Origin of the sequence: Streptosporangium sp. NBC_01810 (assembly GCF_035917355.1) — a bacterium.
In the GTDB taxonomy this organism is placed as follows: domain Bacteria; phylum Actinomycetota; class Actinomycetes; order Streptosporangiales; family Streptosporangiaceae; genus Streptosporangium.
Genome location: NZ_CP109070.1, coordinates 512629 through 627971 on the forward strand (window position 1 = coordinate 512629; position 115343 = coordinate 627971).

Below are 115343 nucleotides of genomic sequence, written 5' to 3' on the forward strand. Positions count from 1 at the left end.
CGTGGGCTGGCTGGGCGGCACGGTGCACGCGCTCATCCTTCGGTCATCCGTCTTCCGGACTCGGCCGACGGTTCCCTTCCCTTCGGGGGCCTGGCAGTACAATCCCATGCCGCCGCCTCACTACCGGGCTCCGATGCCGCCGACCCTGCCTTACCAGGCTCCCGCGCCTCACCATGGAGCTCGGGCCTTCCGAGATGGCGACGGTCTGCCATCCGCATCCCAGCCTTACCAGGCGTCATCGATACCGACCCCGATACCGCCATCCTCCCTGTCTCAGTGGTACCCGGCAGACACCGCGTCCGGTTCTCCTCCCTTCGGCAGCATCGGGCCGTACCGGCTGGGCCAGAAGATCGGCGAATGAACCGCCGGACAGTCTCCTCGGTGAGCCTGTCGTGCCGGACACGCTTGACGGCCACCCTGCGGTTCAGGTGAAGGTCGACGCCCTGCCAGATCTCCCCCATACCGCCCCGGCCTATCGGCTGCTGTAGCTCGTAGCGCTGCGCGACCAACATGGGACTCCGATTGTCAGAGGTTGGGGCATCGGCCGCCCGTTGGGGAGATAGCCGGATCCGGATCTTACCGATGGTGCCGGTGGATCGGTCCGATAAGGGGTGCGTGGTCAGTCGTTCAGGGCGACGGTGACACCGTCGGAGAAGATGGAGTCGTGTAGTTCGATCGCCTTGATCCTGAAGTTCTTCGGGACGTCGAAGAGCAGGATCCCGTTGACCGCGTTGCCGGGGTTGATGGTGTTGAGGAAGGCGTTGGAATTCTTCAGCCCGAGGGCGGCGGCGCCGGAGTCGGGGTCGTACTGCCTGCCCTTGGTGTCGATGAGCTTCTGTGAGGAGTCGCTGAACAGCTGGGACTCCTCACCGATGTTCTTCACGGTGACGTGCACCAGGACGTATTGCCCCTGGGCATCGGATCCGACGTACTCGTCGCCGACCCGCGCGACGCCCTTCTCGACCTTGGCGACCTTGAAGGCGAACTTGCCGTCCTTGACGGTGTCGCCGATTCCCGCCGACTTGGGTTCGGTCTTCTTCGCGGGGGCGGAGGTGTCGGTGGCCGCGGTGTCGTCCGAGCTCGCTGAGTTCCCGCCGTCCTTGTCGCCTCCGCTGAGAAGGGCGCCGATCACCACCAGGCCGATCAGTACGGTGGCGCCGATGAGGAACGCGCGCAGGCAGCCGCCTCCCCTCCGTTGCACGATCACGGTCTGTGGAGGGGGCTGGGGGTAGCCGTGCTGCGGGGGTTGCGGGTTTCCGTACATGGCGGGACCTCGCTTTCCAGGGGGTGGGGGCGATTGTGCGACGCCAGTGAATCATAGTGTGAACACGATGCACAAGATTAAATCTCGTGACTGCCATGTATGCGTGTATCATCATTAATTGATGTATCTCGTTCACATCTGATTGGATCGCACTCAAGTCGCGGCAGATACCCCGGAGCGCATGTGTTGCCGCACCCCGGTGCAGGCAGGTTCAAGCAGTCAGGACGACCGCCCCGGTCACCGGACCAGAAGACGTGTCGGTTCGTTGAGCACTGAGGCCGCAGCGGAGAAGTCGGCCAGGCGGGCGGCCAGCGTCTCGACGGCTAGCCCTACCCCCGATCGTCAGTGGTGATGGGATCGTCGGATCCGTCATCTTCCTCCGCGACGGTGGGAAGCACGTACTCCTGGGCGAGTGCAGCCAGGTGCAAAGGAAGCGGTAGGGACAGGGCGTCGAGATAGTCGGCCGCCTGGCGCAATTGATGGACTGCCATGGCCAGGGCCTCGGGAGTGTCTCCTTCCTCACCGAGGGAGGCCGGGTGGCAGCCCAGAACGGTGACCTCCATGAGGGCGGGGTTCCAGGCGGGGATGTCGGTGTCGATGGTCGGCTCACCCTTGCGCTTTCCCATTCGCAGAGCACGAGGGGCGAGCTTGTCGGCCTCCACCGCGGAGGCGCGGAAGGTCCCGGCCTTGTCGGTGGTGCTGTAGAAGACCCGCGAATCAGAGGTCTCGGTCCACAGACCCGCGGCGAGGCCGTTGACCCCGGAGGGGTTGCCGATCCCCCACCACTGGGGTGTCTCGCGCCCGCTCGCGTCACGTACCCTGACCAGCCGCAGATCGGGGTCGAGCCGACCGGCCGACGCGTGGCCCGTTCTGATCAGGTCCGCTATGACCTGACCGTCCTGGAGCCAGGGCCAGTGCGCCCGGCCGTTCTGGGAGTGGGCGAGCAACAGTGTGGGGTGCCCGTGCAGGGAGCGGAGCATCTTCTGCAGGTAGCGGGCGGTCTTGGCGCGCTGTTCCTCTCTCTTGTGGTGTCGCTCCTGAAAGGTAACGCGAGGGTACGGCTGCCCGTCGGTGGGCGGCGGCGACAGGGGTATCTCCATGCCGGGTGCGTAGCCCTCGTCGACCTCGTTCGACGTGCCGGGCGCGCGGTCCCCCTCGATCTCGTCCGGCGCGTCGGGGAGCTCGGCGATCCTGGTCAGCCGTAGCAGGAACTTCGGGTAGGGAATCCAGGCGCGCTGTTCCGGGTCCCAGCCGCGGATCACGGCCTGGCCCGATCCCGGATCCGAAGGACCGACCAGGACGGTGACCGGGGCGTGCCTGGCCACCCGGGTGGGGCCGTCGGCACGGCGCTTTACCATCCACACGGCCGCGTAGTGGAGGTCGGCGGGCAGCCGATCCCCCAGCGTGTGCTCGGGCACGACCCGCACGCCGAGCTGGCGGAGTCCGTCCAGCCAGGCCGAACGGGCGCGGTACGCCGCGTTCTTCTCGGAGTTGTAGCCCCTGGCCTTTCGAGGGACGGCGGTGAACTGGGTGACCACCCCGGCGTCGGCGCAACCCAGCCGCAGCGCGAACTTGGGATCGTGGAGAGGCGTCCGGAAGTCGATCCGCCGGTCGATCTCGACCAGGGCGAGGGCGGCGGCTTCCGGGTCGGCGCCGTCGGCAGTCAGGAAGTCGGTGACGGCGGTGCGGCGGGCGGTGATGGCCGCGGCGAGAGCCCGCCCCCTGCCGCGGGGCGCCGGGTCGATGTCGAGGGAGTCGGCGAGGCCTCCCGACAACGGCAGGCACCGCAGCAGGATGGCGAGTTCGGGGGTTTCCCAGCGGAGGAGAACCGGAACTCCGGGCTTGGCCGTGTCGAAGGCCTCGGCCACGGGCGCGCCGCCGTCCCCGTCCAGGGCGAGCACCTCGGCGAGGGCCGCGATGGCCGTGTCACGCATGGTGGCGGTCTGCCACAGGAGACGGGCCTCCATGACCGGGACGCCGGTGGACGCCGTTTCCTCGTCCGAGATGGCTCGTACGGCGACCGCGAGTGCGGCGCGGCGGGCATGGGTGGTCCGCACCTCCTCGGCCTTCTTGGCGTCCCCCTGCGTCTTGGGCCGCGGGTTGGCGGGCGTGTTGGGGGAGATCCTGCTGCGCCTCAGGTCGGGGGCGCGCGTCAGCCCTTCGGGAAGCGCCTGTTCGGCCCACTCGACGATCTGTGAGCGCTGATGGGACATCAGGCCGGCCTTGACACCGTGCTGGCCCATGTGGTTGCTGTGCACCACGGAGGCGCGCACGCCGGGCCCCTCGCCGATCCACCATTCGGGTTCGGTGAGCAGCTCCGCGGGGTCGGGGAAGGGCTGCCCGAGGGCGATGCCCCGCAGGATTCCGGCGGGGCTCGTCTCGCGCCAGTCATGGGCTCGCTCGGTGCGGTCCCAGGTGAGCCGGGCCACGGCGTAACGCTCACTGGTGGGTGTTCCGGGAAGCCAGGGCACGGTCGGGCGCAAGTAGACCGAGGTGTCGCGGCGGAAGGGCAGGTGGAGGCGGCCGTTCGCGGCGGGGTGGGTGGCCCACCGCCTCAGGCCTGTGTGGACGTGCAGCCGGAGGTGCGGCGAGAACGGGGCGGTGTGCAGTGAGATGTTGATGACGACTGAGAACCACCAGGTGCGGTTCTTGACCTCGTGCGGCAGAGGTTGCGACATCAGCTCCGCGCCCTGCTGCCGAGGACCACGCGGAACGGCCCTGAACCTCAGCAAGCCGGCTCCCGTGTCGTAGGGCTCCAGGGAGAGGACGCGGCGCGCCAGATGGTCGGTGGCGAGCTGGAACTGCCTGCCGAGCGGGAGCGCGGTGCCTCCGTCGGTGGTGTCGCAGCCGAGCAGGTCCACCTCCACCTCGCGCCAGCGCGGCGGATCGGCGCGTAGTTCGGCGAGGGTCTCGACGACCCGCCCGCGGTGTTCCGGTTCCGGGCGCAGATTACGCACCCAGGCGGTGAGCAGCCGCTCGAACGCCGCGTCCGGCAGCGGGTGGGGGATGTCGGCGGGGGCGTACAGCCAGAAATCCTTCTCGTCGCCGTGCTTCTCCGAGCCTCGCCCTCGCACCACCAGGTCGGGGGCGAGGCTCTGCAGCACGCCGTCCATACGGTAGGTGGGAACAGTACGGTACGGCTCCGCCTCGGCGTCCCGGCCGGCGTCGCACAGCGCGAGCAGGCTGTCGCGCCACTGCTCGGGAAAGGGCAGGGCGCGGTACCGGGCGGTCAGCGGGGCGGTGCCTGGGGCGAGGAGGTAGGCGGCGCGGCGGATCTCGTTGTAGGTGAATCCCATCGGGGCTCCTGGGTGCGAGGATCTTGTCAGGGACGTGTCGGCCCGGCGGTCATGCCGCGGAGCGCGTCGTAGAGCGGTCGGTAGAGCATCTGGACGAGGGCGGGGTCCGCCGGGTCGGCGAAGAGGCCGGGGTCGGCATCGGCGGCGAAATAGGGGGCGAGAACGGCCCGCAGCTCGGCCAGCAGGCCGTCGCCAGGGCTGCTGAGACGAGCGGTTCGCGCCGTACTGACTCCCGGTGCGGTCGCCGCCGCGTACCGCGGGGCGAACCTGGCGTCCACGAAGACCACTCTGGCCGGGACGCCGCCGCGCACCAGGCGCCCAATGACCTGCCAGATCGCGACCAGCTGGTCCCAGGCGAAGGACCGCTTCTCCTCGGGGCCGAGCCGGGAGTAGACGTAACGGCGGGAGAGCAGCCGTCGCCACTCACGACGGGCCTCGTGGCGGAACGCGAGGCCTGCCGCGTCGAGGCCGTCGGCCTCGGCCATCAGCTCGCCGAAGGTGGCCCCTTTCAGGTCGGGATGGTCACGGACGAAGCGGGTCACCCAGTCGTTGATCGCGAAGATGGCCAGGGACAGGTCGTCGGGGCGCGGATGCGGACGGGCGAGGAACAGCACGGTCCCGAAGGCGGCGGTGCGCTGCGCGTTGAGGATGTTGTGGCCGCGTTCGATCGCCATGAGTGGGGCGACCAGAAGCTCGGCGTCCGGGTCCTCGGCGAAGGATGCCAGGTCTCCCCGGCGTATGGCGGCGGCGTGGGTGCGACCGTCGGAGCCGACCCTCCCGCCTCGCACGGCCTGTTCCAGGTCGGCGTCGTCGGCGGCGAGCACCCGGACCCGGCCGCGCCAGCGCTCCGTTTCCTGCAGGGCGTCGGCGGCGGCGTTCGCCTCCCGGTAACTGCCGACCAGCAGCAGAGCCCTGCGGCGGCCGTCGTCGCCGATCAGGGAGAGCTCCTGTTCGAGCGGGCTGGGCAACCCACCCCGGCCGGGACGGCCCAGGCACGCGATCATCCGGCGCAGCACCGCCGGTCGCACGGTCTGATCCTGACCGGACAGGCTCAGCGGGGTGTTGTCGTCGTCGTAGAGGAAGTGCGTGCGAAAGACGGTGTCCCGGATGGCGTCGAGAGCACGGGGATCCGGCTTGAGCACCGCCTTGACGGGGGCCAGAACGTGGGCGCGCGTGGACGTGCCCGCCCAGCTGGTGCCCGACATCAGCAGCACGTGGGGCCCCAGGCGCCCGGTGGAGGGGACGGCACCCAGGCTGGGCAGCGACAGCAGCAGCTCCCGGCCGACCCCGGCGCAGCGGAAGAACCGCAGGGTGCCGCTGAGGCGGCCCTCGGGGTCGCGATCCTGCTCCTCGGGGAGATACTGGAAACCGATGACATTGCCCATCGGGGCTTCGGGGACGATCGGGGCGTAGTCGAGCGGTGGACGCCTGGAGAGTTCGTTGTCGGTCGAGTCGAGGTTGAGCGCGGCCTCCACCTGCGGCCACAGGAAGGTGAGCCGGTCGAGACGCTGGTGCAGCGCGGAGAGCAGGAGGGTGAACTCCAGCCGCTTGGTGGTGCGGTCGTACCAGGGGGGGCTGCCGGGGACGTCGGCCGGGTCGGGTTCGCCGTTGTGCCGGCGGGCAGGCGGCGGCACGGAGCCGTCGAGTAGCGGGGAGCCGTTGAGGAGTAGGTCCAGGACCCCGCGCACCCGCTGCCGCGTGCCCTTCTCATTCAAGGTGTGCAGCAGGTCGTGGGTGGCCTGGATGAGGCGGTCGGTGTCCGTTCCGTAGGGGCCTCGGTCGCCGAGCGGGTCGTCGCGGAAGGTGTCGAAGACGGAGGTCACCTCCTGCCTACGGTCGGCCCAGGGGAAGGCTTCCTGCGGGGTCGGCCGTTGCTCTGCTTCGGCTCGTGCGAGTTTTTCCTCGTCCTCGTAGAGGATCTTCTCGTCGGGCACGTCATCGGCGAGGAGCGTGGTTCCGGAGGTCTCGCCGGGAGTCGGATACCAGGCGGCGATCAGTTTCTCCTGCAGGGTCCAGGCGCTGAAGTACTCGATGTCGGCCCAGGTACGCAGGTCCTCGTCACTCATCAGCATGGCGTACAGCCGGTTGGTGGCGGCGCTCACCACGTCGAGCGAGACGGCCCAGCGTTCGACGTCACGCTCGGACAGCGGCAGTCTCCCTTGCCGGGCCAACTCGTCGATCTTGTGGGTGTGCAGCTTGTCGAGCCAGGACTCCGGCCCCCTGGTCACCAGGGTCGCCGACGGGGCGAACATGGTGTCCAGCTGCATCTGCACCCGGTCGGCCTCGTCCACGATCACGATGTCGCTGCGCAGGCAGGCCAGCTCCAGATAACGCAGCCGTTCCTCGTTGAGGTGGTTCGGCACGGGACTCTGCACCAGGCTGGCGGGGTTCGCCACCCAGATCAGCGCGTCGACCAGTTCCCGGGCGGCGCTGTGCCGGGGGCAGGCGCTCCAGATCGGGCAGCCGTGTGCCGGGCCGAGCGCGTCCGGAGGCTCCTCGCTCCGGATCGGCTCGCCGATCGGGTAGAGGTCGGGCAGTATCCGGCCGGAGGCGGGCTCCGGTGTCTTGCGGGCGGGATGGAGGCGGGTGCACGGGGCGTCCGCGTAACGGAGCGGTTCGACGGCCTCGTTGCCGCGCAGAGCGTCCACGACGCAGACGGTGCTCAGGTCGTCGAAGCCCGGGTCGTCGTGGGTCAGCAGGGATCCGGGAGTGCGGGCGGCGAGGCGACGGTGCAGCCGCTGCACGTGGGTCTCCCGGGTGGTGGTGCCCAGCACGGGGGCCGCGTCCAGGCCGAGATCGCGGAAGAGGGCGGTCAGCGTGAGCTGCTCGGCGACGTCGCCGACCACCAGGGTGGTCCGCATTCCCTGTCTTGCGGCCCAGACCGCGATCAGTGACATCAACGTGCTCTTGCCCGCTCCGACCATGCCGACCAGGTGCAGCATCCCGTCGAGGCTGAGCACCTCGGCGGGGGCGAACCTCAGGCCGTCGTCGGTGCGTGTGTCCAGCTCCAAGACGGTGAGGCGCCGCTCCCAGTCGCCGGGGCGTCGGCCGAGTTGTCGTTCGCTGTCGTCCATCCAGCGTGCGGTGTCCGCGAGTTCCGCCAGAGGCACCTGCAGAGGCCGGTCTTCCCAGGTGTTCTTCGCGGTGAGTTCGTGGCCTGGAGCGGGTGCCGGGCGTGGTGACTCGGGCAGGGTGACGGATGTGTGCCGACGGCGCTCGACGAAACGGTGCGAGCCGGGACCCGCGAGGGTCAGCTTGCGCCGGGCGAAACCGGGCGTACCCTCTAATACGGCGTCGTACGTCGCGAAGCGACCGGCTGCGACGAAGGGTTCCATTCGCCGGGCGGGAGCGCCCGCCGACGGCAGGCGGTAACCGCGCAGCCGCTCCTGCACTTCCTGGTACGCCTCCAGGGACTGCAGCCACATCCGGCGGCGGCGCAGGGTCCACAGCAGGTGGCGAGCGGAGACGAGCAGTCTTTCCTCGTCCTCGGTGGTGGTGAGGCCGTCGGCGCGGGCGAATGGGTAGCCGCCGAGGAGCACCCATACGCCGTCGGCGGGCCGCTCGGGATCGAGGCGTTCCATGAGCCGGAGGCCGAGCTCCACCTGGAACAGCAGGGACGGCCTGATCCCAACCTGCTCCCGGGACAGGAATCCCGAGATGCCGGGGACAAGGGGTTGGTACCAGCTTTCCGCGTCACGCATCGAAGGCTCTGTTCGCGAGTGTGTCGCCGTTCTCCTGCACGAGGCGGGCGGCGGGGCCGGTGTCGCCGCGCAGTCGGGCACGCGCGGCCGCGACCAGCCGCCGATCGGTGAGCAGGGGGAGGCCGCCCGCCGCGTGCGCGCGGTTGCGGGCGTACACCTCCAGATAGTTCGGGCGGGCATCGACGCGGTACCGGGGGACCACCCAGCACGCCTCGTCGTACGGAGGTTGCTGCCGGACCTCGGTCGCGGCCTGCCCGAGAAGGCCCGGGTGGGCCCAGTCCTTGACGTCAACCGCCCAGACCCAGCCGTCGGGGAAGGTGATCCGCAGGTCATAGGCGTCGAAACCGGGCCACATCTCAACCGGGAGGTGCAGGGCCCGCAGTTCCCTTTCCAGGTCGGCCTCCGCCCGGCCGGGGCCGGTGACGAACTGCCGCAGCGGCCGGTTGAGTTGCCACAGCGTGCCGATCTCGTCGGCGCGTAGTGTCCGTCCCAGCGGGGGCTGCCCCTGCCGTCGGCAGCGGTCGCGCTCGCACCACCACCCGCCGTCGGTGAGAGGGACGAGCAGGGTCAGGCAGCGGGCACACGTGACGTACGCGCCGTCGCTGCAGAAGCTGTCGGGGACGCGGTGATATATCTGCTCGACGAGCTCCCTGACCGGATCCAGGTAGAGATCAGTGGCGACCTCGAACATGTCGTTACCGGTGAGGGCGGGACGTTCCACCAGCAGTCGGCGGAAGGCGGTGTAGGACTCGGGGGCCTCACTCTCACGGCAGAGCCGCATCGCGGTGTGGATCACCGTGCGGTCGTACTGTTCCGCCGCGCTGTCACGGGCGCGGATCCACCACTCGTGGCACAGTTGGGTGGGCTTGGCGGAGTCGGGATCGATGAGGAGGTCGTCAGGGCCGAAGGCGTCCAGGGGCAGGTCCAGCGGCCAGTCCTCGATCGGGCGGGTGCGACACCAGGCGAGGAGTTCCGGCAGGCTCCGAGGCGGGCGGGCTTCCTTCAAGAGGCAGGCGAGCACCGTACGATCCAGGGCGCGCTGCGCCTCGGCGGGATAGGGAAGGGCGAACGCCTCGAGGTCGGTGATCTCCGCGAGCTGGACCACGGCCGTCGCGATCGTGTGCAGAAGCGTGACACCGGCGTGCGTGGACCAGTCCGCGAGGGAGGCGGAAGGCTGGGGCGATGGCATGGGACGGCCTCCTGATGGGTTCCTCGGAGAAGGGCGTTCGGCGGATCGGGTGAAGGCCTGTCTGGGCCGGTGTTCTCAGCGGGAGGAAGCAGGCGGCGTGCCGAGGTGCTCGCGACCGGGGCGGCACCAGTCGAGGGCCTCGCAGCCGCCGCAGTGCCGACCGGGGTTCGGGGGGTAGGAGGTGTCCCGCAGCCAGGGGCCGGCCATCTCCGCGACAACCGCGCGAGCCTCGTCGACGACGGAGGGGAGTCCGGGGTCCAGTTCCTCCAGGCCTCCGTCGTCCGGGTAGAGCATTTCCAGCTCGATCCGGGACCGGCGCATGTCCCCGCCGAGCACCCCGGAGGCCATCATGAGGACGGCGAGGGCGAGCTGGGGGTAGGTGCGCATCAGCGGCCTTCCCTCCCACAGGTGGTTGCCCGAGGTCTTCGTCTCCCGCCAGATCCACCCGCCTCCGCGTGTGTGCAGGAGGTCGGGGGTGGCGATGACGACGACGTCGAGTTCGGGGTCGTAGCAGGTCAGCTGCGGCTGTAGGCGCACCTGCTCGCCGGGGCCGAGCCCGTCGAGCGGGCACAGGGCCGCATGCTCGGCGATCATGCGGGCACCCGCTCTGGCCTCGTCGCCGCTGAGGATGTGCCCGCCGGCGGACCAGTCGCCCGGGTCCTCGGGGCCCGCCACGTGCCGGCATCCCCGGGCGGGAAGGGCGGCGTGCCGCTCGTTCAACCAGGCGTCTACGGCACGCCCTCTCAGGATCGCGGCACTCTCCGGACGCGGGGACCTCAGCTTCAGCTGCCGGGTGAGATGGAAGCGGGCCGGGCACTCGTGGTGGGCTCGCAGGTCGCTGGCGGACACGCTGCGCCGTGGGCGCGGCCTGCCGGGAGAGAGGGCCAGCACGCCGGGAGCCCTGTGCAGCGCCGTACATCCGTTCAGAGCCTTGCACCCGACACAGCCGGAGCCGGGAACGTGCTCGGCGCCGTCCACCGCCCGGCCCAGGGCGGGTGCGGCATGCTCGGCATAGCGTTCGCGGACCTCCTCCACGTCCCAGTCGATCAAGACGGCGCTGCCGCCGTCGCCACAGCCGACGCCCACGACCCGAACTCGCCGGGGACGGGTCGTACGAGCGGAGGGCAGCCCTTCCGTCGGTCTGTAGGGCTCGCCGTATTCCGCCGTGCTCGGGACGCCGAAGGCGACGGTGTGGGCCGCGGCCGCCAGCTCCGCCTTGGAACGTTCCTCGTTGACGGTGCCGAAGGACAGCAGCCACAGTTCGCGGACACTTCCGTCGGAGGAGGCGTACCGGCGTCCCCAGGCGGTCTGCTCATAGCGCGTCGCGCCGCGATGGTCGGGTGACCTGAGAACCTGCCCTGTCACCCACTCGTCCCGGACGGGGTGGGCGCGCGCCGCCCCTTCGGCCTCCTCGGCCGCGCGGGCGGCCAGATACCGGGACGCCGCGACGGCGGTCCACTCGACCAGTCCGGGATGGGCGGGAGGGCGGCCTTTCCGGCCGAAGGTGCCACGGGTTCGGCGAAGGTCCTCCATCGCCTGCGTGATCGTCACTCCCTGATGTTCAATGAGGTCGAGCATGTCCATCAGCGGTTTCAGGGTGAAGCCCTGCAGCCGCTCGTAGCGGCGTGGCGACCCGGGAGTGGCCTGGATCCAGGGACGGGCCTTGACCGCTACGGCGACGGGGCAGTCCCGGGCGTCTTCCCGTGCCGAGGGCAGCCCGGTGCGCACGAGTGAGCCATCGCCGGCGGTGCCCAAGGGGGGAACCCAGGCGGTCATCTGAACCCCTCTGTTCGATCGCGGCATGTGAGTGAGGCTCCTGTGGCGGAGCGGCAGTGAGTGGTCTCAGGAGAGCATCTACTGTGAACTAAGTCAAGTGATGAACTCTTGTCTCTCAAGTTCACGCTACACTGCTTCCGTCGTTACAGAAGGCGACATGAGCGATTTGTGAGACAGGTGTGAACGCCGCTCGGAAGGTGGACATGGAGCCTGGGGACATGCTGGACAGTCGCTATCGGCTGGAGAGGCCTCTCGGCAAGGGCGGCATGGCCGAGGTCTGGGAGGCCTACGACACGCAGGACGACCACGAGGTTGCCGTCAAGGTCGTCCGCCTCGTCCAGGACCTCGTCGGCCACTGGTTCGACACCGAGAACATGAACCAAGGCCGGATGGAGCTGCACAACCGATTTCGGCGGGAGGGGGAGGTGCTGGCCGGCCTGAGGCACCGCGGCATCCCGGAGCTGTACGGCAGGGGCACCCACGGAGACCGCCCCTACATCGCGATGCGGTTGGTGAAGGGCATATCACTCCATGACTTCCTGAAGAGGCGAACGCTCACGCTGCCCGTGGTGGTCGCGATCGCCTACCAGATCGCTGACGCTCTTGCCTGCGCTCACGCGGCCCAACTGGTCCATCGCGATCTCAAACCAGACAACGTACTCATCGACCACGGCGGTGCTGTCTTCCTTGTCGACTTCGGGATCGCGTTGCCCCTGTATCCCGGCGTCACCCGCTACACCGAGCAGGGAAAGTCGGTCGGTAGCAAGGGGTACATGGCGCCCGAGCAGCTCAGGGTAAAGCCGCTCACCTTGCACACCGATCTGTACGCCTACGGGTGTGTGATCTTCAAACTCTTCACCGGCCGGCGGCCCTTTGAGACCGATACAGAGCTGGACCTTGTCCTGCAACACCTAGAGAGCGCCCCGCCGTCGGTCCAGGAGTTCGCCCCCTGGGTGCCGGACGACATCGCCGAACTCATCCTGAGACTCCTCGCCAAAGAGCCAGATAACCGGCCTGCTGACATCCAGACTGTTCTGAAGGTGTTGAAGCCCTACCTCCCCGCTCCCGGTGATCCTGCTCCGGCCCCGAGCGTCGACCCCGACCCGACACTCGGGTTCAGGGAGCCGGACGGATCGCCCGCAATTGCCGTACGCCACCCCCAGGTGGCCCTGCGGTTCGCCCGCTCACGTCGCGCGGTCACCTGGGTGAGTCGCCGCAACGTCGAGGAGGTCCTGGCCGAGGTCGGCGAGGAGTTGGCCGAGGGACGGGCCGGCCCCGCCACCGAGCGCCTCGCCGAGATACTTCCCGCCGCGCGGCGTGAGTTCGGTGCCGACCCGCTGGTCCGGAGGGCGCGGAGGGCGTGCGCCGACAGCCTGCGTATCGCGGGAGACTGCGGCCGAGCTGGTGACCTCTACCGGCAGCAGGCCGACGACCTCGGCCGGGCGTCCGATCCGGCGGCCCGGGCCGAGAGGCTCGTCGCCCTGCTCAGGGTCGCCGAGTGCCGCATCCCGTCCGGAGAGATCGACGCCGCGCTGGACGGCCTGCGCGACGTGATGGGCGAGGTCGTCGCGCTGCCCGCCGAACTCGCCGAGCCGATCGTCGTCCTCTGCGAGGACCTCGGTGTCGAGCTGTCCGAGCTGCGCCGTGAGACGGAGGTGAACGAGATCCTCGCGCCGATCAGGCGCCGCGGGGCGTGATCCTCGTCAGGTGAGCGGTCACCCAGGAAAGGTGCGTCGGGTATGGGTGTCACCCGCGCCCGATCGCGCGACGCCAAGACCGGCCGGGCGATCGCTCGCGTCCTGTTCTGGGAAGTTTCCGGTGGAGATCATGCCCGGCTCCCCGGAAGCCTTCCGGCGGCGATGCCGTCGGTCAGCCCGTTGACCAGTTCCCTGCCGATCGTCCCCGCCTCCCGCAACGACCTTTCAAAGGCGGTGAGTCGCCGGAAGGCCTCGCCGTAGCGGCGCTGCTCCTCGAGAGGAAGCCGCAGCACCTGCAGCCTGCGGACATCGATACGGGAGGACGTCGAGGCGTGGGTTCCCGCCTGCCTCGCGTTGGCCGGGGCCCGCAGGCAACCGGCCAGGAACCACGGGTCGAGCAGTGCCGGATCCACCCGAAGGGCGAACAGCTGCGAGCCCAGCACCGTGGGGGCATCGATGTCGACCCAGGCGCCGAACGCCCGGTAGGCCCCGACGACCACCACCTCCTCCGGGACGGTCACGGTGAGGGTGCCCGCCGTCTCACCCGCCCAGGCCTCGCGCCCGGGTAGCCAGCCGGACGGTCTTCCTCCGACCAGCACGTCGGTGACGGTCAGCAAGGGCACGGCGTCATCGGGGGCGTCACCGGTGCGCACCGCGCCGTCCGCCGGTTGCTGCCCGGCCCGCAGCGTCATCGCACCCGCCCTGACGAGGTCCCCCACGGTCACCGTGCCCTGACCCGCCGGTTCCTCGCCGCTCAGTTCGAGCGCGGACAGGGTCGCGGTCAGATCCCGCAGTTCGTGGAGCAGGGTGCCAAACCGGTTCCACGAGCGCCGCAGGCCCAGGTCCGCGGAGGCCAGCGCCTTCGGGATGTGCCGCGCTGGGGTGAGGTCCACCTCGTCGTCCAGAAGGTCGATCACCGGAACCACGATGTGATCGGCCGGCAGGTCCCTATCCCCGTCTTCCGCCCGGATGGCCGAAACCACGCGCCTGTGCAGGAGAGGCCAGTCGATCGCCGCCCTGCCGGTCCTCTGAGTTCCTCCTGACAGCTCCGGTTGCATATCGGCCGCATCGACCAGGAGTACCCCGGCACCGGGCCTCGTTCCGTCTTCGGCCGGTGCTCGCAGGACCCACATGTGCAGCGCGACGCTGTGCGGGGGTGCGGCTCCCGGTGGCAGGGCGATCACCGCGCGCAGTACGCCGGTACGGAGTAGCCCTGCCCGGATCCGGCGCCCCGCCCTGCGGGAGGCGACGCCGGGCGGCATCAGCAGCACCGCCGTCCCGTCGGGCGCCAGACGGCTAAGTGCGTGCTGTGCCCAGGCCAGCTCCGGTTCGGTGCGTGGAGGCAGGCCGTACGTCCAGCGGGCATCGGTGGCAAGCTCCTCATAACCCCAGTCACGTTCGTTGAACGGTGGGTTGCACAGCACCACGTCGGCACGGACGCCGGGATGGGGGTCGGCGCGCAGCGTGTTCCCGGCCCGGATGTCCACCTCCCACCCGGTCTCATGCCCCGGCGGATGCCCGGCGAGCAGGATTCGTACGGCGGCCAGTGCCGCCTGGGTCGGGTCGACGTCCTGGCCGAGCAGTTTCAGCGGGATGCCCGAGGCGTGCGCTTCCACCTTGCCGGCCCACTGCCGGGCGGCGGCGAGCAGCAGACCGCCGGTGCCGCACGCGGGGTCGAGCACGGTGCCGACGTCACCGGCCTCGTCGTCGCGCGACAGCTCGGCGACCTTGGCCATCAGGGCCGCCAGCGGGCGTGGTGTGACGCCGATCTGCCGGACGTGGGTGTCGAGCCAGCGGCCGAGCAGGAAGTCGAAGGTCTCCCGTGCCCCGTGTTTCCTCGCCAGGCCGACCGCGCGTTCCACCAGAGACCGCTGAGCGTCGGAGAGGCCGGTGCCGTCCGGGAACTCCATTGCCGAGCCGGGCCGGGGAGGGGAAGCGGAGCCTGAGGAGCCCGTCTCCTCCCGGACGAGCCGGGCACCGACCACGGCGATCGCCGTCCCCATCGCGTCGCGGTCCCCAAGTGCCTCGAACTCCGGCCACAGCCGTTCCCTGTCGCCGACCTCGTCAAGCTTCCCCTGCTGTCTCAGCCACTCCTCCACCTGGGACAGCGCGAACTGCGGGCTGGTGTCCGTGCCGCCGACCGGCGCGGGAAAGCTGTCGTGGCGACGGCGCCAGTTGCTGACGGCCGCGCGCCCGACACCGGCGATCCTGGCTATCTCCGCCAGAGTGACGGAGACGGAAAGGTCGGCAGAAGGAGGCATTGTGTCTCCGGGTAGGGGACAGAAAGGTGACGACCCCGGAAGGCACGACGACGGCGTGTGCCCAGGTGGGCAGGCACCCTAGCTTCCCGAGAAGGTCCTTTCGGCAGCCTATCCGTTGACTTAGTTCACCGTGGAGCCGGCCCGGCCGTGGAGGCTTGACCAAGGGCGATGTCGAGGTCCTCTCCGGCCCACCCGGTGCCGTCTCTCCAGATCGTCGTGACGGTGAAGGCGGCGGACAGCACCCCCGGAGCCCACGCGGGCTCGGGAGCCTGGGGGAGTACGAGGAACAGGTGCCCGGCCCGGTCCCCGCCGACGTGCTCGACCTCCCTGATTCGGAGTACGGCCTCGCGCATGCGCTCGTAGGTGTGCCCGCCCTTTTCCAGGACCTCGTACAGCATGGTCCCTTCCGGTCCCTTTGTCGTCGCGAGGATCGTGGCCGGGAGGCTGGACGGGGATCGGCGATGGTGGACCCTGTGTGAAGACCGCGTCACATTTCTGGAAGCGTCGGAGACGTGACGGAAGAAAGCATGGGCGCCGGGTGGTGGATGTATGTTTACCATCCGTAAAATGTCAGTGTTGCCGACCGAATCATTCGCGGACGGGGAGTATAGACAGGGCCACTGACACTTCTCGCCGAGGTTGTTCTTCGCCTCACGGTCGATGCGTCAGGTTGCTGGTTTCCTTAGGCGTTTGAGCTGCAAAAACAGGGGATCTTCCTTGGTTTTGCTTTTATTTTGGCGGCGGGTTTCTTTGGGCGTTGAACGCCATTGAAGATGCAGAATGTGGTGTTCCCGTTACGCTCATGATTGTGAGAGCTGTCCGGCGTCCGCGATTATGTCTTTACTTTCTTGCCGGTTCCATGTGAAGATCACTTCGGCCCAAGAGCGTTTACCGGAAAGGTCGGAGTGAAACCGCAGAAACCAAGACCTGGCGTTCTGTTCCGTAACCATCGCCGAGCCTCACTGATAGTCGCGGTAGGGGTGTCCACCTCGCTCCTCGTGACCCCCGCCGCAGCCGCCCCCACCCCCACGCCTGCCCCCACCTCTGCCGTTCCCGTGTCGCGACCGGCCGCCACTCCTGATCCGGTGAAGGCGGCCCAGCAGGAGGCGAAACGGCAGAACAAGCAGGTCGAGATCGAAACCCTGCACACCGAGAACTCGACGACGGTCGCCACAGGCGACGGTAAGACGCTGGGCACCTATGTCTACAGCCAGCCCGTCCGCGTCAAACGAGACGGCGTCTGGAAGAAGGTCGACACGACGCTGGTCGCGGAGAACGGGGTCGTCAGGCCTCGGGTGGCCAAGCTGGACATCAGCCTGTCCGACGGTGGTGACACCGCTCTGCTGACCGCCAGGGGCGAGACGCTGGGTGCCGAGAAGGACAAGGCCGGAGAGGTGAAGATCTCCGCGCCGAGCGAACTGCCCGCGCCGAAGTTGTCGGGCAACAGAGCGGTGTACGAGTCCGCCTACGGTCGCGGCGTCGACTTGGTGGTCACCGTGACCCCGACCGGTTTCCACCAGGAGATCGTGATCCGGGAACGGCCCGCCAAACAGCTGAAACTGCCGATCTCCGTCGATCTGCCCGCGGGGATGGAGTACGGAAAGACCTCCGCGGGCAAGGCCGCCGTACTGGCGGGAGACAGGCCGGTGGCTGATCTGGCCTCGGTGCGGATGCTGGACGCCACGGCGGCCGAAGCTCCCGGGTCCGGTCGCATGGGTGCGGCGACGACCACTGTTCAGGACAAGTCGAGCGGGCCGGTCGTGGTGCTGTCTCCGGACGAGGGATTCCTCGCCGATCCGCAGGTCACCTATCCGGTGACGCTGGCCGCGGCCGGCTCGGACTGGTACGGCGCCGGTTATCCCGACGACACGTTCATCAACAACAAGACCTGGGGCACCGGCGGCCCCAACCAGGGCATGTTCAAGCTGCTGGTGGGCAACGGCGGCAATGCCATCTCCAACGGCGACACCAACGATCCGAGCACGGTCTGGCGCAGCTATCTGCGCTTCGACCTGACCGGCGCCCCGTTCATGGGCCGGCCGATCCTCAACGCCGACCTGCGGCCGTGGAACTACCGCTCCCACGCCTGTGGCGACGCCAAGGGCGACATCGTCGTCCGCCGCATCACCAGCAGCTGGAGTGTCAACTCGCTGAGCTGGAGCAGTCAGCCGTCGGTGACCACCAGCGGGCAGGGCATCAAGGGCAGCGCGGTAGGAGACCACTGCTCCGGCGACCTGACTTCTCGGGATGTGTACTACACCATCGAGGGCATCGTCCGGGACTGGGCCGCCGGCCAGCCCAACCACGGTCTGCGGATCAGCGCCCTGCAGGAGGGCGGCGTCATCAACTGGCGCGAGTTCCGCTCGGCCAACTACACCGACTTCGACGGCCACCCCCCACACCTCTTCGTCAAGTACGAAGAACCCGCGCCAGAGCCGGAGACCAAGGGCATGTTCCTGCCCTACTTCGCCAACCCCACGGTCGGCGACGACCTGGACCACAGTTTCGGCGTCGACACGTGGCCCTCGGCCCCGGAGATCACCGAGACGCAGGCGTTGCGGCAGCGTGAGGAGTCGCCGGACTATGTCATGGAGGACTCCACGCTCGGCGTGGGCGTGCCCGACGATATGAGCGCCGAGGAGTGGCTCGACGCGATCGAGGCGGTGCACCCGACCGACCCCGATCCCGAGCCGCCGACCGGCCCCGACACCACGCCGCCCACAGTGAGCGGCACCTACCCGGAGGCCGACGCGATCGGCACCCCGGTGGGCGAGCCGGTGCGCGCCGGGTTCAGCGAGCCGGTCACCGACGGCGTGATCGTGGTGAAGGGCCCCGACGGCACCCCGGCCACCGGCACGACGACCACGGACGACGCAGGCCGGGTGCTCATATTCACGCCCGGCGCGGCGCTGGCGGCCAACATCCGGTACACCGCCGAGGTGAGCGGCGCAAAGGACGCCGCGGGCAACGTCATGGCGGCTCCGCACGTCTGGTCGTTCACCACGATCGTGGAGAGCACCGCGCCGACGATCGTGCAGACCGTTCCCGCCAGGGACGCCACCGGGGTCGCCGCCACCACCCCGGTGCAGGCCGTGTTCAGTGAGGCCGTGCAGGAGGCCCAGGTCTCGGTGAAGAACGCCGCGGGCGTCGCGGTCGCGGGCAGCGCGGCGATGGACGCTGCGAACACGGTGCTGACCTTCACGCCCACCCAGGCATTCCCGCGCGGCACCCGCTACACCGTAACGGTCAGCGGCGCCAAGGATGCCGCAGGCAACGCCATGACGCCCGACAGCTGGTCGTTCACCACCAACAGCGTCGGCCTGGTGGCGGCCTACGGCATGGAGGAGGGCACCGGCACCACGGTCGGCGACTCCTCCGGTGAGGGCAACACCGGCCTGGCGCAGGGCACCAGCTGGTCCAATGACGGCCGGCACGGCAAGGCGCTGTCGTTCAACGGCACCACCAGCCTGGTGACCGTCGGCGATTCCCCGTCGCTGGGCCTGACGACGGCCATGACGTTGTCGGCCTGGGTAAGTCCGACAACCGTCGACGGCTGGCGCACCATCCTGATGAAGGACGACGGCGAGAACGAGGAACTGTCCTACGGCCTGTACGCCTCCAACGGCACCACCCCGTCCGCGTGGTTCTCGACCGAGAACACGGCAGAGGTGACGGTCAACGGCACGGCGCCCTTGCCCGCCAACGCCTGGCGGCACGTGGCCGTCACCTACAACGGCACCACCGCCCGCCTCTACGTCGACGGCAGCCAGGTCGGCCAGACCACCACCACCGGCCCCCTGCTGGATGTCGACGGCGACCTGCACATCGGCGGCAACACGATCTGGGGCGAATACTTCAGCGGCCTCATCGATGAGGTCCGGATCTACAACGTCGCCCAGACTGCCGCTCAGATCCAGGCCGACATGACCACCCAGATCGGCGGCTCGTCCCCCAACCCGTCCCCCAGCCCTTCGCCCTCGCCGAGCCCGTCTCCGACCCTCACGCCGTCCCCAGTCCCGGGACTGGTCGCGGCCTACGGCATGGAGGAGGGCAACGGCACCGTGGTCGGCGACTCCTCCGGCAAGGGCAACACCGGCCTGGCCCTGGACACCGGCTGGTCCAATGACGGCCGGCACGGCAAGGCGCTGTCGTTCAACGGCACCACCAGCCTGGTCACGGTCGCCGATTCTCCGTCGCTGCGACTGACGACCGGGGTGACGCTGTCGGCCTGGGTCAGGCCGACGAACCTCACCAGCTGGCGCACCATCCTGATGAAGGACGACAATCAGGCCGAGATGTTGTCCTACGGCCTGTACGCGTCCAACACCGTCGTCCCCTCCGGATGGCTGGCCACCGGCCTTGAGGAGATGGTGACGGTCAACGGCGGCACGGCGTTGCCCACCAACGCCTGGCGGCATGTGGCCGTCACCTACAACGGCACCACCGCCCACCTGTACATCGACGGCGCCCAGATCAGCCAGACCCCCGCTACCGGCGGCCTGCTGGACGTCGACGGCGACCTGCACATCGGCGGCAATGCCATTTGGGGCGAGCACTTCAGCGGCCTCATCGACGAGGTCCGGATCTACAACATGGCCCAGACCCAGGCGCAGATCCAGGCGGACATGACCACCCAGGTCGGCGCGGCTCCGGCCGGGGCCCTCGCGGCGTCGGCACTCAGCACGGCGAAGGCGGCCGACTCCGCACCGGAAATCGCGAAACTGTCGGTGTCCGGCTCCGTTGGCGCGCCCCGGCTCAAGGCCTGGCTGACCGGCCCGCAGGACCACCGGGCGAAGGTGGAGTTCGAGGTCGCCCCCAAGTCGGCCAAGTCGGCCCAGCCAGCCAAGCGTAAGAAGCCGATTTGGTCCGGCACGACCGATTCCGCCGGGAGCGCCACCGCCACGGTCAGCATCCCGTCCGGTCTGCTCGCCAACCGGCAGGAGGTGCGCTGGCGGGCCCGGACCACGACCGGTAAGTGGTCGGCCTGGCAGCCGTTATCCGCCGCCCTCCTGGCGGCTCCGCTCGTCCGACCCTCCGTGGATAAGCAGGAGGTCCGTAACGTCGCCGCAGCCAGGACGTTCCCCTACAACCACATGACCGAGTCGGAGTGCCCGGACGCGATCGCCGCGATCAACCGACCGGACCTGGTCAGTTCCATGCACCGACGGGGCTGGTACTCCAAGAACTCCTACAGCATGTGTTACGCGATGTGGATCGGTGAACGCGACGAAGACTCCAGCGTCAACCGCGACGACCCGCTGTTCAGCGACACCAACTGGTACGGGCGGCTGACGATCCTGTTGAACAGTTATGTCGGCAAGGGCCACAATGCCGCCACCCCCAGGATCGCCAGAAACGGCCCTGCGGGCTACAACAGCCGGGACATCAAGGTCAAACTCGCCGTCACCGACATCAACCTCGTCAACGCCGACTGGGACGACCGCGCGTTCCGGGTCAGCCTGGGCGAGTCGGCGGACTGCGCCGCCACCTTCGTCGACACCGACGGCCAGACCAAGCCGTGGGGATACGGCAAGGAGCTCACGGTCGCACAGTGGCGCAACCGCGGGCCGATCGAGATCAAGCTGAGCGTGCCGGAGAACGTGCGGTCGACAAGCCCGGACAAGGGGAATACGTGCAGCATCAAGCCGTCTATCAAGTACACCCATAACCCCGAGTTGATGGACAGCTACAAGACGCTCAATCCGCAGTTCAACGGCAAGGCGTGGGTGCAGAACTTCATCTGCGACAGCGCTGACTGGATCAAGGCCTACACCGGTGGCTGCATCGTCAACACCGTGCGTCCGGTCTTCATCCTCAACGGCAATGACGCCAAGGTGAAGGAGTCGGCCGCGCACTGGGCGGACGCGCTCTTCCGCCCCGCCGCCACCGACCCTGGCAGAGGAACGGCCAAGAAGATCCCCGGCCGGTTCAACTGGCAGGACCCCGGCTGCACGCAGGGTCAGGCTCCCGTCTGCCTGCATCGCACCCGGGACACGGCCACCATCAACAGGAACCGCGGCGTGTCGATTCCGGAATGCCGAAGAGCTTGGCCGGGATACAGCGGCCACTGTGACGAGTTCCCCTTCGCGTCAACGGTCGAGGGGGCTGCGAACACGAGCTACGACTATTCCGTGCGCACCATCAAGGGCTCGGACAACTGTTCTTCCGGGTCGCGGACGAGCGTGTTCTACCAGCGTCACCGTATCCGTGACAATTTCTCGTTCTGGATGGATATCATCGAGAAGGGTAAAACGGCGCCGACGGGTGGCGCGCCCGGCGTCGTCGTCACCGATCCGCTTCCGGAGGAACTTCCGGAACTCGATCACGGCACCTGTACGGTCGACGGAATAGGAGCCAACATCATCGGCCCCATTCCCCCCGCCTGATAGATGACCAGGGTGAGGGCGGATTGTTCACCGCCCTCACCCTGCTATTTCCTGGAGCGTTCACATGATCGAGATCGAGACCGCCTGCCTCACCTGGATCAGGACCGGCGATCTCGACCAGGCGGTCCGGGCGTTCGGCGGACACCCCCTCGTGGCCGAACCGGAGACCTTCGACGGCCTGTTCGGCATCGCCGCAGAGGACCTGCCCGACGACGCCACCGGCGTGGCCCTGGTGGCTCGCCACGGGGAGTGGGCCGTGATCGTCGAGCCGTTCGCGTTCCGCGGGCTGAGCGAGACGTTGCTGGGCCAGGTCGCGGCCAAGGGCGAGGCGTTCCGGGTGGCGTGGACCATCAACATGGCCACCTTCGTCAGCTACGTCCGTGACGGCGAGGTCGTCGCGTCGTTTGACGCCCTGGATCTCGACGGCGCTCGTGGCCGGGAGTGGCTCGACGGCCTGCCGGTGAGTGAGGCCGACTGGCGCGCCGACTGGAAGGCCACCGCGTTCGCCGTGGCGGAGCACCTGTCCGGAGTCGTCATCGACGACGACTGGACGGCCCGGCCCCACGCCCTCCACTGGTTACGCCCGGTGACCGTCGGCGCGCGCCCGGCCCTCCGAGTCGACGGGCGCATGCGGGCCATCGCGGCCATCGACCCCCGCATCGCCCGCATCATCGCCGAACCCACGCCCGACCGGCTGCCGGAGATCGTCGGCATCGCGGCCGGTCTGGCCGTGGCCACGGCGGGCATCGACGGCCCTCTGGTCGAGGAGGCGCTGGGCCTGATCGCGGCCGGCGCGTGCTCCGCCGAGCTGGCCGGGCGGCTGGGCGTCTTCCGAGCGGAGTTCGCGCGACGGGCGTCGGGGGCGTTTCAGGCCTCGCCCGACAGCGCCCGGGAGCGGTACCCCTCGCCGGGCCATGACACCGACTATGGCCGATGGATGGTGAAGGGGGCCGCCGCCGAGGCGTTGATGACGGCGGTGAACCCGGACATGGATCTGTTCTGGCGGGCCCAGCAGGTCGTCAACCAGTCCGGCGGCACCTACCTTAGCGAGGAGAACAGGGACATCGACCGCCACTACGCGCTCGGAAGGGTTGTCACCTACCTCGACTCCTGAGTAACTGCGAGCCGGGGACGTTTTTTCTGGCAGCGGCCACTGCCGTTCTGGAAGATGGCGTCGACGTTCTCATGCCGCCCACTGACGCTGGCTGGGGGCGGCTGTACATAAAATATTACGCGGTAAAGTCACTTTTGGTGGTCCTGGAGCCGGAAGGCCGTTTCGGGCTGTCGCCAAGCCTGGAATATGCTAAATTGGCGACCGCGAGCCAGTATAAGTCAAATGATACCTATGGCCTCCTATGTGTACTGCAGGTCATTGACTTCTGTATGGCAAATGGCGACAATGCCATTTCGGGTTAGTTGTGATCTTTCTGTGGTTGGCTGATGGATTCGGTTGAAGTTTGTTTTTGAGACCCGTTTGGTGTTGAAGGTGATGGTTCTTTGATGTCGATGCCAGGGGAGTCGGCGACCTCTTTCAGGGACAGGTCGGCCCTCAAGGTGAGCCGGCGCGAGTATCCGGCGACGTTGGGAACTCGCCGCCACGACATGGTCGAGAGTCTGCTGAAGGGCGGCCATCGTGCCATCGGTGATCGTGGAGTTGGCCGCCGATGCGAGCCGGTCCCGCAGTCCGTCGAAGCCGGTGACGCTCCGCGCGATCATTTCGAGGTCGCGGTCAAGGGGCCGGCGTGCGTCCGCGCATGCTCGTTGCACGTTTCCGGTGGCCTCGGCGGCCCTCAGCGGCGTCTGGCGCAGACGGCTCACCTCCTCCTGTAACGCCTCGACGGAGTCCTCGGCGGCAGGGGGGTGTACTCGTCGCGGATTCTTCTGGCTCTGTCGTCAACTCGAACTCTTCGGGCTCGTAGTGGTCGGGCGCTTCGATCGCGTCGGGATCCGAATCCTCGGCTATCGCCTCGGCGGCGGAACCCGGCCGTAGCAACCTCGCGCAGGTGTCCGTGGTGAGCTCGTCGTGATTTCCGAATCCAGGGAGGAGGGCAGGCTGAGAACGTGGATGAGCGGCGAACTCTGCTTCCTGTCGCTTCCCCTGTCGTCCGGCGGTCGCCGTAGATGTGGCGTCATCGAACTCTCCGGGGACGGCCACACGCCTGTGCTCGTACGGCCGGAGTTGGGGGGTGGGAAGCGGCACCCGGTTGGTAACCCGATCGGGGGTGTGCCGCGTCACACTGAGAGATACTAGATCGTTCCTGATTATATGTGAACTAAGCGCACGAATATTTTTTCTGTGGACATGGGACACATGTGTGGCATACAGTCCAGTTCGCGCCCTTGACGGAACGGCTCCTGGGCGATCGACTTTGCAGGTCCTTTACCCCCATTGGCCCCCGCCCGGTAAACCTTCCCCCCGATGATCACATCCCCTCGATCACGGAACGACGGCCCGAGCGCGGGAGCGGCGGGGAGCCGTCGGCGAGGAGTGAATGGTGACCAGCGCGACCCCCCTGAGCGCGACCCAGCAACGACCGGGCATCGGAGCCCTGGTGGAGATCCGAGGGCAGCGCTGGGTGGTCAGCGAGGTCGACGCCGGCGAGCCCAGCACCCTGGTCGGCCTGCAGAGCGTCGAGGACGGCCGGTACGGCGACCGGCTCGACGTCGTCTGGGAGATCGAGCCCGGCCGCCGGGTGCTGCCCAGCGGCTCGCTGCCCGAGGTGACCCCCGACGGGTTCGACCCGCCCGAGCGGCTGGCCGCCTTTCTGGACGCGATCCGCTGGTCCGCGGTGGCCAGCGCCGACGTCAAGACGCTCCAGGCGCCGTTCCGCTCCGGCGTCGCCATCGAGGACTACCAGCTGGAGCCGGTGGCCCGCGCCCTGGACGCGCCCCGGGTGAACCTGCTGCTCGCCGACGACGTCGGCCTCGGCAAGACCATCGAGGCCGGGCTCGTCGCCCAGGAACTGCTGCTCCGCAACCGCGCCCGCAGCATCATGATCGTCTGCCCGGCGGGGCTGACCCTCAAGTGGCGCGACGAGATGGCGGAGAAGTTCGGCCTGGACTTCACCATCGTCGACACCGAGCGCTGCGCGGTGGTCCGCCGCACCCACGGCAGCGCCGCCAACCCGTTCAAGGTCTACCCGCTGACCATCGTCAGCCTGCCCTGGCTGCGCGGCCCGAAGGCGCAGCGGCTGCTGAACGAGGTGCTCGACTCATCCGGGCTGGAGCGCCGCTTCGACCTGCTCATCCTGGACGAGGCACACCACGTCGCCCCGGCCGCGCCCAAGCAGGTCTACGCGGTCGACTCCCAGCAGACCAAGCTGATCCGCCACCTCGCCCCGCACTTCACCCACCGGCTCTTCCTCTCGGCCACCCCGCACAACGGCTACGACGCGAGCTTCACCGCGCTGCTGGAGATCCTCGACGACCAGCGTTTCGCCAGGGGCGTCGAACCCGCGAAGGCCGCCGTCGGCGAGGTGATGGTACGCAGGCTCAAGCGGCACATCGTCAACAAGGACGGCAGCAAACGCTTCCTGGAGCGCGCCGCGCAGGCCATCCCGGTGCACTACCCGGAGGACGAGCGCAAGGCCCACGAGCTGCTCAAGGAGTTCGCGGAACTCCGTCGGAACCGGCTCAACCGGAGCCGGAAGGGCCGCAAGGCCGCCGACCTGGTGACGCTGCTGCTGAAGAAGCGGCTCTTCTCCAGCCCGGCCGCGTTCGCGCACACCGTCGGCGTCTACCTGAGCAACGTCACTGATCGGGCGGTCGAGACGGACGACGACGATGACGAGATCCCCGAGTGGGCGGAGGAGTTCTGGGAGAACACCGCCACCCTCGACGACGAGCCGCTGGCCGAGGCCGAGGACGACGCGATCGGCATGGCCGCGCCGCTCCAGGGCGCCGCCACCGAGGCCGAGGTCGAGCTGCTCAACCGGATGCGCGCTTGGGCGCTCGACTACGCGGGCGCCCCCGACGCCAAGGCCCGCGAGCTGATCACCTACCTCAAGGCGGTCTGCCGCCCGGACCGGCACTGGACCAACGAGCGGGTCGTCGTCTTCACCGAGTACCGCGACACCCAGCGCTGGCTCACCGAACTGCTCCGCCAGGAGGACCTGGCCGGGGACCGGCTCGCCATCCTGCACGGCGGGATCGCCGCCGACGACCGCGAGCAGCTCCGGGTCGCCTTCCAGACCGACCCGGCCGAGCACCCGGTACGGATCCTGCTGGCCACCGACGCCGCCAGCGAGGGCATCGACCTGCAGAACCACTGCCACCGGCTGATCAACTACGACATCCCGTTCAACCCCAACAAGCTGGAACAGCGGATCGGCCGGGTCGACCGGTGGGGCCAGAAGCACAACCCCGACATCCGCCACTTCGTCGGCACCGGCTGGGACAGTGCGGTCGACTCCTTCGAGGCCGACCTGGAGTTCCTCTCCCGGATCGCGAAGAAGGTCGCCCGGATGGAGGACGACCTCGGCTCGGTCAACGCGGTGCTGGCCGACGCCGTACAGAAGCGGATGCTGGGCGGCATCCCCGACTACGACGTGGAGCGCGCACCGCAGAAGCAGACCGTGCAGGCCGAGACCGACGTAGGCGAGCAGGTGCGCAGGCTCCGCGCCAACCTCGACGACACGAAACGCGAGCTGGACCTCAACCCGGTCAAGGTGAAACGGGTGGTCGACACCGCGCTCGGCCTGGCCCGCCAGCAGCCGCTCCGCAGGCACACCGACGACAAGCACCTCGCCGAGGGCCTGTACGACGTGCCGCCGCTCACCGGCTCCTGGGAGCGCGCCACCGCCGGACTCGCCGAGAAACTCCGCAGGAAGGACGAGGTGCCCAGGCAGCGCCCGGTCACCTTCGACGAGCGGGCCACCCTCGACCCGCAGGGCCGGGTACGCGACGACGTGGTCCTCGCCCACCTGAACCACCCGCTCGTCGCCATGTCCACCCGGCTGCTCCGCGCCGCCGTCTCCAACCCCGAGATCGACCTGCACCGGGTGACCGCGATGGTCAGCGACGACCCCGCGCTGGAGACCACACTGGTCGGCGCGTTCTTCCGGTTCGTCCTGGTCGGCGGCGACGGTATCCGGCTGCACGAGGAGGTGCTGCACGCCGGAGGCTGGATCCCGGAGAGCGGCCGGTTCCGGCGGCTGGACAGCGTGACCGCGCTCGGCACCCTGCTGGGCCGGGCGCTCGCCGGCGGCACCCCCGCCTCCGCCCCGGTACGGCACCGCCTGGCCGCGCTCTGGCCGAAGGTCGGCGAGGCCGTTCTGCAGTCGATCGACTGGCGGGTCAACGGCAAGGACCAGAAACGCGACCAACTGGAGCGCAAGCTCGCCCAGCGGATGGAGGCCGAGCAGGCCCGGCTGACCGCCAACCTGGCCCGGTTCGAGAGCACGCTCCGCGCCAAGCTCGCCGAGAACACCGATGAGGACGCCCTGTTCAGCCGGATCGAGGCGAGCCGGAACAAGGAAGAGCTCGACCAGTACCGAAGAGACCGCAGATCCTGGGAGGACCGCTTGTCCCGCCTTGCCGAGGAGCGCGACCGCGAGCTCGCCACCATCGCGGCCCGCTACCGCGACCCGCAGTCGCACCGGTTCCCGGTGGCCGTGGTCTTCGTCGTGCCGAAGCGGGAGGCCACCCGATGAGCCGGGGCAGGACGTTCGGCAGGGAGCGGGACGCGGTACGCCGGCACCAGGAGTGGCTGAGTCTCGTCGAGGTCTCCGGCCCGTTCCTCAGCGTGCCGGTGCTCAGGTCGGCCTGGCCGGAGCTCGACTCGCTGAACAGGACGGAGGTCGACCGGCTCCGCCTCGCGCACGCCACCTGGCTGGCCGGCCGCGACCGTAGGGACCAGACCGCCGCCGTCCGCCGGGCCTGGATCGGCCACGTGCTGCGCGAGCTGCTCGGCTGGGACGACGCGGTACGGATCGGCGGCATCGACGAGCTGACCATCCAGGTCCCCGAGCACGACACCTCCCTCACCCCGCACTTCGCCCTGACCGTGCCGGGCTCGGGCGCCGGGGCCGGTCCCGCACCGGACCCGGGTGCGATCGGCACCGCACCGGACCCGGGTGCGATCGGCACCGCACCGGACTCGGATGCGATCGGCGGTACGCCGCGCCCGATCGCGGCAGGGGACGTACGGCTGCTCGGCATGATCAGCAACGATCACCCGATGGCCCGGATGCGTACCTCCACCTGGGCCGCCACCCCCGTCGACCGGATGGCCCAGCTCTGCCGCCACCACGGCGTCGAACTCGGCCTGGTCACCGACGGCCGCTGGTGGACCCTGGTCTGGGCGCCGAAGGGCGGCGTCACCACCACCGCGGTCTTCGACGCGATCCCCTGGCCGGAGGCCGCCGAGCGCGACGTCCTCCGCGCGTTCGTCTCGCTGCTCAAACTCGACCGCTTCTTCTCCGTACCCCAGGCGGAGCGGCTGCCCGCGCTGCTGGCCGCCAGCCTGGACAACCAGGAGGAGATCACCGAGGCCCTCGGCGTCCAGGTCCGCCAGGCCGTCGAGCTGCTCGTCACCGCGATCGGCCGGGCCGGGGTACGCGACGACATCAAGGCGCACGAGGTCTACCGGGGCTCGGTGACCGTGATGATGCGGATCGTCTTCCTGCTCTTCGCCGAGGAGCGCGGCCTGCTCCCCGCCGACAACGAGGTCTACGCCACCGCCTACTCCGCGGGCCGGCTCTGCGCCGAGCTGGAGCAGCTCGCCATCGACGGCTCCGAGACCGAGCTGGAGAACGGCAACGCCGCCTGGCACCGGCTGCTCGCCGTCTTCAAGGCCGTCTACCGGGGCGTCGACCACCCCCGGCTCAGCATGCACCCGCACGACGGCTCGCTCTTCGACCCGGACACCTTCTCCTGGATGCCGCTGAACATCGACGACCGGACCGTCCTGCACATGCTCAAGGCGGTGCAGTACGTCGAGGTCGGCACCGGGAAGAACCGCGAGCGCCGCAAGCTCAGCTTCCGCTCCCTGGACGTCGAGCAGATCGGCTACGTCTACGAGGGCCTGCTCTCCTTCGAGGGCTTCCGCGCGGCGGACACCGTCGTCGGCCTGATCGGCAAGGCCGGTAAGGAGGCCGAGGTCGAGCTGACCGACCTGGAGAGCCTCGCCGCGGGATTCGGCGGTACGACGGGCGACGGCTTCGCCGCCAAACTCGCCGAGCTGTACCGGGACACCGGGCTCGGTACGGCAGGCGCCGTCGCCCGAAAACTGACCCCCTTGGACGCGGCCGGTGAGCTGGAGGCGACCCGGAAACTGCTCGCGGCCACCGGAGGGGAAGCCGAGCTGGCCCGGCGGCTGCTGCCGTTCGCCGGGATCATCCGCGACGACCTGCGCGGCCTGCCGCTGGTCATCCTGCCCGGCACGCTGTACGTCACCGAGTCGGCGCTGCGGAAGAACACCGGCACCCACTACACGCCGAGGAAGCTCGCCGAGGAGGTCGTCGAGGGGGCCCTGGAGCCGCTGATCTACACGGTCGGCCCGCTGCAGACCGCCGACCGGTCGCAGTGGAAGCCGAAGACGGCCAAGGAGATCCTGAAGCTCAAGGTCGCCGACATCGCGATGGGCTCGGCCGCCTTCCTGGTCGCCGCGGCCCGCTACCTGGGCGAGGCCCTGGTCGAAGCCTGGTCCCGCGAGGGCGACGAGCGCGCGGTCGCCTACCTGGACGGCCGCGAGGACGACCGGGTACGCACCGTCGACGCCGAGGCCGACCCGCTGGTCATCGAGGCCCGACGGCAGATCATCGAGCACTGCCTGTACGGCGCGGACATCAACCCGATGGCCGTGGAGATGGCCAAGCTGTCGCTATGGCTGGTCTCGATGGACCCGGCTCGGCCGTTCACTTTCGTGGACGACCGGTTGGTGGCGGGGGACTCGCTGCTGGGGATCACGTCTCTTGAGCAGCTTGAGGTCATGCACATGGACCCGGCGAAGGGTCGGAAGGTCCATGAGGACCTGTTCGACTGGACGGCAGGGGTTCGCTCCAAGGTCGCCGAACTGGCCGATAGGCGTCGGGGAATCGCGGATATCGAGTTGGGAGAGGACCCACTGGCAGGTTTGGCCAGGAAGCGGGCACGGCTCGAAGAGATAGGTATTGCCTCGGCGCAGTTGCGGCTTTTTGCTGACCTGACAGTGGGGGCAGCGCTGGCATATGCAGGCAAGGGGGACCGGGCTCTCAAGGTTGGTTCGGAGCACGCGGCGAAGGTGGCAAATGACGTATTTGAGGGTAGAGGGGAGCTAGAGGCTCGGGAGCTACGCAAGGAGTGGCTCGCTACCGATCAATTGGAAGGAAACTTTGACCGGCAGCCTATCCATTGGCCATTGGTGTTTCCTGAGGTCTTCGAAGGAGCAGGGTTCGACGCCGTCATCGGTAACCCGCCGTTCCTTGGAGGTTCTAAAATTACCGGTGCGTTTGGGTTGCTGTATCGCGAGTACTTGGTTGAATCGATCGGTTATAGTAAGCGCGGAAATGCGGATCTAGTAGCCTATTTCACTTTACGTTCTCATGCAGTTCTTGATAAGGGTGGTCAAGCTGGCTTAATTGCTACTAATACCCTCGCTCAAGGCGACACTCGTGAGGTCGGACTCGATCAACTTGTGGCCGATGGGGCCGTGATTCGCAAATCTGTAAAGAGTCGTCCGTGGCCGTCGAAGAGTGCGGTACTGGAGTATTGTGCAGTCTGGATCAGCCGCATGGCGCTCGGTGAAGATGTCAAGCGGATTGCCGATGACGTGCCTGTCGCAGGAATCACCCCGTCTCTTGATCCGGTATCTCGTTTAACCGGGAACCCCTATCGACTTTTTGGGAGTCAAGGGATTTCGTTTACTGGATCAAAGCTGGATGCCATTGGGTTCACGGTCGAATCCAATGTTGCTATGGCTATGATTAAGGATGATTCACAGAATGCCGAAGTTCTGTTCCCCTACGTTAATGGGCAAGATCTAAATTCCCGTCCAGATTTTTCTGGGAGTCGTTGGGTTATTAACTTCCATGACTGGCCAGAAGATATTGCTAGGACCTATGTGGGGCCGTATGATCAAGTGATTCGATTAGTGAAGCCGCAACGGGAAACTAATAACCGTAAAGTTTACCGTGATTACTGGTGGCACTATGCCGAAAAGCGTCCTGGGATGCTAAAAGCTATTGCTGGGCTGAAACAGATCATTGTGATCACACTCGTGAGCAAGGTCGTGATGCCGGTGATGGTGCCGACTGGGCAGGTGTTCTCGCACATGCTTGGCGTCTTCGCGACAGATGACATGGCGATGCTGGGGCTGCTGTCGAGCGCGCCGCACTACTGGTGGGCGCGTGCACGCGCGTCGTCAATGAAGGCGGACCTGCGCTACACGCCATCAGACGTGTTCGAGACGCTGCCCCTCCCCGAACTCACCCAGGAGATGCGTGATCTCGGCAACCGGCTCGACACTTTCCGCCGCCGCCTCATGCTTGCCCGCCAAGCCGGTCTCACCGCCACCTACAACCTGGTTAACGACCCCAAGTGCGAGGACGAGGACATCGTCGAGCTTCGCCGTATCCACCGGGCTATCGACGAGGCGGTCTGCCGCGCCTATGGCTGGGACGACCTGATTGACAAGCTTGACCACGGTCACCACCCCGTAGCCCGGGAGACCCGCTACACGGTCGGCCCCGGCGTGCAGCGGGAGTTGGTAGACCGGCTGCTGGAGCTCAACCATGCCCGCTATGCCGAAGAGGTCGCCCAGGGCCTGCACGACAAGGGGGCCAAGAAGAACACCCGGGGCAAGCCCAAGGCCAAGGCGAACACCGACCAGGAGGACCTGTTCTGACAGGGGGCAAGGCGAGGGGGCCCGGGATGAGCTGAGCGTGGCACTCGGCTCACCCCGAGCGCCGTTGGGAAGGAGCGTGACGGATACGCCTGCTACTCCGAGTGAGTTGACAGACACGGAGGTGGACCGGTTTACTGGTTCCAACCACGCCGCCGGACACGTGCCGGTGGTTGAAGGCCCCGCCCATTGGACGGGGCCTCACTTATTTCCGCCAGAGGTCCGGGTGCCACAACGCCGGACGCTCGATGTCTCCCTCGTGATCTTTGAGCCTCTCAGGGAACTGACAGGCTTCGAAGGCGCTTGTCTTGATCTGGCGGAAGAAGGTCGGCGGAATCTGCTGCAGTTGCCAACTGCCCTTGGAGCGTCGGCCGGGGTTGAGGATGCCCACCGGCAGGCCATGGTCATGGCAGACCATCCGGATGGGTTCCGCGAGATCGGCGTCATTGCTGATCACGACAGTGAATTCGCAGTCACCGCCGAGAGCGTCGGAGAGCAGGTAGGCGCCGATGTTGACGTCCGTTCCCTTCTCTTCCACTTTGATCACCTCCACCGTCTTCGGGCCGACCGGGGGAGGATGGGCCAGGCGCATCCGGACTGTGCTGACCTGAAAGCGCCCGAGGTGGATGCTGAGATGTGGAATCGTGGCCAGGGCTCTGAGGTAGAAGTCCTGCCGGTTTGGCTTGTCGGGGTCATCCGGCCATGCCATGACATTGGCGGTGAAGTAGCGGATGCGGTGGATCTCATGTTCCGGCAGTAGGCGCCGGGTGAAAGCATCGAGGTCCAACCACTTGTACGGGCTGCCCTTGAGACGGCCGTAGAAGAGGTTGAGCCCGTCAACATAGACGTTCGTAAGCACAGAGTGAATATATCGTCACGCAAAGTTAAATAGGTGCGGGTTTCGCGCGCCGCTCGAACGGGAGTACGGGGACTGGGAACGACCCCGCTCTTTCGCCGCGAGGCAGCACCATGCCTTGAGCGGGCGGCGCTGCGGCGATGGCGTGGAGCCGGGCCGTTGCGGTCGCGGTCATGGTAGATTGACAGGACGCGGAGGTGTCCGCCGTACGGGGAACGGTGGCGTTGCTGGATGGCCATGGCCGTCTGTGCCGGCTGGGAGCCGAAGGCGGGTGCGTGGGATCGGCCGCCATATGGCTTAAAGTGCTTGCTCGGTCGCTTTTGGTGAGGCAGGCTGGGTGTGCCGCGCCCCCGGTGGGCGTTGGAAGTGAGGCCGGGACCACCGATGGAATCGGGCACCCGGCTCTCGCGCCTTTTATGGCTCAACATGCTTGCCTGGTCATTCTTGGCGAGACGGGCTGTGCCGCACCCCTTGGGGTGCGGAAGTGAGGCCGGGCCTCCCGATGGAATCGGGCGTCCGGCCTTCGCGCTGTCCGGCCCCGAGGCGGTGGCCGCGTGGGTGCGCCTATTACTCCAAGTGAGTTGCCGGGCATGGAAATGGGCCTGTTTGTCGACCTTGACCACGCCATCGGACATGCGCCGTTGGTTGAAGGTCCCGCCCACTGGGCGGGACCTCGCTTTTTTGTGGCAGGCTGGCGGCCTCGGATCTTCTCCTCGCGGGACTCGGTCCTGTCGGTTTTGGAGTTCTTCGGGGTGGTCAGGAGAGGGGGGCGAAGTCGCCGTTCTTGATGCCGTTGATGAAGGTGGTCCAGTCGGTGCGGCGGAAGATGAGGGTGCCGCCGTCGCGGTTCTTGGTGTCGCGGACGGCGACGTCGTTGCCGACGAACGCCATCTCGACGCAGCTCGGGCCGTCGGCGCTGAGGCTGCTCTTGCGCCAGCGTGCACCGGATAGATCTGGTTGCATCTCGGTTCCTTCCGCTAGTGATCTCTGTGTAGAGATGCGAGTAGCGCTGCTGTGTCGGCGGGGCTGAGCGCTACCGCGCGAAGATGCTGACACATATCGTTATACCGCTGGATATCTGTTTCTTCCTCAAGGAAAAGGTCGCCGGCCATGCTGTCGATGTGAATCACATCGGGGTTGTCCGCAGCGAACTTCAAGACGATGAAGCTGCCGGGCATACCTGGGTGGGCTCCAGCGGAGAACGGGATGACCTGGACGGTGATATGCGGGCGCTTGGCTTGCTGGGCCAGATGTTTGAGCTGAGCGCGCATGATGAGATCACCGCCCACCGCCCGGAACAGGGCGGCCTGATCCAGGATCGCCCATAGGTGCAGCGGTGTGTCTCCCTCCAGGAGAGCCTGTCGCTGCATCCGGGCAGCGACACGATCCTCGATTTCGTCATCGGTAACGGTCGGACGGACACCGCGAATCATCGCCCGCATGTAGTCCTCGGTCTGTAGCAGGCCGGGGATGAACAGCGACTCGTAATTTATGGCCTGATGGGCCTCGGCCTCCAGGCCGATATAGGCGCTGTACTTGTCGGGGAGGTCTGCTTCGAGGCCGTGCAGCCACCCGCGCTGCTTGGCCTCCTTCTGTAGCGTCACCAGGTCGGTGCGCTGGCTGCCGGTGACGCTGTAAGCGTCGAGCAGGGCGTTGAGTGTCCGGAGCTGCGGCTTGGTCTTGGCCGTTTCGATTCGGTGGAGCGTAGCGAGGTTGACGTCGGTCTTCTCGGTCACCTCGGCCTGGGAGAGTCCGGCCTCCTGGCGGAGGCGGCGTAGCTCGGCTGCCAGACGCCGCAGGCGCACCGTTGGCGGTTGACGCTTGATCCGTGGCAGGGGTGCAACTGCCCCCAACTCATCCTTCTCCTGCATCTTCAGCACCTCTCTGGACTATGCGGGCAGTGTAAGAACCTGCATTGCATTTACTCATGGTGATGGTGCATGCTCACTCCGTAAGCTTTCCAGGCGGGCTCCCCGCTGGAAGGCGAAACGCATGATTTCCCCAGACGGCCGGGCGGACGATCTTCCCTCCCGAGGCGGCCCACCCCGTACCGGGTGTCCGTCCGGCCTCAGCGGTACGACCGGCGACACATCTGCGACGCTCCCCGGCCGTACTTCCTCGTAGGACCGGCACCGTGCTCCCCTCGTCCCCCGTGGGGGAGAGCGCGGCGTCCCCCGTCTGCGAACGGTGCCGGTCCTATGCCCGACGTACTGACCAGGAGCGGGTGAAAATGACCGGTGTCGCCACCACAGAGCACTACCTGGAACTCTCCGTCTTCCCGACCTCGCCCTACTACGCTCGGGTGCACGTCCAGCGGGTGCTGGAGGGCTGGCGACGGGACGACCTGATCGAGACGGCCCAGCTCGTCGTCTCCGAGCTGGTCTCCAACGCCGTCAAGGCGCACACCTCGTACCCTGCCGACGTCGAAGCGGCCCATGCCGACCCGGACCGAATCTGGATGGACCTCTACCTGGTCGGCGAGACGGTGGTGCTCCGCGTCTGGGACGCCGCCCGCACCCCGCCCGTCCTGCGCACCCCCGCCCCGGACGACGAGAGCGGCCGAGGCCTCCACCTCATCGACCTCCTCGCCGCCGACTGGGGCTACTACCGCCCAACCCCCGGCGGCAAGATCGTCTGGTGCACCCTGGCAGCCCCACCGCCACCCCGAGAAGCCGCTGAGCCCTGAAAAGGAGCGATCGATTGTTCGCTGACCGGCTTGAGCCGTACGGCGACAGCATGCCGGATCACGAGGGCCGCGATCGTCTGAACCACGGACTCGCGGCCTGATCACGTGCGAAACTGTGCCGCGACCGACCGGTGGGCGGGTTCTGCCCGTCGGTTCGCCCCATCATGATCTCCTTGCTGCCGGTCGCAATGATTGCGAAAGCGGCGAGGCCCCCTGCCCGGTGATAGGCCGATCGGCGATGATGACAGCAGGCACGACAACGGGAGGAGGCGAGCGACGTGGACGACATCCGGACTCGGAGGGGTCTGCTGAATCAGAGCGACGCTGCCCGCTTCCTCGATATCCGGCAGCAGACCTTCAACCGCTGGGCCAGAGGTTACGAGCGGGGGCGTCCGCTGCTGCACGTTCTTCCCCCCGGCGGCTCCCGGCAGGCGACCGTGCCATTTGTCGCCATGGCCGAGGCCTATGTGCTGGACGCGCTCAAACGGGCCGGGGTGAAGCCGAACAGGATCCGGCCCGCACTCCAGCGGCTTCAGCAGGAGTTCGGTCACGAGTATGTCCTTCTCGCTCCCGAACTGGCGACGGATGGCATCGACGTGCTGTGGGATTTCTCGCGGACGGAGGCCGGTGCGGGACTCATCGAGGCGCGGACGGGCCAGCACGTCATCCGGGAGATCGTCGCCGACTATCTGGACTATGTGGTCCGTGCCGAGGACGGATTTCCTGCCAGCCTGCGACTGCGGAGCTGTCTGCCGTCGAATGTGGTGGTCGATCCGCATCGGGCGTTCGGGCAGCCGATCTTCGCGGAGACGCGCACGCGGGTGTCCGAGGTGGCGGCCATGATGAAGGCCGGCGAGGAGCCGGAGGTGATCGCCGATGAGCTCGGAGTCACCCTCGACGATGTCAGAACCGCCACCCGCATCCTCCTGGGCCACGCCGCCTGAGTTCTACCTCGATGAGAACAGTGTGAGCCGCAGTGTCCGTAAGCTGCTGGCCGGGCTGGGTTACCTGGTGCACACTCCCGCGGAACTGTTCGGCTCGCGAGATGAGGCGCTGGGGGCCGCCGATGAGCGCTGGCTACCTCTGGTCGGGCAGCGAGGTTGGCTGGTGATCGCCTGTGACATCCGTATATTCGAGCGCCCGCACGAATACGAGGCATATCTCAAGGCCAAGGTCGCGGTGTTCCTGCTGCCGGGCGAGTCGAAGATCGAGGAACGCAAGGGACTGATCGCCTGCAATCTCTCGGCGATGTGCAGCGAGGCCAGCCAGCTTCGATCAGGAGTGTGGCGACTGACCGTGCATGGTCTGGACCCCTACGAGGCTCCGGCTGCCAAGAAGAAGCGAGCGCAGCGTCCAAAGACGATTGGTTGTGGGTCTTGCCGCGAAACCCTCTCTGAAAGATTGGCGTGAAGATCGGATATTGCGCCAGTTCGCAGCCGTCTTGCCGTTGTTCTCCTACCAGCGGAGGAACTCGACCGGACTAGGTCAACGGTGGATGCCTCGCGGTCTCGCTGGTGGTGATCCGCTCCTCGGCCAATAGTGTGAATCGTCCGTCCTGCGTTGACTCCGTGCCTATCGGAGAGGGCCGGCGCCGCTTCACGCTGAGGAAGCGGAAGACGACGAAGCCGATACTCATGGCAGCCGCCACCCACACGACCGTCTTCCCGATGGCCGCGATCACCTCGTTCCTACCAGGTGGGAGCACGATCATCTGTACGGCGGCGCCGACCGGCACGGTCAATCTCGCGAGGAGACCGATCACTCCCGGCCGCTTGACGCACGCACCCACGGCCCCAAGGGGCGCCCCGAAGATGACGCTGGTGATCCACCACACGAGCGGCTCGGACTCGTACCAGGAGGACAGGGACCCGTCGCTGCGGATGGTTTCCACGACGCTGTAGGCCGCCGTGGCCGCGAGCAGGGACAGTGCGCCGGCGACAGCGCCTTGGGCCAGTGCCGCAGGACGGCTCTCCCCGGCGCGGGTGACCAGCCACCCCACGGCGACCGCCGATCCCGCCCAGGCCCAGCCGGAGTCCAGCAGCACGCTCATGATCTCTATGACCGACGCCCCGCTGGTCGTGGCGATCCGACTTTCGAGGTCCGCATAGTGGTGGGAGACGGCGTTGACCAGGGAGGTCGCCGCGCCGAACCCCGTTCCGATCAGCAGCGCGCTGACCAGGACTTTAGCGAGGCGAGTCATACGTGGCGGTCCTGCCGTCGACGGCCATGTCGCTGATCGTCAGTCACGGATGCCTTCCTATTGCACTTGTCATGATTTATGACAAGTGGCCAGACTATTCGCTGCTCATCACACCTCGTACATTCCGGCTGCGGCGACCCGGAACAAGGCTCACGGGCTCGTGATCAGTACGTGGCATCAGAACAACCGGGGCGACCTGAACTCTCGTGATCTATGGCCAACCGGTACCCGTCGGTTCTGGAGGGATCTCGTTCTCCGTGGGCTCCGGGGGAGGCTCGCTCTCGATCGGTTCGGGTGGTGACTCCGTCCCGGGAAGGTCGGCGGGGAGCGAGGTCGCCGGTATCGGTTCACGCAGCTCAGCTGGTGAGCTGCCGCTTGCCGGGATCATGGCTGCGAGCACGAGGATGAACCCGACGACCGCCACTAGGCCCGCACCGACCTCGTCGGCACCCGGACCGCCGGGCAACCGGCGTGGATGCCCACGCACCCAGACCCTCTTGCCGTTCTGATTCCGGTAATGGCCGTTGACCCAGGTCCAGCGCGTAGCGCCCATGCCGGGACCGTACAGAGGTCACCGGACCGCGACCAGAACAGCGCACGGCAGAGTTTCCTACCTCGCCGTGAGTCGGCAGCGCTTGTTCTGTGTTCGCTCGTACCGTTGGCGGTCGACATCGCCAGGGTCACGCCTTTGTGAAGTTGTGTCCGCCCTCCATCGAATTGATTTTCGATTGGGTGTCGGGGCGTGCTCCGGTCTGTACGGAGGCGTTGTCCGAGTGCCCGCCAAGGATGGAGGCACCGCACACTCAACCTGCGTTGCCGGTGTGCTCAACCAGGACATTGAATATGTAACAGAGCGAAATTGGCGATTTCGTTGAGTGGAAGATCCTGGTGCGAATGGCCGTAATAATGCGTTAGGGTTGCGTTTAAATGTGCCATGCGAATTTTGTCTTTACTGTTGACCTCTCGTGATTGCCATGTTATTTTAAGTTCAATTTGCATATAGCTGCCACGGGAGTGGCGAGAAGAGGAGTGGTCGTGAAACTGACCATGCTCTGCAAAGATTCTAACTCCGGAGGGCAGGGCTGCCCAAGTGTCTACTTAGCGGACAGCGGCGAGATGGTCGTGCAGGGCGTCCAGGTGGACGAGGCCACAATGGGGGAGCTGGCGAACCTGCTGCCCGGTGAGACCGCTGTACGAATCGATCCCGAAGTCATTCTCGGTGCGATTCGGCGCTACCAGGCCGACCGGTGACGGCGGACTCGTGTCGGCCACAACGTTTCTGTCACTGAGCGATCCCCGATTCAACAGCCTTTTCGTTGAATTTCGCCACACGGCCTATCGTCTGGAAACTCTGCAGGCCTACGACGTCTCGTACGAGCAGGAGGCGTTTGATCGCTTTCTCGTCGGCGGGCCGCGTGGCCGGTTCTCGGGAATCGAAGACTGGGTTGACATGGTCAGGGCAGGGGTCGAGGAAGGAAAGCGATTCCATCGCGTTCATGTGTTGATGGAACCGCTGTCGGATTACATTCGCTTCGAATGCGCATGGTCTTATCGGCATACGGTTGCGGCCGGCGAGGACGTCAGGGTCATCCCGGTCGATGAGCATGAATGGCCGGAAGGCCTGCCCAGAGTCGACTACTGGCTCTTCGACTCCGTCCGGCTGCTCATCATGAACTACACCCCGGAGGGGACCTTTCTCTCCGCTGAGCTGGTCGAGGATCCACGAAGGATCGTGGAGGCGAACTACTGGCGTGACCGGGCCGTCGGGCTGTCCGTTCCGTTCTTGGAATATGCAGCCGGTTACGACGATCTGATGCTCGGGCGACGGAAGCGTGCGTGCTCTCGACCGGGATGATTTTTCCTCACTCCACGGGCGGCGCACACCGTGTGCCGGAGATCCGTGGTCGGTCGTCTTCGGACAGTGGGAGTCGGGTTGAAGGACGGGCAGGCGTCGGGCACCACGCACAACGAGATCAGCGGTGAGTCGGGAGCGGCCGTACAGGCGGGGACCGTGCACGGCGGCATCCATGTCGGCCCGGTAGCCAAGGGGATATTCCCCGGGCCCCGCCAGCTGCCCATGGACGTCACCGAGTTCGTCAACCGGGAAGAACAGATGGCCAGGTTGGACGCTCTCCTGCCACGCGACTCACCGGAGAACGGCCAGTCGGCGAGCGCGTCGGCCGTCATCTCGGCGATCGCGGGAACCCCGGGGGTTGGTAAGACCGCCCTGGCGGTCCACTGGGCCCACCGTGTGCGTCACCACTACCCGGACGGAGATCTCTACATCAATATGAAGGGGTACGGCCCAGGCCCTGCGGTAAGTGTCGGCCAGGCCCTTGACTCCTTCCTGCGTGCGCTGAACGTCGCTCCGGACCGGATACCCGCGGACTTCGAGGAGCGGGCGGCGATATATCGCTCCGTGTTGAACGGTAAGTGTGTTCTTGTGGTCATCGACAATGCATCGTCCGTCGATCAGGTGAGGAATCTCCTACCCGGCTCTCCGATGTGTACGACACTTGTGACCAGCCGTAGCACGCTGCAAGGTCTTGTTATTCGGGAGGGTGCGGTACGTATGGTCATAGATGCTCTCTCACCGGCTGAATCGTTGGAACTGCTCAGGAACATAGTGGGAGCGGAACGGATCGATGCGGAGCGGGATGACGCGGAGAAGTTGGCAGCACATTGCGCCTATCTACCGTTAGCGTTACGCATAATAGCCGAACGCATAACAAGTCACCCATACACCAGTCTGGCGGAGTTCGCGGCGGAACTCGCGGACGAGCATGCCAGGCTTGACGCGCTGGGCATCGAGGATGACGAACTAAGCAATGTGCGGGCAGTGTTCTCGTCATCATACAAGGCGCTCAATCCGGACCTGGCGCGAATGTTCAGACTCCTTGGCCTGCACCCGGGCTCCGAATTCAGCGTGGCCGCCGCGGCAGCCCTGATCGGAGCGGATCAGAGGACCGCGCGGCGGCTGATCGACGCGCTTGTGAGCAGAAATCTGGTGCAACCTGTGGCGCCGGAAAGATATCATCTACATGATCTTTTACGGGTTTATGTCGTTGAGCGGGTGAATGTCGAAGAGACCGTTTCGGTGCGTGTCACAGCCGTAAGAAGCTGCCTTCTCTGGTATCTCATGAGTGTCTACAACGGACACAAGGTCATTCTGCCGGGATTTCACAGCGTTCCCATCGACATTGACGGTGTGCCGATCACTCCTCTTCTGTTCGATGACGTGGACAGGGCCATGCAGTGGTTCGAGCGGGAGAGAGGAAACCTGCTCGACGCCCTGGCGATGGCGGTGAAAACCGAACAGTTCGACATAGCGTGGAGACTCCCGGCCGTGATGTACGGCTTTTTCGAGCTCCGTTCGTACTGGTCGGACTGGCGTGAGATCCACACCGTCGGAGTGGAGGCCGCCAAGTCGATCGGTGACCGATACGGAGAGGCCTGCAACTACCTGGGGCTCGGTGATGCGAACTGGTTGCTACGACGCCTCGACGAAGCACTCGTGTGTTACCAGAACAGTGCCGAGGCAGGACATGAGGTGGGAGACGGCTGGGTCGAGGGCTTCTCGCTGCGGCAGATAGGAGTCGTTCTCCAGGAGACCCGGCAACTGGACCAGGCGATAGAGGTGACCCAAGAGGCGATCAATGTTTTCCAGGCGATCGGGGAGAAAAGGGGGGAGGGGATGGCCTGGCTCAGTCTTGGAAAATGCTACGGACTGCTCGGGATGCATGCCGAAGCGGCTGACTACTGCCGCGCGGCACTCGGCATATTCGCAGAGATCGAGGACGAGTGGAGCCTCGCCTGGGGCAGATGTGCTCTCGGGCTAGCCCTGAAGGAGTCAGGCTCGTATGAGGAGTCACGGGCCAGCTACCGGCTCGCGCTGGCAACGTTCGGCACCTTCGAAGACAGGCTCAACGAGTCGCGTGCCCTGATCGGTGTCGGGGAGGCGTACCAAGGAATGGGGCAGCGGGGAGAGGCCCGAGCTTATTTCGGCAGAGCGGCTGCGCTCCTTGAGAATCTGGGCGATTCGGATGCCGCTGACCTTTGGGAGAGGATCGGCCCGTTGAACGACTCCGGCTTATGACAGGACCGCACGAGTCGGCGGCCTCCCTCCGTGCCGGTGGCAGAGAACTGGCTGTTTCCTGGCACGCCTCCATCCGGAGGCTGCATGACGAGATCTTCCTCCGGCCCCCCTTTCTCTTTGGGGAGCGGGCGGCGCAGGAGCATGAGGACATGCTGACCACGATCCGGGAAGACCTCACCTTCGGGATCTCCGTCGCGCTGTCCGGTACGGACGTCGTGGGTTTCACGTACGGACATCGCCTGCTGACAGACCACAGGTGGTGGGAGAGGTTCACGACTCCCGTACCCTCCGAGGTCACGCGAGAGTGGGATGGGCGGACCTTCGCGCTGATCGACATCGGGGTGAGCGAGCGGTGGAGGGGGAGAGGCATCGGCCGTCGCCTGGTCGACTCCCTGCTCGGTCCGAGATCGGAATCCCGCGCGGTGCTTTCGGTGCAGCCGGACGCGGCTCAGGCGCACGCCTTCTATGTAGCTTTGGGCTGGCAGCTGATTGGTAGAAAAGGTCCGATACCAGGGGCTGTGCCGCCGTTCTGGGATATCTACTGCCTTGATCTGATGGCCGACTGATCCTGTCCGGTTTTCTGCCGGTTATATCGTTCTCGTCCGGTCTGATCGGATGCATGCGACGACGGTCCATGGAGAATGCCGTCAGGTGTCGGTTATCGCGATTTGTGTCTGTTTTCTTCTGAGTGTCATGCCAAAAGCCGAGCTAAATCTGTTCTAATGAACGGCTAAAGAATGAGCTCTGCGAGAGGTATCGGCGGGCGTGATCAACGACCAGGAAGACCTTTTTCCGGATTTAGGTGACAAACAGCAAGGGCTCGACTTTGTAGTCGAAAAATCGGATAAACCGGTTAAAAAGGAACAGGTGCCTCCTGGTCTGGACACCTCGCAGGCGTTCGAGCAGGGCACGTCCTTCCAGGTGCGTGACGCGTTCGAGGAGCTCGTACGGCGTGACCTGCTCGGTCCGTGGGACGGCGACGGCGAGGAACTACCGCGTGGGACGTCCGGGCCGCGGGAGCGCTACCTCGTCGGAATGCTCGGCCCGAAACCCTCGCACCGGTCGGCCCGGGAGGACGCGGGAGAGATGCCGGAGACCGAGATCGGGGTCGAGGGTGACGGCGCCGAGGGTGAGCTGCCGGAGGTGCTCACCCCGCAGAACCTCGGCCGGATCTGGGCCTCGTCCATGGGACTGTCCTTCGCGGTGCCCGGCGAGGTCGACGCACTCGCCGTCGTCGCCTCCTGGGGGCGCTACACCAAGACCGAGACCATGATCGAGGATGCCAAAGGCAGGGAACGCACCGCCTCGACCTGGACGCGCAAGCAGGTGGACCACCGGAAAACGGTCCGGCTCGACGGTGAGCCGTCGCAGCGGATTCCGCTCACCATGGAACGTGCCGAAGACCCGGGTGTCCTGCTGGCGGTGGCGGTCCGGCCGCAGCGGGACGGCCGCCGGGTCGTCGAGCTGACGCTGATCAACCAGCAGATCGAGCCGGAACGCACCCCCGACGTCGCCTGGCTGTTCCAGGCCGGACTGACCGTGACCGCACCCGGCACCGATGTCCTCGTCCCCGCCGACGGCGACGCCGCGAGCGGCAACATCACGGCCGCCACGGCCGCCGCCGCCACCGCCGCCACCGCCGCCGATCCCCACGCCACCCAGGCCGCCGATGTCTTCCTGCCGATCGATGACCCGGTGGACGACCTGGAGGCGGTCGGCGACGACCTGGAGGAGCGGCATCTGCGGCTGCTCTACCGGCACGAGCGCCGCTACGCCTCCGGTCGCAACGTCGCCGTACACGCCGAGGTCGCCCAAGGGGAGCGGTGCGCGCGGGAGCTGCGTACCACCTGGTTGCCCGCCTACGACGTGCCCGCCACCGTCGCCCCGGTCGGCAAGGGGACCGCACTGGCCGAGGTCGAGCTCTCCATGGACGTCCTGGCCATGGCCTCGCCGGAGGATCTCGCAGCCGGGCTGCACCCGCTCGCGGACGGATACGCCGCCTGGCTGGACGGGCAGCGGAACCGGATCCCGGATCTGCCCGAGCCGCTTCGCGAGGTGGCCAAGAACGCGGTGTACAAGGCGGAGCAGGCCGCGAGACGGATCCGCGACGGGGTCGAGCTGCTCACCGACCCCGGGCGGGACCGCCACGACCAGGCGCTGGCCGCGTTCCGGTTCGCCAACACCGCGATGGCCGCGCAGCGCCGCCGAACCACGGTCGGGAAGCTCCGCGACGAGCTGGGGCTGAGCTACCCGCAGGCCATGGCCAAGGTGGAGGCACAGGGGGAGAGCGCCGCGTCGTGGCGGCCGTTCCAGCTCGCGTTCGTGCTGCTCAACCTGCCGTCGCTGACCGACCCCGAGCACGCCGAGCGGGCCGCCGACGCCTCGGCCACCGTCGACCTGCTGTTCTTCCCGACCGGCGGCGGCAAGACCGAGGCGTACCTCGGCCTGACCGCCTACACCTTCGCGATCCGCCGCCTGCAGGGCACGGTCGGCTCCGGGGCCGACGCCCGCGACGGTCGGTCCGGGGTGTCGGTGCTGATGCGCTACACCCTGCGGCTGCTCACCGCGCAGCAGTTCCAGCGGGCCGCCGCCCTGGTCTGCGCCGCCGAGGTGCAGCGCCGCGCGGACCCGGCGACCTGGGGTGAGGAGCCGTTCCGGATCGGCCTGTGGGTGGGCGGTGCTGTCTCCCCGAACTGGTTCACCGAGGCGGCCGACCAGATCCACGAGGCCAGGGAGGCGCCGGCCGGCCGCAGGACCAACGTGCTGCAGACGCTGACCTGCCCGTGGTGCGGAGAGAAGTTGACCGGGGATCGCAATCTCTTCACCGACGATGACCGCAGGAGGGTGCTGCTCTACTGCGGCCGGGGCCGGGAGGGCGAGGCCGACCCCTGCCCGTTCTCCCGGATCGGCGAGGACCGGATGCTCACCTCCGAACTGGACGACGCCGAGGAGATCGCCGCGCGCCGGGACGGGATGCCGATCCTCACCGTCGACGAGGAGATCTACCGGCTGGTCCCCAGCCTGGTCATCGCCACCGTCGACAAGCTGGCGCAGCTTCCCTGGCGGGGGTTCGCCGGTCACCTGTTCGGCCGGGTCAGCCAGCGGTGCCCCCGGCACGGCTACCGCCACACCGACCTGGACGAGCACGTTAAATGCGGTGCGAAGCACCACGCCAAGGGGAAGCTGCCCAAGGTGGTCAGTCGCCCGGTCCTCCGGCTCCGCACGCCGGACCTGATCATCCAGGACGAGCTGCACCTGATCTCCGGCGCGCTCGGCACCACGGTCGGCCTGTTCGAGGCGGCCGTGGACGAGCTCTGCACCTGGAGCCCCCGCCCCGGGACCCTGACCGGGCCGAAGATCATCGCCTCCACCGCGACCACCAAACGGGCCGAACGCCAGGTGCTCGGGGTCTTCGGTCGCCGGCTCGCGGTGTTCCCGCCGCAGGTCATCGACGTCACCGACACCTTCTTCTCCCGGCAGGTGCCGCTCACCGAGAAGACGCCCGGCCGCCGCTACCTCGGGGTCTGCGCGCATGGGACGAGGCTCAAGTCCGCCGAGATCAGGCTGGCGGAGATCCTGTTCCTGGCCGGGCAGACCATGTTCGACCGGTACGGCGAGCCCGCCGACCCCTATATGACGGTCGTCGGCTACTTCAACGCCACCCGCGAGCTGGCCGGCATGCGCCGCTATCTGGACGACGACGTGACCACGCGGATCCGGACGCACGGCAGGCGCAAGGGGATCGCCAACCGGCTCTCCTCCCCGGCAGACCTGCTCACCGTGGTGGAGCTGACCTCCCGGATCTCCTCAGGAGACATCAGCGAGGTGCTCAAGCAACTGGAGATCGGCTTCGACCAGGAGACGGACACCTCGGGGCGCCGGTACGCGATCCGCGCGGAGTGGGCCGACGTGCTGAAGGAGAAGAACAAGGAGAAACGCCGGAACGCCCATCCGCTGGCCGAGCGTCAGCGGCGGCGCGGCACGGGTCGCCAGCCGGTGGACGCGGTGCTCGCCACCTCCATGCTCCAGGTCGGTGTGGACGTCTCCCGGTTCGGGCTGATGGTGGTCACCGGGCAGCCCAAGAACACCGCCGAGTACATCCAGGCCTCCTCCCGCGTCGGCCGCGACGCCGAACGCCCCGGTCTGGTGATCACGCTCTACAACTGGTCGCGCCCCCGCGACCTGGCGCACTACGAGGACTTCGAGCACTACCACGCCACGTTCTACCGCCAGGTCGAGGCGCTGTCGGTCACCCCGTACACTCGCCGGGCGCTGGACCGGGGCACCGCGGCCATGTTCGTCGCCGCGGTGCGCAACGCCGAGGAGTCGTACTCACGTAACCGGGACGCCGAGGAGGTGCCGCTGTCCGGGCCGGTCGTCGGCCGGATCGTCGACCGGCTGCTGACCCGCGCCGAGGCGGCGGGCGACGTCCGCGCCCGCGACTACCTGGCCGAACGGATCAAGGTGGTGACCGACTCCTGGGAGCAGGCCAAGGGCAGCGCGGCCCGGCTCGGCTACGAACAGCGCAAGAGCACCAAGCAGGAGATCGTGCTCGGCCTGCTGAACCGGGCCGGCAACGGCCGGTGGGACGCGCTGACCGTCGGCAACTCGATGCGCGAGACGGAGAACGAGCTCAACCTGCTGTTGCCGGGCAGCGGTGACATCTTCGCCGTGCCGTACGGGGCACCGGCCTGGACGTTCCAGCCGTCGGACGCTGACGGCACGGGCGTGGAGGTCCCCGAAGGGGACGAGATGGGCGTGTCCGAGCTGAACGGGAAGGGCAAGTAATGGCCGACTCCGCACCGTACCTGCGCCGGGTGGGGGCCGTGCGCCCCAGCCACCTGATGTTCACCTCCGGCGTCGGCTCCATCGTCGACCTGCCGAACTTCTCGGTGCTGGTCAGAGGGTTGGACGACTGGCGGTACGACAGGCTCGGCGACACCCCGCAGGTCATCATCGAAGCCCGGCTGCTCGCCGCCGTGCAGGCGATCCTCGGCAAGACCGTCGGAGAGCTCAAGCCCGCTCCCTGGCTGCCCGGAACCGATACCAAACCCAAGGGAGAGGCCGCCAGGGTCGGTGTGCCGGTCATGCCGTTCCCGAGCTGGATGCGCTGCACCGCTTGCAACCTGCTGGCGCCGATCGACACCCAGGCGTTCGGCTTCAGGAACGACAAGCCGAGCAAGCCGCACGAGGCCAGGTTCTTCCACGAGTGCGGACGCGGCAACAAGGAACGCCTGGTGGTCGGCGCCCGTTTCGTGCTGGCCTGTACGGCCGGGCACCTGGACGACTTCCCCTACCTGGAGTTCGTGCACCGAGGCCAGAAGTGCGCCAAGGCGCCCAAGCCCAACCTGCGTATGGAGGACTTCGGCGGCAACATCGGGGCCAACGTGCGGATCACCTGCCAGCGCTGCGGCGAGGACCGTAACATCCGCGAGGCCATGGGGCGCAAGGGCAGGGCCGAACTGCCGGGCTGCCGGGGCCGCCACCCGCACCTGGGCACGTTCGCCGAGAACGGCTGCAAGCAGCAGCCGCACCTCGTCGTGGTGGGCGCCTCCAACCAGTGGTTCGCGCAGCCCCTCTCCGCGCTCGCCGTACCCAAGCCGGGCGCGGACGAGCTGGACGCCAGGGTCGAGCAGTTCTGGGAGAGCCTCCAGCATGCCCCCGGGGTGGAGATCTTGGAGTACATGCGCCGCGTGGCGCCGCTCTCCCACGAGTTGGCGAAGTGGCCCGACAACGAGGAGGTCTGGGCGGCCATCGAGCGACACCGCGACAAGCTGGAGGCAGCGAGCGGTGAGGTGCAGGGACGGCTGGACCTGCTCACCCCCGAATGGCAGGTCTTCTCCGCTCCCACGCTCCCCGAGCCGACCGACGACTTCACCCTCCACCGGCACCCGGACGGCGTACCCAGCCTGCTGAAGGGCTACTTCGCCGACGTCATCCAGGCCGAGCGGCTGCGCGAGGTCCGCGCGATGATCGGTTTCACCCGGCTGGACGCCCCCGACTTCGAGGACCCCGAGCTGGTGACCCGGGCACCGCTGGCCCGCTCCAAGCCCACCTGGGTGCCCGCGAGCGAGGTACGCGGCGAGGGCATCTTCCTGAAGCTGTCCGAGGACCTGTTGACGGCGTGGGAGGGGCGGGTACGCGCCTCCTCCTTCACGGATGAGCACAGCGGCCAGACGCGGTCGGTCCCACACGAGCACCGGGAGGCGTACGGGCGGTTCCGCGACCACCGCTACTCCGACCGGATCCCGTTGGGGTTCGACAGGTACCGGGGCTGGCCGGACCTGCGCTACTACGCCCTGCACACGCTCTCGCACCTGCTGATCCGCACGATCGCGCTGGAATGCGGCTACAACTCCGCCAGCCTGTCCGAGCGGATCTACGCCGGCACCGAGGACGACCCGCGCAGCGGGATCCTGATCTACACGGCGGTGCCGGACGCAGAGGGCACCCTGGGCGGGCTGGTCTCGCTCGCCGAACCCGAGGAACTGGTCCGGCTGACCCGCCGCGCGCTGTCGGAGGCCAGGCACTGCTCCTCCGACCCGCTCTGCGCCGAGCGGCTGCCCCGGGCACCCGAGGACTTCCTGCACGGCGCCGCCTGCCACGTCTGCCTCTTCGTCTCCGAGACGACCTGCGAACGCGGCAACCGCTTCCTGGACCGCAGGTTCATCGTGCCCATCGGCGACCCAGACCTGGCCCTCTACCCCGAGATCCCGTGACGCCGGACTCTCCCTTCGCCCAGGTGGCGGCCGATGCCGTCGCCCGGCTCGGACCGGTGCGAGTTCGCACGCTGGCCGAGCGGATCTCAGGGGACGGACCACGCTCGGCGATCCCCTCGGCCGTTCCGGCCCCCGGATTCGCCGAGGTGGCGCGGGCCGTACTGGCGGCGCAGGAAGCCGAGGGGATACCGGACGGGGAGGCCGCGGCGTACCTGCGGGGTGTCGCCGACGGGTACGCGCGGCACGCCGCCGCCCACCGGGTCGAAGCGGTGTGGAGCGGGCCGGGCACCCATTCTGTGCCGGTCCGGTCCACCGCGCAGGTCCTGGTGGACGTCGTGAACGAGGCGTCGCACGAACTGCTTCTGATGACCTACTCCGCGAAGCCGTACCCGCCGCTGCTGGACGCACTGGCCGAGGCGGTGCGGCGCGGAGTCTCGGTGATGGCCGTCGTCGAGACCCTGCGGGGCGCGGGCTCCGCGCTGGGCGGCGCCGAGCCGGCGGCGGCGTTCGCGTCGGTCCCCGGGGTCGAGCTGTGGCACTGGCCGACGGCCAGGCGGGACGGGCAGGGGGCGAAGATGCATGCCAAGCTCGCCGTCGCCGACCGGCGGGTGCTGCTCGTGTCGAGCGCCAACCTCACCCAGTCCGGGGTCGCCAGGAACATCGAGGCCGGGCTGCTGGTGTACGGCGGTTCGACACCGTCGCGGGCGGCCGAGCACATCGCCGAACTACGTGTCAGGGGCGTACTGGAGCGGTTGCGGTGAGCCGGGGATTCCGCGGTCTCACCGGTGAACATGTACGTTCTCCGGAAACCCCTTGGTGATTGTTAGGAAATACCAAAATTCTCCGTGGAAGGCGGGCCGTTGTGGGCAGGCGGACAATTGTCGGAGATCGCTATGAACTGGACCCGGTGTCCCGTCAGGCGGGCGGTATGGGGGAGGTCTGGTTCGGCTACGACAAACGTCTGGATCGGCCGGTCGCGGTCAAGTTCATCCGGATCGACAGGCAGACCGACGGCAGACCCGATGACGAACTCACCAAACGCTTCGTGCGCGAGTCGCGGATCACCGCCCGGCTGGAACATCCCGGGGTGCCCGTCGTCTACGACTGCGGATCGCATGGCGAAGAGCTGTACCTGGTCATGCAGCTCGTCAACGGCTGCCCGGTCTCCTCGCTGCTCGACGAGACCGAGGTGCCCGTCGCCTGGGCGGTGGCGATCGCCGCCCAGGTGTGCTCGGTGCTGGCCGTGGCCCACGCCAACTCGCTGGTCCACCGTGACCTCAAGCCGAGCAACCTGATGCTCTGCCCCGACGGGACGGTGAAGGTGCTGGACTTCGGCATCGTCGCCGCGCTCGGTTCCAACGCCGTCACGAAGCTCACCGCGACGGGCATCGTGGTGGGCAGCCCCGATTACATGGCGCCGGAACAGGCGATGGGCGAGGCCACCAGCCGGCGGAGTGACCTGTACTCCCTCGGTGTGGTCCTGGACGAGATGCTCAGTGGGAAGAACCAGTTCGCCGGTCCCACGGCGCTGGCCTCGATGCGCAACCACACCGACGTTCCTCCCCGGCCGCTGCGTACCAGGAGACGAGAGGTGCCGGAAGGGCTGGAGCGGCTCGTCCTGTGGCTGCTCGCGAAGGAGCCGGAGAAGCGGCCTCCCAGTGCCGACGTGGTCTACCGGCGGCTGATGGACTTCTGCCGCGACCTGCCGGCCTTCCCCGGTTATGTGAACCTCGGCGCACCCCACCCGGTGCGGATGTACGCGGCCGTCGTGGGCCGGATCGCCGCCGAGCCGCCCGCAGCGGGGCCGGTCGCGGTGGTGTCGGTCGGCGTGAGGCCGGTCGGATCGGCGACCGGCCCCGCCGCCGATCGGCCGCTGACCGGGAAGGCACGGCCCGAGCGGCTCCGGGACGGGGCCGGGGCCGAGTCGCCCCGGCCCGGGTCGCCCCGGGACGCCGGGGGTCGCCGGGGCGACGCCGGGCCGGCGGCCGGGCAGCGTGATGCCGGGCAGGAGGCCGTCGCGTCCGCCAGAAAAGACGCCGAGGCGCTCAAGGCCGAGTCGAGGTTCACCCAGGCCGCGGACGTGCTGGCGGAGGCGGTGGAACCGGCCGTCCGTGCCCTCGGGCCCAAGGACTCAGGTGTGATCGACCTGCGAATCGAACTGGCCGACGCGCTGTTCCTCGGCGGGGACTACCGGCGGGCCGCTCCCGAGTTCGGCAGGCTGGTGGCCGACCTCGCCGACCGGGAGGGGCCCGAGCACGATCTCGTACTGCGCTGCCGCCTGATGGAGGCGAACTGCCACGCGGCGGTCGGCGAGACGAACCTGGCCCTGGCCCAGCTCGGCGGGCTCCTGGACGACGAGAGACGGTTCGGCGTCGACGAGGAACGGATGCTGGAGTTGCGGCGCCAGATCGGGCTTCTCGAACTCGGCTCCGGCAGGAGATCGCGGGCGAAGGTCACGCTGAGCGACCTGCTGCGGGATCTCGAAGGTAGATACGGCTCCCGCCACCCCACCGTCGAAAAGGTCCGGGAAATCCTGGAAAGCCTTGATGGCCGATAACCAGGGCGAGCATTCTTGTAGGTCGCTTCCACAAATGAGAACCTCCGGAGGACACGGCGTGCCGAAGCTCGGAATCGACAAGGACTTTCTCCGTGACTTCGGAAAGCTCGACCGATCCGTCCAGGACCGCGTCACGGAGATCTTCGCCAAATTCGAGCAGGCCACCCATGCCGGACTGCATCTGGAGAAGCCGAACAACGCGCGTGACCCCCGGTTCCGGACGATTCGCATCGACAAATTCTGGCGTGGGGTCGTGCTCGCGCCCGAGGCCGGTGACTCGTTCACGCTGCTGAAAGTGCTGCCGCATGACGATGCCTACACCTGGGCGCAGCGCCGCAGGGCATCGGTGAACACGGCGACCGGCCGCATCGAGATCAGGGATGGCGCGGCCATCGACGCCACCCTGCCGGAACTGGCCAGGATGGCGGATCGGGCGCCGCGGCGGCTGTTCGACGACGCGGGCGACGCCGACCTCAGGCGACTCGGCGTCGACGAGCAGACCCTGGCCTTCGCCAGGGCGCTGACCGACGTGGTGCAACTGGAGGCCGCCAGGTCCTTCCTGCCGCGGAACCAGTGGGACGCCCTCTACGGGCTGGCCGCGGGCATGACCCCCGAACAGGTGTGGGCCGAACTCGGCGCCGGCGCCGGGCGTGAGCCGTATGACACCGAGGACATCACGGCGGCCGTCGAGCGCACCCCCGAGCAGGTCGTACTCGTCGACGGCCCGGATGAACTGATGGAGGTGTTCCGTCACCCGTTCGCGCTCTGGAAGGTCTATCTCCATCCGGCGCAGCACCGGGTGGCGTACGCGGCCTTCGGCGGACCGGCCCGCGTCACCGGCGGCCCCGGTACCGGTAAGACGGTCGTCGCCCTGCACCGCGCCTGCCATCTCGCGCGCCAGGGCGCCGGCCCGGTGCTGGTGACCACCTTCACCTCGACGCTGTCCGCCTCGCTGGAGGCCGGGGTGCGACTGCTGACCGACTCACCCGAGGTCCGCGACCGCATCGTCGTGCGGCACGTCGACCAGCTGTCCTACCAGGTCTTCGCCGAACGGCACGGCCGCGCCGCCATCCTCCGGGACAAGGAGGAGAAGGACATCTGGCGGCGGATCGTCAAGCAGCTCGACGCGCCCTTCACCGAGACGTTCCTCGCCGAGGAGTGGCGGCACGTGGTGCTCGCCCAGCAGGTGACCAGCGCCGCCGAATACCTGAAGGCCAAGCGGGAGGGGCGGGGCCGAGGGCTGGGCTCCCGGCAGAAGGCCCAGGTGTGGCAGGCGGTGTGGGAGTTCGAGGAGGAGCTGCGACGGCGGCGCGTCTGGACATACGAGACGATCTGCGTCGAGGCCGCCCGGTTGCTCCGCGAGCGGCCGGAGCGGCCGTACCGGCACATCGTCGTCGACGAGGCGCAGGACCTGCACCCCGTCCAGTGGCGGCTGCTCCGCGCGGCCGTGTCCGAGGGGCCCGACGACCTGTTCATCGCGGGTGACACCCACCAGCGGATCTACCAGAGCCGGGTCTCGCTGCGGGAGCTCGGCATCGGGGTCGCGGGCCGTTCCACCCGGCTGACCATCAACTACCGGACGACCGCCGAGATCCTCGCCTGGAGCCTGGGCATGCTGCGCGGCGAGCGGATCGACGACATGGACGGCGGTCTGGACGCCGGCCTGGACATGGTGGCCGGCTATCGGTCACAGGTGCACGGCCGGCCGCCGGAGCTCCGCGGTTTCCGCACCCAGAAGGACGAACTGGACGCGCTCGCGGGCAAGATCGGGGAGTGGCTGGACGCGGGTGTGGCACCGGGGGAGATCGGCATCGCGGCCCGGTCCAACATGCTCTCCGACTCGGCGATCACCGTGCTGGAGCGAGCCGGAATCCCGGCGCGGTCGCTGGCCAAGGCCCCGGACGCCGAGGACGCGGTCCGGTCCGGGACCATGCACCGGATGAAGGGGCTGGAGTTCCGCTGCGTGGCGATCATCGGTCTTTCGGAACACCAGGTGCCGTCGTCGAGCGCGGTCACCCCGGTTCGGGAGGATCCCCTGACGCACGCGCAGGATCTGCAGCGTGAGCGCTGCCTGGTGTTCGTCGCGTGCACCCGGGCGCGGGAGCAGCTCCACCTCTCCTGGCACGGAACGGCCAGCCCGTTCCTGGCCGGCTTCGCCACGTGACTTTCAGTAAAAGATCAAGTGCAAGCCGTACGGCGACAGTTAAGATCATCGGTCTCTCACGCTGAAGGCAGGACATGGCCAAGCTCTCGGTACTCCTCCACCAGATCGACAACGGCACCGTGCTGCTGCCGGAGTTCCAGCGGGGGTACGTCTGGAACCGTGACCAGGTCCGCGGGTTGATGCGCTCGCTGTATCGCGGATACCCGGTCGGCGGCCTGCTGATGTGGGAGACCGAACCGGACCAGGCCTCGGTACGCGGCGGCGCGACCGACGGCGGCGTACGGCTGCTGCTGCTCGACGGCCAGCAGCGCATCACCTCCCTGTACGGGGTGATCCGAGGCCAGGCGCCCGCGTTCTTCGAGGGAGACGCCTCGGCGTTCACCGGTCTCCGGTTCAACGTCGAGGACGAGAACTTCGAGTTCTACGGCCCGGCGAAGATGCGTGACGACCCCAGATGGGTGGACGTGACCCGGCTGTTCACCGACGGGCTGGAGCCGTTCATCAAGGACTTCAGCTCCGTTCCGGAGTTCACCACCTACCTTGAGCGGCTCAACCGGTTGCGGCAGCTTCTCGACCGGGAGTTCCACGAGGAGAAGATCACCGGGGCCGACAAGGACGTGGAAGTCGTCGTCGACATCTTCAACCGGGTGAACTCCGGCGGCACCGCGCTGTCCAAGGGCGACCTCGCGCTGGCGAAGATCTGCGCGCACTGGTCTCCCGCCCGGCAGGTCATGCGCGACCAGCTGAAGCGCTGGGAGAGCGTGGGATTCGAGTTCTCCCTGGACTGGCTGCTGCGCAACACCACCGCGGTGGCGACCGGACGGGCGGTGTTCACCGCGCTCGACGCCGTGTCGGCCACCGACTTCGAGACCGCCCTGACCAGGTCCGTCGGGTACGTCGGCAACTTCCTCGAAGCCGCCTCCGGGCGGCTCGGCCTGGACCACGACCAGGTGCTCATGGGCCGCTACGCGATCCCCGTCATCTCCCGGCTGCTCCACCTCAGCCCGGGCGGCCGATTCGCCGACGCCGTCCATCGGGACAAGGTGCTGTTCTGGTACGTGCACTCCGCGCTCTGGGGCCGCTTCGCCGGATCGACCGAGACGGTGCTCGCCCAGGACTACGAGATCGTCAAGGAGTCCGGCATAGACGGGCTGATCGCGTCCCTGGAGCGCTGGCGCGGCGGAAACCTGGAGATCCAGGCCCATGACTTCGACGGCTCCACCAAGGGCTCACGCTTCTACCCGCTCCTCTACATGCTCACCCGGGTCAAGGGCGCCCGCGACCTCGGCAGCGGACTGGAACTGCGCGCCGAGATGCTGGGCAGGCTCACCTCTCTGCAGGTGCACCACATCTTCCCCAAGGCAGTGCTCTACCGGGCCGGCTACGACCGGTCGCAGGTCAACGCCGTCGCGAACTTCTGCTTCCTGACCCAGGACACCAACCTCATGATCGGGAAGCGTTCTCCCCAGGAGTATTTCGCGGAGGCGGAGGAGAGGCACCCCGGCGTGCTCGCCTCGCAGTGGATCCCGGCCGACCCCGACCTATGGCGGGTCGAGCGCTACCCCGACTTCCTCGCAGCCCGGCGTGAACTGCTGGCGCAGGCCGTGCAGTCCTTCCTGACCGAACTCCGTAACGGAGCCTCCGCGGTGGCGGCCACCGAGCTGCGGCCGGTGACGGTGGTCGCGGACGAGCAGGACGACGTCCGTTCGGCCCAGGTCAAGGCCATGGCCGAGGAACTGGTGCGACTGGGGTACGCCGAACCGGCGCTCGACAGCGAGATCGCCGATCCCGTCACAGGTCGTGCGCTGGCCGTCGCCGAGGCCTTCTGGCCGGACGGGCTGCAGGCGGGGCAGGGCAGGCCCGTGGTCCTGGAGCTCGATCCGGACGTCGCGGATCTGCCCCGGCTGGAAGAGCTGGGGTACGAGGTGTTCACCTCGGTCGACGCCCTGCTCGGTTACGTGACCCGTCGCAACGAGAGCGCCTCCGGGGTCTCCAGGGTCTCCGGGGTCTCCGGGGTCTCCGGGTTCTCGGGGTCCTCGGGGTCCTCGGCGGAGGAGCCTGCTACCGGGGACGAGCCGAAGGCCGGAACGGCGGTGGACGCCGAGTTCAACGAGGCGATGCGCTCCGTCTATGACAGGGCGCGCGCCGAGGCGAACTACCATGCGACGTACTTCCTGAGCATGCTCGCCGAGCACGGCAGCCTCGCCACGGCCCGCAAGCTGCTGCACGCCCCCGCGGTGTCCGACGGCTTCGCCGCTCTCTGGGAGCGTGGGCGTCTCGACCTGACCGTCGAGGCGCTGGTCGTTCAGCCGCGCTTCGCGGACCTCTTCACGCCGGCCGAGATCGAGATCGCCCACCACCGCCTCGGCCAGTTCGGCTACCACTGCTGATCTTTAATTCGTAGAGTTACGAAGATTTGCGGACCAGGCCAGTCTCGGCCAGGCAGCCGTCGATCAGATACGGCCGGGTTGCGTCCACGGCCGTGGTGTACAGCCCTGTTTCAGCTACGGCTCGCTCCCCGGTTCGGCCGACATCCCGGCGATCGTCGTCGACCACCTCACCCACCCGTCGCCGATCACGCCCGGCGGGATGAAGGGGGTCGGCGAGAGCGGCACGATCGTCTCGGTCGCCACGGTCGTGAACGCCGTGGCTGCGGCCCTGCCTGAGGTAGCAGACAAGATCACTTCGGTGCCCTTGACCGCGGAGAAGATCTGGACGCTGCTGAATGCCGCAAACGCGACGACCGGGCAGGACGGGAACGGAGTCGGTGCCAACCGCCTGTGAGGTGGTCGGCTGCGCCCTGATCCGAACGTCAGGTGATCTGGATCGTCGGTCCGGTCCGCCCGTCGAGGGGAACATGCGGCACGTCGCTCCGCAATGGCCGGATCGAGGCCTTCACCCTGGACCGGGAACGCAACTGGCCGGTTCCGGGGTTGAGGGCGCTGCAGGTCAGTACCGCGCGGCGGCGGGCGGGATCTTGGCCGGGGCGGAGCGGAGTTCCTCTTCGAGGGCGTCGACGAGTGCCCTGGCCGCCTGGCGCAGCCGTACGCGGCGGGCGGTGAGGTCTTCGACGAACGTCCGGGCCTTTGGCCCCACCCAGGTCGGCCGGCCGGTGAGCTGGCCGTGGGCCGGGTCGAGGGCGGCCTCCAGGACGGCGACCCGCGCCCTGAGCTCCGTCAACGTCTGTTCCAGCAGTTGGCGCCGCGGGTTGGGCACCAGATCCTCCGGGCGAGAATTCATTTATCCCTCTTCGGATGCGGATACATCGGACGGACTATTGGACATTATTGGGTCTACGGCACATCGGCCAGCCCTGGAGGAATGCATGGGACGTTTTGTGCGGCGCGGTGTCCTGGTTTGTACGGTGGTGTTACTGGGTGTGGCCGGATGTGGGGATAGCGGCCCTACGGCGGCCGAAGCGGGCGAGACCCTCAAAACTCATATCACCGAGTTGATGAAGGAGAGCCACGTTCTTGATGTCCGCATCACCGATTCTGGTGGGCGTGATATTCCCTGTGGGAAGGGAAAGGCCAAACGGACCTTCGCGGCTACGGCGAGGGATGCCGCGCCGCAACGTGATCCGGGCGGGCTCAACACCTACATGCTCGGTGTGCTCTCCTCGGTTGCCCCTTACCGGATTGCCGGAGATCAGGGCAACGCTCCTATTCGGCTTGCCAATGACACATACAAGACAGTGATCATCTTGGAGTCGCCAGGTAACGGGCAATACGGAGTGTGGGGCGAGACCGAGTGTCTTCCGACTTCGTGAGCTAGCTATCGTAGGCCAACCCGCGCTCTCTGCTCAGTTTGTTGCCACCTTCGAACCGACTCGCCATCTTTTGGGATAGATCGCCCATCGATAGCTCGTCGTCGCCACCCATGCCGTTGGCCGCTGCCCACCGCTCGAAGGACTCCAACCCCTTGTTGCCCTGTTTGATCAGTTCGGCGAACGGTCTGAGGTTGCCCTTGGCGTCGATGATGGACACGCCGGGTGGGCAGCTGGCCTGGAACTCGGCGGCTGTCACCTTCGGGGTGAAGCCGTTGGCCATCAGCAGTTGCGCGTACGTGTGCTGGCGGCTGAGGGTCGCCGCCCTGTCGTCCTTGTTGGCCTTGTCCATCCGGGTCTCGTCCTCCTCGCCGAAGGCGCCCTCGGCGGAGAGGGAGGTGCTTAGCGCCAGCCAGCCGAACCCCCACACCAGGTTCGGTGCGTAGAGCGTGCTCGCCAGCCCGATGGCGGCGTCGCGGAGGAAGTTCACCGTATCCTTGCGCTGCTTGTCGATCATGTCCAGGTTGCCCTGGACCTTCTCGACGGCGGCCAGTTCGAAGCCGCGTACGTTGCCCAGGGCGGTGAACGCCTTGTCCAGGTGTTCGACGTCCCCGGTGCGCCGGGCCGTCGCCGAGGCGTCGGCGATGAGCTGCTGGGAGAAACGGCCCATGCCCTGGTCGAACGGGGCGAGGTTCTTCGCGGAGTCGGCGAAGGTCTTCAGGAAGTTGTAGGTGTCCTTCGGGCTCAGGGTGAACGCCGCCGTGGTGCCGAAGGCCGAGGTGAAGGGCTTGAGCGTGCTCGCCTCGGTCATGTTGGCGTCGCCGATGTTCGCGCCCTCGGTGATCTCGGTGGCGTAGGCGCCGGCCAGTGTCGACATGTAGATCCTGGCTGCCGGCGCGACCTCCATCGGGGTGGCCGGGGAGTCCTCGGTGCCGTCGGTGTCCTTGAGGTCGCCCATGATGGTCATGACATTGAAGGCGAACTTCGCGGCCTCGGGGCTGTGCGGGCCCTTCTCGTAGGCGCCGCCTCCGGCGGCGAGCATCCGGCCGAACTCCGCGCCGATGTCGAAGTCCACGCTCGTCGGCCACCGCCAGGGATGTTTGGGGGTTTCCAGCCCAAACCAGGGTGTTTTATAGATTTTTGAGGTTTCTGGGCGGTTGAGCTCGGTGAGCAGGTCTCTGAGGTCCTCGCGCGACATGGCGTTGAACAGGCCCCTGGCCACCTCGGGGTTGTTGGCCAGGGCGGGCAGCAGTGGGACGAGGTCGGTCTTCCACCGCCGGGGGCGAGTGCCGTCGCCGTCGCCGACCGGCTTTCCCACCCTGCCCCGCGCTATCTCGGTGAGCCACGCGGCGGGGAACATGCCGTACCGGAGCAGGGACGCCAGCTCGCCGTCCGGCGCCTTCTTGAGGTTGCCCGCCTCCCAGGCCGAGCCGAGGAGACCCGGCTGCGCGCCGACCGCGGTGGCCAGGGCGTCGCCGATGACCTTCCGGTGCTGGTCGCCCGCCTTCTTGTCGTACCTCTCCAGACGCTGGATCATGCCGAGCATGCCCTCGGGGCCGAGGACCCGGAAGAACCCGGCGGTCAGATAGGCGTCCTGCTGCCCGTCGGCGAGTTTGCCGAGGATCCGGTCGTAGGCGGCATCGGGCAGGCCGAGGGTGGACGGGGGAAGTCGCGAGAGCTGAAAGGCGAGCTCGGTGCCCTCTTTGGCGCTGCCCGCCGGGGACTTTCCGGTCTTCTCGTCGTAGGGCAGCAGCCCCCACTGAAACGAGTCCCCAACTTGGCCGCCGGTCCATGCCGAGGTCTGTCCTGGGAGGCTGACTCCTACTCCCAGCATGGGCAGGTCCTGGTTGATCGTCTGCAGGCGGTTGCGCAGCCCCAGGAGTTCGTCGCTGACCCAGCCGTCGATCTCCCTGAGCGGCAGCAGTCCCGCCGCCGGCACCTCGGCCGTTGCGAGCAGCTGCCGGATCCGCTCGGTCTGCTCGCCGATCACGTCGCGACCGCGCTCCAGCGCGGTGATGAAGCCCTGCATCAGCTCGGGGTCGATCCCGGCGAAGTCCGGCGGCAAAGATCCCGTTCCCGGCGATATCGCCTCCACGCCATTCTCCCCGCTCCGCTTTCAGCCATTTAACTCTAACTCTATAATAAGCATATTAAAAATAGAAAATATGGACCTTTCAGGCATTATGGGGTGATTTCTACCTTGCTCTACTGTTCCCACGTGCACGTCCGGTGGATGGTAGAGGGGGGGCTTCCCCCCCCGCGATGGCGGTAAATAAGGAAGAAGTGGGTGATATGTCGGTTCCACCCTTCTGGAGCCGGCCGCGGGACTCCGGCGCGACTTCCGGAACCCGCCTTTGAAGCGATGATTCGCATCAGTCTGAGGAGCGACGGCGCTGATCCTCTCGTCGGATCAGATGCGGCGGCTGCTGATCCTGGCCCTGAGCGACCGGCCGCGATACGCGCCGACCCTGGACCCGCTGCCCGGAGCCCAGCGGGGAGGCGGAGTCACTGCGGCGCCGGTTCCCCGACCGGCACACCGCACGGCTCAACGCCGACGCCACCTGCGAGCAGGCACTTGACCTGCTGGCCTCGCACAGCTGCGTCCACTTCGCCTGCCACGCCGGACAGGACCTCGCCGACTCCAGCCAGGGCGCGCTCTACCTGTACGACAGGCCTCTGAAGGTCACCGACCTCGCCCGCCTCGATCTGGAAACGGCGGAGCTCGCCGTGCTGTCCGCCTGCCAGACGGCCGTCGGCGGCACGGACCTGCCGAACGAGGCGATCCACCTCTCGGTGGCACTGCTCCTCGGCAACTTCCGGCATGTCGCCTCGACCCTGTGGGCCGTGGGGGACGGACAGCGCCCGAAGCGTCATCGATGAGGTCTATCAGGAACTCGGCAACCGGCAGGGCCGCATCCACACGTCCCGGACGGCACGTGCTCTGCACGACGCGGTCAATCGCGCCCGCAGGCGAGAGCCCTACCGCCCCATCGCCTGCTTCGTGCCGGGCCGCCACTTCTCCCGCCGTATGGGCCGGGAAGGCGGGCCGGTCCTGGGGGCCGATGCCCCGTCAGCCGCGCGGGTCGAGCAGCCGGGCGCTCTCGCGTACACCCTCGATCATCAGGTCGCGGTGCGCGCGGAAGTAGTCGAGCGGGGCCGAGGCGGTGACGGCGCCGACCACGCTCGCCGAGGCGTCGAGGACGGGAACGGCGACGCAGGCGAGGTCGGGACGGAACTCCTCGACCTCCTGGGCCATGCCCGTCGCCCTGACCCGGTCCAGTTCCTCCTCGAAATCCTCCAGCCGGGTGATCGTGTTGCTGGTGAGGCGGCGCAGTCCGAACTCGGCGAGGTAGGTCCGGCGGGCGGGCAGGTGCGCGAGGAGCACCTTCCCGAACGCCGTCGCGTGCGCCGCCTCGTGGAAGCCCACGTCCAGCGGCTGCACGCGCGGCGTCTCCGGCGAGTCGACCACCTCCGCGACCACGAGGTGGGCGTCCCGCAGCACGCTGTAGTAGACGGCGGTGCCGCTGATCCGGTGGGCGTGCTGGAGGGCCTCCGACACCAGCGGCGTGCTGCCGAGCTGGTCGCGGAGACGCTGGTTCAGCGACGTGAGCTTGTAGCCCAGGCCGTAGCCCCGGGAGTTGGGCAGCCGGACCAGGTAGCCCTCGTGGATGAGCGTGTTCAGCAGGTGGTACGTGGTGGACAGTTTGAAACCGCAGCGCCGCGCCACGGCCTTGGCGGTGACGCCGTCACCGGCCGACCCCACCACCTCCAGCACGCGCAGCGCGCGCTGGACGGACGAGAGAAGTCCCTGGCTCTCAGCCGGTTGCGACACGGAGGACCCTCATGAACTCGCGCATCCACGCCGGATGGTCGGGCCAGGCCCGCCCGGTCACCAGGTTTCCGTCCACGTGGGCCTCGCTGTCGATCCAGGTCGCGCCCGCCACCTCGACGTCCGGGGCGCAGGCCGGGTAGGCGCTGCTCTCCCGGCCCTTCAGCACGCCCGCCGCCGCCAGCAGGATCGGCCCGTGGCAGAGCGCCGCGATCGGCTTGCCGCTCTCGGCGAAGTGCCTGACGATCTCCAGGCACTGGCGGTCGTTGCGGATGTACTCCGGCGCCCGGCCTCCGGGCAGCACCAGCGCCGCGTACCGCTCCGGCTCCACGTCCGCGAACGCGAGGTCGGAGGGCCAGGTGTGCCCCGGCTTCTCGGTGTAGGTGTCGAAGCCGTCGACGAAGTCGTGCACCACGAACTGGAGCTTCTTGACGCTCGGCGCGGCGATGTCCACCTCGTACCCCTCCTCAAGCAGCCGCTGGTAGGGGTACATCACCTCCAGGTCCTCCGCCGCATCACCTGTGACGATCAGCACTTTGGCCATCGCGTAACACCTCCGTAATCAGTATCCCCCGATCCTTGCCACGCACGGGGGCAGGGTCAACGCCGGAGATTCCACAGGTCGGAAAAACGGACATTCCCGATGTGGTGAGACATCGGAGATGTAAGCGCTGGGGCACTGCTCTCGTTCACCAACAGCATCGGGAGCATGGCACGCGAACGTGCCACTCTTGTGGCGTTGCCGCACCCCCGGTGGGTGTTGGAAGTGAGGCCGGGACTACCGATGAAATCGGGCGCCCGGCCTTCGCGTCATCAAGAGGCGGTTGCCGGGCGTGGACGAGCAGTGGAACGCGGGCGGTGCGGCGAGTGACACGCCGGAGCTCGCTCTGCACATGCGCTCCGTCGGCCGCTACGGGCGATAGGCATCTCGACGGTGTTTGATGGTTTGGATCGTCACGGTGTGCTTGTCTTCGTCAATGCGATAGACAGCACGATAAGTTCCGCGTCGGGCGACATGTAGCCCTTCGTATGGCTCTTGAAGAGGTTTGCCTACGCGCCAGGGCTCGCGTGCGATGGCACCGGTAATCAGCTCCCAGGCCGCGGCCGCCACGGTCTCGGGGAGGCCCGAGGCGAGTGCGCGGCAGGCGGGCGGGTCGAGGAGAACCGTGTATCGGTCGCTCACGCGCTCGCCTTGCCGAGGCGAGCGGCCATGATGGCGGCCATCTCCTCCTCGGTGGTCACGTCGCCGCGAGCCTCGGCAGCCGCGGCCTCGACCAGGTCTGCGCGCATCTCCGGATCAGCGAGGATCTCCAGTGTCTCCTGCAGAGACTCCCACTCGGCCACGGACACGATGACGGCATGCGGACGCCCGTTCCGGGTGAGCGTGAAGTGATCGTGCTCGCGGGCGGCCCGATCCGCCAGCTCGGTCAGCCGGTCCTTCGCTTCGCTGATCGGAATGATTTCCATGCAACGATGATATCTCTGGCCTGAATATCGGCCAAAGTTTCGGCTAGTGCTGTGACTGGGAACGTTCACCGGGTTGGGCGTTGGGCGCCCAGCGCGTCCGGGGCGACGGGCGCCTGCGTTGCGCCGGCGCAGGTAGGACTGCGGAGCCTGGACGACCGGTGGCCACCGGCCCCGGCAAGGGTTTCCGGTCACCGCACTACCCGTGTGCCCCGACGATGCGCAGGGCGAGCTCGCAGTAGTGGTCGGCGATGTCCTTGGCACTCCACTCGCCCTCCTCGCGATACCACCGGGCGACGTCGACGCCGAGCGACAGCAGCGCGAGCGCGCTCATCCGCGGGTTGGCGGTGTGGAACACGCCGCCGGCGACGCCGGCCTCCACGATCTGACGCATCTCCTGCCCGATGGCGCGCCGTACGGCGCTGATCTCCCTGTGGTGCTCCGGGCTGAGCGCGGCGAGCTCGTAGTTGACGACGCGTGCGCTGGTGTGGCTGCGGGCGTGGTGCATGGTGAACTCGCGGACGACCGCCAGGAGTTGCTCCACCGGGTCGTCCGAGCTCGCCGCGCCCGCTCGCACGAGCCGCAGCGTGAGGTCGTGTCCCGACCGTGAGATCAGGTAGAGCAGCTCCTCCTTGGACTTGTAGTGCACGTAGAGGGCCGCGGGGCTCATCCCGGCCGCCGATGCGATGTCGCGGGTGGTCGTGCCGTGGAATCCCTTGGCGGCGAAGGACTCCACAGCGGCGGCGATCAGCCGGTCGCGGGCGTTCTCCGGGCGGGTTTCCCCTGTCGGGGGGTGGTCGTCCGGCACGTCACCACTTTCTGCGATCTGGCGCACAAGCTCCCCTTGCGGTTGGGGCGTTGACAAGGATGTCGCAATTGAGGAAGGCTAAGCAAGCGCTTAGTGATAAGCAAGCGCTTAGTCAGCCTGCTCGTGCGAGGTTCTCTTGAGGCGCAGTATCTACAGCTCCGACCACGAGGCGTTCCGCGGCTCGGTCCGGGCGTTCCTGCGTGACCAGGATCTGGGCCGGCTCCAACGAGATCATGGAGGAGCTCATCGGCCGGGACCTCGGTCTCTGACCGGCGACAGAACGTGGAAAGCAGAGGAGAAGACCAAGTGAACGAGCAGCAGAACCGGCAGCCGGGTCGCATCGCGATGGTCACCGGGGCCGCCCGCGGCATCGGCGCCGCGGTCGCGAAGCGTCTCGGCGAGGACGGATTCGCCGTGGCGGTCCTGGACCTGGACGAGGAGGCGTGCAAGCCGGTGGTGGACGAGATCGAGGCCGCCGGTGGCAGGGCACTGGCGGTCGGCGTGGACGTGGCCGACGAGCAGGCGGTGGAGGCCGCGGTGGCCAGGGTCGCCGGTGAGCTCGGCGCTCCGACGGTACTGGTGAACAACGCCGGCATCACCCGCGACAACCTGCTGTTCAAGATGACCGCGACCGACTGGGACGCGGTGATGGGCGTGCACCTGCGCGGGGCGTTCCTGATGAGCAGGGCCGCGCAGAAGCACATGACCGATGCCAGGTGGGGGCGCATCGTGAACCTGTCCAGCACCTCCGCGCTCGGCAACCGGGGGCAGGCCAACTATGCCGCGGCCAAGGCCGGCCTGCAGGGCTTCACCAAGACGCTGGCGATCGAGCTGGGCAGGTTCGGGGTCACCGTGAACGCGATCGCGCCGGGGTTCATCGAGACCGATATGACCGCCGCCACCGCCGAGCGGGTCGGGGTGCCGTTCGAGCACTTCAAGGCGGCGGCGGCCAAGGAGATCCCGGTCGGGCGGGTCGGCCGGCCCGAGGACATCGCCGCGACGGTGTCGTTCTTCGTACGCGAGGAGGCCTCGTTCGTGTCCGGTCAGGTGATCTACGTCGCCGGCGGGCCCCGCGCCTGACGGCTGGGACGACGATAAGGCGCGAATGACGACGTTCGCCGGTGCCCCGGACGAGGTGCACAAGAACTCCCTGGCCCGCAACGAACTCAGGCGGCAGACAGGAATCGCGTGACGAGCCGCCCGGGTCGGCGTTCAGTCCAGCCGGGCGGGTTCGTGGGCGGACGGCGGCATGTTTTAGATGTGATGGTCGCTCCGACAGGTCGCCGGGAGTTGGGTGAGCAACCGGAGTCCCGGCCGACATCGACCTCAGGCGCCGGGATACTTCCTGAGCCAGGCGTCGGTGATCTCATGATCTCCAGCGGACCAGGCCGCGAAGTCGTCCGCCAGTTCGGTGATGGCGTCGCGGCCCTCCAGGTGGGTGAGCCAGCCGGAGGGGAGCGCGGCCTCGCCGTGCAGGGCTCCCAGCAGGTTGCCGCAGACGGCCCCGGTGGAGTCGCTGTCGCCGGAGTGGTTGACCGCGAGCAGCAGCGCCCGCCCGACGTCGCCGGGCGCGGGGTACGCCAGGGCGCAGTAGACCGCGATGGCGAGCGCCTCCTCGGCGACCCACGCCCCGCCGAGTGACTCGACCCGCTCCGGGCTCGGATCACCCTCCGCCGCCAGGGACACGGCGGTGCGCAGCGCCTGGCTGGTCTCCTCGTGCGAGGGGTACGTCTCCAGCAGGTCCGCCGCCTTCCGTACGGCCCGCGCGAGCGGCTCGTCCTCCGCCACGTTCGGCGGCGGAGTCGGGAAGCCGCTCTGCTCGGCGGGAGTCACCAGGAAGTGCATGGTGGCCGCGAAGGCGCCGGCGGCGAGGTAGCCGGTGGGGTGGCCGTGGGTGAGCTGGGCGCACTCGGCGGCCAGGTCGAAGGCGTGCCGTGGACTTCGCGCGCGCAGGCCGAACGGGGCCGAGCGCATCACCGTTCCGCAGCCCTTGGAATCGGGGTTGACCGGACCCGGCCTACCGAACGGCGCGGGGACGCCTGCGTGCCGGTGCCGCAGGCCCGACAGGCAGGCGTTCCCCGGGGCTCGCCGGGAGTAGAGCCACCTCTGCTCGCGGAGCAGGCCGGTGCGGATCGGGTCATTCCCCGAGGCGTTTGGATCGTACGCCGAGGAGCCGGGGGAGCGGTCGTTCGCGGTGGGGGGTGGGGAAGGATGCCGCTGGGTGTCCAGCCAGCGCAGGTAGGCGCGGTGGACCGCGCCGAGGTCGCCCCCGCGGATCAACCCCTCCACGGTGAACAGCGTCATCTGCGTGTCATCGGTGATCAGGCCCACCGTGCCACGCCAGTCGGGAACCAGCCCGGTCACTCCCGCAGGCCCGTGCTGCCTGCGGATTCTCCCGATCGACTCGAACTCGATGGGAGCCCCCAGTGCGTCGCCGAGCGCGCCGCCCAGCAGGCAACCTCTCACGCGACTGCGATAGTCCGGCAGGTCATGGGCGGGAGGGCGCACGTGATTCACTCCTCGACGGGATCGGGATCGGGATCGGGATCGGGATCGGGATCGGGATCGGGATCGGGATCGGGATCGGGATCGGGATCGGGATCGGGATCGGGATCGGGATCGGGATCGGGATCGGGATCGGGATCGGCAGGACTCGGAGTTTGAGACTCTACGCGGAGACATAACGGAAAATGACCAATATGGAGTGGGCTGGGCCTCGATTTCGAGGAGTCTCCGAAACGTGGAGAACGGCTGTCACGCGGCCGTGTGAGAAGCCTCTGAAACATGGCGCGGTGCGACATCCGGGGAATGTCCTCGTCGCCTTCGGGAACCGCGGGTGCTCGGGAAGGCAACAACGGGTGTCCTGACCGAGAGCCGAGAGGCCGGATATGAGCGAGACGAGCCGGACCGGGACGGAGGTCGGCGCGGTCTTCTCCCACGACGAGGTGGGGGATGACGGCCCCTTCTCCGCTGACGGGTCGGAGATCCCCTCCACGGGGGCGGGGATCGACGACGCCTCACTCATCGAGCGGTCCCGGCGGGAGCCCGAGGCGTTCGCCGAGGTCTTCCACCGGCACGCGCCGGAGATCAAGCGCTACGTCACCCGGCGGCTGGGGGTCGACGCGGCGGAGGACGTGGTGGCGGACACCTTTCTGGTGGCGTTCCGCGGGCGGGAGGGCTACGACCCGTCCCAGCTCAGCGCGCGCCCGTGGTTGTACGGCATCGCGACCAACCTGATCAGGCGGCACCGGCGCGTCGAGGTGCGGCAGCTGCGCGTTCTCGAACGGACCGGCGTCGATCCGGTGACCGTCCCGTTCACCGAGCGCAGCGACGAGCGGTTGAGCGCCGGTGCGGTACGGCGGAGCCTGGCGGCCGCCCTGGCGGGGTTGCCCACGGGCCACCGGGACGTGTTGCTGCTGGTGACGTGGGGCGGTCTGACCTACTCGGAGGCCGCCCAGTCGCTGGGCATCCCGGTGGGCACGGTCCGCTCGCGCGTCAACCGCGCCCGGAGCAAGGTACGCAGGCAACTCGGCGGAGTCGATCCCACGTCTGTCAGCGAGGAGCCCTTCCATCATGTTTAGCAAGGGGACTGCCAGGTTTATCCGGCAGGTGAAGCGCTTCCCCGTCACGGTTCCTGTGTTCGGAACGGTCAAGGTCCGGCCGTCGCCTGCCTCGGCCGGGGGAGTCGAGAAGCCGCTCCCCCCGGGGAACGGAGAAGTCACGGATGAGATGACCCGGTTGAACCGGCTGCGCGCCGAGGTGCCCCATCCTGACCTGCGGGAACTGCGCGCCGAGGAGCGGCGGCTGCTGTCGGAGATCGCCGCCCACGGCAACGCGCGGGCCGCGCGCCCGGATGGTCGCCCGATGAACCCGCGCGGGCTCGTCCGGAGGAGCCTACGGACGAGCCTCGCCGTCGGGGCCACGGCCGCCGTGATCACGGGAGTGGTGTATGCCAACCTCGCCGCGCGTCCGAAGGAACCCGTCAGGGTGGCGCCGATGGCGATGTCGGAGGTCCTCCAGCGGGCCGCCGACACCGCGAGCAGGCAGGACGAGCTGCACCCGAGGCCCGGCCAGTTCCTCGCCTACGAGTCGCAGGCCATGTTTCCGGTCAAGCTGGAGGAGGGCCGCTACCTCGACCGCAGCATGATCAAGCTCTGGCTACCGGCCGAGGGTTCTCCCCTGGATAAGGGGGTCATATCGGTTAAGCACCTGGAACCGGAGCCGTATCCGGGAGAGCCGCTGCCCGCCGAGGCCAGGCGGCGGGCGGGGGGCGGGGGCGAGCCGTCGAGACTTGAGGGCATCGACATCCGTCCCGACCACCTGCGCACCGACTACGCCCACCTGAGCCGGTTGCCCACCGACCCCGCCGGGATGCGTGAGCATCTCTACACCGGTCTGTCAGGGGGACCCCTCGATCACTACGAGGCCTGGGGGCGGGTCGGTTCGATGATCACGCAGGCGTACCTGCCGGCCGCCCAGCGGGCCGCGCTCTTCAAGGCGACCGGCACGATCCCCGGTGTCGAGACCGTCGACGGGGTCGAGGACGCCGCGGGACGCGCAGGGGTCGCGGCGGCCATGGCCAACCGGGAGGGTGGGGTACGGCACGAGTACATCTTCGACCCCGCCACCTACCTGTACCTGGGCGAGCGCGTCGTCGTGGTGGACGCGGCCAGGGCCGGGGCCCCGGTGGGCAGCGTGCTGACCTCGACGGCGCTGCTGAAGGTCGAGGTGGCCGACCACGCGCCCAAGGTCGCCCGATAGCCGGGGCCGTGCCGCCCTCTCCAGCGGCCCCGCACCCCCGGTAGCCGGGGTGCGGAGCTCCGGCGCCACCGGCGCGGGGGTCCCGGATGCGAGCACCGAGGGCATCGCCGGGTCGGGGGCTCCCGAGGGTGAGCGGCACCGGGCCACACGATCGTGATGTACCCGTCGAGTGGTACAAATCCACACTTTTTACTCCGAATCAGGGGTATGGCGGGGCCGTTGTTTTCTGTCACCATTACCCCATGCACGCCTTCCGTCTTGTTCGCGCCGCGGTGTTCGCGGTCGTGTGCGTGACGGCGTCGCTGGCCATGCACGTGCTGGCCGGAGGCACTCCGGTCGGGCCGGGCGTGCTGGTCTGGGCGGTGCCGCCGACCGCGGCGGGCGCGTTCCTCCTCGCCCGGCGGCAGCGTGGCTTCGGCATGCTGCTCGGGGCGAGCTTCGCCGCGCAGTACGGCATGCACCTGTGGTTCACCTCCGGCGCGGTCACACCGGCGACGGGGCACGGGCACGGTGCCGGTGGCCTGTCCACAGGTGTGTTCATGCTGCTGGTGCACGCCGTGATGGCGCTGCTGTCCGCCCACTGGCTGGAGCGGGGGGAGTGCGGCCTGGCCATGCTCCTGTACCTGCTCTTCGCCTCGGTACTCACCCTGCTGTTGTGGCGCGCGCCCGTCGCCTGCCGCGTCGCCCCGCCCGTCGCGCCCGACGACCGGGTCCCACTCCGCACCCGGCTGCTCGCCGCCGCGGTGTCACGTCGCGGGCCGCCCGCGCTCCCGCTCGGCATCTGACATCGGGCCCGCGCGCCCGGACGCCGTCGTGCCCTTCCGGGGCTTGCGTACCCTCTCGGGGCCTGCGGCTCCTTCCGGGGCTTGCGTACCCTCTCGGGGCCTGCGGCTCCTTCCGGGGGCTCGGGTACCCTCCCGAGGCCCGGGGCTCCGAGCGCCGCGCGTTTCCGGACCGTGAACCGTCGCGCCCTTCCCGGACGGTGAGCCGGCGTCCTGCCACCCCGCCCGGGGTGGCGAGCCGGCTCTCGCAGTGCTCTCCCGGTCTCCTGCCCCGATGCCGTCACGCTCTCGCGACGACCGTCCCGGCGAACCGGATCGGCACCCTCGAACCGAACCCCACACCGCGGTGACGCGTACCTGCCGGTGCGTGCGTTCCCTGCGAACGGAGAACTCCCATGACGTCGAACGTCGACCTCCAGCCCGAGGCTGGACCGTCCACACCCGCCACCCCCCGCACCCCCTCCACCTGGGCGACGCTGCGCTCGCTCCTGCTCCGCCTGCACTTCTACGCCGGCATCCTCGTCGCGCCCTTCCTGCTGGTGGCGGCGGTGACCGGCCTGCTGTACGCGGCCTCCTTCCAGCTGGAGCAGGTGGTCCACTCCCACGAGCTGACCGTCCCGGTCCCCCAGGGGCAGCAGAAGGTGCCGCTGGCACGGCAGGTCGCCGCCGCCACCGCCGCGCACCCCGAGGGAACCCTCGGAGCCGTGCGGACCTTCGACGAGCCGGGCCAGACGACCCGGGTGCTGCTCGACGTGCCCGGCCTCGCGGAGAGCACCCGCCTGGCGGTCTTCGTCGACCCGTACACCGGCCAGGTCCGGGGCGCGCTGGAGAGCTACGGCAGCTCGGGCGCCCTGCCCGTGCGAACCTGGATCTCCCAGCTCCACCGTCACCTGCACCTGGGCGAGCCGGGACGCGTCTACAGCGAGATGGCCGCCAGCTGGCTCTGGCTGGTCGGACTCGGCGGGCTGGTGCTCTGGCTGACCCGTCGCCGCCGGGCAGGCCGGCGGCTGCGCCGCGTCGTCGCGCCCGAGCGCGGCGCCCGCGGTCTGCGCGGGACCCTCTCCTGGCACGGCTCGGTCGGCCTGTGGGCGCTTCTCGGCCTGCTCGCCCTGTCGGCCACCGGTCTGACCTGGTCGAAGTACGCCGGAGCCAATGTCGACGTGCTGCAGACCTCGTTCGGCTGGTCCACCCCGTCGATGCCCTCCTCCGGCGGCCACGGTGACCACGCCGCCGGGGGGCACGGAGGAGGTGGCACCCAGACCGTCGACGCCGACCAGGTGGTCCAGGCGGCGGCGGGCAGGGGCCTGTCCGGACCACTTGAGGTCGTCTGGCCGTCCGAGCCGGGGAGCTCGTACGTCGTCAAGGAGATGGACCGGCTCTGGCCGCAGCGCAACGACCAGGTGGCGGTCGATCCCACCACCGGCCAGGTGAGCGCCGAGCTGCGCTTCGACGACTTCCCCGTCGTGGCCAAGCTGATCCGGTGGGGCATCGACGGGCACATGGGCTTGCTGTTCGGCCTGGCCAACCAGATCCTGCTGGCCGTACTGGCACTGGCGCTGATCTCGGTCATCGTGTGGGGCTACCGCATGTGGTGGCTGCGCCGCCCGACCCGGGGTTTCGGCGCCCCCTACAGGCGCGGCGGTCTGCGGAGGCTTCCCCCGGTCGTGCTCCTTCCCCTGGCGGTCGTGGTGATCGCCGTGGGCGTGTTCCTCCCGCTGCTGGGCATCTCGCTGTCGGCCTTCCTCGTCATCGACGTCGTCCTGGCCAGGATCGCGGCGTCGCGCGCGGGGAGAGTCGGCGCCGACAAGCTCGGTACTGACGAGTCCGGCACTGACGAGTCCGGCGCGGACAGGTCCGGCGCTGACGAGTCCGACGCGGACAGGTCCGGCGCCGGGGTCTCCGGCTGAGGTCGCAGGGGTGCGGTGCGGGCGCGTGCCGCACCCCCGCGTACGCCTTCCACCACCCTGGTCAGTCCGGGTGGTGCTGGTGCTGCAGGTAGGCGGCGGTCTCGGGGTTGGCGGGGAAGTACGCCTCGATGGCCAGCTCGGCGACGGTGATGTCCAGTGGGGTGCCGAAGGTGGCCATGGTGCTGAAGAAGGCCAGCTCCCGGTAGCCGCGACGGAGCCTGAGCGGGATCACGATGTGACCGGGTCCTGGCCGGTCTATCTCCGGCTCGGGCTGGTCGCAGGGGTAGTCGTCGAGTTCCTGCCAGAGCTCGGCCAGCTCGGGGTCGGCGGTGAGGCTCATCTGGCGGCGGAGCCGGTGCAGGAGGTGGGCCCGCCACTCGCCCAGGTTGATGATCTGCTGCGCCATGCCCTTGGGGTGCAGGCTCAGCCGGAGCACGTTGACCGGGGGGACCAGCAGTTCGGGTGCGACCCCGCGCAGCAGCAGCCCGGTGGCGGAGTTGCGGTCGATGAGGTTCCAGCGCTGGTCGACGACCACCGCCGGGTACGGCTCGTGCCCGCTGAGCACCTGTCCCAGCGCCTCGCGTACGGACGCCATGTGCGGGGAGTTGAGCGGTGTCTCCGAGTAGAGCGGTGCGAAACCGCCGGAGAGCAGCAGGTGGTTGCGCTCGCGGAGGGGGAGTTCCAGCTCCTCGGCGAGGTGCAGGATCATCTGCCTGCTCGGTTTGGACCTTCCGGTCTCCACGAAGCTCAGATGCCGGGTGGAGATGTCCGCCTGGATCGCCAGGTCCATCTGGCTCATTCGCCGGCGCTCCCGCCACTGGCGCAGAAGCTCACCTACCGGCCGGGACGCGCTGGTGGTGGTCATGCAGCACACGATAACTGGTGATGATCAGCAAAACCATTACTGAAGACATAATGCCTGCCATGATGTGGAGGAGACGGCCAGGAGTTCGTGTTCGTCGGAAGGCTGGCCCCTGAAACCCTCATTGGCTAGAATTATGTACATGACGGTTCTTTCTCTGGCAGACGCGCGAAACCGACTCTCCGGAATCGTCGAGTCCGCTGTCAGCACCCACGAGCGGTTCGAGATCACCCGTAACGGCGTGCCCGCCGCCGTGCTGCTGGCCGCCGATGACTACGACACGATGCGTGAGATGATCGAAATTCTCGCCTCGGCTGAAACCGTGGCGGCCATCCGAGAGGGGCTCGCCGACCTGGATTCGGGACGCACCTTCTCGCAGGAGGAGGTGGAGGCCGAGCTTCGCCGGACCGGCCGTCTGTGAGCGGGCGGTACGAACTCAGCCTCACCCGTCGTGCCAGGCAGGATCTCGCCGAGCGGCTGCCGGCGAAGGTCGTGCCCGCGGTCTGGGAGTTCATCACCGGCCCGCTTCTGGACAATCCTCGCCGGGTGGGCAAGCCTCTCGATGAGCCCCTCGCCCCGCAGTGGTCAGCGCGGCGAGGCGACTACCGGGTGCTCTATCTGATCGACGACGGCCGGATCGTGGTGCAGGTGATTACCATCCAGCATCGGGCGGACGCCTACCGGTCGCCATGAGTGGTGAGCCGTGCTTTGGTCGGCATGACGCCGAGCCTGAAGGACGGCCATCTCTGGCGTGACGGCCGTCCGATGAACGGTCAGCGGTGGCGGACCTTGGTGGTGAGGCGGTTGAGGATGCGGTCCCACTCGGTGCCGAAGGGGTTGTCCTGGACGAGGTAGGTCCAGGTGGCGGTGGGGCGCTTGAGGCCCGCGCCGTCGAGGTCGAGGCCGTCCTCGGTCACCGTGGCGGTCTCGAAGGTCTCGACCGAGCGCGACTCGATCTCGGCCAGCAGGCGCTGGTAGGCCGGGACCGCGTCCTTGTGGAACTCGTCGATCGGGTTGAGCCGCCCGAGAACCCGCAGGTGGATGCCCTCGCGCAGTTCCCCCAGGTAGGCCAGGTGGTCGGCCCAGCCGCGGTCGAGGTGGAACAGCACGATCTGGCGGGCGGCCTCGTGGAGCACCTCCTCGCCGACGCTCTCCTGTAGCTCCGACCATCGCTCGGGGGCGGCCGAGGCCAGGGCATCGCCGGCCACCCGCTCGCGCAGGACCCGGTCGCGGCGCTCCAGCAACTGGCCGCGCTGGCGTTCGAGCAGGCGGGTGTAGCGCCAGGTGTTGCGGTGGATCTCCATGTTGACGCCCTCGGCGACCCGCTGGGCGTGGCCCACGAGGGAGTGCTCCGGCACGCCCTTGGCGTACTCGTCGGCGACGTAGTGGGTGATCAGCTCGTCCTCGCCGCTGACGTAGAAGACCGAGCCGCCGGGGTCGCCCTGACGGCCCGCGCGCCCGCGGAGCTGGTCGTCCAGCCGGCTGCTGGTGTGCCGTCCCGAGCCGATGACGTACAGGCCACCGAGCTCGTCGACGCCCTCGCCGAGGCGGATGTCGGTGCCGCGCCCGGCCATCTGGGTGGAGACGGTGAGCGCGCCGCGCTCACCGGCCAGGGAGATGATGGCCGCCTCCTCGGCGTCGTTCTTGGCGTTGAGGACCACGCACTCCAGTCCTCGGCCGCTCAGGGTCAGCGCCAGGCGTTCGGACTCGGCCACGTCCATGGTGCCGATCAGGATCGGCCGGCCGGTGGCGTGCACCTCGGTGATCTCCTCGACCAGCGCGAGGTCCTTCTCCATCCGGTACTCGAAGAGCCGGTCGGGCTCGTCGGTCCGCACGCACGGCCGGTTGGAGGAGACCACGGCCACCTTGAGGTCGTAGAACTCCCGCAGCTGGTCGCCGACCGCGACCGCGGTGCCGGTCATGCCGCACTTCTCCGGGTAGCGGGTGATCAGCGCCTGGACGGTGATCGAGTCGAGGATCTCGCCGGTCTCCGAGGGTGACAGCGCCTCCTTGGCCTCCACCGCCGCCTGCAGGCCGTCCGGCCAGCGCTGCAGCAGCGCCACCCGGCCCCGCGACGGGTTGATCAGGTGCACCTTGCCGTCCCGGACGATGTAGTCGACGTCCTTGGTCAGCAGAGCGTGCGCGTGCAGGGCGAGGTTGACCTCCGTCAGCGTGGCGGGGGTGTCGTAGAGGTCGAGGCCGAGCGCCTGCTCGACGGTGTCGATGCCCTTGGTCGTCAGGTGGACGTTGCGCGCCTGATCGTCGAGCTCGTAGTGGTAGCCCTTGACCAGCTGCCTGACCAGCGCCGCCATCTCCGGCACCGCGTCGCCTGGGTCGGCGGCCCCGGCCAGCACCAGCGGCACCCTGGCCTCGTCGACCAGCACGGAGTCGGCCTCGTCGACCACCGCCACGGCCGGCGCGGGCACGATCAGGTCCTCCACGCGGGTGCTCAGCCGGTCGCGCAGCACGTCGAAGCCGATCTCGCTGACCGAGCCGTACGTCACGTCCGCCGCGTACGCCGCCCTACGTTCCCCGGGCGTGGAGTTCTGTCCGATCCAGCCGCAGGAGACGCCGAGCGCCTCGTACAGCGGACCCATCCATTCGGCGTCACGCCGGGCCAGGTAGTCGTTGACCGAGATGACGTGGACGCGCTTGCCCTGCAGGGCGTATCCGGCGGCGGCCATCGCGCCGGACAGGGTCTTGCCCTCGCCGGTCGCCATCTCCGCGACGTTTCCCGACAGCATCGCCAGCATGCCGACCAACTGCACGTCGTAAGGACGCAGGTCGAGCGTGCGGCGCGAGGCCTCCCTTACGATCGCGCAGAACTCCGCCATGTCGTCGACGGAGGGCGTCGGCAGTTCGTCGAGCGCGCGGATCCGCTCCTCGCGGGTCCCGGCGTCCGCCACGACCCGCTCGAACTTCGACAGGTCGATGGTGCCGGGGCGTTCGAGGAAGCGCCTGAAGAGCTGAGTTATCGAGGCCACGTTCCCTCCAACGCCCGTTCGCGGGCTCGCGTTCCGTCTCTTCGCACATTGTGATGCAAAGATCGATTGTTCATGGATCGGAGCGGGTTCGCGAGGTCTCCGGAGCGGCAGGCTGCTCGCCGGGGATATCGGGCCGCTGCGATGCCGAGGTGCTCCTGGTCACCGGGCCGTTGCGATGCCGAGGTGCTCCTGGTCACCGGGCCGCTGGGACGCCGAGGTGCCCCTGGTCACCGGGCCGCTGGGACGCCGAGGTGCCCCTGGTCACCGGCCCGGCCGGTGGAGCAAGGTGAGGACCACGGAATCTTCGACCCGGTTTGCCGGATCCTGATTCCCTGTTTCGCGACACGTTCGCCGGTCATGGGGGTCTCTCCCACATCGACATCGATTACTCAAAGTAAGATTACGAAAGTGAAGAGTAGTCGCGAGGCGATCTCATCTGCGAAAACGGCATCCGGTGGACTCCGTCGCGTTGTGCTGCTGCGCGCCACCGTCACCGACGGTGATCCGTCCGCGCGGCGCGGCTGGCCAACTCCCTGAGCCGGGCCTTCGCGCAACTGATCGACGACCTCGAACACCCCGCTCAGTCCCCGGAGGGGGCGAAGGTGAGCGTCTCGATAGTCGACCAGGCGCAGGTGCCGTCCGCGCCGATCGAGCCGCGACTGCCGATCAACGTGGCGCTGGGCGCGCTGATCGGCCTGACGGTCATCGGGGGAGTGATCATCTTGAGGGATCGGCTGGACACGACGATCCGCACCCCGCAAACGCTGCGGAAGGCCACCGCGGTGCCGGTGCTGAGCGAGATCGGCTACGAGCGCGACGCCCGGCGGCACCCGCTGATCACCGAGCGGGACGGCTCCTCCGCCCAGATCGAGGCCTTCAACACGCTGCGCACGAACCTGCAGTTCATGAACGCCGAGCACCGACCCAGATCGCTGGTGGTCACCAGTTGTCTCCCCGGCGAGGGCGTGTCCTGGATCTGCGGCAACCTCGCCGTCGTCCTGGCCGAGGCGGGCTTGCGGGTAGCCCTCGTCGACGGCGACCTGAGGCGGCCGAGCATCGGCGAATACCTGAAGACAGGTGACCGGCCCGGCCTTACCGACGTACTGGCCGGCCGAGCCGAGACGTCCGCGGTGATGCGGCAGCGGGACGTGTCGGACGGCCGGCTGTCCGTGATCCCCAGTGGACCGTTGCCGGACGGCCCGAGCGTGCTGCTCGGCTCCCAGCGGATGCGCCTGCTGATCGACGAGCTCGTCGACGCCTGCGACATCGTGATCATCGACACGCCGCCGCTACTGCCGGTCACCGACGCGGCGACGCTCGCGGCGAACTGCGACGGGGTACTCCTGGTGGCCAGGTGCGGCAGGCCCCGCGAGCAGGACGTGGCACACGCACTGGGCCTGCTCTCCTCCGTCGGCGCCCGCTTGGTGGGGGCGGTGCTGAACTTCGCCCCCACCCGCCGCGGCGACGCTCGTGAGTATCCGTCCTACGCCCCGGGAAACCTGACCAGAGAACCGCGTATCCCGCCCGTACCTGACGACAGCTGACAGGTACGGGCGGGACGATCGTTCCATGACCATGACAGCGAAATTCCTGGCCGTGAACATCGATTGCGCCGAGCCCAGGCGACTGGCCGAGTTCTACGCGGCCGTCTTCGGCTATGAGCTCCAGTACGCGGAGGACACCTACGCCGGTATCGGCGACGGCACGATGACCGTCTACTTCCAGCAGAACCTCGACCGCAAGCCCGCCGCGTGGCCTGGCCCCAACAAGCAGTTCCACCTGGACGTCCGTGTCGCAGACGTCGAGGCGGCGGTCCGGGACTACCTGGAGATCGGGGCCACCAGGCCCGCCTTCCAGCCCGGTGAGGGAAAGTGGGTGGTGCTCGCCGACCCCGAGGGCCACCTGTTCTGCGTCTGCCCGACAGGCGACTAGGCGACCTGCCGCCGGGGGAAACAAGAGACGGCATAGGTCCCTACCCGTTCGTCTCGCGCTCTAAGCTTGCGGGGTGACCCAAGAAGCGCTTCTTCCCAGATGTCCTGTTCGCTCTGCGGGGTGGCGATGACCTGGGTCGGGATATCGATCGCGTTGGTCGGCGCGCTGGGCTACGCCCTGGGGGCCGCGCTCCAGCAGTTCGAGGCGGTCTCCGAAGGCGCCTCGCTGAAGCTGATGAGGCGGCCCCGCTGGTGGTTCGGCGGTGTCATCGGGTTCACCGGGGCATCCCTGCACGCCGTCGCCCTCAGCTTCGCGCCGCTGATCGCGGTGCAGCCGATCAGCGTGGCGACGCTGGTGTTCGCGGTGCCGCTGGCGGCGATGCTGCACGGCAGGCGCCCGCACCGGGCGGAGATCAGTGGCTCAATCGCGGTGGCCGTCGGGCTGCTCGGCCTGCTGCTGCTGGTTCCGGTGCACCCGGTGAAGCCGCACATGACGAACCAGGAGGCGCTGGGCTTCCTCGGCTGCGTCGGGCTGGTCATCGTGGTGAGCCACCTGCTGGGACGGAAGATGACCGGCTCGGCCAAGGCACTCACGCTGTCGGTCGCCGCGGGAGCGATGACCGCCAGCGTCTCCACCTTCGTCCGGGTGGTGGGCGGCAACTTCGGCGGTGACTTCGGCACGCTGCTCAACTGGTTCACGGTCGCCATCCCGGTGCTGCTCGTCTGCGCGATCGTGTTGCTGCAGAAGACCTACGAGGTGGGTTACTTCGGCATCTCCTACGCGGCGGTGCAGGTGGTCGACCCGATCACCTCGATCCTCGCCGGTGTGCTCCTGCTCGACGAGGCGGTGCCCACCGGCTGGCTGAACGTGGTTCCCGCGCTCTTCGCGGTCGCGCTGCTCGTCTGGGGGACGGTCACCCTGGGGAAACTCTCCCCGGACCACGGGGTTCCGGCCTCGGTACGCGAGAAGGCGACGGTCTCGCCGTAGGCGCCCTTCGTGGTGGGTCAGGTTGAGGGCGGCGGCCAGCCGAGCACCTCTTGTGGTGGGTCAGGTTGAGGGCGGCGGCCAGCCGAGCACCTCGTCCATCGCGCCGTTCACGCGCGAGGGGGCGAGCCGCCAGCTGAGCGCCGTCATCGTGTCGCGCAGCCGCACGGCCAGCGGGTTGCGCAGCCGGGTGACGCGGCAGATCGCGGCGGACCGGGCCACGATCCTGGAGGTGCGCTCCAGCCGGGCGGCGGTGTAACCGGCCAGCACGTCGTCCCCGCCAAAGAACACGGCGCCCGTGCCGTCGCCGACCACGTGGGCCAGCACCACCGCGTCCTCGATCGCCTGGCAGGCGCCCTGGCCAAGGTTGGGGGTCATGGCGTGCGCGGCGTCGCCCAGCAGCGCGACCCTGCCCCGGTGCATGGCGGGCAGCGGAGGGGCGAGGTGGTGGACGTCGTTCCGCAGCACCCGTTCCGGCGTGGCGGCGGCGAGCAACTCCGGGATCGGGGAGTGCCAGTCTCCGAACAACCGGCGCAGCTCGGCCGGCTGGTCTCCGCCACCGCCGCCCGCCGGGACGGTGTCGGTGGCGTAGCAATAGGCCGTGTCCCCGGCCAGCGGCATGACTCCGAAGACCTTTCCGCGCCCCCAGCTCTCGTATGCCCGGCCGCGTACGCCCGGGGCGGGCACGAGCAGCCGCCAGGCGGTGATGCCCGAGTAGCTTGGGGCGGGGTGGCCGGGGAACAGCGTGGACCTGACGGGGGAGTGGATGCCGTCGGCCCCGATCACCAGGTCCGCCTCTGTCCGCCCGCCGGCGAAGGTCACCAGACCGCTGTCCGGGTCGACCCGTGTGACCTCGGTGTTCAGCCGGACCGTACCGGTCGTGAGGCGTGCGGAGAGCGCGGCGACCAGGTCCGCGCGGCGCCCCAAACCCGCAGGCGGACGATCGCCCGCTACGAACTGGCCCTGGAGGCCACCCGCCGTCCCGAGCTGCGCACGATCTATGACAGGGCCGGCGAGCGCTTCCGTGACCCCGCGGCCGCGATCCTCGCCGCCGCGGGGTCGCCCGACCCGGTACGGCACGGGCGCCGGCTCGTCGCCTTCGGCGAGGGCGTCATGTTCGACGCCATCGTCGGCGCCGGAGCCGAACCGACCCTGGACGACCTCCGCCGGGGGATCGGGGAACTGCTGCGTGGCATGCTCGGCCGGGAAGGCGCATAGGGCTCGGCCGAAGCGTCGCGGAAACCGGAGAGGTCCGGAGCTCGAAAGATTCGGGGGCCAGGGGCGATCCGGGAAACCGGAGAGGCCCGGATGGCCGGATGGCCGGTTCGGGAGGCGTTCAGCGGGCCGGGCCGGTGAGGCGGGCACGGTGGGCGGGCCACTCGTCGTCCAGGATGCCGAAGTAGACGGTGTCGCGCCATGTGCCGTCGGCGCGGCGGCGATGGCGGCGCAGGGTGCCCTCGTGAACGCCGCCGATGCGCCTGATCGCGTTCTGCGAGCGGATGTTCAGGTTGTCGGTCTTGAGTTGCACCCGGTTCACGCCCAGCTTGTCGAAGGCGTGGTCGATCAGCAGGATCTTGCACGCGGTGTTCACCCCGGAGCGCCACAGGGCCCTGCCGTACCAGGTCCAGCCGATCTCGATGCTGTCGGCGTACCCGGGCGTGTCGATATAGGTGGTCCAGCCGACCGCGCGGCCGCTCTCCTTCAGGATCACCGTGAACGGCACGTGGTCTGCCGCCTCGACCAGTCGCGCCGCGATCCGGGCCAGTTCGGCCTCGGTACGCGGGGTGGGGTCGGTCACCCAGCGCCACACCTCGTCGTCGTGGCCGCCGGCGGCGAACAGGTCGGGGATGTGGCCGTCGGTCAACGGCTCCAGCCGTACGGTGTCGCCTTCGAGGGTGATGGGAGCGGGCATCTGCGCGGTCATGGAAAGGACTTTAGGACTCCGAGTGGACCTGCTCGAAGGTCCACTCGTGAGGCCTTCCCAGAGACCACTCGGCGGTCGAGGTACGCGCCCCTGGTCCCGCCGCGGGACAGGGGTCCGTGAATTTCCGCTGACCTCCCCCGCTCGCGGGCCGGTGCCACCCGGCCCGCGAGCGAGGGAGAAGGGCTTGCTCCGGGTGCTGCCTGTCGCTCAGGGGAAGGGGGGTGGGCGCCTGCCCGGGGCGGAGTGGGGGGATTACTTGGTAAAGGAGAGCGTCTACTCCGGGCGGAGTGAGGTCAGCAGCAGGTCGGCGAAGTGCGCCCCCAGCTCCGCGCCTGAGAGTGCGCCCTCCACGCTGTACCAGGTGCCCAGGTGGTGGATGGAGCCGAAGAAGAAGTCGACGACGATGTCGGCGGGGACGTCTTTCCTGAAGGTGCCCTCGCGCTGTCCCTCGATGACCAGGTCGCGGAAGCGCTCGTGGTAGCGGCGCCGCTCGGCGCGGACGACCTTGCGGGTGTCGGGCGCGAGCAGGTGCATCGAACGGAAGAAGACCTTGGAGTCGTCCAGGTTCTCCACGGTGGTCGTCACGACGTCCGCGGCAGCGGTGTGCAGGCGCTCGGACACCGGCCCCGAGCCGTCGGCGAAGTGGGTCAGCCGCTCCATCTGCATGCGCAGCACACGTCCGTAGATCTCGTGGAGCAGGTCGTCCTTGGAGTCGAAGTAGTGGTACATGGCGCCCTTGGTGACACCGGCCGCCGAGACGATCCCCTGCACCGATGTGCCCTCGAAGCCCTGCTCGGCGAAGAGGCGGGTGGCCTCACTGAGCAGGCGCTGCCGTACCGGCTCCTGGTCCTGAGTCATACGTGTCCCCCATGGTGTGGTGTGGGAAAGCGTACCGACTGGTTGGTCAAGCGGGGGGTGATTGCCATAGACGTGTTACTTGCGTCACCTTCGCGATTCAACGATAGCTGGAGCCCCCAATTGGGTATTTCATAGTCCAAGGATCTTCAGTGTGGCAGGTCCCCCCACTTTCCTTCACGACCGCATCGAGCCATGGGGGGTTCGTCATGCCCGGCGGATCTATCTACGTGACGCCAGTCGACCAGGTCCACGGCCTGTCACCCCAGGTCATGTACGAGCAGTTCTGGCTCAAGGAGGCCGACCACCGCAGGAAGATGCGCGGGGTCAAGGCGGCGGCCGGCCTGGCGGTGGGCGTCGCGCTGGCCTACCGGTTCAACCTGTCCCCGATTGTCCTCGGGCTGCTGTGCGGCGTGCTCGTCGGTGCCGCGGACGCGTTCTGGACCTGGCGCGAGTACGACGCCACCGCCGTCTGGCGCGGCAAGCGCAGGGGCGAGACCATCACCGGTAAGCGGCTCCGCCGCAGGCTGCGCAGGTCCGGCTACCATATCCTCGACGGCCGGGCCATCCCGGGCAAGGCCTCGATCGACCACCTCGTCATCGGCCTCGGTGGCATCTGGGTGGTCGACAACGAGGCGTGGCACCCGGAGACCGAGATCGCCCGGTACGGCGACCGGCTGTTCCTCGGCGAGAAGTACGGCACGAAAACGGCGAAGGCACTCGTCGAGGTCTCCGAGTCACTGGCCGAGGTGCTCTCCCGCGAGTCGGGCATTCCCGTCACCATCGAGCCGTTGCTCGCCGTGCACGGCGGGCAGCTCAGGCGGTCGGTCACCGCGGAGGGGGTCACCCTCCTCAAGCCCCGCCTGGTCGTGCGCTGGATCAAGGACGGTCCGCGGGCGGACTTCGACGACGCCCAGGTGGAGGTGCTCGCCAGGACCGCCGCCCGGGTGCTGCGCCGGATGAGCTGACCGTATGCCGACCGCCGCCCGGGTGCTGCGCCGGATGAGCTGACCGTATGCCGACCGCCGCCCGGGTGCTGCGCCGGATGAGCTGACCGTACGTCGGCCGTGCCCGGGTGTCGCGCCGGGAGAACCGGAATCCGCTCAGGAGAGTTCCTCGATGAAGGCCGCCAGCTGCGTGACGTTGCGGCACTCGTACATGGGCACGATCCCCCCGTATGCCGTCGCCACCGAGTCGCCGGTGTCCCACTGGGCGGTCGGCTCCGGGTTGAGCCAGTAGGCGTGCCGAGCGTCCCTGGCCAGCCGTCTCAGCGTCTCCAGTGCGGCCGGCTGGTAGTTGGACCGGGCGTCGCCCAGGATCAGCAGTGACGTCTTCGGCCCGATGGCGTCGCCGTACCGCTCGGCGAACGTCTCCAGCGCGTGGCCGTAGTCGGTCCGGCCGAACCGCACCATGTCGGCCTCCTGCACCAGCCGGGTCATCGCCTCGGCCACGTCGGCGCCCGGCATGAAGAACCGGGTGATCTCGTCCACGGTGTCCACGAACCCGAACGCGCGGACCTTGGTGAACTGCTCGCGCAGCGCGTAGGTCAGCAGCAGGGTGAAGTGGGCGAAGGAGGCGACCGAGTCGCTGGTGTCGCAGAGCACGACCAGCTCGGGCTTGTGCGGGCGGCGCGGCCTGTTGAAGGTGGTCAGCGGCACCCCGCCGCTGGACAGCGAGGCCCGTACGGTCCTGCGGAAGTCGAGGCGGCCGCGGTGGCCGAGCCGGTGCTTGACGGTCAGCCTGGCGGCGAGACGCCGGGCGAGCGGATGGACCTCCCTGCGGAGCCTGGCCAGGTCGGCCTTGGTGATCCGCAGGAAGTCGAGCTGCTCCAGCGGCGGGCGCACGGAGGAGCGGGCGATCCGCTCGATGCCGGAGTCCTCGGCGATCCGGCGGCGCACGTCGCGTGAGACGGCGTCCTCGAAGCGCCTGGTGTGCTCGCCGATCCGCTGCCGGGCGACCTTCTCGGCCAGTCCGCCGCGCTCCTGGCCGAGAAGGACCTCGGCGAGCAGCCGTGCCATGAGCGTCTGGGGGGAGAGTGCCCGCATCACCGAGTAGGAGAACCAGTTCTGCCTGCCGGGACTCGCCACCTGGCGGCCGAAGCGCTCCACCATCGCCCGTGCGAACTCGTTCATCCCCTCGGCGCCCAGCAGCAGCTCGGCCAGCCGGTCGCGCAGCTCGGGAACCTCGGCGGTCCGCAGGTCGAGCCCGGCCGCGTGCGAGGCCTGCAGGCCGGTGGTGGAGGCGGGGAACCACAGGTCGAAGAGCGTGTCGAAGCCCGGCCGGTGCGAGGGCCGCTTGACCAGCGTCGCGGCGTACGCGGCCCGCAGCGACTCCCGCTCGGTCAGGTCGATCACCTCCAGTGCCCTGGCCGCGTCCAGCCCTTCGGCCGGCGACACCGGCAGCCCGGCCTCGCGTAGCGCGTGCACGAACCCCACGTGCCGGTCGAGCAGGCTCACCCTCGGCCTCCCGTCCCGATGGCCGGGCCGCCCGGGCCGCCCGGGCCGGTCGGCCGGGCAGGGGCGGTCGCGGCGGGCCCGGCCGGCCGGGCCGTGCCGGTCACAGTGCGAGCTCCTTGCGCGCCCGGGTCTGGTCGGAGGCGTGCTTGAGTACGACGCCGAGGGTGGCCCCGATCGCCGCCTCGTCCAGCTCGGTCCTGCCCAGCGCGAGCAGGGTGTTGGCCCAGTCGATCGTCTCGGCGATCGAGGGCGCCTTCTTCAGCTCCAGGGCGCGCAAGGTGGCCACCGTGCGGGCGAGCTGCTCGGCCAGGGCGGCCGTGATCGTGGGCACCTGGGCCAGCACGATGTCGCGCTCGCGCTCCGGTGTCGGGTACTCCAGGTGCAGGTAGAGGCAGCGCCGCTTCAGCGCCTCGGAGAGCTCGCGGGTCGCGTTGGAGGTCAGCACCACGTACGGCCTGCGTACGGCGGCGATCGTGCCGAGCTCGGGGATGGTGACCTGGTAGTCGGACAGGATCTCCAGCAGCAGCCCCTCCACCTCGACGTCCGCCTTGTCGGTCTCGTCGATCAGCAGGACCACCGGCGTCTGGGATCGGATCGCCGCGAGCAGTGGCCGCTCCAGCAGGAACTCCTCGGTGAAGATGTCGTCGTGGGTGGCGTCCCAGCTCTCGTCCTGCCCGGCCTGGATGCGCAGGAGCTGCTTCTTGTAGTTCCATTCGTACAGCGCCCTGGCCTCGTCCAGCCCCTCGTAGCACTGCAATCTGACCAGCTTCGCCCCGGTCGTCGCCGCCACGGCCTTGGCGAGCTGGGTCTTGCCCACGCCGGCCGGCCCCTCGGCGAGGAGTGGTTTGCCGAGCGCTCCCGCCAGGAAGACCGAGGTCGCGATGGAGTCGTCGGAGAGGTAGTCGACGGCGCTGAGCCGCTCGCTGGCGTCGGCGGGCGAGGCGAACCACATGTGTGCTCCCAGTACAGGACCGAATGTTGTTCTAGCTTAGCCGCTGATCGTAACGGATTTCGAAGCCCTGCCCGATGTGCGCTATCCTTCAGGAGCTTCAAGCGCCGCTAGCTCAGTTGGTTAGAGCAGCTGACTCTTAATCAGCGGGTCCGGGGTTCGAGTCCCTGGCGGCGCACCCGATGGAAACCCCAGTTCAGTACGCTGAGCTGGGGTTTCTCGGTTTTCGGGGGACTCTGGTTGGACCGGGACGCGCCCGGGGTCGCTCGCTGGACGCTCTTTGAGGTTCCCCCTGGACCGACTGGAACGGGCGCCGACGACGCGGCCACGAGCACGGAGAGCGACCAAAAGGTGCCGTGGTGGACGGGGTCGCCGCTCGCCGTACTCCAGCACGTCCTCGGAGGACGGCCGAGGGGGTGGATCCGCAGTGGCTCCGGGTCGATCTGGGTGCGAGCGCTACGGTGTCGCGGGTCAAGCTGACCTGGGAGGCCGCTTACGGCAAGTCGTACAAAGTCCAGCTAGATCCTACGGTTCGAGGCATGGCGATCACGCAACACAAAATCGGTTCGGGATTCGACGCGCACAGCACAGCGGACGAGGTTTTGGCCGGCCTCCGGTTATCCGGCAAGAACGTCCTGATCACCGGCGGCTACTCGGGGCTCGGCCTGGAGGCCACACGCGCGCTGGTCCGCGCCGGGGCACACGTCGTCGTGCCCGCCCGCCGTCCCGCAGTGGCGAGGGAGGCCCTGCATGGCATTACGCGGACGGAGGTGCGAGAGTTCGATCTGTCGGACCCCGACAGCATCCGGACCTTCAGCCACCGGTTCCTGGAGACCGGCCGAACCGTCGACATCGTCATCAACAACGCGGGCGTCATGGCCTACCCGCACAGGCTCATCGCCCCCGGATGGGAAGCGCACTTCGCCATCAACCACCTCGGGCACTTCGCCCTGGTCAACCGGCTGCGCCCGGCGCTGGCCCCCACCGGGGCACGAGTTGTTTCGGTGGCCTCGTCCGGGCACTTCCTGTCCGACATTCGCTGGGACGACCCGCACCTCCGCCACGGCTACGACCATTGGTCGGCCTACGGGCAGTCCAAGACGGCCAACGCCTTGTTCGCCATGTGGGTGCGTTGCGATCACGAGATGGCCAGAGCGACACAGAATTTCGATCAGGCGAATGGTCCGCCTGGCTTGAGGCGAACCACCGAAGCCGCAGTGGGGTCTGGTCCGTCCTGCCTGAGAAGGGCACGGAGGTGGCCTCGGTCAGCAGGGCCGAGGCCCTCAGGCCCGGCCTTGATCCCGTCGCGGAGCGGAAAGCAGGCGTAGAGTTGGGAGTACCGAGGACATTTCGTGCGTTGACATCCAGGTCGACGTCGCCCAAGGCGATAGGCGACTCCGGTCCCCCTCAGGGACCGAGACGGGCCGGGCGATCATGATGCCGGAGCTTCTTTCCCACAGCACGCCGTTCACAGACACCACTCCTGAGGCACGCCTCAGCCTGGATCCCGCCCTTGGCCGCAGGGGCGCCGTGGACGGGGCCTGGTGGCCGTACTCACAGGACGCGGCAGTGGAACTGCCGGGCCTCATCGCCGCCATCGACCGGCGGCTGGGCCGGCCCGTCATGCGCGTGGGCCTGCCCCTGGGGCCCTGGGACGACATCCCGCACCGTGTCGCGGCCCCCGGCCGCCAGGTCAAGGTGGGCTGGTTCCGCAACATGGACCCGCACGTGGTCACCCTGATCTGCGAGGCCATGGACCCCGTCAACCTGCTGGTCATTCCACCCGGCACCGAGAACGGCACGGCCGCGCACATGCTCGCCCTGGCCACCAGGTGCGCGGGTGCCACTCGTCCGACCGACATCCTCACCGCCGCCGCCTCCGGCGCCACCTCGATCACCCGAGACGACGGCCAGGGCACCCGGGACGACGGCCAGGCCACCTGGGAGAACGAGGGCGGGCGGATCGCCGACCGCGCACCGCGCCGGTCACCAGGGCCCAGATCCTCTCCGAGAGGAGACATCATGACCGTTCTGCAAACTCAGACCTCCCACGGAGCGGGCCCCCAGGCCGCCGGCCCCGCTGCGACAGTCATTCATCTACACGGCGAGATCGACGTCTTCACCAGTGCGGCACTGCGCGAACGACTGCTCCGCGCGTTGCGGCGCGGAGCGAACCCGCTTGTTCTCGACCTGTCCGGGGTGTCGTTCTTCGACACGTCAGGGCTGGCCGTACTGGTCGGCATCCAGCGCCGTGCCAGGCAGCTCGGAGTCACCTTCGAGCTGTCCGCGCCTCGGCACCAGACGGCGGTCCTGCTCCGGGTCACCGGTCTGGACCGCACTTTCACCATTCGCTGAGCGTCAGCGGAGCGGATCCCCCTGTCAGCGGGCATACCCATCGGTAGGTTACGCTCGCCCGGCGAGCTCGGGTCTCACCGGCGTGGACTTTTCCGTACGCAAGAAACCTGCAAACCGACGGCAAGCCGGACTTACTACGATCATCGCCATGATGAAAAGAATGATCGCGGTGACCGCTGTCGCCGGAGCCGCCGTGCTGGCGGCCCAGCTTCCCGCGTCCGCGAGCTCCTCCACCGCGCTGCTCCGCCTGCGCGGCGGTTTGACGCTGGAGATCCCGAACTCCTGGCGGGTGTACGGGACCGCGGACCAGGTCCGGGTGGTGACCGGTGCCTGCGCGCGGCCCAACGGCGGTTACTTCCAGCCCAGGTGCGACAGCTTCTGGGTCATGGGGCCGAAGGCCCTCAAGACCGGAGGAGAGGGCTTCCGGCGCTACGACCCCACCCAGGGCGCGTTCTACCCGGCGTCCGACGTGGTGCCCTGCGCGACCAACCCCAAGTACGGCCAGGTCCTCGGTAAGGCGATCGTGGTCGGCTACCGCAACATCGGGGTGGCGCACAAGGCGCACTACCGGGTGTGGCCGGGCCGGTGTATGTCGTACACCGACTTCGCGCAGAAGTCGACGTTCAACCAGCGTGAGTGGTACCTGCCCAAGTCGAAGATCCTGATCGTCGACCAGTGGGCCACCCCCGGCCTGGCCACCATCCTGAAGAACGCGATCTGGGACAACTGATCGCCTGACCCGCCACCTGGAACCAGACCGACCTGCCCGTCCCTCGGTGAGGTGACCCCCACTCGATCGTGAGCAGGTCGACCAGCCACAACTCCCGCCCGCCGTCGCCATCGGTCTCCGGTACGCGTACGGCGGGCGCGCTCGTGAACGTCTTCTCCAACAGTGCCAGGCGGCCAAGCTCGGGACCGGTCACCGGCCCGGCGGCGCGATCAAGATGGCCGAATGTGGTCGCCGTGACCGTGTTGATCCGAAATGCGATCAGGGTCAGGGTGAGTGGACTTCAACGTACAGAGGTGGTTATGGCGGCTCAGGATTCCCTGCTCAAGGTCTACGGCGATCGTACGTACGCGCATGTGGCGATGGTCCGGCACCAGGGCATCACGGTGGCGTTCGCGATGGACTCGGCGCGACGGATCGTCTACAACGTCCTGAACCTGGCCAGGACGGATACCGCCAAGGGCGAGATGGACGCCGCGTAGTGGGCCGACAACCCCGCCGAACTGCCGTTCCCACGGGAGATCACCGAGGTCGGCTACAGCATCGCGGGCGCGACGGCGATGCCGGCGGTCAAGCGGGGCGGCCGGATCGAGGCGGGGGCGGCCGAACAGCTGGAACCCGACGAGATCGACACGTTCCTCTCCACGACCGCGTGCCTGTCGGCGGCGGCCCCGTTCCAGGTGATCTCGGACGGCACGTACGTGGTGGTGCTGCGGCAGTCGGTCGGGGCCGCCCACGCCGACGCGGTGCACAAGCTGACCGGCGGCGGCTGTTCCGGCGACGCGGCCAGGACGGACTACGAGACCAGCGGCGGCGACAAGGTGCCGCTGGTGCGGGAGACGCTGCCGTGCGACCGGTTCCTGCTCGTGGACGGCAAGCTCAAGCCGGTGCTGGAAGTGCGCTATCGGCGCAGCCGGCACGCCACGCGGCCGGACTCGACCAACGACACGCTGGGCACCGAGGACATGGAGAGCCGGCCGTTCTACGAGCCGACGAAGGAACTGTCGTTCATCCGCAACCTGAGCGGCGGGCGGTTCACGGCGGTGATGGTGCCGACCGCGATCAACGACATGTGGCGGTGGCAGCTCTTCGCGCAGAACGACGCCACCGGCCGCGTCGACTGTTTCAACATCGAGCGGGACGCCGACGGCGGGTTCAACACCCAGGGCACGCGCTTCTACACCAGCCCCGACCCCAAGTACCGCGACGCCGTCTTCGAGCGCGCCCCGGGCAAGTGCCCGTTCACCAACCTGGAACTGGTGCCGGTGGCGGGTGTCGCAGGGCACGCGGAGACCGCGCTGCTGCTGGACGGTACGGCCGGGCATGTGGACCTGGGCAATCCTGGAACGTTCAAATTCGGCGCCGGGCCTTACACGATCGAAGCGTGGATCAAGCCGTCGGCCTTCGACGGGACCGTCCTGGCCAAGGGCACGGCCTGCCGGCTCGGGGTGCACCCGAACGGCACGGTCTTCCTCGCCCACAACAGCGCGCCCTGGTCGGTGGCCTCGATCGAGCCGATCCCGCTGAACGAGTACACCCACGTGGCCGGGGTCTACGACGGGACAACCGCGACCGTCTTCGTCAACGGCAGGGCGGGCCAGAGCGTGAGCCTGCCGTACCAGACCGACCAGGCCGCACCGGTCCTGATCGGCGCGGTGAACACCGCGGGGCAACCGGGCAGGTTCTTCAACGGCGAGATCGACGAGGTGCGTCTCTGGGACCGCGTCCGCACGGCTGAGGAGCTGAGGCGGGAACTGGGCCATCGCCTGATCGGCAACGAGTCGGGACTGGTGTCGTACCACCGCTTCGACGAGGGGTCGGGCACGACCGCCTACGACCAGAGCGACCGCGCCGTCAACGGCACGCTCCGCGGCGGTGTGCAGTGGGTGGGCTCGCAGGCCCCGGTGGGCGATCACCCCGGCGTGCGCCGCGACAGCTTCTCCATCGCGGGCCGGAGCGTGATCTCCGGAATGTCCTCCGTGCTCTACCACCAGCAGCAGTCCGCCTCCGTCGGGTACGGCACGACCGCCAGACCGGCCAAGCGCCAGGCACGGTTGCTGCTCGCCTTCACCACCAAGGCGGCCGCCGACAAGGACGGGCAGGTGGCGACCGTGGAGTTCGGCGTGGGCAGGGACGGACGGCTGGCCCAGGTGCCCGACATCCTGGACCTGCCGGTGATCGACCGCCCGACGCAGAGCAGTGACCTGGATGCGATCGCCGTGCTGGAGCAGAAGATCAAGAAGCTTGAGGGCGAGGTGCTGGACCTGCCCCGGGAGATCGACCGGTTGACCAAGCTCGCCGCGAACGTGCCCGCGCTCCAGACCTCCTACGACGAGCTCGCCAAGCAGGTCACCTACTGCCAGCAGAGCTAGGACGAGCAAAAGGACAGGTTAGAGGCCTGGCTCTGGCGGCTGGACATACAGGAGTCGCCCGGTCGGCCGACCATCGCGATCAGGGGCGACGACCTCAAACTGGGCGCGGAGCTATGGACAGGGGCAGCCTCCGCGCGTTCTTCTTCATGGAGAGGAAAGATGAGTACATCACTTTCTCCATGGACAAGAAAGACGAGTACCTCAGGCTCATCAACTTCAAGAGCAAGCTCGCCGTCTCCTCGGCGGGCGCCGACAACTCCGTGGTCCAGACGAAGGCGGCCCTGACGCGGGATTCCGGGCTGATCAAGATGGTGCCCGTCAAAATGGTCGGCACCGCCGACACCGGCCTGAGGGACGCGAAGGCCGCGTTCCACAAGGCCGGCATCGATCTGGAGGACGCGCGCGCGGGGCGTAACAAGGCGTCGGTGCTGCAACGCGACCTGGCCACCAGGCAGGTCGAGCTGGATACGGCGCGCAACGACCTCGCCCTGAAGACCGGCGCCGCCCAGGGCGCGACCGATCTGACAGTGGCCATGCCGCTGCTCGTCCTGGATCGCACCGGGCTGAGCTGCGCCGGCGCCCTGCTGGCCTTCGCCCGATGCACCGACGCGCCCGTCCTGCTGGACAGCGCCACCGGCAATGTGGTGCTGTACTTCCACGGTGTCAACGACCAGTTCTTCGCCGCCTACCTCGACACCTTCGTGATCCCCTCGACCCAGGAACTACCCGTCGACGGCAGCGCGGTCCTGTTCACGGCCCGCGACGCGGGCCTCGACCTGGGCGCGCTCACGATCACGGTGAGCGATGGCGACGCGCCGGGCCGGTGCGACCTGACCATCTCCGGCGGCCGGGAGGGCGAGACCTGGCGCTCGCTGCTCACCGGGCCAGGTCCTCCTGGTCGTCAGCGAAGGGATCGAAGAGTCCGAATCCGACGACTGTGCCCTGTAACGGCTCGTCCTCGTCGCTTTCGTCGGCGTCCCGATCGGTCATCTGGGCCGCCCGCGCTCGCTGGACTTTCCGGTTGGCGGGGTGTCCGGCGGCCGATGACTCTGCGGTTGTTACGGATTCCGCATCGGCCTGCTCAGTGATCTCATCGGCTGCGACGCTGCTGGCCGTGAGCGTGGGCAGCAGGTCAGGCGGCAGGTGATTGCGGACCGCCGCGACGGCCCGGGTGCGAGCCAAGGCCCGCTCAGTCGGATCGGGGCCCTGCCCAGCCCGCCGAAGCAACGCGGCCAGCACCACCGCGACGGCGGTCTCGTTGGTGGCGTCCACCCCGCGCTGCGCAGCGATCTTGCGGGCGTGCCTCCAGGTGAAGTCGGCGAAGGGCTGCGCCACCAGGGACGCATGACGCCACGGCGCCATGATCCACCCGCCCCGGTAGTGGTTGCGAATCCAGACCCGGGTGACGTCGTAGGGGTCGTAATGAACCTCCCACCGACCGCCCTTGGCCGTGATCGGCGATGGGTAGTGGCTGTAGGCGCGCAGCTCGGGGCAGGTGTAGGTGTGGTAGTCGATCTGCACTCCGCCATCCCCAATCGCCCGCCACTCCGCCGGCAGCAACTCGATGTAGTCCTCACCCGACAACGCGATCGGGATGTAGCCCGCAGCCGTGACCAGGGCAGCGTATGCGTCGTTGGGGGAGGCGGGCTGGTCAGGGGTGAATGGGTGGCGCAAGCCTTCATGTGGTCGCGACTGCCACCCGGCCACAACCCACTCGTCCAGCTGTTCCTGCAGGTCAGGTAGTGACCACACTGCTCGCTCATCGACATCGGCGCCGCGGTGGGTGACGTCTCGGCCGGTGTAGCCGGCCACGTGCTGGCAGAACAGGGTGTTGATCGACTCGAACGTCCGCTCCATGATCGCCTTGTCGGTGCCGGTCTGCTGATGGGCAGGCTGCACCGAGATGCCGAGGGTGTCGCAGGCACGTAGGAACACCTCCGACACGAACACCCTGCCGTGGTCGATCACCACGGTGTCAGCCGCTATGACCGGCTTGGCCGCCGCCAGCTCCAGTCGCGTGTCGATGCTCACCAGCCGCTGATGGGGGATCCTGGATGCCTTCATCGCCAGTGCTTCATCCCAGCCTGGCCGCATCGGCTCCGGCGTCATCATCCGCGCCAGGAGCAACGCCGCGTCCACCGCCTTCGCACCGACCGGGCGTAACACCGCGGCGCAGATGGTCCGGGTGGCGACATCAACTGCGGCGACCAGCTCGGGACGGCCGATCACCCCATCGTCCATCACCGCCATCACATCCAGCAAAGTGCCGTCCATCTGGACCTGCTCGCCGGGCCGGGACGCGGTGGTCGCGGTAAACGCGCCCTCAGGGCGGTTGGCCATCTGGCGGCGGGTGGTCGCCGACCCGAAGGTGTGCTTCCCAGCCGACAGCACATCCAGCAGCTTGTAAAAGGTCGTCTTCCCCGGCAATGGCACTGTCCCGGGCCCATACTCCTCTTCCAGACCCTGCTTGATCTGGCTGATCACCCTGCCCTTAGTGCCCGTCGACGTGCTGGTCTGCGCGTCGATCACCCGGGCCGCGGCCTCGACCACACGAGCGTCCACGTTCCCGGTCGGCTTGGCCCGCCGTGCGTATCGGGTGTCGACCAGCCCCCATAACCCCTGATCACGGTAGCGAGCACGCATCCGCCGGACCGTCCGGACACTCGCCTTCGTGCCCGCCCTGCACAACTCCTCTGCCTTGGCGCGCTCCCGCTCGACCAGAGAATGCAGCACCGGGTCGTACTCCGGACGAGGCTGTGTTCCCTCGGGTGCGCCCAGCGGGAGCCCGGTCTCCACCTCCACCAGATGCCGCTCCCACTCCCGGGCAGCCGTCAGCACCTGTTCTGGCAAGGTGGCCAACAACCCCAGCGGCGGCACCCGCGCCACGCGCCCGTCGCCCTGACCTCCCCCGCCCAAGACGGCGAAGTCCGGCGCAGCCTGCAGATACGGCGCCAGCACCACACTGGCCTCGTTCGCCGTCGACAACAACCGCACCGCGTTGCCGGACAATGCCACCACCTGGTGCTCGACGCCCTCGAACCGCACCCGGTCGCCGATGCGCAGCACCGGCCGGTCAACCACGACGGCCCCCTGCCCCCACGGCCGTCTTCACGATGCTGCGGTCGCTGAGCACCAAAGACAGATCCGCCTCCAGCTCGTGCCGCCACATCAGGTGAAACAGCACCGGCAGCGTCGCGATCGGATCCCCGACCAGCTCGGCCCCGTCCATCAGGGCAAGCGGTTGGGCGAACACCTCACGCAACTGGGCCGCGACCGCCTCATCCATGCACCGCGGATGCCGGTAACCCGCCAACCACCGCTGGTTGGCCACCACCACCCCATTCATCGTGCCCCACACCGCATACCGCCATCCCAGCAGGTCACACGCCTGCTGCGTGGCCTGGAACGCCTCCCGGTCACTCTCACCGATCCGGTCCAGCGGCCGTGAGTCCAGCACCAGCACCCCGCCCCCGGCCACCCGGACGAAGAAATCAGGAGCATGTCTGCGCGGTCGGCCATCGACGCTCCATCGCAGCCAAAACGGCTGTGACGCAACCGCTGTCACCACAGGATCGAAATCGATCGCGATCAGGTGGTCCCGCTCAACCCACGACTCGAACCCAACCAGGCGGCCCATCGTCGCCGACCAGTACCAGCCCGGATAGTTCCGCTGCCCCGCGTATGACGGAAACGACCGGACCGGACGAGCCGCCTCCAGCTTCACCCGGCTCAGCTCCTCCAGCTTCACCGACCGTTCGACGCCGTCCGCATCCACATAGGCCACATCGAACCTGCTGGCCACATCCAGCGCATCCGCACTCACTTAGTCATCGTGGCCACATCTCCGCGAACTGGCCACCTACTTGGCCAGATCTCCTCGGAATCGGCCACATCAACGATGACCTGACACCGGCGATGGCATGATCACGCCGGGCCGCACCCGCGTGATCTCATGCTGGGGCTACCCTGAATCTAGACAGACTAGATAGGAGGACGCCTGTGAGCGGATGGCAGGTTCAGGAGGCGAAACAACGCTTCAGCGAGGTTGTACGGCGTGCGGTGAACGAAGGTCCTCAGGTGGTCACCCGGCATGGGGAAGAGGTGGCCGTCGTCATCGACATCGCCGAATACCGCCGCCTCAACGGTGGCGCTCCGGACTTCAGACAGTTTCTTCTCGCCGATCCTGACTGGGACGACGACGTGGAGTTCCCGCGGAACCAGGACCTTCCCCGGGAAGTCGATTTCGACTGATGGGTATCGGCTACCTACTCGACACGAACGTGGTCTCCGAAGCGCGCAAGCGGAACGGCAGCCCTCAGGTCAAGGACTGGATCGCCGCGGCTCACGGACCCACTCTCTACCTCAGCAGCCTGACGGTCGGTGAGATTCGCTGCGGAGTCGAGCTTCGCCGACGCCGGGACCCCGGCCAGGCAACGGTGCTGGAACGTTGGCTGCACGGCCTTCAGCGGCAGTTCGGTGATCGCATCATCCCCGTCACCGTGGAGGCCGCCGAGGAGTGGGGACGCCTGAACGCCATCCGCCCACTCCCCACGACGAACGGCCTGATCGCCGCGACGGCCCGGGTGAACGGCTGGACCCTGGTCAGCCGGAATATCAAAGACTTCGCCGGCACAGGAGTGTCCGTCGTCAACCCGTTTGACGTGCTGATCTGAGTCCTGCCGGCCTGGGCTCCGATGGTGGCGACGACCTTGGGGTGCCGGTGGCCGACACGGTCGGCATGCGCCGCCCGCCCTAACCCGTGACCTGGAACCAGACCGATCTGCCTGGGCCGTCGTGGTGGAATCCCCACTCGGCGGCGAGCAGGTCGACCAGCCACAGCCCCCGCCCGCCGTCGCCATCGGCCTCCGGTACGTGGACGGCGGGTGTGCTCGTGACGGAGCCGTCGTCGGTGACCTGCACGTGGACCGCCGTGGTGGTGCGGGCCAGGTAGACGGTCACTCGCCCGTCCGTGGTCCGTCCGGAGTCGGAGTGGGCCACCGCGTTGGTGGCCAGCTCGCTCAGCAGGAGCAGCACGTCGTCGAGCAGCGGGGGCGCGATGCGTCCGGCCAGCAGGTCCCGGGCCCAGGCCCGCACCTCCGGCACGGAGGCCACCCGGCCGGGAAAGACCTGCCGCCACGCGCTGTACGGCCCACCCGCCCACGGCATCGCGTCGTGATGCCCGGGAAGTTTGTCTTCTTCCCCTGGCATCGTCGAAGTTCCGTCACCGTGATGTCCGGGGCAGCTGTCCTCTTCCCCCGTTGCCTCCCGCTCGGATCTCAAGCGGTCACCGCCGACATGATCATGTCGGCCGCGTTGTCGGCCTCCGCCCAGACCCATTCCCCGCGCTGCCACAGCCGTGCCCACCAGGGCCGCCAGACGAACGCCCAGCCGCAGTAGCGCCGGACGACCGTGATCCTGACCAGTGCCGTGCCCGTCGCCGACCGGATCTCCAGAATCGGCTGCCCGGCCACCGGCAGGACCAGCGAGGTGCACACTCCGAGGCCGTGCAGATCCCAGCCGAGCCGGGTCAAATGCGCAAATCGCTCGCGCTGTTCGGTGGCCGGCACGCTTTTGTCCCCGGAATGCCGGCGGCGAGCATTACCGAGGCGTGAAAGGTCGCTGTTCTGATCGTTCATCGCTCGTTCTCGTCCCTGATTTAAAGGTATGAGGATGCTTTCTTTTCCGTCCTGTCTAATCGATAGGGCGTGTGCTTAGATTGCCCGCATGGCAGGTGGATTCATGGCTGGATTGGCACCCCGGTGGATGCTCTGGAATGTCGGGTGAGGGTTTCCCCATACCAAGGTCTGGAATCGCCGCTATAACCAAAAATCCGTTTTTCTCTATTTCAGGAGGAATGCGATGAGCGACGAGATCCCCCCGGACCCGGGCTCCCCCCGCGCACGCTTCGCCGCCGAGATGCGCCGCCTGCGCGAGGCCGCCCAGCTCTCCCAGAGCGCCGTGGGCAGACGCCTCGGCTGCACCCAGACCCAGGTAAGCCGCCTGGAGAGCGCCAGCCGCACCCCGTCGAAGTCCGACGCCGAGCGCCTCGACGCCCTCTTCGGCACCGACGGCAGCACGTATTTCACGGACCTGCGCGAGTACATCGTGGCCCGCCACGGCACCCCGATCTGGTTCATGAGCTGGGCACAGGAGGTCGAGCCGTTCGCCCTCGTCATGCGCTCGTGGGAACCGCTGCTCATCCCCGGCTTCCTGCAGACCGAGGCGTACGCCCGAGCGATCTTCAAGCATGCCCCTCGGATCACCCCGGAGGAGATAGAGGAGCGGGTTAAGGGTCGGATGTTTCGCAAGAAAATCCTTGATGGGGACAATCCCCCACTTTTTCTGACCCTCATCGACGAAAGTGTGCTGCGCCGTAATGTCGGCGGCCCCGAAGTAATGCGGGAACAGCTCGGCTACTTACTGGAGATCGCCCAGCGCCCCTCCATCTCCATCCAACTCGTTGATCGGCTCTGCCTCTCCGGCGTTCTGGGCGCTTTCATGATCGCAGAACTTCCGGACGGGCAACCGGACGCGATTTATGCGGACTCTTCAGCGGAAGGACAGATTTCGGCCGACCCCAGCGTCGTAACCCCGATATGGAATCGCTATGAAGCGATACGTGGATGGGCTTATCCTGAGCACATGTCCCTCAAAATGATCGAGGAAGCGAGGCAGGAATGGATCTGAGTGTCGCGGTATGGCGGAAGTCGTCGCTCTCCGGAGACAACGGTGCTCAGTGTGTTGAGGTCGCCGCGAATCTGCCCGGTGCTGTCGCGGTTCGTGACAGCAAGGACCCCGACGGCGCCAAGCTGCTCTTCACTCCTGCCGGGTGGCGGGCCTTTGTCAGCGGCATCAAGGTGGGAGACTTCGACCACCTGAGCTGATTGCCGGGATTCACCTATTTTCGGCTATCCATTAATGGGAATAGCGCTTCGTCTCTTTCGTCATTTCGGGCCCCCGATCGGTCAACCGGTCGGGGGTTTTGTGCGTCCAGTAACGGTGTCGGAGTGAGTCCGGATAGAAGTCCGAGAATTCGTGGTTCGCGGCCCCGACAGCCTTTCCTGGAAGCCGGTGGATGTGGGCGGTCACCGCATCAGCGACGACCAAGAGGGGTCGGCCTACGAACGACGCCATGGTGAGCGCGCCGAACGCGGCACTCGACGCGGTGAGCGGCGTTAACCTCGCCGGATGACCGATCTCCAGCACCTCGTCGACGATGCCGACCGTGACGGAATCCAGAAGCTCGTGGTCGGTGCCGTCGTGTATCACGACGATCGGGTGCTGATCCTGCGCCGTTCCTCCGGTGACGACTTCCTGCCCGGCATCGAGGAACTGCCCTCCGGTGGTGTCGATGACGGCGAGGACCTCCGGTCAGCGCTGGCCAGGGAACTGGCCGAGGAGATCGGCTGGAGCGGCCCGCTCATCCTCGACCGGGATTTCGTAGCCGTCTTCGACTACCTGTCCGGTTCAGGGCGCAAGGCCCGCCAGTGCACCGTCGCTCTTTCCGGTAACGCGTGTCCAATCGTCCTGTCCGACGAGCATGAGTCCTACCGGTGGATCACTCTCGACGAACTGTCCGACTCCGACCTAACCGACGAGACCGTCCAGGCCATCCACGACTGGGCTGCGACCCGCCGCTGACCGGGGCCGTAGATAATTCGCGCCGGTCATCCCTTGTCCATCGGCTGATGGGAATCAAACAGCGCCCTTCGGTAAGGCGCTGACGCCGGGGAGTTTGGCGAGAAAACGCATGAGCTGTTTATCGGCGAATCCGGTACAGCACATGCCGACGCAGTGGCCCGTCGGGCACGTCCGGGTGGTCGAAGTCGGCGGCGGGGTCACGGGTCATGCCGATCCGGCGCATCACCGCCTGGGAACGCAGGTTGGTGGTGGTCGTTATCGCGACGATCTCCGGCAGTTCCAGGGTCTCGAAACCGAAGGCCAGGCAGGCCAGGGCGGCCTCGGTGGCGTAGCCGTGGCCCCACGACGAGCGGGTCAGCCGCCAGCCGATCTCCATCCCCGTGAACGGCATGCCCTCATGCGCCGGGGTCAGGCCGGTGAAGCCGATGAACTCACCGGTCTTCAGGACCTCCACCGCCCACCACCCATAGCCTCGCCGGCCGAGGTCGGCCTGGAAGAGCGCGATCGAAGCGGCACTCTGCTCACGCGTCAGCAGGTTCGGGAAGTGTTCCCGAACCTCGGGATCGGCGTTCATCGCCGCCCAGGGGTCCAGGTCGGACTCCCGCCACTGGCGGAGCAGGAGGCGATCGGTACGCAGTTCGGACATACTGCCAAGCTAACGTGATCAAAGTGGGAGGGGCGACCGGTTTTGCCGGTGGACCGTCACCGGCCGTCGGGTCACCGGAGGGAGATCGCCGTTCTTGCCGCGAGGACCGCCGTCGCGGCAATCGACCTGGTATGAAACAGGCCGCCCGGCCTGGGCCGTCCAGGGCGAATCCTGTTTCATGAGTCGGCTCAGGCGTATTGCGGCGCGATCTCGCCTATTGCCTGGTCCAGGATTTCCAGGCCCAGGTCAAGCTCTTCTTCCGAGCTGGTGAGGGGCGGCGCGATGCGGAACGTTCCGCCGATTCCCGGAAGTTGCACGATGTTCATGTGCAGTCCCAGGGCAAGGCAGCGGCGGGTGATCGCGGCCCCCATCTTGTCGGAGCCCTGTTTGGTTTTTCGGTCGAGAACCAATTCGACTCCCTGGAGCAGGCCACGACCGCGCACATCCCCTACATTTTCGTGGCGTTCCTGGATGGCGAGCAGGCCGGCGCGAAGGTGGGCCCCGAGCTTCGCCGCTCTGATGTCCAGCTCGTCACGCTTGAGGACGTCAAGAACGCGGTTTCCGACAGCGGCGACCATCGGATCGGACACGTGGGTCGTGAAGAACAGGAAACCGCGTTCTGCGGCGGTCTGCTCGATCTGGGATGAGGTGACGATCGCGGCCAGCGGAAGACCTGCGCCAAGGGTTTTGGAAAGTGTGAGAATGTCCGGCACCACGCCGTCTCGTTGGAATGCGTACCAAGTGCCCGTCCGGCACAGGCCCGTCTGCGCTTCGTCGAGGATGAGCAGCATTCCGCGCTCCTCGCACTTACGCTTCAACGCGGCAAGATAGCCCAGTGGGAGATCGATGATCCCGCCGGAACTCAACACGGGTTCGACAATGCAGGCCGCCAGACTTCCTGTCGACTGAGCGTCGACGAGCTCGAAGGCGAAATCGAGTTGGCGACGCCAGTCCAAGCCGCCGTCGGCGGTCGTGAAATCGGGACGGTAGGCGTACGGAGTGGGAATGGCGAAATTGCCCGGGGTGGCAGGACCGTAACCCATTCGTCCGGAACTATAGGTGGCGTTCGCCGCAGCCTGTGTCATGCCATGCCAAGAGCGCGAGAACGATACGATTTCGTACTTGCCGGTGACGAGCTTGGCCATCCGAATCGCTGCCTCATTCGCCTCCGCCCCGGTTGTCAGCAGAAGTGTCTTCTCCAGCGGGGCCGGCAGCGACTCCGCCAGGCGGCGGGACAACTCCACGACGGGGCGCGACAGCATTCCGCTGTACAGATGGTCGAGCGTCGCGATCTGCTCGTGCACTGTGGCCACGATCTCCGGATGCGAGTGGCCCAGGATGGAACTCATCTGTCCCGACGTGAAGTCAAGGATTTTCCGGCCGCTCTCGGAATAGACGAAACTGCCTTCCGCGCGAACGATGATCTCGGGAACGAACGACGCACCATACCGTATGACGTGTTTATGAACGTCGGTCCAGAATGGTCCGTCGGCCGCTTCGACGGGAGACGGAGAAAAGGGGCGGAAGGAAGTCATGGATAAACGGTATGGCCACGAGTCTGTTCGCGTCCATCGCTACTTTGCAGATGCTCTGTTCGATAGAGGCGTACAGTACGCAGGGCATCACCGGCAGGCCCTGACGTGAACGGCATGGTGCCGGCCGGTGGTGATGCCCCGCACGCGGTCCGCCGTGGCACCCGTCACCTGACCCAGGACCTGGGCACGCACTACGCCCTGATCCCGAAGGATGATCAACATCCCGAAGGGTGATCAACCCGCGCTGTCGGCCGCGGCTCGACGCGCGCCGGCGGACACCGACACCGACTTCGCCGAGTGCACGTACTGAATCTGAAAGCTCGGCGTGACGCGCGATCATGCCGATGACCTGCAGCGATAGATAGCCTTCGTGTAACGTCCACCTTTGATCGTCAGTACGCCGACTGTGATCGTGGCCACAGCCGAACCGAGTCGCGTACCATCCGCCGCCATGGCTACGCCCGACATCGCCCGCGCACCTTGTCGACCCTGTGAAATCGGCCCTCAACGGACCCGGTCGTCAATGTGCCGTAGCCCTGGCACAGTATGTTGTCAAGGTGATACTCAGCCCATGGCGCTTACGACTCCTCGATGCGTTCGAGCGCCTCGGAACTGTTCGCGCCGTCGCCAAAGAACTGAACCTCAGCCCCTCGACGGTCTCGCAGCAGCTGTCGGTTTTGGAAGGGGAGACAAAGACGAAGCTGTTCGAGCGGGAGGGGCGCGTTCTCACACTCACGTACGCAGGCGGAATACTGGTGGCCCGCGCCCGCGATCTGCTCGACCATATGGAGTCCATAGAGATCGAGCTCGCTGAGTTGTCGTCAGACCCAGTCGGGCACCTTCGCATCGGTGGTTTCGCGAGTTCCGTTGTGCCGATCCTCATATCCGCGACGAAAGCGATGGCCGAGAGCCATCCGCGGCTATATGTGGAGCTTCGGGAGATCGAGCCTCACGAGAGCATAGCCGCGCTCCACCGTGGCACATGCGATGTTATCGTCACAGTGGACCAGGAGGACGGATCTCTCATAGATCCAGGTATTCGAAGCATCCCGCTTGCCGTCGATCCGTTCTTTCTCCTCCTCCCGCCGCAGCATCAACTGAGACATCAGGCGAAGATCTCAATCAACGATCTCGCGAAGGAACGTTGGGCGCTCGACTTTCCCGGGACTTATCTCGGCGACCTGGTGCCGGGGCTCTGCCGGAAGGCGCAGTTCGAGCCCATCGTCGCTGGAAGATTCTCAAGTCACAACGTCGTTCTGGGGCATGTGGCGGCCGGACTGTCCATAGCCCTCCTGCCGAAGCTGGCTCTCACCTCGGAATACGATGTCGCAGTTCAACCGTTCGATCAGCTGCCGCCGCGAAAGATCATCGCCGCCGTTCGCCGTGGATCGGCGCGCAGCACCGCGATCACGACGGCCCTGCACGCTCTCAGCGGCGCGGCCACCGATGCGCTCGGTGGCCACGAGTAGGCCGCTTGTAGCTCGGGGACAACCGTCTGTCGGGACGGTCCAGCGCGACGGCCTCAAACTCCCGGGTGGCGCGCTGACCGGTTGAGACCACCGTGCCGCACGGGTCTTTCCCGATACCCTCCAGGCTTCAGGCAGGCGACGATGCGCAGGGGGGATTCACAGTGAAGAAGCTGATCGTCCGGCTTTGGAGGTTGATCAACGGCTCGCTCCAGTGGCGCATCCTCTGGCTTCGGCACGCCAAGTTCACGGTCGGGGTGACCGGGGTCGTGCGTGACACGGACGGCAGGGTCCTCCTGCTGAAGCATCGCTTCTGGCCGGTGGGCAGGCAGTGGGGGCTGCCGACCGGCTGTGCGAACAGCTCGGAGACCTTCGAGGACACGGTCTGCCGCGAGGTGCGGGAGGAGACCGGGCTGAAGGTCCACGTCGGAGAGCTCGTTCAGCTGAAGAGCGGCTACAAGCTGCGCCTGGAGGTGGCCTACGAGGCCGAGTTCGTCGGCGGCACGCTCGAAATCGACGACTTCGAGATTCTGGAGGCGAGATGGTTCGCCCCGGACGACCTACCGGAGGAGATGCAGGAGTCGCACCGCCTGCTCATCCGCCGCGAGCATCTCTAGCCTCCATGCCACGCCTGGCGCCGAGCGATCGTGATCGGGTGATCGGGACCGGGCTGCAGGATGGGCTTTTCGGTCATGGCGAGAACTCCTTTCTTTCAAAGGTAGTCCGCCGGAGCCTCGGACCGCGCTGCCGCCACCGTCGACAAGTGGGGCCCGGCACAGCCAACCCAGGTCCCCCTGCCGTTGACCGACCGGTATCCGGCTCACCTTGTGTACGAGCAGTGGATAGGAGTCCGATGATCGTTTGTCCTGGCCCTGCACTCCGCACATGACTCCGATTGACCAGGGTGATCACCCAGATACAGCTGCTGACCTGAAGCGATGCGGCACGTGCGAAAAACCGGCCTAGCGCTGCCACGCCGCCAGCAGATCTTCCGGTGTCCAGGCCGCGGCCAGTGGAAGTCCCGGTTCGTATCCCGACCTCGACACCGCCACTTTCGGTGTCTCCACGGTCACGCCGGCGACGGCTGCGGAACCCTGGACCAGCGCGTCATAGTCATGGCGGTCGAACGGCCGGGCGTCGAGCCATTTGATCGATCCGACGAAGTGGACCCTGCTCGCGACGGGTTCCCGGTCCGCGCCCACGAGATCAATCTCGGGATTGTTCTGCCGATTCCACCACCCGCCCACAGCCTCGGTGTCCGGCCATGCGTCGTCCGGAAGCATTCTGGCCAGGCAGTCACGTACGAGTGGCTCCACCGCGCGACCTCGCCAGGCTGTCCAGGAACGTTCGATCCGTCGCAACGCCAGATCCGGTCGGCCTCTTTCACTGTCGGCGATGGCCCGCTGCAGGAACGCCAGCCAGAACCGGAGATAGTGGTCGGCCACCCGGTACCGCTTGTTCTTGGTGTCGGGCCGGTCGGAGAGCGGGAGGTCGGTCGCCACCACGCGCTTGGCGATCAGGTTCGCGAGGATCGGCGCCAGGGTGCCGGACGGCAACGGCGCCGCTCCTCCCACATTGGCGGCGATCGTGCTGAAGGTGCGTTCTCCGGTTCCAATGGCCTCCAATACGGTCCGGGTGTAGGTCGCCGACGGAAATTCTCCGAGCAGGGACAACTCGCCGGCGGCGAGAAGAGGTGAAAGCGGGTTGGCAAGACTGTCGCGCAGGAAGTCGATCCTGGACATGCCGCGCTCCCATGAACGGACCACCTCGGGGAAGCCTCCGGTGATGAGCAGCGCGTCCACGGCGTCGGCAGCGGGCAACCCTGTCATGTCGGCGACGTCCTGAAGAGCAAGAGGCCTTAGCGTCATGTGAGCAGCCCGGCCGAAGAAGGGGCGGCCGTACTCCTGTAGGGATTCCATCACCGACAGGTCGCTTCCGACGAGGATCAACAGGATCGGCCGAGCTGAGAGATACCTGTCCCAGGCCGTCTGCAGGGCACCCTCGAACTCCCCGTCCTGTTCGATCAGCCACGGAACCTCGTCAAGAACCACGATGCACGGGGTCTCATCACCCGCGGCCAGCGCCAGCGACCGGAGGGTGTGGTTCCAGTCCTGCGGCGCGGAGCCCTGAAGGAACTCGGCGCCTGCGAGTCCGGAGCAGGCGACGGTCTCGGCGAAGTCATTACGTTCCGCAACCGGACTACGACCTCTCGTCGCCTGGAAGACGACATACGGCAGGCCAGAACGATCACAGAACTCCTGCACCAGGCGCGACTTGCCCACTCGCCTGCGGCCAGTGATGATCACTGCCCGGCCTCGCGTCCCTCCCCTGCCCTCTGTCGCGAGCCGCAACTGCGCGTCGAGTTGATCGAGATCGAAGGCCCTGCCGGTAAACTCCATCGATCCTACCTTAGTAATAATCAATCTTACTTAGATGAAGTCTACATTGATGCCACTACCTGGGCGCGGAAGATGAGAAGTCGCGAAGACAGCCGCCACAGCCAGGGTGAACGGCTGGACCCTGGTCAGCCGGAACGTCAAGGACTTCGACGGCACGGGGGTGTCCGTCGTCAACCCGTTCGACCCCGCCCGATGCGGGTCGCGGGGGCGGGCACGCTCCCCGCGCCGCCGCCCGCCGCGGAGTGCCCGCTCCGGTGAGCGGTCAGCGGCTGACCCCGTCGGACGGGCGGAGCAGGTCGAGGTCGGCGCGGCGGGGGAGGCTCTCCCCGGACGCTGGAGGAGGCCGCGATGATCGACGGCGCGAGCCGGCCGGTGATCCTGTGGCGGATCCTCTTTCCCCTCGTCGCGCCGGGACTGGTCGCCACGAGTGTCTTCTCGTTCATCACCGCCTGGAACGACTTCATCTTCCGCCAGGACCTTCATCATCTCGGCCAGGGACAACCAGACGCTGCCCTCGGCCCTGCTGGTCTTCTTCAAGCCCGACGAGAACGACTGGGGCGGCATCATGGCGGCCTCGACGCTGATGACCGTTCCTGTGCTGATCTTCTTCGTGGCCGTCCAGCGCAGGCTGGTGGCCGGGCTGGGCGGGGCGGTGAAGGACTGACACCCGCCAGGCTCCGTTCCCCCTGTACCGATAATTTTTGCCTGGACCAGGGCAGAACTGTCCCTCGGGACGGTTGACAGGCCAAAATTGGTCCGTGGTCAGGATCGGATCGGTAGGAATGAGCGAGTGCGAGCGTGGGAAGCTTCCGCCAGTTCTGGGCCAGTTGTTCGCTGACGGGGCCGACGGAAGCAGCGGAGGTGAGGGCCGGAGGCTCTCGGTGGACCTGCCACCGGGGGACGTGGTGTGGCCCGACCCCGGTTACGCTCAGCTCTCGCTCCGTCGCCGTCCGGCGTTCTGGCTGAGTGAGGTGGCGGTCTCCGGCGAGTACTGGGCACGGCTGCGGTCCCAGCACGAGCACTCCGGCCTGTGGCCGGTGCTGCTGGAGGACTCGGTGCAGCCCTGGTCGGCCGGTCAGATCGCCCCGGACGCCGCCGTCGAGATCGACAACTACCAGGCCGCCGCGTTCATGGCCGAGGTGTGGTCCGACTGGATCGTCAAGGCCCACATCGACCAGCTCGAAATCCTCGACCCCTTCGGAGTCGAATGTCCGGGTCCGGCCCCTTCGGGAAGGCCTGCCGCCGATCCCGGCGTGGTCGCCGACTGGTACGCCGGCCTGGTGGCCGAGCGCAGGACCCCGCTCGGGCTCGTCGCGGTCGAGCGCGGGGCCGACGCTCTCGCCGTCATGGGCTGGCAGGGTGCCCTGAACCACAACGAGTGGATGGTCCCGCTCGCGGCCGTGGTGCGGAGCTGGGAGGACAGGTTCGGGGTGCGGGTGGTCGGCATGGGGTTCAACACCCTCGACCTCAGCGTCGCCGCACCTCCGACGACCTCGGAGCACGCCCTGCACGTCGCCGCGGAGCACTGGACGTTCTGCCCCGACAGCATCATCCAGGGCGCGGGGAGTCTCATCGACTACGCCGAGCAGATCAAGGGCAGGAACGCCTGGTCGTTCTGGTGGGACTGAGCTTGCCCGCCGCGGGTCTCCGGGGTGTGAAACCCGAGATCGGCAAGACGTTCTCGCTGGTAGGGCGGCTGTTGGTGTGACGGGGTCCCCGATGGGGCTTTCTTGGGGGTAGTAGGTAGATCTTCTGGGGTTTTCATGGCATTTGCTTTGCTTTGTCCGATTTCGTGAGTAGTGTCCATGGGTATCGGTTGGCGACCTGCCCTTCACAAGAGGGAGCGGCCGGCCGACGTCGAATCCCACAGGGCCCGCATGGTCCGGGGAACCGGGGAACCACTTTTCCGGGGTGAATCCGCCGCGAACGTGCGGCGGTAGGGCAACTCCACCGCCCGAACCCGTCAGCTAACCCGGTAGACGAGCTGGAGAGGAGATCCCCCTCATGGATCACCGCGTCACCACGTCGGTGCCCGCTCTGCCCGTGCCGACCACCTGAACTTCGTCGCTGACCCCTGTCGCCGCGCCTGAGCGCGGCACCTGGATCGTGCTCCGCGTAGCGATCGACTGATCCTGCCACGCCACTTTTCCGATGAGCGCGTCCCCGCCACTGCACTCCTCCCCATGCGTCGCACGTGGCTGCCCCGTTCCCTCGCGAAAGAGCCTCTTCTTCATGCGTCTTCCTTTTGACCTGCACAAGAACGGCCTGCATAAGAACCTCCCGAAGAACCTCCCGTACAAGAACCGCCTCGCCACCGCCGCTCTGGTCGGTGCCGGCGTGCTCGTCTCCAGCGGTGTGGCCTCCGCGCTGCCCGCCTCCTCCGCCGCTCCCGCCTCCGTCGCCGCTGCCGGTGCCACTGCCTCCGTTGCCTCCCCCGGCGCGGACACCGTGGTGGCCGCCAACGAGACCGTTCTCCTTGAGGGCTCGACCAGGGCCTCCTACTTCTGGGACGACTCCTCGGGCCGGGCCGGTGACACCGGCCTGCCGGCCAGTGGCAAGCCGATGCAGAAGGGCATGATCGCCAGCCCGAGCTGGCCCCTGTTCACCGAGGGCTATGTCATCTACAAGGGCAAGAAGGCCAAGTTCTTCGTCGGTGACCGCGGTCCCGGCGTGCCCTCCAACCGGGGCATCATGATCGACATTGATGCCAAGACCTTCGCCGACCTGACCGACGGCCGGTTCAACTCCGCCACGCTGGGTGTGGACGGCAACGGCGGCATGGGCCACATCGACATCAAGTACGTGGTCACCAAGTGGGGCGACGGCGTGGGCAAGAAGAACCACCCCGTGGCGTTCGCCACCGGTGCCTGGCGCTACCGGGACGCGAACCCGGCGAAGCCTCCGCAGACGGTCCTGGTCAAGGCCGAGCAGTCCAAGAAGTCTGTGAAGACCCAGCAGGTGATCCAGACGTTCGCCAAGCCCAAGATCATGTCCGAGCCGCTCACCGCACCTGAGGCGAGCATCGCCGCCAAGCCGGTCGCCCTGTCCGGCGCCGACGCCAAGGCCGCCGAGCAGGGTGTCCGGGACCTGGGCGCCGCCGCCCCGGTGGCGGCCGTCACCTCGGCCGGTCCGTCCGCCGGCACGGCCGCCGGCCTGGCCCTGGCGGGAGTGCTCGCCGCGGGTGGTGCCACCTACCTGGTCGCCGGCCGTCTCCGCGGTAGGGCGGGCGCCGAGGAGAGCTGAGGTCCGGCACGATCTCCGGCTTTCCTTCGCCGACGCGATCCGATGAGATCCTCCTGCGGCCCGTGCCCCCCGGGGCACGGGCCGCAGGAGGATCAGACCTCGAGCCGCTCCTCGATGCCGCGCAGGATGTGCCGTGCGAGCGCGAGGTTGGCCCGGTTCCGGTCGAGGGCCATGTAGATGAACAGGCCTTTGCCGCTCCGGCCGGAGAGCGGGCGGATCACGTGGTATTGCGTGCCGAGCGTGATGAGGATGTCCTCGATGCCGTCCTTGAGGCCGAGCGACTCCATGGTCCGCATCTTGGCCTTGACGACCTCGGTGTTACCCGCGGCCGCCACCTGGAGGTCGAGATCCTTGGAACCGCCGAGCGCGCCCAGCGCCATCCCGCTGTTGTAGTCCACGATCACCGCGCCGATGGCACCGTCGATCGCCATCATCTCCTTGAGAGAGATGTCCATGTTGCCCATGTCTGCCTCCGATCACTGAGTTATCGATATCCGTGAGGTGATGGCGGCCAATCTGGCCGCCGTCTTGCGACCCTCCAGCCTGAGCAGCCCGAGGTTGGTCCCCGGGCGTGCCAGAACCGTGAGGACGATCTTGGGGCCGGCGGCGTAGCAGGCCGCGTAGCCGTTGGTGCCGGAGATCAGCGTCTCCTCGAAGGCGCCCTTGCCGGCCATGCCGGTCATCCGGCGGCTGAGGGCCAGCAGCGCGGAGGAGAGCGCGCCGGTCTGCTCGGTGGAGGTGCCGTCGCCCAGATCACTGGCCAGGGTCAGACCGTCGACGCTGCACGCGATGCTCCCGTCCACGTCGGGTATCCGCTCCCGCAACAGCGCCATCTCGCGGTGTATCTCCTCACGCAGTTCCACCGACACCCTCCTTCCGATCAGCTTCAGCGTCCGCAGCCTTATCGGCGGCATCGAACCAGGCTCAAGTCAGTGCCTCCAATGCGTTCCTGAGCCGGATGAGCAGGTTGACGTCGGTCGGGTCCCCGGTGGCTCCGGGAAGCGACGCAGGCGTCGCCAGGGAGCCCGTTCCGGCTGCCGGGATCTCCGTGGCCCCCCTCGTCCGCCTCGGCAGCGGGTCCTGCGTGGCGGGTGCGGCGGCCGCGTCGGGTTCCGGGATGCGCAGCAGCCCACGGGAGGCGAGCTGCCGTACGGCGAGCAGCACCGAGTACGCCGGGCGGCCCAGCTTGCGCGCCAGGTCGGCCGGGGGCGCCGTGGAGTCGGCGCCGACCAGCACCTCCCACTGCAGTGAGCTCAGCACCACCCGCTGGGCGGTGATCCGCCTTCGCGGGACGACCGGGAGCGTGTCCAGCTCCGCGGACGGCCAGGTCTGTTCCAACTGCGCCTTCCTCCGCTTGCACTCCCGGAGCAGGCCGGCCGCGTCGAAGTACCACTGCGGTCCGAGCCAGTGCCGCTCTCCCCGCCGGAACCTGGGCCGGTGCCCGGTTGCCTCCAACAGGAAGTAGCTGGCGTCGAGCACCGTGCTCAGCACGCAGAACTCCAGCTCACCCCTGGTGAGCAGGCCCTGTGCGAGGAGCCGGTCGCCTCCGAGGATCTGCGGGGCGGCGACCGGCGGCTCGCCGCCCCGCAGATCCTCGGAGGCGACCTGCCTGGCCTGTCGCAGGGCATGGGCGGAGATCCCGCGGCAGGCCGCCAGCAGGTCCTCCAGCCGGGGGGCGGACGCGCTCTCGGCGTAGGTCACGCGGCCGTCGGTGAGATAGATGACGCCCGCCTTACCGAGGCGGAGCGAGCCGGTGGCGCGATCACCGGCGAGCCCACTGAGGATGATCTCGATGCTTGGCACGGCTTCACGTCGAGATCAGGCGGCCGGAAAGGGCCTGGAGGCGGTGGCGGGCCAGTGCCAGGTTCGACCGTTTCAGATCGAGCCTGACGTAAATGACCAGAGGGCCGTCGAAAAGCGTTTCCAACGGCCTCAGTAAATGGTGGCCGCCGTCCGTGGTTATGATCATGTCGTCGATCCGGACCGTACCGCCCGGTGCGGTGACGGCGAGCCCGTCCAGCGTCGCGCGCAGGGTCTCGCTCAGTCCCGCGGCAGATCTCTCCACGTCACCGTGGCGGCTCGCACCACCGGTCGCCACGACCGTCCCGCTGGTCTGATCGATGAGGATCGCGTCCAGGGCGCCGGGGATGGCCATTACCTCAGTGAGGCAGTCTTCGATTCCGAGCACGTGCTCTCCCTTGCCGACGACTTCAACGTCGCCCGGTCAGCGTAGGGAAAGCCCTCGTGGTTCGCCTTTTCTGCCTAGGTCATTGATAGGAAAAAGCGTAGGATTCACCATCTAGGTAGGAAGATATACACCCCGGGTGGGAATCAACCCGTTGGCCGGTCGGTGATAATCGCCTTTTCGTCCGGCTTGAAAACAAGACGGGGCGGGGCCGCGCTGCGGTCGGTCCTCGCGACGGGGGCACAGCGCGGTCGCGCCGCGGTCAGTTCTCGCGACGGGGGAACGTGGGCGGGTCTGCGGCGCGCCGGATCACCGCGGCGAGCTGTTCCTCGGTGAGCACGCGAGGCTCGCCGATGCTCCTGGCCCGCACGTACACCTCGCAGAGCCACTCCAGCAGCCTGGTCGCCTCGAAGGCCCCGTCCAGGTCGTCGCCGATCGTGACCCCGCCGTGGTTGGCCAGCAGCGCCGCGCGCCTGTCCGCCAGCGCGGCTCGGACGGAGGCGGCGAGCTCGGGCGTGCCGTAGGTGGCGTATTCGGCGACGCGGACGGTCCCGCCGAGCAACAGGGCGTTGTAGTGGATCGGCGGCAGCTCGCTCATGGTCGTGGCGACCACGGTGCCGAAGACGGAGTGGGTGTGCACAATCGCGCCGGCGTCGGTGGTCGTATAGACCGCCAGGTGCATGGGGGTCTCCGAGGACGGTCGCAGGTCGCCTTCGACGAGGTGGCCCTCGACGTCGACGATCGGGCAGGCCTCGGGTTCCAGCCGGTCGAGGGAGACGCCGCTGGGCGTCACGGCGACGAGTTCGCCCGCGCGCACGCTGAGATTTCCCGCGGTTCCGACGACCAGTCCGGTCGCGGCGGCTCGGCGGCCGTACTCACATAGCAGGCGGCGCTGCTCGGCCAACAACACGCCGTCAAAAGTAGGGGCTTGCGGTACGGGGCGGCAAACCCTCATTATCTGGTCTAGACCGGTTGCCGCTCATTGGCTGCCGGCGAGCATGGTTCCTTTATCTCGCCGGTTGCGGCCAAGTCAATGGTTCCGGGGAAATATCGGCCACTATGTGCCGTTCTATCATTGAATTGCACCTCCTTGGCGTTTGGTAGTTAGCGGATAGGTCGCGAGGACATCACGGCTTGGTCTAGACCGGCAGGGAAGTCTTGACGCTGGGCTCCGCGGATACGTACCTTCGGGCAAACGTTTAGGAAACTTTCCTAATTGATCCCCCGTTCAGGAGGGTTGCATGTCAAACTCGGTCGGTACGCCCGGAGACATCACCCGGCGGCAGTTGCTCCGCCGGATCGGCATGAGCGCTCTGATCGTCGGCCCGGGCGCCGGGCTGCTCAGCGCCTGCGCCACCGGCGGCGGTGCGGCTCCTTCGGCCGGCACCTCCGCGGCCCCCTCCGCAGGTGGTGCGATCTCCGCGAAGAACCCGTTCGGCGTCGCCGCCGACGCGCCGCTTGAGGTCGTCATCTTCAAGGGTGGCCTCGGCGACGGCTACGCCACCGAGGTGCACGAGCCGCTGTACAAGAAGACGTTCGCCCAGGCGCAGGTCAAGCACGTCGCCACCCAGCAGATCGCGCAGACCCTGCAGCCGCGGTTCGCCGGCGGCGACGTCCCCGACGTGATCGCCAACTCCGGCACCGACCTGATGGACAACGGAGCCCTGCAGCAGGAGGGCCAGCTCCTTGAGCTCACCGAGCTGTGGGACGCCCCCTCGATCGACGACCCGAACAAGAAGGTTCGCGACCTGGTCGCGCCCGGCACCGTCGAGTCGGGTCTCCTCGCGGGCAAGCCGTACCTGATGAACTACGTCTTCTCCGCGTACGGCCTCTGGTACGACTCCGCGCTGTTCGAGAAGAACGGCTGGACCCCGCCGAAGACCTTCGAGGAGTTCAAGGCCTTCGCCGAGAAGGCCAAGGCCGCCGGGGTCACCCCGTTCGCGTACGCGGGCAAGAACGCCGCCTACTACGCGTACTGGATGATCCTCATCTCCGCCGCGAAGATCGAGGGCAACCAGATCCTGCTCGACGTCGACAACCTCGTCGACGGCGTCTGGCAGCGCGACGCCATGAAGCAGTCCGCCGCCGCCTGGGCCGAGATCGCCAAGTACATGGACAAGTCCTTCGAGGGCCTGATCCACACCGCGGTTCAGCTCCGCCAGAACCAGGGCAAGGTCGCCCTCTATCCCTCCGGTTCCTGGCTGGAGAACGAGCAGAAGAGCCAGACCCCCGAGGGGTTCAAATACGCGCTGGCGCCCACCCCCAGCGTCACCGCTGCCGACAAGATGCCCTACGAGGCCATCCGCGCCGCCGCCGGCGAGGCGTACATCGTCCCGGCCAAGGCCAAGAACCCCAAGGGCGGCCTGGAGTACCTGCGCATCATGCTCTCCAAGGAGGGCGCGAGGGGCTTCACCGAGAAGTCGGGCAACATCACCGTCGTGACCGGCGCCGCCGACGGCCTGGAGCTGTCGCCGGGCAACGCCAGCCTCAGCGCCGCGCAGACCGCCGCCGGCCAGAACGTCGTCACCTTCAGCAGCTTCGAGAACTGGTACAAGGAGTTCGAGACCGAGCTGCGCAAGCAGACCAACGCGCTCATGTTCGGCCGCATCTCCGGCGACGAGTTCTGCGAGAAGATGCAGAAGGCCGCCGACAAGACGAAGGCCGACTCGTCCATCACCAAGCAGACCCGGACGGTGTAGCCCCGATGCGGCAAGGCAGGTATCCGTTCATCGTCGGCTTTCTCGCCGCGCCGGTGCTCCTCTACGTGGTCTTCGTGGTCAGCCCGTACATCCAGGCTTTCTACATCGCGCTGACCGACTGGAAGGGCATCTCGGCGAACCCCCGGTTCATCGGCCTGGAGAACTTCGCCAGGCTTCTTGACGACGAGGTCTTCTGGGCTGCGGTGCGTCACCACGGTGTTCTGCTGCTTGTCATGCCGCTGGTCACCATCGTGATCGCCCTGTTCTTCTCCTTCCTGCTCAACCTGAGCGGCGGGCAGCGGGGCGGCCGGATGACCGGGATCCGGGGCTCGAAGGTCTATCGCGTGATCTTCTTCATGCCCCAGGTCCTGGCCGTCGCCATCGTCGGCGTGCTCTTCCAGGCGATCTACAGCCCGGAGCGGGTCGGTGTGGTCAACGGTCTGCTCGACAAGATCGGGGTGGAGCCGGTCGGATGGCTGATCGACCCCGACCTCGCCCTGTGGACGATCATCAGCGTGATGGTCTGGCAGGCCGTCGGCTTCTACGTGGTGCTGTTCTCGGCAGGCATGTCCTCCATCCCCAAGGACGTGTTCGAGGCCGCCGCACTCGACGGCGCGGGCAGGTTCACCCTGTTCTTCAAGATCACGATTCCGCTGCTCTGGGACACCATGCAGGTCGCCTGGGTCTATCTCGGCATCGCCGCCTTCGACGCCTTCGCCTTGGTCCAGGTCCTCTCGGTCGACCGCGGCGGGCCCGACAACGCCACGACGGTGCTCCCGATGGAGATCTGGCGCACGGCGTTCAACTTCTCCAAGTTCGGCTACGCGTCGGCGATGGGCGTGGCGCTGTTCTTCATGACCATCACGTTCGCCGCCCTCACCCTGCGCGTGACCCGGCGCGAGAGGATCGAGTTCTGATGGCCACGGACACGGCTCGCAAGCCCTCCGCCCGCCCTTCCGCCCACGCGCGCGTCAAGCGCGGGAAGGCGAACTCGCTCGGCCCCTTCGGCGCGCTCTCCCACCTCGCGCTCCTGGTCTGGGCGATCCTGATCGTCGGCCCGATCCTCTGGACGTTCCTGGCCTCTTTCAAGACCAATACCGAGATCTTCGGGGACGCCATCACGCTGCCCGCCTCCTTCGGCTGGGACGCCTGGGGCCGGGCCTGGGAGAAGGCACACGTCGGGCAGTACATGCTGAACACCATCTTCGTGGTGGCGTGCAGCACGGCCGGCACCATGCTGCTGGGCTCGATGGCCGCGTACGTGCTGGCGCGCTACACCTTCCCCGGCAACAGGGCGATCTACTTCCTGTTCGTGTCGGGGATGACGTTCCCGGTCTTCCTCGCGCTGGTCCCGCTCTTCCTCGTGGTGAAGAACCTCGGCCTGATCGACACCCACCTCGGCGTGATCCTGGTCTACATCGCCTACTCGCTGCCGTTCACCGTCTTCTTCCTGTCGGCGTTCTTCAAGACGTTGCCCACCTCGGTGGCGGAGGCGGCGATGATGGACGGCTGCTCGCACACCCGGACGTTCTTCCAGATCATGGTGCCGATGGCCAAGCCGGGGCTGGTCAGCATCACGATCTTCAACATCCTGGGTCAGTGGAACCAGTACCTCCTGCCGATCGTGCTGCTGTCGGGCAATGTCGAGGAAAAGTGGCTGATCACCCAGGGTGTCGCCAACATCTCCACCAGCGCCGGGTACGAGGCCGACTGGCCCGGGCTGTTCGCCGCGCTGAGCATGGCCATCATCCCGGTCATGATCGTCTACATCATCTTCCAGCGCCAGATCCAGTCGGGTCTCACCTCCGGTGCCGTCAAATGACCGGATCCGGTCAAATTACAAGCTCCGGCGAGTAATCCGGGGGTGTCGCCGGGAGTCGTTCTTATAATGGAGCCTGTCCCGGCTGCCCGGCCTCCTGCCCGAACTGGAGCCCCTCCTTGAGGGGACCAGCCACGCCACCGCCATGGCCCAGGGCATCATGGCCATGGCCCGGCGCGCCGGGAGCCTGCCCAGGCTTGGCGTCTTCGCCGGGGACATGATCTCCTGGGAGGATGAACCTGCTTGACGACTCCGCGGTGAACGACAGACTCGCCGGCCTGCCCGAGTGGCGACGCGAGGGAGACGAGATCCGCCGGAAGATCACCGCTATCGACTTCCCGACCGCGATCCGCATCGTGGACGAGGTCGCGGTCGAGGCCGAGAAGCTCAACCACCACCCCGACATCGACATCCGCTGGCGCACCCTTCACCTGGCGCTCAGCACGCACGACGCCGGCGGGCTGACGGAGATGGACTTCACCCTGGCCACCCGCATCGACGAGATAGCCGCCGCCAACGCCTGAGCGCCCCCAGGAGGGCCGGGTCGGTTGGCGGCCGTCTTCGCACCTGGCCGGGTGCGAAGGGGCGAAGGGGCGAAGGGGGAGGGGCGAAAGCCGGGGATCGCGGAGGCCGGAAGCGGTCAATACCGAGTGTGATCAGACGATTACTGGTTATGGTGGGCGCTGCACTGTTCCGGCCCGCCAAGGAGATCGTGGATGCGCATTCTGGGAGTTCTCGCCGTCGCCCTGCTCTGCGCCGGCTGTGCCGAGCGGGCCGCCGACCCCCATCCGGCAGGGCACGGACCGGCCGCCACCCCGAGCGCCTCGGGGATCCGCCTTGTCGGGGGCGGAGTCTTCTCCGCCCCCGGACCTCGGGCCTCCACCATCGCCTACGACACCGCGCTGGTGCCGCCGGGAGCCGCGGCCCGGGTCACCGCGGAGTCGGGGGCGGTGCTCGCCACCTCCACGGTCACCGTCACGGGCATGCTCCCGGGACGCACGTACGGGGTGCACCTGCACGTCAACCCGTGCGGTCTCAAGCCCGAGGACGCCGGGCCGCACTACCAGCACACCCACACCCACGCCAGTGCCAAGAACGAGGTCTGGCTCGACTTCACCACCGACGCCCGGGGTGAGGCCCGCGCCACCGCCACCCGGGACTGGGCGTTCGTCGCGGGCCGGCTGCCCAGGTCGTTGGTGATCCACGCCGAGCCCACCCGCACCGTCGGCACCGAAGCCGGCAGCGCCGGCCCCCGAGTCGCCTGCGTCACCCTTACCGAGCCTTAGGGCCTGCCCCTTGGGTCCCCCGGTGCCGGGCGTTCCGCGATCAGGCGTGGCCCGCGGGGATGGTGCCGAGGCGTCCCGCCTGGTAGTCCTCGAACGCCTTGGCGAGCTCCGCCTGGGTGTTCATCACGAACGGCCCGTAGTGCGCGACCGGCTCGCCGATCGGACGGCCGCCGAGCACGATGACCTCCATGTTGGGGCTCCGGCTCTCCTGGGTGCCGGCCGCGGAGAGTGTGATGGTCTCGCCGTCGGTGCCCAGTCCCGGAAGGTTGCCGAAGCCGTCGAAGACGGCCAGCCGGCCGGACTCGATCGGCTGCCGGTCGCCGCCGGCGGTGCCGCGGCCCGACAGGACGTACGCGAGCGCGTTGAAATCCTTGCGCCAGGGGAGCGTCAGCTGGGAGCCGGGGCTCAGGGAGGCGTGCAGCAGGGTGATCGGCGTTCTGGTGGAGCCGGGGCCGGTGAACTCGCCGACCTCGCCTGCGATCAGGCGGACCAGCGCCCCCCCGTCGTGACTGCTGAGCAGGACGACGTTGGCCCTGCCGATGTCCTGATACTTCGGCTCGACCATCTTCTCCCTGCCGGGGAGGTTGACCCAGAGCTGGATCCCGTGGAACAGGCCGCCCTTGGCGACCAGCCACTCGGGGGGAGCCTCCTTGTGCAGGATTCCACCGCCGGCCGTCATCCACTGGGTGTCGCCGTCGGAGATCGTGCCGCCACCACCGTGCGAGTCGGCGTGGTCCATCACGCCGTCGATCATGTAGGTGACGGTCTCGAAGCCCCGGTGCGGGTGCCAGGGGGTGCCCTTGGGCTCGCCCGGCGCGTAGTCGACCTCGCCCATCTGGTCCATCATGATGAACGGGTCGAGATACTGGGACTTGATCGTCGCAAGTGCCTTGCGGACAGGGAAGCCCTCTCCCTCGAATCCGCTCGGGGCGGTGGTGATGGCCAGCACCTGGCGCTCGTGGACCGCGTTCAGCGGCTGCGGCAGGCGGGGCAGGGTCAGCGGGTTCTCTACGGTCACGGCCGGCATTGTGGATTCCTTCCTGCGATGTTCGCAGGCGACAACTCAGTTGATGTTTCAACTATTCCATGGCGGGCGAGACCGGGGCGGCGGACCGGTCACGGGTCAGCCGAAGACCGCGGGCGGGGGGACCGGGAGGACCACGGCGTCGCCGTCGTGCAGCGGGCGGGCTCCGGCGATGAACCTGACGATGTCCTCGCCGTACACGCAGCGGGTCTGGGTGAGGCCGCCCGCGGCCCTGCGGGTCAGGTCGGAGACGGGGAGCGGCACGCGGGAGGCGACGACGATGAGGTTGCCGAAGCGGCGGCCCCGCATGACACCCGGCTCGGCGAGCAGCGCGATCTGGGGGAAGGTGCCGCGGACGGTGGCGAGCACCCGGCGGGTGAAGGCCAGCCCCTTGCCGTCGGCGACGTTGATCAGCACGGTGCCGGTGGTGCGCAGGACGCGGGCGACGTCCCCCATGTACTCGGAGGTGGCCAGCTCGATCGGCATCGTGGCACCGCTGAAGGCGTCCAGCACGAGCAGGTCGGCCGAGTCGTCGGTGAGTCCGGCGGTGGCGGTGCGTCCGTCGAGGATCCTGACCTTGAGCCGGGGCACCGACTTCAGCCGGAGCTGGTCCCTGACGAGCTGGACGAGCCCCTCGTCGGGCTCGGCGACGATCTGCCGGGATCCGGGACGGGTCGCCGCGACGTAGCGGGGCAGGGTGCAGGCGCAACCGCCCACGTGCACCGCGTCCAGCGGCCCCTCCCCGAGGAGGTCGACGACGTCGGCCATCAGCCGGACGTACTCGAAGTCGAGGTAGGTGGCGTCGTCGAGGTCGACGTACGACTGCGGCACGCCGTCCTTGGAGACCACCCAGCCGGAGGGCCTGTCGAGATCCTGCAGAAGGTCGACCTCGCCGAAGGTCACCGGATACCGTCCCGGCATCGGCCCCCGCTCTTCCCGCCTGCCCATCAGCTGGATCCTCTTTTCCACGACGTGAACCCGGAGAGAAACCATATGCGCAGCCGAGGGTCCCCGT

The 115343-nt window shown here is 67.9% G+C and carries 96 protein-coding genes, 1 tRNA gene, 3 pseudogenes and 1 riboswitch (1 of these 101 running past the window's edge); of the genes and pseudogenes, 57 read left to right on the plus strand and 43 right to left on the minus strand.

Annotated features, from left to right (window positions below; genetic code table 11):
- Positions 1–361, plus strand: partial view of a hypothetical protein gene (locus OIE13_RS02400; RefSeq protein WP_326643589.1) — the 3' portion only. The gene continues 311 nt to the left of window position 1, outside the view; 361 of the gene's 672 nt are visible here — the last part of the coding sequence; the start codon falls outside the window, past its left edge; the stop codon is at positions 359–361.
- Positions 362–619: 258 nt separating this feature from the next.
- Here OIE13_RS02400 and OIE13_RS02405 read toward each other — a convergent pair whose 3' ends face one another.
- The 5 genes from OIE13_RS02405 to OIE13_RS02425 form a co-directional block, all read right to left on the minus strand.
- Complete coding sequence (locus tag OIE13_RS02405) at positions 620–1264, minus strand: DUF4352 domain-containing protein (protein ID WP_326643586.1); 645 nt, start codon at positions 1262–1264, stop codon at positions 620–622.
- Positions 1265–1593: 329 nt separating this feature from the next.
- Positions 1594–4560 (minus strand): pPIWI_RE module domain-containing protein, encoded by a 2967-nt coding sequence (locus OIE13_RS02410; RefSeq protein ID WP_326829468.1) that lies wholly within the window; start codon positions 4558–4560, stop codon positions 1594–1596.
- A gap of 26 nt (positions 4561–4586) precedes the next feature.
- Positions 4587–8261, minus strand: coding sequence for a hypothetical protein (locus OIE13_RS02415; RefSeq protein WP_326643582.1), 3675 nt, complete (start codon positions 8259–8261; stop codon positions 4587–4589).
- Positions 8254–9450 (minus strand): restriction endonuclease-related protein, encoded by a 1197-nt coding sequence (locus OIE13_RS02420; protein WP_326643580.1) that lies wholly within the window; start codon positions 9448–9450, stop codon positions 8254–8256. The genes OIE13_RS02415 and OIE13_RS02420 overlap by 8 nt, the downstream gene beginning before the upstream one ends.
- Positions 9451–9525: 75 nt before the next feature.
- Positions 9526–11226, minus strand: coding sequence for a PD-(D/E)XK nuclease family protein (locus tag OIE13_RS02425; protein ID WP_326643578.1), 1701 nt, complete (start codon positions 11224–11226; stop codon positions 9526–9528).
- Between the two features lie 203 nt (positions 11227–11429).
- On the opposite strand from OIE13_RS02425, the gene OIE13_RS02430 reads away from it, so the two are divergent.
- Positions 11430–12923, plus strand: coding sequence for a serine/threonine-protein kinase (locus OIE13_RS02430; RefSeq protein ID WP_326643577.1), 1494 nt, complete (start codon positions 11430–11432; stop codon positions 12921–12923).
- A 128-nt stretch (positions 12924–13051) separates the two neighbouring features.
- Here OIE13_RS02430 and OIE13_RS02435 read toward each other — a convergent pair whose 3' ends face one another.
- Both OIE13_RS02435 and OIE13_RS02440 read right to left on the minus strand, forming a co-directional pair.
- Complete coding sequence (locus tag OIE13_RS02435; RefSeq protein WP_326829469.1) at positions 13052–15184, minus strand: N-6 DNA methylase; 2133 nt, start codon at positions 15182–15184, stop codon at positions 13052–13054.
- Between the two features lie 125 nt (positions 15185–15309).
- The gene (locus tag OIE13_RS02440) at positions 15310–15582 is read right to left on the minus strand and encodes a hypothetical protein (RefSeq protein ID WP_326643574.1); all 273 of its coding nucleotides are present in this window, start codon (positions 15580–15582) and stop codon (positions 15310–15312) included.
- Between the two features lie 582 nt (positions 15583–16164).
- On the opposite strand from OIE13_RS02440, the gene OIE13_RS02445 reads away from it, so the two are divergent.
- Together OIE13_RS02445 and OIE13_RS02450 are read left to right on the plus strand one after the other, a co-directional pair.
- Positions 16165–21570: a LamG-like jellyroll fold domain-containing protein gene (locus OIE13_RS02445; protein ID WP_326829470.1), complete on the plus strand. Its 5406-nt coding sequence runs from the start codon at positions 16165–16167 to the stop codon at positions 21568–21570.
- A 64-nt stretch (positions 21571–21634) separates the two neighbouring features.
- A complete protein-coding gene (locus tag OIE13_RS02450; protein ID WP_326643570.1) occupies positions 21635–22684 on the plus strand; it encodes a DUF6461 domain-containing protein in 1050 nt (349 codons plus the stop codon).
- Positions 22685–22923: 239 nt separating this feature from the next.
- Here the strand turns inward: OIE13_RS02450 and OIE13_RS02455 are convergent, their stop codons facing one another.
- Complete coding sequence (locus OIE13_RS02455) at positions 22924–23388, minus strand: hypothetical protein (RefSeq protein WP_326829471.1); 465 nt, start codon at positions 23386–23388, stop codon at positions 22924–22926.
- 674 nt (positions 23389–24062) lie between these two features.
- On the opposite strand from OIE13_RS02455, the gene drmD reads away from it, so the two are divergent.
- Both drmD and OIE13_RS02465 read left to right on the plus strand, forming a co-directional pair.
- The gene (gene drmD / locus OIE13_RS02460) at positions 24063–27221 is read left to right on the plus strand and encodes a DISARM system SNF2-like helicase DrmD (RefSeq protein WP_326829472.1); all 3159 of its coding nucleotides are present in this window, start codon (positions 24063–24065) and stop codon (positions 27219–27221) included.
- A 239-nt stretch (positions 27222–27460) separates the two neighbouring features.
- Entirely contained in the window at positions 27461–31393 is a 3933-nt protein-coding gene (locus OIE13_RS02465) for an Eco57I restriction-modification methylase domain-containing protein (RefSeq protein WP_326643564.1), read from the plus strand.
- A 202-nt stretch (positions 31394–31595) separates the two neighbouring features.
- Here the strand turns inward: OIE13_RS02465 and OIE13_RS02470 are convergent, their stop codons facing one another.
- The 3 genes from OIE13_RS02470 to OIE13_RS02480 all read right to left on the minus strand — a co-directional run bounded on the left by OIE13_RS02470 (position 31596) and on the right by OIE13_RS02480 (position 34117).
- A complete protein-coding gene (locus OIE13_RS02470; protein ID WP_326643562.1) occupies positions 31596–32249 on the minus strand; it encodes an NYN domain-containing protein in 654 nt (217 codons plus the stop codon).
- A 753-nt stretch (positions 32250–33002) separates the two neighbouring features.
- Positions 33003–33209, minus strand: coding sequence for a DUF397 domain-containing protein (locus OIE13_RS02475; protein WP_326643560.1), 207 nt, complete (start codon positions 33207–33209; stop codon positions 33003–33005).
- Positions 33210–33223: 14 nt separating this feature from the next.
- Positions 33224–34117 carry a helix-turn-helix domain-containing protein gene (locus OIE13_RS02480; RefSeq protein ID WP_326646875.1) on the minus strand — a complete coding sequence of 298 codons (894 nt, stop codon included), beginning with the start codon at positions 34115–34117 and terminating at the stop codon, positions 33224–33226.
- A 359-nt stretch (positions 34118–34476) separates the two neighbouring features.
- On the opposite strand from OIE13_RS02480, the gene OIE13_RS02485 reads away from it, so the two are divergent.
- From OIE13_RS02485 to OIE13_RS02495, 3 genes are all read left to right on the plus strand, one after another.
- Positions 34477–34932 (plus strand): ATP-binding protein, encoded by a 456-nt coding sequence (locus OIE13_RS02485; RefSeq protein ID WP_326643558.1) that lies wholly within the window; start codon positions 34477–34479, stop codon positions 34930–34932.
- A gap of 278 nt (positions 34933–35210) precedes the next feature.
- On the plus strand, positions 35211–35876 hold the full coding sequence (locus tag OIE13_RS02490; protein ID WP_326643556.1) for a DUF433 domain-containing protein: 666 nt from the start codon (positions 35211–35213) through the stop codon (positions 35874–35876).
- Positions 35877–35898: 22 nt separating this feature from the next.
- Positions 35899–36342, plus strand: coding sequence for a hypothetical protein (locus OIE13_RS02495; RefSeq protein ID WP_326643554.1), 444 nt, complete (start codon positions 35899–35901; stop codon positions 36340–36342).
- Between the two features lie 70 nt (positions 36343–36412).
- Here the strand turns inward: OIE13_RS02495 and OIE13_RS02500 are convergent, their stop codons facing one another.
- Positions 36413–37132, minus strand: a complete 720-nt coding sequence (locus OIE13_RS02500; RefSeq protein ID WP_326643552.1) for a hypothetical protein — start codon at positions 37130–37132, stop codon at positions 36413–36415.
- A 1035-nt stretch (positions 37133–38167) separates the two neighbouring features.
- Here OIE13_RS02500 and OIE13_RS02505 point away from each other — a divergent pair.
- From OIE13_RS02505 to OIE13_RS02555, 11 genes are all read left to right on the plus strand, one after another.
- Positions 38168–38383: a hypothetical protein gene (locus OIE13_RS02505; protein ID WP_326643550.1), complete on the plus strand. Its 216-nt coding sequence runs from the start codon at positions 38168–38170 to the stop codon at positions 38381–38383.
- A 10-nt stretch (positions 38384–38393) separates the two neighbouring features.
- The gene (locus OIE13_RS02510) at positions 38394–38987 is read left to right on the plus strand and encodes a DUF6879 family protein (RefSeq protein ID WP_326643548.1); all 594 of its coding nucleotides are present in this window, start codon (positions 38394–38396) and stop codon (positions 38985–38987) included.
- 78 nt (positions 38988–39065) lie between these two features.
- Positions 39066–41228 carry an ATP-binding protein gene (locus OIE13_RS02515; protein WP_326829473.1) on the plus strand — a complete coding sequence of 721 codons (2163 nt, stop codon included), beginning with the start codon at positions 39066–39068 and terminating at the stop codon, positions 41226–41228.
- Positions 41225–41794, plus strand: coding sequence for a GNAT family N-acetyltransferase (locus OIE13_RS02520; RefSeq protein ID WP_326646874.1), 570 nt, complete (start codon positions 41225–41227; stop codon positions 41792–41794). Before OIE13_RS02515 ends, OIE13_RS02520 begins: the two co-directional genes overlap by 4 nt.
- A 301-nt stretch (positions 41795–42095) precedes the next feature.
- Positions 42096–46016 (plus strand): DISARM system helicase DrmA, encoded by a 3921-nt coding sequence (gene drmA / locus OIE13_RS02525; protein ID WP_326643545.1) that lies wholly within the window; start codon positions 42096–42098, stop codon positions 46014–46016.
- Complete coding sequence (locus OIE13_RS02530; protein ID WP_326643543.1) at positions 46016–47947, plus strand: DUF1998 domain-containing protein; 1932 nt, start codon at positions 46016–46018, stop codon at positions 47945–47947. The genes drmA and OIE13_RS02530 overlap by 1 nt, the downstream gene beginning before the upstream one ends.
- Positions 47944–48708, plus strand: a complete 765-nt coding sequence (drmC, locus tag OIE13_RS02535) for a DISARM system phospholipase D-like protein DrmC (RefSeq protein WP_326643540.1) — start codon at positions 47944–47946, stop codon at positions 48706–48708. The genes OIE13_RS02530 and drmC overlap by 4 nt, the downstream gene beginning before the upstream one ends.
- 146 nt (positions 48709–48854) lie before the next feature.
- A complete protein-coding gene (locus OIE13_RS02540; protein WP_326643539.1) occupies positions 48855–50504 on the plus strand; it encodes a serine/threonine-protein kinase in 1650 nt (549 codons plus the stop codon).
- A 58-nt stretch (positions 50505–50562) separates the two neighbouring features.
- Entirely contained in the window at positions 50563–52668 is a 2106-nt protein-coding gene (locus OIE13_RS02545; protein WP_326643538.1) for a UvrD-helicase domain-containing protein, read from the plus strand.
- Between the two features lie 74 nt (positions 52669–52742).
- Positions 52743–55058, plus strand: coding sequence for a GmrSD restriction endonuclease domain-containing protein (locus tag OIE13_RS02550; protein WP_326643536.1), 2316 nt, complete (start codon positions 52743–52745; stop codon positions 55056–55058).
- 199 nt (positions 55059–55257) lie between these two features.
- Positions 55258–55452: a hypothetical protein gene (locus tag OIE13_RS02555; RefSeq protein ID WP_326643534.1), complete on the plus strand. Its 195-nt coding sequence runs from the start codon at positions 55258–55260 to the stop codon at positions 55450–55452.
- A gap of 165 nt (positions 55453–55617) precedes the next feature.
- Here OIE13_RS02555 and OIE13_RS02560 read toward each other — a convergent pair whose 3' ends face one another.
- The gene (locus tag OIE13_RS02560) at positions 55618–55908 is read right to left on the minus strand and encodes a hypothetical protein (RefSeq protein WP_326643532.1); all 291 of its coding nucleotides are present in this window, start codon (positions 55906–55908) and stop codon (positions 55618–55620) included.
- Between the two features lie 85 nt (positions 55909–55993).
- On the opposite strand from OIE13_RS02560, the gene OIE13_RS02565 reads away from it, so the two are divergent.
- Positions 55994–56437, plus strand: a complete 444-nt coding sequence (locus OIE13_RS02565; RefSeq protein ID WP_326829474.1) for a hypothetical protein — start codon at positions 55994–55996, stop codon at positions 56435–56437.
- Between the two features lies 1 nt (position 56438).
- Here the strand turns inward: OIE13_RS02565 and OIE13_RS02570 are convergent, their stop codons facing one another.
- Entirely contained in the window at positions 56439–58529 is a 2091-nt protein-coding gene (locus tag OIE13_RS02570) for a hypothetical protein (protein WP_326829475.1), read from the minus strand.
- 386 nt (positions 58530–58915) lie between these two features.
- On the opposite strand from OIE13_RS02570, the pseudogene OIE13_RS02575 reads away from it, so the two are divergent.
- Positions 58916–59314: pseudogene (locus tag OIE13_RS02575) on the plus strand (CHAT domain-containing protein); the annotation flags it as partial.
- Positions 59315–59504: 190 nt separating this feature from the next.
- On the opposite strand, the gene OIE13_RS02580 reads toward OIE13_RS02575, so the two are convergent.
- The 5 genes from OIE13_RS02580 to OIE13_RS02600 form a co-directional block, all read right to left on the minus strand.
- On the minus strand, positions 59505–60266 hold the full coding sequence (locus OIE13_RS02580) for an IclR family transcriptional regulator (RefSeq protein WP_326643525.1): 762 nt from the start codon (positions 60264–60266) through the stop codon (positions 59505–59507).
- Positions 60250–60807, minus strand: a complete 558-nt coding sequence (locus OIE13_RS02585) for a DJ-1/PfpI family protein (RefSeq protein ID WP_326643523.1) — start codon at positions 60805–60807, stop codon at positions 60250–60252. Before OIE13_RS02585 ends, OIE13_RS02580 begins: the two co-directional genes overlap by 17 nt.
- 366 nt (positions 60808–61173) lie before the next feature.
- Positions 61174–61446, minus strand: coding sequence for a type II toxin-antitoxin system RelE family toxin (locus OIE13_RS02590; RefSeq protein ID WP_326829476.1), 273 nt, complete (start codon positions 61444–61446; stop codon positions 61174–61176).
- Positions 61443–61730, minus strand: coding sequence for a type II toxin-antitoxin system Phd/YefM family antitoxin (locus OIE13_RS02595; protein WP_326643521.1), 288 nt, complete (start codon positions 61728–61730; stop codon positions 61443–61445). Before OIE13_RS02595 ends, OIE13_RS02590 begins: the two co-directional genes overlap by 4 nt.
- A gap of 196 nt (positions 61731–61926) precedes the next feature.
- Positions 61927–62562: a TetR/AcrR family transcriptional regulator gene (locus tag OIE13_RS02600; RefSeq protein ID WP_326829477.1), complete on the minus strand. Its 636-nt coding sequence runs from the start codon at positions 62560–62562 to the stop codon at positions 61927–61929.
- Between the two features lie 312 nt (positions 62563–62874).
- On the opposite strand from OIE13_RS02600, the gene fabG reads away from it, so the two are divergent.
- A complete protein-coding gene (fabG, locus tag OIE13_RS02605; RefSeq protein WP_326830258.1) occupies positions 62875–63615 on the plus strand; it encodes a 3-oxoacyl-ACP reductase FabG in 741 nt (246 codons plus the stop codon).
- 246 nt (positions 63616–63861) lie between these two features.
- Here fabG and OIE13_RS02610 read toward each other — a convergent pair whose 3' ends face one another.
- Both OIE13_RS02610 and OIE13_RS02615 read right to left on the minus strand, forming a co-directional pair.
- Positions 63862–65043: an ADP-ribosylglycohydrolase family protein gene (locus OIE13_RS02610; RefSeq protein WP_326643517.1), complete on the minus strand. Its 1182-nt coding sequence runs from the start codon at positions 65041–65043 to the stop codon at positions 63862–63864.
- Positions 65044–65048: 5 nt separating this feature from the next.
- Complete coding sequence (locus OIE13_RS02615) at positions 65049–65336, minus strand: hypothetical protein (protein WP_326829478.1); 288 nt, start codon at positions 65334–65336, stop codon at positions 65049–65051.
- Between the two features lie 87 nt (positions 65337–65423).
- Between OIE13_RS02615 and OIE13_RS02620 the strand changes: the two genes are divergently transcribed.
- The 4 genes from OIE13_RS02620 (at position 65424) to OIE13_RS02635 (ending at position 69985) form a co-directional block, all read left to right on the plus strand.
- The gene (locus OIE13_RS02620; protein WP_326643513.1) at positions 65424–66116 is read left to right on the plus strand and encodes an RNA polymerase sigma factor; all 693 of its coding nucleotides are present in this window, start codon (positions 65424–65426) and stop codon (positions 66114–66116) included.
- 148 nt (positions 66117–66264) lie between these two features.
- Positions 66265–67296: a CU044_5270 family protein gene (locus tag OIE13_RS02625; protein WP_326643511.1), complete on the plus strand. Its 1032-nt coding sequence runs from the start codon at positions 66265–66267 to the stop codon at positions 67294–67296.
- Between the two features lie 242 nt (positions 67297–67538).
- A complete protein-coding gene (locus OIE13_RS02630) occupies positions 67539–68081 on the plus strand; it encodes a hypothetical protein (RefSeq protein ID WP_326643509.1) in 543 nt (180 codons plus the stop codon).
- 392 nt (positions 68082–68473) lie between these two features.
- Positions 68474–69985, plus strand: a complete 1512-nt coding sequence (locus OIE13_RS02635; protein ID WP_326829479.1) for a PepSY-associated TM helix domain-containing protein — start codon at positions 68474–68476, stop codon at positions 69983–69985.
- A gap of 61 nt (positions 69986–70046) precedes the next feature.
- On the opposite strand, the gene OIE13_RS02640 is transcribed toward OIE13_RS02635, so the two are convergent.
- Positions 70047–70850, minus strand: a complete 804-nt coding sequence (locus tag OIE13_RS02640) for a helix-turn-helix domain-containing protein (protein WP_326643506.1) — start codon at positions 70848–70850, stop codon at positions 70047–70049.
- A gap of 139 nt (positions 70851–70989) precedes the next feature.
- Here OIE13_RS02640 and OIE13_RS02645 point away from each other — a divergent pair, with 139 nt between their 5' ends.
- Both OIE13_RS02645 and OIE13_RS02650 read left to right on the plus strand, forming a co-directional pair.
- The gene (locus tag OIE13_RS02645) at positions 70990–71268 is read left to right on the plus strand and encodes a type II toxin-antitoxin system Phd/YefM family antitoxin (protein ID WP_326643504.1); all 279 of its coding nucleotides are present in this window, start codon (positions 70990–70992) and stop codon (positions 71266–71268) included.
- On the plus strand, positions 71265–71540 hold the full coding sequence (locus tag OIE13_RS02650) for a type II toxin-antitoxin system RelE family toxin (RefSeq protein ID WP_326643502.1): 276 nt from the start codon (positions 71265–71267) through the stop codon (positions 71538–71540). The genes OIE13_RS02645 and OIE13_RS02650 overlap by 4 nt, the downstream gene beginning before the upstream one ends.
- Positions 71541–71620: 80 nt before the next feature.
- On the opposite strand, the gene secA2 is transcribed toward OIE13_RS02650, so the two are convergent.
- On the minus strand, positions 71621–73831 hold the full coding sequence (gene secA2, locus OIE13_RS02655) for an accessory Sec system translocase SecA2 (RefSeq protein WP_442816035.1): 2211 nt from the start codon (positions 73829–73831) through the stop codon (positions 71621–71623).
- 557 nt (positions 73832–74388) lie between these two features.
- Here secA2 and OIE13_RS02660 point away from each other — a divergent pair.
- The 3 genes from OIE13_RS02660 to OIE13_RS02670 all read left to right on the plus strand — a co-directional run bounded on the left by OIE13_RS02660 (position 74389) and on the right by OIE13_RS02670 (position 76750).
- Positions 74389–75375: a polysaccharide biosynthesis tyrosine autokinase gene (locus OIE13_RS02660; protein WP_326830260.1), complete on the plus strand. Its 987-nt coding sequence runs from the start codon at positions 74389–74391 to the stop codon at positions 75373–75375.
- A 25-nt stretch (positions 75376–75400) separates the two neighbouring features.
- A complete protein-coding gene (locus OIE13_RS02665; RefSeq protein WP_326643500.1) occupies positions 75401–75763 on the plus strand; it encodes a VOC family protein in 363 nt (120 codons plus the stop codon).
- Positions 75764–75862: 99 nt separating this feature from the next.
- Positions 75863–76750: a DMT family transporter gene (locus OIE13_RS02670; protein ID WP_326643498.1), complete on the plus strand. Its 888-nt coding sequence runs from the start codon at positions 75863–75865 to the stop codon at positions 76748–76750.
- Positions 76751–76810: 60 nt separating this feature from the next.
- On the opposite strand, the gene OIE13_RS02675 is transcribed toward OIE13_RS02670, so the two are convergent.
- Entirely contained in the window at positions 76811–77533 is a 723-nt protein-coding gene (locus OIE13_RS02675) for an FAD-dependent monooxygenase (protein ID WP_326829480.1), read from the minus strand.
- Between OIE13_RS02675 and OIE13_RS02680 the strand changes: the two genes are divergently transcribed.
- Positions 77510–77965, plus strand: a complete 456-nt coding sequence (locus OIE13_RS02680) for a hypothetical protein (RefSeq protein ID WP_326643494.1) — start codon at positions 77510–77512, stop codon at positions 77963–77965. The genes OIE13_RS02675 and OIE13_RS02680 overlap by 24 nt on opposite strands.
- 118 nt (positions 77966–78083) lie before the next feature.
- On the opposite strand, the gene OIE13_RS02685 is transcribed toward OIE13_RS02680, so the two are convergent.
- Both OIE13_RS02685 and OIE13_RS02690 read right to left on the minus strand, forming a co-directional pair.
- The gene (locus OIE13_RS02685; protein ID WP_326643492.1) at positions 78084–78671 is read right to left on the minus strand and encodes a GNAT family N-acetyltransferase; all 588 of its coding nucleotides are present in this window, start codon (positions 78669–78671) and stop codon (positions 78084–78086) included.
- 273 nt (positions 78672–78944) lie between these two features.
- The gene (locus tag OIE13_RS02690; protein WP_326643490.1) at positions 78945–79529 is read right to left on the minus strand and encodes a TetR/AcrR family transcriptional regulator; all 585 of its coding nucleotides are present in this window, start codon (positions 79527–79529) and stop codon (positions 78945–78947) included.
- 206 nt (positions 79530–79735) lie between these two features.
- On the opposite strand from OIE13_RS02690, the gene OIE13_RS02695 reads away from it, so the two are divergent.
- On the plus strand, positions 79736–80494 hold the full coding sequence (locus OIE13_RS02695) for an NERD domain-containing protein (RefSeq protein ID WP_326829481.1): 759 nt from the start codon (positions 79736–79738) through the stop codon (positions 80492–80494).
- A gap of 135 nt (positions 80495–80629) precedes the next feature.
- On the opposite strand, the gene OIE13_RS02700 is transcribed toward OIE13_RS02695, so the two are convergent.
- Positions 80630–81982, minus strand: a complete 1353-nt coding sequence (locus OIE13_RS02700; protein ID WP_326643487.1) for a vWA domain-containing protein — start codon at positions 81980–81982, stop codon at positions 80630–80632.
- A 100-nt stretch (positions 81983–82082) separates the two neighbouring features.
- Positions 82083–82934 (minus strand): AAA family ATPase, encoded by an 852-nt coding sequence (locus tag OIE13_RS02705; protein ID WP_326643485.1) that lies wholly within the window; start codon positions 82932–82934, stop codon positions 82083–82085.
- 101 nt (positions 82935–83035) lie between these two features.
- On the opposite strand from OIE13_RS02705, the gene OIE13_RS02710 reads away from it, so the two are divergent.
- From OIE13_RS02710 to OIE13_RS02735, 7 genes and pseudogenes are all read left to right on the plus strand, one after another.
- Positions 83036–83109 (plus strand) — tRNA-Lys (locus OIE13_RS02710).
- Between the two features lie 181 nt (positions 83110–83290).
- Positions 83291–83440, plus strand: a pseudogene (locus tag OIE13_RS36535) (galactose-binding domain-containing protein); the annotation flags it as partial.
- 30 nt (positions 83441–83470) lie between these two features.
- Complete coding sequence (locus tag OIE13_RS02715) at positions 83471–84259, plus strand: SDR family NAD(P)-dependent oxidoreductase (protein ID WP_326643483.1); 789 nt, start codon at positions 83471–83473, stop codon at positions 84257–84259.
- A 106-nt stretch (positions 84260–84365) separates the two neighbouring features.
- Complete coding sequence (locus tag OIE13_RS02720; protein ID WP_326643481.1) at positions 84366–85286, plus strand: STAS domain-containing protein; 921 nt, start codon at positions 84366–84368, stop codon at positions 85284–85286.
- Positions 85287–85434: 148 nt separating this feature from the next.
- On the plus strand, positions 85435–86016 hold the full coding sequence (locus tag OIE13_RS02725) for a hypothetical protein (RefSeq protein WP_326643479.1): 582 nt from the start codon (positions 85435–85437) through the stop codon (positions 86014–86016).
- Between the two features lie 299 nt (positions 86017–86315).
- On the plus strand, positions 86316–86495 hold the full coding sequence (locus OIE13_RS02730) for a hypothetical protein (protein WP_326643477.1): 180 nt from the start codon (positions 86316–86318) through the stop codon (positions 86493–86495).
- 78 nt (positions 86496–86573) lie between these two features.
- Positions 86574–88385, plus strand: coding sequence for a LamG domain-containing protein (locus OIE13_RS02735; RefSeq protein ID WP_326643475.1), 1812 nt, complete (start codon positions 86574–86576; stop codon positions 88383–88385).
- Between the two features lie 876 nt (positions 88386–89261).
- Here the strand turns inward: OIE13_RS02735 and OIE13_RS02740 are convergent.
- Together OIE13_RS02740 and OIE13_RS02745 are read right to left on the minus strand one after the other, a co-directional pair.
- Positions 89262–91466, minus strand: coding sequence for a Mu transposase C-terminal domain-containing protein (locus OIE13_RS02740; protein WP_326643473.1), 2205 nt, complete (start codon positions 91464–91466; stop codon positions 89262–89264).
- Entirely contained in the window at positions 91459–92208 is a 750-nt protein-coding gene (locus OIE13_RS02745) for a TnsA-like heteromeric transposase endonuclease subunit (protein WP_326643471.1), read from the minus strand. Before OIE13_RS02745 ends, OIE13_RS02740 begins: the two co-directional genes overlap by 8 nt.
- A gap of 176 nt (positions 92209–92384) precedes the next feature.
- Between OIE13_RS02745 and OIE13_RS02750 the strand changes: the two genes are divergently transcribed.
- Together OIE13_RS02750 and OIE13_RS02755 are read left to right on the plus strand one after the other, a co-directional pair.
- Positions 92385–92636, plus strand: a complete 252-nt coding sequence (locus OIE13_RS02750) for a type II toxin-antitoxin system Phd/YefM family antitoxin (RefSeq protein WP_326643469.1) — start codon at positions 92385–92387, stop codon at positions 92634–92636.
- A complete protein-coding gene (locus OIE13_RS02755; protein WP_326643467.1) occupies positions 92636–93058 on the plus strand; it encodes a type II toxin-antitoxin system VapC family toxin in 423 nt (140 codons plus the stop codon). The genes OIE13_RS02750 and OIE13_RS02755 overlap by 1 nt, the downstream gene beginning before the upstream one ends.
- 79 nt (positions 93059–93137) lie before the next feature.
- Here the strand turns inward: OIE13_RS02755 and OIE13_RS02760 are convergent, their stop codons facing one another.
- Positions 93138–93593 (minus strand): ATP-binding protein, encoded by a 456-nt coding sequence (locus OIE13_RS02760; protein ID WP_326643465.1) that lies wholly within the window; start codon positions 93591–93593, stop codon positions 93138–93140.
- Positions 93594–93661: 68 nt separating this feature from the next.
- A complete protein-coding gene (locus OIE13_RS02765; RefSeq protein ID WP_326643463.1) occupies positions 93662–93952 on the minus strand; it encodes a hypothetical protein in 291 nt (96 codons plus the stop codon).
- 292 nt (positions 93953–94244) lie between these two features.
- Here OIE13_RS02765 and OIE13_RS02770 point away from each other — a divergent pair, with 292 nt between their 5' ends.
- The 3 genes from OIE13_RS02770 to OIE13_RS02780 all read left to right on the plus strand — a co-directional run bounded on the left by OIE13_RS02770 (position 94245) and on the right by OIE13_RS02780 (position 96026).
- On the plus strand, positions 94245–95072 hold the full coding sequence (locus OIE13_RS02770) for a helix-turn-helix domain-containing protein (RefSeq protein WP_326829482.1): 828 nt from the start codon (positions 94245–94247) through the stop codon (positions 95070–95072).
- On the plus strand, positions 95063–95269 hold the full coding sequence (locus OIE13_RS02775) for a DUF397 domain-containing protein (protein ID WP_326643459.1): 207 nt from the start codon (positions 95063–95065) through the stop codon (positions 95267–95269). The genes OIE13_RS02770 and OIE13_RS02775 overlap by 10 nt, the downstream gene beginning before the upstream one ends.
- A gap of 304 nt (positions 95270–95573) precedes the next feature.
- Positions 95574–96026, plus strand: a complete 453-nt coding sequence (locus OIE13_RS02780) for an NUDIX domain-containing protein (protein WP_326829483.1) — start codon at positions 95574–95576, stop codon at positions 96024–96026.
- Positions 96027–96144: 118 nt separating this feature from the next.
- Here the strand turns inward: OIE13_RS02780 and OIE13_RS02785 are convergent, their stop codons facing one another.
- Both OIE13_RS02785 and OIE13_RS02790 read right to left on the minus strand, forming a co-directional pair.
- Positions 96145–96672, minus strand: coding sequence for a GNAT family N-acetyltransferase (locus tag OIE13_RS02785; RefSeq protein ID WP_326829484.1), 528 nt, complete (start codon positions 96670–96672; stop codon positions 96145–96147).
- Between the two features lie 188 nt (positions 96673–96860).
- Positions 96861–98207: an aspartate aminotransferase family protein gene (locus OIE13_RS02790; protein WP_326643453.1), complete on the minus strand. Its 1347-nt coding sequence runs from the start codon at positions 98205–98207 to the stop codon at positions 96861–96863.
- A 557-nt stretch (positions 98208–98764) separates the two neighbouring features.
- On the opposite strand from OIE13_RS02790, the gene OIE13_RS02795 reads away from it, so the two are divergent.
- Both OIE13_RS02795 and OIE13_RS02800 read left to right on the plus strand, forming a co-directional pair.
- Positions 98765–99676: a LysR substrate-binding domain-containing protein gene (locus OIE13_RS02795; RefSeq protein ID WP_326643451.1), complete on the plus strand. Its 912-nt coding sequence runs from the start codon at positions 98765–98767 to the stop codon at positions 99674–99676.
- Between the two features lie 161 nt (positions 99677–99837).
- The gene (locus tag OIE13_RS02800) at positions 99838–100290 is read left to right on the plus strand and encodes an NUDIX domain-containing protein (protein WP_326643450.1); all 453 of its coding nucleotides are present in this window, start codon (positions 99838–99840) and stop codon (positions 100288–100290) included.
- Between the two features lie 345 nt (positions 100291–100635).
- On the opposite strand, the gene OIE13_RS02805 is transcribed toward OIE13_RS02800, so the two are convergent.
- Positions 100636–102072: an ATP-binding protein gene (locus OIE13_RS02805; protein WP_326643448.1), complete on the minus strand. Its 1437-nt coding sequence runs from the start codon at positions 102070–102072 to the stop codon at positions 100636–100638.
- A gap of 106 nt (positions 102073–102178) precedes the next feature.
- Here OIE13_RS02805 and OIE13_RS02810 point away from each other — a divergent pair, with 106 nt between their 5' ends.
- The 3 genes and pseudogenes from OIE13_RS02810 to OIE13_RS02820 all read left to right on the plus strand — a co-directional run bounded on the left by OIE13_RS02810 (position 102179) and on the right by OIE13_RS02820 (position 103700).
- On the plus strand, positions 102179–102424 hold the full coding sequence (locus tag OIE13_RS02810; RefSeq protein ID WP_326643446.1) for a hypothetical protein: 246 nt from the start codon (positions 102179–102181) through the stop codon (positions 102422–102424).
- A pseudogene (locus OIE13_RS02815) lies at positions 102397–102736 on the plus strand (carbohydrate ABC transporter permease); the annotation flags it as partial. The gene OIE13_RS02810 and the pseudogene OIE13_RS02815, both read left to right, overlap by 28 nt.
- Before the next feature lie 217 nt (positions 102737–102953).
- Positions 102954–103700 carry a DUF4253 domain-containing protein gene (locus tag OIE13_RS02820; protein WP_326643444.1) on the plus strand — a complete coding sequence of 249 codons (747 nt, stop codon included), beginning with the start codon at positions 102954–102956 and terminating at the stop codon, positions 103698–103700.
- A 217-nt stretch (positions 103701–103917) separates the two neighbouring features.
- Positions 103918–104069, plus strand: a riboswitch (cyclic di-AMP (ydaO/yuaA leader).
- A 12-nt stretch (positions 104070–104081) separates the two neighbouring features.
- On the opposite strand, the gene OIE13_RS02825 is transcribed toward OIE13_RS02820, so the two are convergent.
- Positions 104082–104306 (minus strand): hypothetical protein, encoded by a 225-nt coding sequence (locus OIE13_RS02825; RefSeq protein WP_326643442.1) that lies wholly within the window; start codon positions 104304–104306, stop codon positions 104082–104084.
- On the opposite strand from OIE13_RS02825, the gene OIE13_RS02830 reads away from it, so the two are divergent.
- Positions 104305–105315: a hypothetical protein gene (locus OIE13_RS02830; RefSeq protein WP_326643440.1), complete on the plus strand. Its 1011-nt coding sequence runs from the start codon at positions 104305–104307 to the stop codon at positions 105313–105315. The genes OIE13_RS02825 and OIE13_RS02830 overlap by 2 nt on opposite strands.
- A 92-nt stretch (positions 105316–105407) precedes the next feature.
- Here the strand turns inward: OIE13_RS02830 and OIE13_RS02835 are convergent, their stop codons facing one another.
- The 5 genes from OIE13_RS02835 to OIE13_RS02855 all read right to left on the minus strand — a co-directional run bounded on the left by OIE13_RS02835 (position 105408) and on the right by OIE13_RS02855 (position 108410).
- Positions 105408–105779, minus strand: coding sequence for a hypothetical protein (locus OIE13_RS02835; RefSeq protein WP_326643438.1), 372 nt, complete (start codon positions 105777–105779; stop codon positions 105408–105410).
- Between the two features lie 12 nt (positions 105780–105791).
- Positions 105792–106178 carry a roadblock/LC7 domain-containing protein gene (locus OIE13_RS02840; RefSeq protein ID WP_326643437.1) on the minus strand — a complete coding sequence of 129 codons (387 nt, stop codon included), beginning with the start codon at positions 106176–106178 and terminating at the stop codon, positions 105792–105794.
- Positions 106179–106239: 61 nt separating this feature from the next.
- Positions 106240–107118: a hypothetical protein gene (locus tag OIE13_RS02845; protein ID WP_326643436.1), complete on the minus strand. Its 879-nt coding sequence runs from the start codon at positions 107116–107118 to the stop codon at positions 106240–106242.
- Positions 107119–107122: 4 nt separating this feature from the next.
- Positions 107123–107503 (minus strand): roadblock/LC7 domain-containing protein, encoded by a 381-nt coding sequence (locus tag OIE13_RS02850; protein ID WP_326643434.1) that lies wholly within the window; start codon positions 107501–107503, stop codon positions 107123–107125.
- A gap of 259 nt (positions 107504–107762) precedes the next feature.
- Complete coding sequence (locus tag OIE13_RS02855; protein WP_326643432.1) at positions 107763–108410, minus strand: class II aldolase/adducin family protein; 648 nt, start codon at positions 108408–108410, stop codon at positions 107763–107765.
- A 331-nt stretch (positions 108411–108741) separates the two neighbouring features.
- Between OIE13_RS02855 and ngcE the strand changes: the two genes are divergently transcribed.
- The 5 genes from ngcE to OIE13_RS02880 all read left to right on the plus strand — a co-directional run bounded on the left by ngcE (position 108742) and on the right by OIE13_RS02880 (position 113304).
- Positions 108742–110199, plus strand: a complete 1458-nt coding sequence (ngcE, locus tag OIE13_RS02860) for an N-acetylglucosamine/diacetylchitobiose ABC transporter substrate-binding protein (protein ID WP_326643430.1) — start codon at positions 108742–108744, stop codon at positions 110197–110199.
- A 5-nt stretch (positions 110200–110204) separates the two neighbouring features.
- A complete protein-coding gene (locus tag OIE13_RS02865; RefSeq protein ID WP_326643428.1) occupies positions 110205–111116 on the plus strand; it encodes a carbohydrate ABC transporter permease in 912 nt (303 codons plus the stop codon).
- Positions 111116–112021, plus strand: a complete 906-nt coding sequence (locus OIE13_RS02870; protein ID WP_326643425.1) for a carbohydrate ABC transporter permease — start codon at positions 111116–111118, stop codon at positions 112019–112021. The genes OIE13_RS02865 and OIE13_RS02870 overlap by 1 nt, the downstream gene beginning before the upstream one ends.
- Positions 112022–112251: 230 nt before the next feature.
- Entirely contained in the window at positions 112252–112542 is a 291-nt protein-coding gene (locus tag OIE13_RS02875; protein ID WP_326643424.1) for a 4a-hydroxytetrahydrobiopterin dehydratase, read from the plus strand.
- A 192-nt stretch (positions 112543–112734) separates the two neighbouring features.
- Positions 112735–113304, plus strand: coding sequence for a superoxide dismutase family protein (locus OIE13_RS02880; protein ID WP_326643422.1), 570 nt, complete (start codon positions 112735–112737; stop codon positions 113302–113304).
- Positions 113305–113344: 40 nt separating this feature from the next.
- On the opposite strand, the gene OIE13_RS02885 is transcribed toward OIE13_RS02880, so the two are convergent.
- Positions 113345–114331, minus strand: coding sequence for a pirin family protein (locus OIE13_RS02885; protein WP_326643420.1), 987 nt, complete (start codon positions 114329–114331; stop codon positions 113345–113347).
- 96 nt (positions 114332–114427) lie between these two features.
- On the minus strand, positions 114428–115276 hold the full coding sequence (locus OIE13_RS02890) for a spermidine synthase (protein ID WP_326643418.1): 849 nt from the start codon (positions 115274–115276) through the stop codon (positions 114428–114430).
- Between the last annotated feature and the right edge of the window lie 67 nt (positions 115277–115343).

Bases quoted from the DNA above. Each gene is read 5' to 3' on its own strand.
- OIE13_RS02405 (WP_326643586.1), bottom strand. From the start codon at position 1,264: ATGTACGGAAACCCGCAACCCCCGCAGCACGGCTACCCCCAGCCCCCT.
- OIE13_RS02410 (WP_326829468.1), bottom strand. From the start codon at position 4,560: ATGGGATTCACCTACAACGAGATCCGCCGCGCCGCCTACCTCCTCGCC.
- OIE13_RS02415 (WP_326643582.1), bottom strand. From the start codon at position 8,261: ATGCGTGACGCGGAAAGCTGGTACCAACCCCTTGTCCCCGGCATCTCG.
- OIE13_RS02420 (WP_326643580.1), bottom strand. From the start codon at position 9,450: ATGCCATCGCCCCAGCCTTCCGCCTCCCTCGCGGACTGGTCCACGCAC.
- OIE13_RS02425 (WP_326643578.1), bottom strand. From the start codon at position 11,226: ATGACCGCCTGGGTTCCCCCCTTGGGCACCGCCGGCGATGGCTCACTC.
- OIE13_RS02430 (WP_326643577.1), top strand. From the start codon at position 11,430: ATGGAGCCTGGGGACATGCTGGACAGTCGCTATCGGCTGGAGAGGCCT.
- OIE13_RS02435 (WP_326829469.1), bottom strand. From the start codon at position 15,184: ATGCCTCCTTCTGCCGACCTTTCCGTCTCCGTCACTCTGGCGGAGATA.
- OIE13_RS02440 (WP_326643574.1), bottom strand. From the start codon at position 15,582: ATGCTGTACGAGGTCCTGGAAAAGGGCGGGCACACCTACGAGCGCATG.
- OIE13_RS02450 (WP_326643570.1), top strand. From the start codon at position 21,635: ATGATCGAGATCGAGACCGCCTGCCTCACCTGGATCAGGACCGGCGAT.
- drmD (WP_326829472.1), top strand. From the start codon at position 24,063: ATGGTGACCAGCGCGACCCCCCTGAGCGCGACCCAGCAACGACCGGGC.
- OIE13_RS02475 (WP_326643560.1), bottom strand. From the start codon at position 33,209: ATGCAACCAGATCTATCCGGTGCACGCTGGCGCAAGAGCAGCCTCAGC.
- OIE13_RS02480 (WP_326646875.1), bottom strand. From the start codon at position 34,117: ATGCAGGAGAAGGATGAGTTGGGGGCAGTTGCACCCCTGCCACGGATC.
- OIE13_RS02485 (WP_326643558.1), top strand. From the start codon at position 34,477: ATGACCGGTGTCGCCACCACAGAGCACTACCTGGAACTCTCCGTCTTC.
- OIE13_RS02500 (WP_326643552.1), bottom strand. From the start codon at position 37,132: ATGACTCGCCTCGCTAAAGTCCTGGTCAGCGCGCTGCTGATCGGAACG.
- OIE13_RS02520 (WP_326646874.1), top strand. From the start codon at position 41,225: ATGACAGGACCGCACGAGTCGGCGGCCTCCCTCCGTGCCGGTGGCAGA.
- OIE13_RS02530 (WP_326643543.1), top strand. From the start codon at position 46,016: ATGGCCGACTCCGCACCGTACCTGCGCCGGGTGGGGGCCGTGCGCCCC.
- OIE13_RS02550 (WP_326643536.1), top strand. From the start codon at position 52,743: ATGGCCAAGCTCTCGGTACTCCTCCACCAGATCGACAACGGCACCGTG.
- OIE13_RS02555 (WP_326643534.1), top strand. From the start codon at position 55,258: ATGAAGGGGGTCGGCGAGAGCGGCACGATCGTCTCGGTCGCCACGGTC.
- OIE13_RS02560 (WP_326643532.1), bottom strand. From the start codon at position 55,908: ATGAATTCTCGCCCGGAGGATCTGGTGCCCAACCCGCGGCGCCAACTG.
- OIE13_RS02565 (WP_326829474.1), top strand. From the start codon at position 55,994: ATGGGACGTTTTGTGCGGCGCGGTGTCCTGGTTTGTACGGTGGTGTTA.
- OIE13_RS02585 (WP_326643523.1), bottom strand. From the start codon at position 60,807: ATGGCCAAAGTGCTGATCGTCACAGGTGATGCGGCGGAGGACCTGGAG.
- OIE13_RS02595 (WP_326643521.1), bottom strand. From the start codon at position 61,730: ATGGAAATCATTCCGATCAGCGAAGCGAAGGACCGGCTGACCGAGCTG.
- OIE13_RS02615 (WP_326829478.1), bottom strand. From the start codon at position 65,336: ATGTCGCACCGCGCCATGTTTCAGAGGCTTCTCACACGGCCGCGTGAC.
- OIE13_RS02620 (WP_326643513.1), top strand. From the start codon at position 65,424: ATGAGCGAGACGAGCCGGACCGGGACGGAGGTCGGCGCGGTCTTCTCC.
- OIE13_RS02625 (WP_326643511.1), top strand. From the start codon at position 66,265: ATGACCCGGTTGAACCGGCTGCGCGCCGAGGTGCCCCATCCTGACCTG.
- OIE13_RS02630 (WP_326643509.1), top strand. From the start codon at position 67,539: ATGCACGCCTTCCGTCTTGTTCGCGCCGCGGTGTTCGCGGTCGTGTGC.
- OIE13_RS02635 (WP_326829479.1), top strand. From the start codon at position 68,474: ATGACGTCGAACGTCGACCTCCAGCCCGAGGCTGGACCGTCCACACCC.
- OIE13_RS02640 (WP_326643506.1), bottom strand. From the start codon at position 70,850: ATGACCACCACCAGCGCGTCCCGGCCGGTAGGTGAGCTTCTGCGCCAG.
- OIE13_RS02645 (WP_326643504.1), top strand. From the start codon at position 70,990: ATGACGGTTCTTTCTCTGGCAGACGCGCGAAACCGACTCTCCGGAATC.
- OIE13_RS02665 (WP_326643500.1), top strand. From the start codon at position 75,401: ATGACCATGACAGCGAAATTCCTGGCCGTGAACATCGATTGCGCCGAG.
- OIE13_RS02670 (WP_326643498.1), top strand. From the start codon at position 75,863: ATGTCCTGTTCGCTCTGCGGGGTGGCGATGACCTGGGTCGGGATATCG.
- OIE13_RS02685 (WP_326643492.1), bottom strand. From the start codon at position 78,671: ATGACCGCGCAGATGCCCGCTCCCATCACCCTCGAAGGCGACACCGTA.
- OIE13_RS02690 (WP_326643490.1), bottom strand. From the start codon at position 79,529: ATGACTCAGGACCAGGAGCCGGTACGGCAGCGCCTGCTCAGTGAGGCC.
- OIE13_RS02695 (WP_326829481.1), top strand. From the start codon at position 79,736: ATGCCCGGCGGATCTATCTACGTGACGCCAGTCGACCAGGTCCACGGC.
- OIE13_RS02705 (WP_326643485.1), bottom strand. From the start codon at position 82,934: ATGTGGTTCGCCTCGCCCGCCGACGCCAGCGAGCGGCTCAGCGCCGTC.
- OIE13_RS02715 (WP_326643483.1), top strand. From the start codon at position 83,471: ATGGCGATCACGCAACACAAAATCGGTTCGGGATTCGACGCGCACAGC.
- OIE13_RS02720 (WP_326643481.1), top strand. From the start codon at position 84,366: ATGATGCCGGAGCTTCTTTCCCACAGCACGCCGTTCACAGACACCACT.
- OIE13_RS02725 (WP_326643479.1), top strand. From the start codon at position 85,435: ATGATGAAAAGAATGATCGCGGTGACCGCTGTCGCCGGAGCCGCCGTG.
- OIE13_RS02730 (WP_326643477.1), top strand. From the start codon at position 86,316: ATGGCGGCTCAGGATTCCCTGCTCAAGGTCTACGGCGATCGTACGTAC.
- OIE13_RS02735 (WP_326643475.1), top strand. From the start codon at position 86,574: ATGCCGGCGGTCAAGCGGGGCGGCCGGATCGAGGCGGGGGCGGCCGAA.
- OIE13_RS02755 (WP_326643467.1), top strand. From the start codon at position 92,636: ATGGGTATCGGCTACCTACTCGACACGAACGTGGTCTCCGAAGCGCGC.
- OIE13_RS02760 (WP_326643465.1), bottom strand. From the start codon at position 93,593: ATGCCAGGGGAAGAAGACAAACTTCCCGGGCATCACGACGCGATGCCG.
- OIE13_RS02770 (WP_326829482.1), top strand. From the start codon at position 94,245: ATGAGCGACGAGATCCCCCCGGACCCGGGCTCCCCCCGCGCACGCTTC.
- OIE13_RS02775 (WP_326643459.1), top strand. From the start codon at position 95,063: ATGGATCTGAGTGTCGCGGTATGGCGGAAGTCGTCGCTCTCCGGAGAC.
- OIE13_RS02780 (WP_326829483.1), top strand. From the start codon at position 95,574: ATGACCGATCTCCAGCACCTCGTCGACGATGCCGACCGTGACGGAATC.
- OIE13_RS02785 (WP_326829484.1), bottom strand. From the start codon at position 96,672: ATGTCCGAACTGCGTACCGATCGCCTCCTGCTCCGCCAGTGGCGGGAG.
- OIE13_RS02790 (WP_326643453.1), bottom strand. From the start codon at position 98,207: ATGACTTCCTTCCGCCCCTTTTCTCCGTCTCCCGTCGAAGCGGCCGAC.
- OIE13_RS02805 (WP_326643448.1), bottom strand. From the start codon at position 102,072: ATGGAGTTTACCGGCAGGGCCTTCGATCTCGATCAACTCGACGCGCAG.
- OIE13_RS02830 (WP_326643440.1), top strand. From the start codon at position 104,305: ATGCGTCTTCCTTTTGACCTGCACAAGAACGGCCTGCATAAGAACCTC.
- OIE13_RS02825 (WP_326643442.1), bottom strand. From the start codon at position 104,306: ATGAAGAAGAGGCTCTTTCGCGAGGGAACGGGGCAGCCACGTGCGACG.
- OIE13_RS02835 (WP_326643438.1), bottom strand. From the start codon at position 105,779: ATGGGCAACATGGACATCTCTCTCAAGGAGATGATGGCGATCGACGGT.
- ngcE (WP_326643430.1), top strand. From the start codon at position 108,742: ATGTCAAACTCGGTCGGTACGCCCGGAGACATCACCCGGCGGCAGTTG.
- OIE13_RS02865 (WP_326643428.1), top strand. From the start codon at position 110,205: ATGCGGCAAGGCAGGTATCCGTTCATCGTCGGCTTTCTCGCCGCGCCG.
- OIE13_RS02870 (WP_326643425.1), top strand. From the start codon at position 111,116: ATGGCCACGGACACGGCTCGCAAGCCCTCCGCCCGCCCTTCCGCCCAC.
- OIE13_RS02875 (WP_326643424.1), top strand. From the start codon at position 112,252: ATGAACCTGCTTGACGACTCCGCGGTGAACGACAGACTCGCCGGCCTG.
- OIE13_RS02880 (WP_326643422.1), top strand. From the start codon at position 112,735: ATGCGCATTCTGGGAGTTCTCGCCGTCGCCCTGCTCTGCGCCGGCTGT.
- OIE13_RS02885 (WP_326643420.1), bottom strand. From the start codon at position 114,331: ATGCCGGCCGTGACCGTAGAGAACCCGCTGACCCTGCCCCGCCTGCCG.
- OIE13_RS02890 (WP_326643418.1), bottom strand. From the start codon at position 115,276: ATGGGCAGGCGGGAAGAGCGGGGGCCGATGCCGGGACGGTATCCGGTG.